The 115,343-nt window shown below is 39.6% G+C and carries 111 protein-coding genes and 2 tRNA genes (2 of these 113 running past the window's edge); 74 read left to right on the forward strand and 39 right to left on the reverse strand.

Annotated features, from left to right (window positions below; translation table 11 throughout):
* Positions 1-31: the final stretch of a ribosome small subunit-dependent GTPase A gene (gene rsgA / locus FERPE_RS09535; protein ID WP_014452417.1), read on the forward strand. The gene continues 857 nt to the left of window position 1, outside the view; only the last 31 of its 888 coding nucleotides appear in the window; its start codon lies off the left edge, out of view; it ends in the stop codon at positions 29-31.
* A gap of 79 nt (positions 32-110) precedes the next feature.
* On the opposite strand, the gene FERPE_RS09540 is transcribed toward rsgA, so the two are convergent.
* The 14 genes from FERPE_RS09540 to FERPE_RS09605 all read right to left on the reverse strand — a co-directional run bounded on the left by FERPE_RS09540 (position 111) and on the right by FERPE_RS09605 (position 13,531).
* Positions 111-1,328 carry a glycosyltransferase family 4 protein gene (locus tag FERPE_RS09540; RefSeq protein ID WP_014452418.1) on the reverse strand — a complete coding sequence of 406 codons (1,218 nt, stop codon included), beginning with the start codon at positions 1,326-1,328 and terminating at the stop codon, positions 111-113.
* A complete protein-coding gene (locus tag FERPE_RS09545) occupies positions 1,328-3,712 on the reverse strand; it encodes an efflux RND transporter permease subunit (RefSeq protein ID WP_014452419.1) in 2,385 nt (794 codons plus the stop codon). The genes FERPE_RS09540 and FERPE_RS09545 overlap by 1 nt, the downstream gene beginning before the upstream one ends.
* Position 3,713: 1 nt before the next feature.
* Positions 3,714-4,124, reverse strand: a complete 411-nt coding sequence (locus FERPE_RS09550) for a hypothetical protein (protein WP_014452420.1) — start codon at positions 4,122-4,124, stop codon at positions 3,714-3,716.
* Positions 4,125-4,167: 43 nt separating this feature from the next.
* The gene (locus FERPE_RS09555) at positions 4,168-4,719 is read right to left on the reverse strand and encodes a hypothetical protein (protein ID WP_014452421.1); all 552 of its coding nucleotides are present in this window, start codon (positions 4,717-4,719) and stop codon (positions 4,168-4,170) included.
* 81 nt (positions 4,720-4,800) lie between these two features.
* Entirely contained in the window at positions 4,801-6,024 is a 1,224-nt protein-coding gene (locus tag FERPE_RS09560; RefSeq protein ID WP_014452422.1) for a S41 family peptidase, read from the reverse strand.
* A 31-nt stretch (positions 6,025-6,055) separates the two neighbouring features.
* Positions 6,056-6,916 carry a tRNA (adenine-N1)-methyltransferase gene (locus tag FERPE_RS09565; protein ID WP_041263536.1) on the reverse strand — a complete coding sequence of 287 codons (861 nt, stop codon included), beginning with the start codon at positions 6,914-6,916 and terminating at the stop codon, positions 6,056-6,058.
* Positions 6,917-6,950: 34 nt separating this feature from the next.
* The gene (locus FERPE_RS09570) at positions 6,951-8,249 is read right to left on the reverse strand and encodes a hypothetical protein (RefSeq protein ID WP_014452424.1); all 1,299 of its coding nucleotides are present in this window, start codon (positions 8,247-8,249) and stop codon (positions 6,951-6,953) included.
* Positions 8,250-8,319: 70 nt separating this feature from the next.
* The gene (amrA, locus tag FERPE_RS09575; RefSeq protein ID WP_014452425.1) at positions 8,320-8,838 is read right to left on the reverse strand and encodes an AmmeMemoRadiSam system protein A; all 519 of its coding nucleotides are present in this window, start codon (positions 8,836-8,838) and stop codon (positions 8,320-8,322) included.
* A gap of 44 nt (positions 8,839-8,882) precedes the next feature.
* Complete coding sequence (locus tag FERPE_RS09580) at positions 8,883-9,560, reverse strand: DUF6115 domain-containing protein (RefSeq protein WP_014452426.1); 678 nt, start codon at positions 9,558-9,560, stop codon at positions 8,883-8,885.
* A gap of 2 nt (positions 9,561-9,562) precedes the next feature.
* Positions 9,563-10,165, reverse strand: coding sequence for a DUF4897 domain-containing protein (locus FERPE_RS09585; RefSeq protein WP_155804151.1), 603 nt, complete (start codon positions 10,163-10,165; stop codon positions 9,563-9,565).
* 25 nt (positions 10,166-10,190) lie between these two features.
* Entirely contained in the window at positions 10,191-11,702 is a 1,512-nt protein-coding gene (locus tag FERPE_RS09590; protein ID WP_014452428.1) for a TrkH family potassium uptake protein, read from the reverse strand.
* A gap of 86 nt (positions 11,703-11,788) precedes the next feature.
* Positions 11,789-12,448, reverse strand: a complete 660-nt coding sequence (locus tag FERPE_RS09595; RefSeq protein WP_014452429.1) for a potassium channel family protein — start codon at positions 12,446-12,448, stop codon at positions 11,789-11,791.
* On the reverse strand, positions 12,445-12,918 hold the full coding sequence (locus tag FERPE_RS09600) for a potassium channel family protein (RefSeq protein ID WP_014452430.1): 474 nt from the start codon (positions 12,916-12,918) through the stop codon (positions 12,445-12,447). Before FERPE_RS09600 ends, FERPE_RS09595 begins: the two co-directional genes overlap by 4 nt.
* Entirely contained in the window at positions 12,899-13,531 is a 633-nt protein-coding gene (locus FERPE_RS09605) for a response regulator (RefSeq protein ID WP_014452431.1), read from the reverse strand. The genes FERPE_RS09600 and FERPE_RS09605 overlap by 20 nt, the downstream gene beginning before the upstream one ends.
* Before the next feature lie 128 nt (positions 13,532-13,659).
* Here FERPE_RS09605 and FERPE_RS09610 point away from each other — a divergent pair, with 128 nt between their 5' ends.
* Complete coding sequence (locus FERPE_RS09610) at positions 13,660-16,209, forward strand: alpha-amylase family glycosyl hydrolase (RefSeq protein ID WP_014452432.1); 2,550 nt, start codon at positions 13,660-13,662, stop codon at positions 16,207-16,209.
* A 45-nt stretch (positions 16,210-16,254) separates the two neighbouring features.
* On the opposite strand, the gene FERPE_RS09615 is transcribed toward FERPE_RS09610, so the two are convergent.
* Positions 16,255-17,370, reverse strand: a complete 1,116-nt coding sequence (locus FERPE_RS09615) for a PhoPQ-activated protein PqaA family protein (RefSeq protein WP_082204758.1) — start codon at positions 17,368-17,370, stop codon at positions 16,255-16,257.
* Positions 17,371-17,569: 199 nt separating this feature from the next.
* On the reverse strand, positions 17,570-19,414 hold the full coding sequence (locus FERPE_RS10280) for a sensor histidine kinase (RefSeq protein ID WP_014452433.1): 1,845 nt from the start codon (positions 19,412-19,414) through the stop codon (positions 17,570-17,572).
* Positions 19,415-19,565: 151 nt separating this feature from the next.
* Here FERPE_RS10280 and FERPE_RS09625 point away from each other — a divergent pair, with 151 nt between their 5' ends.
* The 30 genes from FERPE_RS09625 (at position 19,566) to purB (ending at position 50,673) form a co-directional block, all read left to right on the forward strand.
* Entirely contained in the window at positions 19,566-20,723 is a 1,158-nt protein-coding gene (locus FERPE_RS09625) for an iron-containing alcohol dehydrogenase (protein WP_014452434.1), read from the forward strand.
* A gap of 18 nt (positions 20,724-20,741) precedes the next feature.
* The gene (locus FERPE_RS09630; RefSeq protein ID WP_041262907.1) at positions 20,742-22,631 is read left to right on the forward strand and encodes a transketolase; all 1,890 of its coding nucleotides are present in this window, start codon (positions 20,742-20,744) and stop codon (positions 22,629-22,631) included.
* 132 nt (positions 22,632-22,763) lie between these two features.
* A complete protein-coding gene (locus FERPE_RS09635; RefSeq protein ID WP_014452436.1) occupies positions 22,764-23,639 on the forward strand; it encodes a YicC family protein in 876 nt (291 codons plus the stop codon).
* 53 nt (positions 23,640-23,692) lie between these two features.
* Complete coding sequence (locus FERPE_RS09640; protein WP_014452437.1) at positions 23,693-23,974, forward strand: DUF370 domain-containing protein; 282 nt, start codon at positions 23,693-23,695, stop codon at positions 23,972-23,974.
* 7 nt (positions 23,975-23,981) lie between these two features.
* Complete coding sequence (gmk, locus tag FERPE_RS09645) at positions 23,982-24,635, forward strand: guanylate kinase (protein WP_014452438.1); 654 nt, start codon at positions 23,982-23,984, stop codon at positions 24,633-24,635.
* Positions 24,636-24,866, forward strand: a complete 231-nt coding sequence (locus FERPE_RS09650; RefSeq protein ID WP_014452439.1) for a DNA-directed RNA polymerase subunit omega — start codon at positions 24,636-24,638, stop codon at positions 24,864-24,866.
* Between the two features lie 113 nt (positions 24,867-24,979).
* Positions 24,980-26,287, forward strand: coding sequence for an amidophosphoribosyltransferase (gene purF / locus FERPE_RS09655; protein WP_014452440.1), 1,308 nt, complete (start codon positions 24,980-24,982; stop codon positions 26,285-26,287).
* A complete protein-coding gene (gene purN / locus FERPE_RS09660) occupies positions 26,284-26,889 on the forward strand; it encodes a phosphoribosylglycinamide formyltransferase (protein ID WP_014452441.1) in 606 nt (201 codons plus the stop codon). The genes purF and purN overlap by 4 nt, the downstream gene beginning before the upstream one ends.
* A gap of 4 nt (positions 26,890-26,893) precedes the next feature.
* Complete coding sequence (locus FERPE_RS09665) at positions 26,894-27,817, forward strand: phosphoribosylaminoimidazolecarboxamide formyltransferase (RefSeq protein WP_014452442.1); 924 nt, start codon at positions 26,894-26,896, stop codon at positions 27,815-27,817.
* Between the two features lie 39 nt (positions 27,818-27,856).
* On the forward strand, positions 27,857-29,098 hold the full coding sequence (purD, locus tag FERPE_RS09670) for a phosphoribosylamine--glycine ligase (RefSeq protein ID WP_014452443.1): 1,242 nt from the start codon (positions 27,857-27,859) through the stop codon (positions 29,096-29,098).
* Positions 29,099-29,147: 49 nt separating this feature from the next.
* Positions 29,148-30,074 (forward strand): phosphoribosylformylglycinamidine cyclo-ligase, encoded by a 927-nt coding sequence (locus FERPE_RS09675; RefSeq protein WP_041263542.1) that lies wholly within the window; start codon positions 29,148-29,150, stop codon positions 30,072-30,074.
* 37 nt (positions 30,075-30,111) lie between these two features.
* Positions 30,112-30,681 carry a LemA family protein gene (locus tag FERPE_RS09680; RefSeq protein ID WP_014452445.1) on the forward strand — a complete coding sequence of 190 codons (570 nt, stop codon included), beginning with the start codon at positions 30,112-30,114 and terminating at the stop codon, positions 30,679-30,681.
* Positions 30,682-30,859: 178 nt separating this feature from the next.
* The gene (locus tag FERPE_RS09685) at positions 30,860-32,215 is read left to right on the forward strand and encodes a GlmL-related ornithine degradation protein (RefSeq protein WP_014452446.1); all 1,356 of its coding nucleotides are present in this window, start codon (positions 30,860-30,862) and stop codon (positions 32,213-32,215) included.
* 17 nt (positions 32,216-32,232) lie between these two features.
* On the forward strand, positions 32,233-32,835 hold the full coding sequence (locus FERPE_RS09690; protein WP_014452447.1) for an NUDIX hydrolase: 603 nt from the start codon (positions 32,233-32,235) through the stop codon (positions 32,833-32,835).
* Positions 32,790-33,599: a 4-(cytidine 5'-diphospho)-2-C-methyl-D-erythritol kinase gene (gene ispE / locus FERPE_RS09695; protein ID WP_014452448.1), complete on the forward strand. Its 810-nt coding sequence runs from the start codon at positions 32,790-32,792 to the stop codon at positions 33,597-33,599. Before FERPE_RS09690 ends, ispE begins: the two co-directional genes overlap by 46 nt.
* On the forward strand, positions 33,580-35,961 hold the full coding sequence (locus FERPE_RS09700; RefSeq protein ID WP_014452449.1) for an ATP-binding protein: 2,382 nt from the start codon (positions 33,580-33,582) through the stop codon (positions 35,959-35,961). Before ispE ends, FERPE_RS09700 begins: the two co-directional genes overlap by 20 nt.
* A gap of 116 nt (positions 35,962-36,077) precedes the next feature.
* Positions 36,078-37,037: a 6-phosphofructokinase gene (gene pfkA, locus FERPE_RS09705; protein WP_014452450.1), complete on the forward strand. Its 960-nt coding sequence runs from the start codon at positions 36,078-36,080 to the stop codon at positions 37,035-37,037.
* 24 nt (positions 37,038-37,061) lie between these two features.
* Positions 37,062-38,375 (forward strand): amidohydrolase, encoded by a 1,314-nt coding sequence (locus FERPE_RS09710; protein WP_014452451.1) that lies wholly within the window; start codon positions 37,062-37,064, stop codon positions 38,373-38,375.
* Positions 38,372-40,267 (forward strand): tRNA uridine-5-carboxymethylaminomethyl(34) synthesis enzyme MnmG, encoded by a 1,896-nt coding sequence (gene mnmG / locus FERPE_RS09715; RefSeq protein ID WP_014452452.1) that lies wholly within the window; start codon positions 38,372-38,374, stop codon positions 40,265-40,267. Before FERPE_RS09710 ends, mnmG begins: the two co-directional genes overlap by 4 nt.
* 120 nt (positions 40,268-40,387) lie before the next feature.
* Entirely contained in the window at positions 40,388-41,188 is an 801-nt protein-coding gene (locus tag FERPE_RS09720; RefSeq protein WP_014452453.1) for a LysM peptidoglycan-binding domain-containing M23 family metallopeptidase, read from the forward strand.
* 1 nt (position 41,189) lies between these two features.
* Complete coding sequence (locus FERPE_RS09725; RefSeq protein WP_014452454.1) at positions 41,190-41,996, forward strand: 50S ribosomal protein L11 methyltransferase; 807 nt, start codon at positions 41,190-41,192, stop codon at positions 41,994-41,996.
* Positions 41,969-42,478 (forward strand): DUF501 domain-containing protein, encoded by a 510-nt coding sequence (locus FERPE_RS09730; protein WP_014452455.1) that lies wholly within the window; start codon positions 41,969-41,971, stop codon positions 42,476-42,478. Before FERPE_RS09725 ends, FERPE_RS09730 begins: the two co-directional genes overlap by 28 nt.
* A 65-nt stretch (positions 42,479-42,543) precedes the next feature.
* Positions 42,544-43,839, forward strand: coding sequence for an NYN domain-containing protein (locus FERPE_RS09735; protein ID WP_014452456.1), 1,296 nt, complete (start codon positions 42,544-42,546; stop codon positions 43,837-43,839).
* Positions 43,836-44,297, forward strand: a complete 462-nt coding sequence (locus FERPE_RS09740; protein WP_014452457.1) for a 23S rRNA (pseudouridine(1915)-N(3))-methyltransferase RlmH — start codon at positions 43,836-43,838, stop codon at positions 44,295-44,297. Before FERPE_RS09735 ends, FERPE_RS09740 begins: the two co-directional genes overlap by 4 nt.
* A gap of 83 nt (positions 44,298-44,380) precedes the next feature.
* Entirely contained in the window at positions 44,381-44,668 is a 288-nt protein-coding gene (gene flgM / locus FERPE_RS09745; RefSeq protein WP_014452458.1) for a flagellar biosynthesis anti-sigma factor FlgM, read from the forward strand.
* A gap of 4 nt (positions 44,669-44,672) precedes the next feature.
* Complete coding sequence (locus tag FERPE_RS09750; protein WP_014452459.1) at positions 44,673-45,143, forward strand: flagellar export chaperone FlgN; 471 nt, start codon at positions 44,673-44,675, stop codon at positions 45,141-45,143.
* Positions 45,144-45,189: 46 nt separating this feature from the next.
* Positions 45,190-47,733, forward strand: a complete 2,544-nt coding sequence (gene flgK, locus FERPE_RS09755) for a flagellar hook-associated protein FlgK (RefSeq protein ID WP_014452460.1) — start codon at positions 45,190-45,192, stop codon at positions 47,731-47,733.
* Positions 47,734-47,771: 38 nt separating this feature from the next.
* Positions 47,772-48,665, forward strand: coding sequence for a flagellar hook-associated protein FlgL (gene flgL, locus FERPE_RS09760; RefSeq protein ID WP_014452461.1), 894 nt, complete (start codon positions 47,772-47,774; stop codon positions 48,663-48,665).
* Between the two features lie 36 nt (positions 48,666-48,701).
* Positions 48,702-49,373, forward strand: coding sequence for a tRNA1(Val) (adenine(37)-N6)-methyltransferase (locus tag FERPE_RS09765; protein WP_014452462.1), 672 nt, complete (start codon positions 48,702-48,704; stop codon positions 49,371-49,373).
* A gap of 4 nt (positions 49,374-49,377) precedes the next feature.
* A complete protein-coding gene (purB, locus tag FERPE_RS09770; RefSeq protein ID WP_014452463.1) occupies positions 49,378-50,673 on the forward strand; it encodes an adenylosuccinate lyase in 1,296 nt (431 codons plus the stop codon).
* A gap of 37 nt (positions 50,674-50,710) precedes the next feature.
* Here purB and FERPE_RS09775 read toward each other — a convergent pair whose 3' ends face one another.
* Positions 50,711-51,025, reverse strand: a complete 315-nt coding sequence (locus FERPE_RS09775; RefSeq protein ID WP_014452464.1) for a hypothetical protein — start codon at positions 51,023-51,025, stop codon at positions 50,711-50,713.
* A gap of 418 nt (positions 51,026-51,443) precedes the next feature.
* Here FERPE_RS09775 and ord point away from each other — a divergent pair, with 418 nt between their 5' ends.
* The 16 genes from ord (at position 51,444) to FERPE_RS09855 (ending at position 73,344) form a co-directional block, all read left to right on the forward strand.
* Entirely contained in the window at positions 51,444-52,454 is a 1,011-nt protein-coding gene (ord, locus tag FERPE_RS09780) for a 2,4-diaminopentanoate dehydrogenase (protein WP_014452465.1), read from the forward strand.
* A gap of 17 nt (positions 52,455-52,471) precedes the next feature.
* The gene (ortA, locus tag FERPE_RS09785; protein WP_014452466.1) at positions 52,472-52,795 is read left to right on the forward strand and encodes a 2-amino-4-oxopentanoate thiolase subunit OrtA; all 324 of its coding nucleotides are present in this window, start codon (positions 52,472-52,474) and stop codon (positions 52,793-52,795) included.
* On the forward strand, positions 52,792-54,213 hold the full coding sequence (ortB, locus tag FERPE_RS09790) for a 2-amino-4-oxopentanoate thiolase subunit OrtB (RefSeq protein ID WP_014452467.1): 1,422 nt from the start codon (positions 52,792-52,794) through the stop codon (positions 54,211-54,213). The genes ortA and ortB overlap by 4 nt, the downstream gene beginning before the upstream one ends.
* 34 nt (positions 54,214-54,247) lie before the next feature.
* Entirely contained in the window at positions 54,248-54,622 is a 375-nt protein-coding gene (locus FERPE_RS09795) for an ornithine aminomutase subunit alpha (protein WP_014452468.1), read from the forward strand.
* Positions 54,615-56,813, forward strand: coding sequence for a D-ornithine 4,5-aminomutase subunit OraE (oraE, locus tag FERPE_RS09800; RefSeq protein ID WP_014452469.1), 2,199 nt, complete (start codon positions 54,615-54,617; stop codon positions 56,811-56,813). The genes FERPE_RS09795 and oraE overlap by 8 nt, the downstream gene beginning before the upstream one ends.
* Before the next feature lie 41 nt (positions 56,814-56,854).
* Positions 56,855-58,429: an L-glutamate gamma-semialdehyde dehydrogenase gene (gene pruA / locus FERPE_RS09805; RefSeq protein ID WP_014452470.1), complete on the forward strand. Its 1,575-nt coding sequence runs from the start codon at positions 56,855-56,857 to the stop codon at positions 58,427-58,429.
* Positions 58,430-58,791: 362 nt separating this feature from the next.
* Positions 58,792-59,862, forward strand: a complete 1,071-nt coding sequence (locus tag FERPE_RS09810) for a hypothetical protein (protein ID WP_014452471.1) — start codon at positions 58,792-58,794, stop codon at positions 59,860-59,862.
* Between the two features lie 42 nt (positions 59,863-59,904).
* Positions 59,905-61,359, forward strand: coding sequence for a thermonuclease family protein (locus FERPE_RS09815; protein ID WP_014452472.1), 1,455 nt, complete (start codon positions 59,905-59,907; stop codon positions 61,357-61,359).
* A gap of 30 nt (positions 61,360-61,389) precedes the next feature.
* Positions 61,390-63,747, forward strand: coding sequence for a GLUG motif-containing protein (locus tag FERPE_RS09820; protein WP_014452473.1), 2,358 nt, complete (start codon positions 61,390-61,392; stop codon positions 63,745-63,747).
* 100 nt (positions 63,748-63,847) lie between these two features.
* Complete coding sequence (locus tag FERPE_RS09825) at positions 63,848-66,127, forward strand: M26 family metallopeptidase (protein WP_014452474.1); 2,280 nt, start codon at positions 63,848-63,850, stop codon at positions 66,125-66,127.
* Between the two features lie 22 nt (positions 66,128-66,149).
* Entirely contained in the window at positions 66,150-67,805 is a 1,656-nt protein-coding gene (locus FERPE_RS10285; RefSeq protein ID WP_014452475.1) for a hypothetical protein, read from the forward strand.
* A gap of 38 nt (positions 67,806-67,843) precedes the next feature.
* A complete protein-coding gene (locus FERPE_RS09835) occupies positions 67,844-68,644 on the forward strand; it encodes a thermonuclease family protein (RefSeq protein WP_014452476.1) in 801 nt (266 codons plus the stop codon).
* Between the two features lie 24 nt (positions 68,645-68,668).
* Positions 68,669-69,259 (forward strand): hypothetical protein, encoded by a 591-nt coding sequence (locus tag FERPE_RS09840; protein ID WP_014452477.1) that lies wholly within the window; start codon positions 68,669-68,671, stop codon positions 69,257-69,259.
* A gap of 185 nt (positions 69,260-69,444) precedes the next feature.
* On the forward strand, positions 69,445-70,755 hold the full coding sequence (locus tag FERPE_RS09845; RefSeq protein WP_014452478.1) for an alkaline phosphatase: 1,311 nt from the start codon (positions 69,445-69,447) through the stop codon (positions 70,753-70,755).
* Between the two features lie 186 nt (positions 70,756-70,941).
* Positions 70,942-72,291: a transglutaminase-like domain-containing protein gene (locus FERPE_RS09850; RefSeq protein WP_014452479.1), complete on the forward strand. Its 1,350-nt coding sequence runs from the start codon at positions 70,942-70,944 to the stop codon at positions 72,289-72,291.
* A gap of 24 nt (positions 72,292-72,315) precedes the next feature.
* On the forward strand, positions 72,316-73,344 hold the full coding sequence (locus FERPE_RS09855; protein WP_014452480.1) for an L-Ala-D/L-Glu epimerase: 1,029 nt from the start codon (positions 72,316-72,318) through the stop codon (positions 73,342-73,344).
* A gap of 124 nt (positions 73,345-73,468) precedes the next feature.
* On the opposite strand, the gene FERPE_RS09860 is transcribed toward FERPE_RS09855, so the two are convergent.
* Positions 73,469-73,545, reverse strand: a tRNA-Pro gene (locus tag FERPE_RS09860).
* Between the two features lie 158 nt (positions 73,546-73,703).
* Here FERPE_RS09860 and FERPE_RS09865 point away from each other — a divergent pair.
* Positions 73,704-75,542 carry an ABC transporter substrate-binding protein gene (locus tag FERPE_RS09865; RefSeq protein WP_041263550.1) on the forward strand — a complete coding sequence of 613 codons (1,839 nt, stop codon included), beginning with the start codon at positions 73,704-73,706 and terminating at the stop codon, positions 75,540-75,542.
* A 69-nt stretch (positions 75,543-75,611) separates the two neighbouring features.
* On the opposite strand, the gene FERPE_RS09870 is transcribed toward FERPE_RS09865, so the two are convergent.
* The 21 genes from FERPE_RS09870 to FERPE_RS09970 form a co-directional block, all read right to left on the reverse strand.
* Positions 75,612-76,259, reverse strand: coding sequence for an endonuclease III domain-containing protein (locus tag FERPE_RS09870; RefSeq protein WP_041263551.1), 648 nt, complete (start codon positions 76,257-76,259; stop codon positions 75,612-75,614).
* Positions 76,260-76,719: 460 nt separating this feature from the next.
* Positions 76,720-77,205 carry a ferritin-like domain-containing protein gene (locus FERPE_RS09875; RefSeq protein WP_014452483.1) on the reverse strand — a complete coding sequence of 162 codons (486 nt, stop codon included), beginning with the start codon at positions 77,203-77,205 and terminating at the stop codon, positions 76,720-76,722.
* A 34-nt stretch (positions 77,206-77,239) separates the two neighbouring features.
* Positions 77,240-79,114, reverse strand: a complete 1,875-nt coding sequence (locus FERPE_RS09880) for an FAD-dependent oxidoreductase (protein ID WP_014452484.1) — start codon at positions 79,112-79,114, stop codon at positions 77,240-77,242.
* A gap of 15 nt (positions 79,115-79,129) precedes the next feature.
* Entirely contained in the window at positions 79,130-80,233 is a 1,104-nt protein-coding gene (locus FERPE_RS09885) for an NADH-quinone oxidoreductase subunit D (RefSeq protein ID WP_014452485.1), read from the reverse strand.
* Positions 80,226-80,789, reverse strand: a complete 564-nt coding sequence (locus FERPE_RS09890) for an NADH-quinone oxidoreductase subunit C (protein WP_014452486.1) — start codon at positions 80,787-80,789, stop codon at positions 80,226-80,228. The genes FERPE_RS09885 and FERPE_RS09890 overlap by 8 nt, the downstream gene beginning before the upstream one ends.
* Complete coding sequence (locus FERPE_RS09895; RefSeq protein ID WP_041263552.1) at positions 80,770-81,306, reverse strand: NuoB/complex I 20 kDa subunit family protein; 537 nt, start codon at positions 81,304-81,306, stop codon at positions 80,770-80,772. The genes FERPE_RS09890 and FERPE_RS09895 overlap by 20 nt, the downstream gene beginning before the upstream one ends.
* Positions 81,307-81,345: 39 nt before the next feature.
* The gene (locus FERPE_RS09900) at positions 81,346-82,245 is read right to left on the reverse strand and encodes a respiratory chain complex I subunit 1 family protein (protein WP_014452488.1); all 900 of its coding nucleotides are present in this window, start codon (positions 82,243-82,245) and stop codon (positions 81,346-81,348) included.
* 3 nt (positions 82,246-82,248) lie between these two features.
* The gene (locus FERPE_RS09905) at positions 82,249-84,063 is read right to left on the reverse strand and encodes a proton-conducting transporter transmembrane domain-containing protein (RefSeq protein ID WP_014452489.1); all 1,815 of its coding nucleotides are present in this window, start codon (positions 84,061-84,063) and stop codon (positions 82,249-82,251) included.
* Between the two features lie 2 nt (positions 84,064-84,065).
* Positions 84,066-85,451, reverse strand: a complete 1,386-nt coding sequence (locus tag FERPE_RS09910) for a complex I subunit 5 family protein (protein ID WP_014452490.1) — start codon at positions 85,449-85,451, stop codon at positions 84,066-84,068.
* On the reverse strand, positions 85,448-85,792 hold the full coding sequence (locus tag FERPE_RS09915; RefSeq protein WP_014452491.1) for a sodium:proton antiporter: 345 nt from the start codon (positions 85,790-85,792) through the stop codon (positions 85,448-85,450). The genes FERPE_RS09910 and FERPE_RS09915 overlap by 4 nt, the downstream gene beginning before the upstream one ends.
* Entirely contained in the window at positions 85,789-86,517 is a 729-nt protein-coding gene (mbhE, locus tag FERPE_RS09920; RefSeq protein ID WP_014452492.1) for a hydrogen gas-evolving membrane-bound hydrogenase subunit E, read from the reverse strand. Before mbhE ends, FERPE_RS09915 begins: the two co-directional genes overlap by 4 nt.
* Entirely contained in the window at positions 86,514-86,795 is a 282-nt protein-coding gene (locus tag FERPE_RS09925; RefSeq protein WP_014452493.1) for a hydrogenase subunit MbhD domain-containing protein, read from the reverse strand. Before FERPE_RS09925 ends, mbhE begins: the two co-directional genes overlap by 4 nt.
* Positions 86,788-87,159 (reverse strand): monovalent cation/H(+) antiporter subunit G, encoded by a 372-nt coding sequence (gene mnhG, locus FERPE_RS09930; RefSeq protein WP_014452494.1) that lies wholly within the window; start codon positions 87,157-87,159, stop codon positions 86,788-86,790. Before mnhG ends, FERPE_RS09925 begins: the two co-directional genes overlap by 8 nt.
* Positions 87,156-87,473, reverse strand: a complete 318-nt coding sequence (locus FERPE_RS09935; RefSeq protein WP_014452495.1) for a cation:proton antiporter — start codon at positions 87,471-87,473, stop codon at positions 87,156-87,158. The genes mnhG and FERPE_RS09935 overlap by 4 nt, the downstream gene beginning before the upstream one ends.
* Complete coding sequence (locus tag FERPE_RS09940) at positions 87,470-87,949, reverse strand: Na+/H+ antiporter subunit E (protein WP_014452496.1); 480 nt, start codon at positions 87,947-87,949, stop codon at positions 87,470-87,472. The genes FERPE_RS09935 and FERPE_RS09940 overlap by 4 nt, the downstream gene beginning before the upstream one ends.
* Before the next feature lie 374 nt (positions 87,950-88,323).
* The gene (pdxT, locus tag FERPE_RS09945) at positions 88,324-88,902 is read right to left on the reverse strand and encodes a pyridoxal 5'-phosphate synthase glutaminase subunit PdxT (protein WP_014452497.1); all 579 of its coding nucleotides are present in this window, start codon (positions 88,900-88,902) and stop codon (positions 88,324-88,326) included.
* Positions 88,903-88,905: 3 nt separating this feature from the next.
* Entirely contained in the window at positions 88,906-89,781 is an 876-nt protein-coding gene (gene pdxS, locus FERPE_RS09950; RefSeq protein ID WP_014452498.1) for a pyridoxal 5'-phosphate synthase lyase subunit PdxS, read from the reverse strand.
* Between the two features lie 83 nt (positions 89,782-89,864).
* A complete protein-coding gene (locus tag FERPE_RS09955; RefSeq protein ID WP_014452499.1) occupies positions 89,865-91,529 on the reverse strand; it encodes an acyl-CoA mutase large subunit family protein in 1,665 nt (554 codons plus the stop codon).
* Between the two features lie 67 nt (positions 91,530-91,596).
* Positions 91,597-91,896 carry a flagellar protein FliT gene (locus tag FERPE_RS09960; protein ID WP_014452500.1) on the reverse strand — a complete coding sequence of 100 codons (300 nt, stop codon included), beginning with the start codon at positions 91,894-91,896 and terminating at the stop codon, positions 91,597-91,599.
* A gap of 27 nt (positions 91,897-91,923) precedes the next feature.
* Positions 91,924-92,760, reverse strand: coding sequence for a 2-amino-4-hydroxy-6-hydroxymethyldihydropteridine diphosphokinase (gene folK, locus FERPE_RS09965; RefSeq protein ID WP_014452501.1), 837 nt, complete (start codon positions 92,758-92,760; stop codon positions 91,924-91,926).
* Positions 92,757-94,133 carry a pyruvate carboxylase subunit B gene (locus FERPE_RS09970; protein ID WP_041263555.1) on the reverse strand — a complete coding sequence of 459 codons (1,377 nt, stop codon included), beginning with the start codon at positions 94,131-94,133 and terminating at the stop codon, positions 92,757-92,759. The genes folK and FERPE_RS09970 overlap by 4 nt, the downstream gene beginning before the upstream one ends.
* A gap of 207 nt (positions 94,134-94,340) precedes the next feature.
* On the opposite strand from FERPE_RS09970, the gene FERPE_RS09975 reads away from it, so the two are divergent.
* The 25 genes from FERPE_RS09975 to FERPE_RS10095 form a co-directional block, all read left to right on the forward strand.
* Positions 94,341-94,886, forward strand: coding sequence for a hypothetical protein (locus tag FERPE_RS09975; RefSeq protein ID WP_014452503.1), 546 nt, complete (start codon positions 94,341-94,343; stop codon positions 94,884-94,886).
* 5 nt (positions 94,887-94,891) lie between these two features.
* Positions 94,892-96,163 carry a nucleotidyltransferase gene (locus FERPE_RS09980; protein ID WP_014452504.1) on the forward strand — a complete coding sequence of 424 codons (1,272 nt, stop codon included), beginning with the start codon at positions 94,892-94,894 and terminating at the stop codon, positions 96,161-96,163.
* A 71-nt stretch (positions 96,164-96,234) separates the two neighbouring features.
* Positions 96,235-99,024: a transcription-repair coupling factor gene (mfd, locus tag FERPE_RS09985; RefSeq protein WP_014452505.1), complete on the forward strand. Its 2,790-nt coding sequence runs from the start codon at positions 96,235-96,237 to the stop codon at positions 99,022-99,024.
* Between the two features lie 3 nt (positions 99,025-99,027).
* Positions 99,028-99,732 (forward strand): hypothetical protein, encoded by a 705-nt coding sequence (locus tag FERPE_RS09990; protein WP_014452506.1) that lies wholly within the window; start codon positions 99,028-99,030, stop codon positions 99,730-99,732.
* The gene (locus tag FERPE_RS09995) at positions 99,716-100,009 is read left to right on the forward strand and encodes an EscU/YscU/HrcU family type III secretion system export apparatus switch protein (protein WP_014452507.1); all 294 of its coding nucleotides are present in this window, start codon (positions 99,716-99,718) and stop codon (positions 100,007-100,009) included. Before FERPE_RS09990 ends, FERPE_RS09995 begins: the two co-directional genes overlap by 17 nt.
* A 25-nt stretch (positions 100,010-100,034) precedes the next feature.
* Positions 100,035-101,018 carry a T9SS type B sorting domain-containing protein gene (locus FERPE_RS10000; protein WP_014452508.1) on the forward strand — a complete coding sequence of 328 codons (984 nt, stop codon included), beginning with the start codon at positions 100,035-100,037 and terminating at the stop codon, positions 101,016-101,018.
* Between the two features lie 32 nt (positions 101,019-101,050).
* Complete coding sequence (prfB, locus tag FERPE_RS10005) at positions 101,051-102,160, forward strand: peptide chain release factor 2 (RefSeq protein ID WP_014452509.1); 1,110 nt, start codon at positions 101,051-101,053, stop codon at positions 102,158-102,160.
* Between the two features lie 40 nt (positions 102,161-102,200).
* Entirely contained in the window at positions 102,201-103,013 is an 813-nt protein-coding gene (minD, locus tag FERPE_RS10010; RefSeq protein WP_014452510.1) for a septum site-determining protein MinD, read from the forward strand.
* Positions 103,014-103,018: 5 nt separating this feature from the next.
* Positions 103,019-103,294: a trigger factor gene (locus FERPE_RS10015; RefSeq protein WP_014452511.1), complete on the forward strand. Its 276-nt coding sequence runs from the start codon at positions 103,019-103,021 to the stop codon at positions 103,292-103,294.
* Positions 103,295-103,327: 33 nt separating this feature from the next.
* Positions 103,328-104,080 carry a hypothetical protein gene (locus tag FERPE_RS10020; protein WP_014452512.1) on the forward strand — a complete coding sequence of 251 codons (753 nt, stop codon included), beginning with the start codon at positions 103,328-103,330 and terminating at the stop codon, positions 104,078-104,080.
* 51 nt (positions 104,081-104,131) lie between these two features.
* The gene (locus FERPE_RS10025) at positions 104,132-104,404 is read left to right on the forward strand and encodes a hypothetical protein (protein WP_014452513.1); all 273 of its coding nucleotides are present in this window, start codon (positions 104,132-104,134) and stop codon (positions 104,402-104,404) included.
* A complete protein-coding gene (locus FERPE_RS10030) occupies positions 104,382-105,236 on the forward strand; it encodes a class I SAM-dependent methyltransferase (RefSeq protein ID WP_014452514.1) in 855 nt (284 codons plus the stop codon). Before FERPE_RS10025 ends, FERPE_RS10030 begins: the two co-directional genes overlap by 23 nt.
* A gap of 37 nt (positions 105,237-105,273) precedes the next feature.
* Positions 105,274-106,194 (forward strand): signal recognition particle-docking protein FtsY, encoded by a 921-nt coding sequence (gene ftsY, locus FERPE_RS10035; protein ID WP_014452515.1) that lies wholly within the window; start codon positions 105,274-105,276, stop codon positions 106,192-106,194.
* Positions 106,160-106,843, forward strand: coding sequence for a DUF2225 domain-containing protein (locus FERPE_RS10040; protein ID WP_425357273.1), 684 nt, complete (start codon positions 106,160-106,162; stop codon positions 106,841-106,843). The genes ftsY and FERPE_RS10040 overlap by 35 nt, the downstream gene beginning before the upstream one ends.
* Positions 106,813-108,297 carry a 3D domain-containing protein gene (locus FERPE_RS10800; protein ID WP_014452517.1) on the forward strand — a complete coding sequence of 495 codons (1,485 nt, stop codon included), beginning with the start codon at positions 106,813-106,815 and terminating at the stop codon, positions 108,295-108,297. Before FERPE_RS10040 ends, FERPE_RS10800 begins: the two co-directional genes overlap by 31 nt.
* A gap of 40 nt (positions 108,298-108,337) precedes the next feature.
* Complete coding sequence (locus FERPE_RS10050; RefSeq protein ID WP_041262917.1) at positions 108,338-108,763, forward strand: RrF2 family transcriptional regulator; 426 nt, start codon at positions 108,338-108,340, stop codon at positions 108,761-108,763.
* Positions 108,760-109,848 carry a tRNA 2-thiouridine(34) synthase MnmA gene (mnmA, locus tag FERPE_RS10055; RefSeq protein ID WP_014452519.1) on the forward strand — a complete coding sequence of 363 codons (1,089 nt, stop codon included), beginning with the start codon at positions 108,760-108,762 and terminating at the stop codon, positions 109,846-109,848. The genes FERPE_RS10050 and mnmA overlap by 4 nt, the downstream gene beginning before the upstream one ends.
* 55 nt (positions 109,849-109,903) lie before the next feature.
* Positions 109,904-110,425 carry a hypoxanthine phosphoribosyltransferase gene (gene hpt / locus FERPE_RS10060; RefSeq protein WP_014452520.1) on the forward strand — a complete coding sequence of 174 codons (522 nt, stop codon included), beginning with the start codon at positions 109,904-109,906 and terminating at the stop codon, positions 110,423-110,425.
* Position 110,426: 1 nt separating this feature from the next.
* Complete coding sequence (locus FERPE_RS10065; RefSeq protein ID WP_014452521.1) at positions 110,427-111,617, forward strand: LCP family protein; 1,191 nt, start codon at positions 110,427-110,429, stop codon at positions 111,615-111,617.
* A 33-nt stretch (positions 111,618-111,650) separates the two neighbouring features.
* Entirely contained in the window at positions 111,651-112,301 is a 651-nt protein-coding gene (locus FERPE_RS10070; protein WP_372589246.1) for a hypothetical protein, read from the forward strand.
* 37 nt (positions 112,302-112,338) lie between these two features.
* Positions 112,339-112,845, forward strand: a complete 507-nt coding sequence (locus tag FERPE_RS10075) for a hypothetical protein (RefSeq protein ID WP_014452523.1) — start codon at positions 112,339-112,341, stop codon at positions 112,843-112,845.
* Between the two features lie 89 nt (positions 112,846-112,934).
* A tRNA-Leu gene (locus tag FERPE_RS10080) sits at positions 112,935-113,019 on the forward strand.
* 73 nt (positions 113,020-113,092) lie between these two features.
* The gene (locus FERPE_RS10085) at positions 113,093-113,824 is read left to right on the forward strand and encodes a WecB/TagA/CpsF family glycosyltransferase (RefSeq protein ID WP_014452524.1); all 732 of its coding nucleotides are present in this window, start codon (positions 113,093-113,095) and stop codon (positions 113,822-113,824) included.
* Complete coding sequence (gene rsmG, locus FERPE_RS10090; protein ID WP_014452525.1) at positions 113,790-114,431, forward strand: 16S rRNA (guanine(527)-N(7))-methyltransferase RsmG; 642 nt, start codon at positions 113,790-113,792, stop codon at positions 114,429-114,431. The genes FERPE_RS10085 and rsmG overlap by 35 nt, the downstream gene beginning before the upstream one ends.
* 130 nt (positions 114,432-114,561) lie before the next feature.
* On the forward strand, positions 114,562-115,343 hold the 5' portion of the coding sequence (locus FERPE_RS10095; protein ID WP_014452526.1) for a Gfo/Idh/MocA family protein. 325 nt of this gene lie beyond the right edge of the window; only the first 782 of its 1,107 coding nucleotides appear in the window; the start codon lies at positions 114,562-114,564; its stop codon lies beyond the right edge, outside the window.

Genomic DNA, 115,343 nt, shown 5'->3' on the forward strand with positions numbered 1-115,343 from the left:
GTTGCTCGAGATTGAAGAAACAAGCGTATGAGTTTAAAAACCCCAAGATTTGTTGGGTTTAAAAATAAAAGCGCTCCACATGATTTTTGGAGCGCTTTTCGTTTTTTTATCTAATCGAAGAGTTCAATGAGCTTTTTGAATATAGCATTCAGTTTCAATTGTAATGATGTGTTGATTATTGATGGCATTGTAAAGTCGATGAAGCCTTGTTGTATTGCTGTTTGGTAGATTTTTTCCAACTTGTCAGCCATTGTATTCATCGACCAGTATTTTTCTACATATTCAATACCTTTCTTAGAGAGTTCTTCTCTTCTTTCCAAAGCAATTTTTATTGCTTGATAAAACTCCTCTTCATCGATACCAGTGGTTAAGGCTCCCTCGCCATTCACAAGCACATTTGCTATGCCTTTGTAAGCTATTGCAACAACGGGTGTGCCACTTGCTAAAGCTTCGAGAACGACCAATCCTTGAGTTTCTGTGAGAGATGCGAAGACAAACAAATCCGCAGCTTTGTAGTAATCTTTAATCTCTTTGTGGGGAATGTATCCTGTGAAGATTGTTCTACCCATAAGTCCTTCATCTTCAAAGAAACTCTCAAGAGCTTTTCTTTCCGGTCCGTCACCTACAATTAAAAACCATACGTTGCTGTTTTCATGCATATAACGAGCAACCACTTTTGAGAGGAACTCTAAATTTTTCTCCTTTGCTAGTCTTCCTGCGTACATAAGTAAGGTGACATCTTGTGGTATGCCATATTCTTTCCGAATATCCTTTTCTGGCGGTTGAGAAAATTCTATCGTATCGATACCCGTTGGAACAACTTCAATGGGTCGCCGGACACCGTAAGATATAAGTTCCTGTTTTATTTCCTCTGTGGGCGCTATGACGATATTGACTTTGTTGCAAAACCATTTTGAAAATTCTTCGACGGTTCTTCTATCTGGAGTAAACGGTGGCGGAACGTAATGTCTGTATTCCGTTAAAAGCGTGTGATAGGTATGAACGTGTGGCAATTTCAAATCTTTTTGGACCTTTAGTGCCCTCATACCAAGTGCCATAGGGTCGTGGCTGTGGATTATCTCTATTTTGTTTTCGAGTGCAAATTCTATAATTTTTATATGATTTGCAAAAACTACCTTGTGTTGTTTTTCAAAAAGAAAAGGTATGCCTGGAACTAAAAGAATTTTCTCTTCACCTTCCGGTTTTACAGGAGCGACTATAAAGACCTCATGTCCTCGCATCTCCAAATATTTTTTTGATAGATAAATAGAAGTAGCAACACCATTTATTTGAGGCAAGTACGTATCCGATATCATCAATATCCTCATCAATTATCCTCCTCATTGATGGCATGGTTCGATGCTTCAACTTTTTTTGTTTCACGATACGATTTCTCTGCTGTGTTAAGGTACCAGCAGAACGAAATAAGCAGAGCACCTATAAGACCTGCTGATGTGACAAAGCCAAACTCTCTAAGCAACTGCCCTTGAGCAAATATAAAACTACCAAATGAAGCAACCGTTGTGAGGACACTCATAATGACAGCTTTTTCTGTTTTTATGATACTCTCTTTTCCGTATCGAATGCTATGGTCTAATTCAACTAAACTGTCAACACCTATTCCTAAGAATATTGGTAGAACGATAAATGTAATGAAGGTTGTTTTGATACCTATAATATAAGAAATACCAAAGGCTGCAAGAGTGTTCAAAGTTGTCAAGAATATTATATTCCAAGCTTTTCTAACATTTTTAAAGTCGATGTAAAGGATTATAAATTCTATCAAAAAGACTATACCAAAAACCCAAGTTGTAGAGATTAGCAATTCCTCAATAATTCCATAAAAGAGGGTGGTGTATCCGTAAGTTTTTATGTTTCCTATTTTTTTAATCGACTCGAAGAAAATTTTTATGTTGTTGCCCGTCCAAATTTCTATTGCGGGTGTCACAAACGCAAGCAGGTATTTTTTCCCGTGGATATCCTCGTAGAACAAACTTGGGATATCTTTCTCCATGAGTTTAAAAAGGTCTTCTGTTGACGAGATATTTTTTATCACGTCAACTGTTGAAACAAAGCTTTCGTAAAGACCATACTTTCTAAAGAGAATTTCTAAAAACGGTGTATTAGTTATCTCAAGAACTTGAACGTAGATGTTGGATTTTTCCTCTGCTATCTTTTCAGGATTGTGGATAAACGTAAGTATTGAAAAGTCGGAAGTTATCAAACCATGTTCCTTGAGTTTCTCAAGGGAACTCTGCAATTCTTCAGACGTTGCTGCTGCTATGACTATATCGCTGGAAGCAATGCTACCAAACTTTTTAGATATTAGTTCGCTGGTAATATTTGTTTCTGATTTCTTTGGGACCAAGCTGGAAGTTGTATATGAGAAATTTATGATTGAGTAAATTCCAACAGCTGCCAAAAGCAACGTAGTTATTATTGTCAATGTCATTAGTACACGGCTCTTTCTTACTATATCAACCACTCTCACATAAGTTTCCCTTTGACGGCTTTTGAATTTTGGCAAGAGCATATTGTGAGCTATTGGTGCAAGTGTGTTAAAAACAAAGAAGTAAACAACAACACCGAGAGCTACGGAAAAACCCATCTGTTTAATTGCATTAGAAGGACTCAAGAGCATTCCAAGGAATGCAAGTGATGTCGTTGCCATAGATATGAACGATGGTCTAAAATTTTCAATAAATGCATCTACTATGCTTTGATGTGAAACACCTTCAATATTGAATCGTTCCTGGATTCTTGTAACAATATACATGGCGTAATCAATGCCCATTCCCAACAGCATAGCGTTAACGAAGGTGGTTACTATATTCAATTCTCTTAAGAATAAGGTTATAAGTCCAAGTGTGATACCCATTGCCATTAAAAGTCCTGTAAAGAGGATAAGGAGCTCCCATATATTGCCAAAACCGAGGATTATTATAAGTATAATTGCGACAAGAGATATGAAAGTAGTAAGCGTAAAGTCTTTCGATGCCTGGAGGTTTGCTTCGTATGTGGACATCACACCGCCAGTAAAATATATTTTAACGTTATTTTGGTTTTCGAATTTCCTTGATAATTTTTTCAGCTCTCGAATAGCCTCAGTAACGAATTTTACATCAGACATGGGTTTTTTCATGGAAAAATTCATGACTAAAAGTTCTTTGTCGGGTGAGAGCAAATAATATTTCTTTATACCACTTTTTTCTACTATACTCTGGATATAGCTGTGCAAATCATAAAGTGCAGAACCTACATTTCTCCAGAATCTGAAGTCAACGAGTGTTTTCGGTTCTACCCTCATAAGTGACTGGTAGTACCTAATGGTATCGTTGATAGTTCCCTCGCCAAAAGAAAGCATTCCATATTTAACCAACGTTTCTGGGTTGTCAAATGGCTCTGCGTGGTTTACATACGGGGTATTCTCAAAAAGTTCTTTAATCATTTTGGCAATGGTATCTGGGTTACTTGTTTTTACACCATCAATGGCAACTATTAACGTATTAGAAGTTACCTTCTCTGAAGTATATTTCACAAGGTCCTGGAATCTTGGATCGTCCTTCGGTGCTAATCCAGTTATATCTGCGTTGATTCTCAATCCTAAAATAGCGTAAAGGCCCAGTAGCGTGGAAATTATAATTAATGTCAGAGCAACCTTTTTTTGATTGCTAAGAATAGTTTCCACATACCATTTAGCAAACCTTTCCAACTCAGCTCGCCCTCCATACTAAAAGTAGTAACAATGCTAATCCGTTGAATATAATTACAGGGAAACGCTTCTGAAAATGCGGTTTTATGAAATTACCAAGCGTATAACATACCACATAACCGTATTGGAAAGAAAATCCATACCATCCGAGTCTAAACGCAAAAATCGGAGTTAATGAGTATACGATAAGCCTTTGAACTTCCTGGAAAACTTCTTCTACATCTAAGAACAAACTTGAGAAAAAGACAAGGGTTGGAAGGTAAAGCATGAAAAAGTTAAAGACCTCAGGGTCTAAAAGAAATACTCCCAAGTTCAAGTATTTGGCAGACCATGGATAAAGAACGATTAAGAATAAAAGTGCTATAAGTGATTTTATCATTTCGTTAGTTGCTGTTGATTTTACTTTTGCCATTAACTGGATCTCCCCTTGTTTTCCTGCATCTATAAATTTTGTTTTAGTGAGCTGGAATTTGTGTTGCACCCACGAACTCTACATTGTATTTTTCCGCGATTAATCTTGCTATCTCTTCGTCGGATTTGCCCAGTCGAAAAGATGCATTTGTTCCGTTGAGCGCTTTCCACAGAGCGTCACCAAAGGTTTTGTCTGGAAGATAGGGCTCTCTACTTAAGTATATTCTTGGATACCATAAAAGGTCAATATGCTTGATTTTATACTTTATCCATTCTAATCCATATCCCCACCAGTAGTGCCAAACCTTCTTTGTTACATATTTAGCAGCGCGTCTGTCTTGAATCGAAAATATCATTTGCTCAAGAGTTTTTGAGTCGTCATATACTTTTATTTTTCTTTTGTATTCGAGAAAAAACAGTTGCTGATTTATCTCGTTCGTTTTTCTTAAAATGAGATACTTATAAGGATTTCTCAAAAAAAGAGACGGAGAAGGTAAAACCTCCTCCATCGTTACGGGTTTTCTTTCCGGAATCAAAATACCTAAAGTGACAACTGAGAAAAGAAAAAAGACAAATGCATAAAATTCTAATCTCATCTCTCAAACTTCGCTTTCTTTTTGTTATACAACCCTTGACTTGTCGAAACGATAAGGCGCTTTAACAAACTCGAAAGTTCACTACTTGAGTTGTTTTACAAGGTAATCGAGGGCAACTTTTACAACGGGATCATTCTGGTCAACTTCTATCTCGGTTAACGTGTATGCTTTAGCATCAATCTTTCCTGGAGTACTTGTTGTTCCTTGTGTTTCCTCTACTTTGATATTTGGTTCAATTCCGACTTTGTGTATATCTTTTCCAGATGGTGTTAAGTAATGTGCGATTGTCAAAAAGACAGTTCCACCGTTGCTAAGTGGGAATCCTCTTTGCACGGACCCTTTTCCAAATGTCTTCTGACCTATGAGTGCAGCTCTTCCGTTTTCTTTGAGCGCAGCGGCAACGATTTCCGAAGCGGATGCAGAACCATTGTTTATGAGAACTACCATAGGAACCTTTGGATAATTATTGCCTTGACTAATATAGCGCTCGGTGATTTTTCCGTCTCTATCTTTTACAGAGACGATAACCTTACCTGCGTCTAAGAATTGATTTGCCACGTGAATTGCAACATCAAGCAACCCGCCAGGATTATTGCGCAAATCAAGAATCAATGCGTCTATCTTCTTGTCATAGAGTTTTCTGAGAGCTTTTTGTAATTCGTTTGGGACAGGTTCGTTGAATTTAGTTAAAAGAACATAACCTATCTTTTTGTTTCCATATTCTGTTATCCCTGACTTGACTGGAACTATCTGGATGATTTCTCGAACTATAGTAACCTCAATAATCTCACTTCCGCGTTTTATTGTCAGTTTTACGGAAGTTCCAGGTTTTCCTCTCATTTTGTTAACCGCTTCCATGTACTCCATTTCGCTCACTGGTTGGTCGTCGATACCGATAATAAGGTCTCCTGCTTGCAGTCCTGCACGCCATGCGGGTGTTCCATACATTGGACTTACAACTTTAACGGCTCTGTTCTCACTGTCGTAGGTTACTTCGATACCAAGCCCGCCGTATTGACCTTCCATTTCTATTTGTTGTTCAGTCATCTGTGATGGTGGGTAATAGTAACTGAAATCATCTCCAAGACCTTTGATCATACCATCTATAGCGGAGTCTATGAGTTTGTTGAAATTAACGTTTTTGATGTCGTAGTAGTTGTAATTGATTCTATAGAGTGTTTCGTAAAGTGGCGAAATGTAATTCAGCAGCTCCTTATCAGAGGCACCAGATAGAATCATACTTGATACAACAACTACAATAGCTAAAAAGACGTATGAAAGAACTCCCTTAAAAATCTTTCTCATACTTCACACCTTCCTTCCAAATTGCAGAATTTTAAATGTTTACATTCTCGTTTTTATTTTCACTTTGGATTATTGCCTCTGTTTCTTTCATTTGCTCTTCTCTTGACTCTTCTTTGATTTTGACAAAAGAATTCACCTTTCTTGCGAAAATCATATAAGTTGTGTGTGCAACCATTCTGTCAACAGGTCTCAGTCTATTTGGGTAAGGTTTAAACTGTCTCATCAAAGTTTCCCAAACTTCGACATCTATGAAAGGCAATTCGTACATTTTCTCAAGCACCATAGAGACCTGATTAACCGTTGGGCAGATTACACCTATCCGTCCCCCTCCAGCTAACGCTTCCCAACAAACTTGTATGTAATTCTCAGGGTCTGGCACATCCAAAAGCAGTGCATCTACGTTTGTTTCGTCAAAGCCGAAAGCAATATCACGCAATTTTAACTCGACCCTATCTATAAGTCCCCATTCCGTGAGGTTTTGAGTTGCGAGTTTGTAGAAATCTTCCCTTCTTTCGTAAGCATAGACTTTTCCTTCGCTTCCCACAAGCCTTGCCATTGCTGCACACATAGCACCACTACCAACACCGGTATCGATAACTCTGCTACCCGGTTTAATGTCCAGTTTCATTACAATGTAGCTCGAATCCTTGGGATAAATAATTTGTGTTTTTCTTTTCATCGAGAATATGTCATCGATGTAAGTGGGTTGTAAGAGGTAATAGGATTTGTTTGTTTTTCCTATAGTAATTACGTCCCCGTAGTTTTTTCCAATAATTGTATCGAATTCAACAACACCGAGGTGGGTTCCTTTCTTTTTTCCCGCCTCAACTCTAACAAGGAACTTAGTTCCATCTTCGCCATATAGCAAGACTCTGTCTCCATCCTTTATCAACTTGTTCACACCTGCCTTCTCTTTTCAGTCACTGTTATTTATTTTTAATTTTAGCATGGGAGGTCAAAAGTTCAATAACTACTAATCCAGCGATTAATAGACCAAGAATGTAACTTGATGATTGTATGCCAATGACATCTATAAGACTCCCTGCTAAGATAACAGATATGTATACTCCAAGAAGATTTACTGGGCGGGATTCAAATCTATTCGTTTCATTATTCGAATTGTATTCTGATAGAAATCTCACTATTCCCGGAAGGGTAAAACCAAGACGCTTTTGTATTTGGTGACAAATGAGGAAACCAACTAAGAAAACAGAGGTAAATAACCAACCTGTTGTTGGAAGTATGAAAGTTGTTGCATAAATAAAGAGTGCAAATGCAGTACTCACAGGACCTAATAGGTCGAGCTTTTTAGAATAATTTTTGAAAAAGGTGACTAAAACAGTGTTTAAAACGTAGCCTAGAACAAAGAAATATAAAGTTTTGGCAGAATCAAACTCGGTAGGTATACCTTTGCGAATGTTTAGCAAATACCATGCATGCAAAGGTAACAGGAATTCAATTTGGTAAAGAAGCACTTTCGCAAGTCCGTATTTTAAGATTTGCTGACTACTTGTGTTAAGCACCTTCCAAGAAATCTTCTTTGCCTGGAATTTATCGTATATTTCCGCTTTTTCACTAACACTAAGCTCTACTTTGTATTTCTTATCCTCAACTATTAAAAATGCCACAGCAAATACGGAAAAAAAGAACAAAAGACTGGCATGTGAGACTATTTCCCTATTCGAATCTGTTGTCAAAAGTCTGACGGAGTAACCGTATGACCAAACCGCACCTATAATACTCCAAAGCGTGGGTTGAAGATTTAGTAGCATTCGGTTGAAATAATTCTTTTTGTCCTCTAACATGCCAAGCAAAGAAAGTGCGTAGATAAATAATGAAAAGTTGAAGGTTATCACAACAAAAACGAGACTAAATAAATTTTTGTCAACTGTTAGCAAGTTATAAATTGTGGAAAGCAAAAAGGCAGACATTGTTCCAAACACAAGTATGTATGGTGTTCTTCGACCTATAGCTGTTCTGGTCATTTCAAAAAGAAACAGTATTTTCTCTTTGAAGAAAGCTATTAATATCAGCTCCGAATAAAAGCTTCCAAGCAAAATCGACTTGGGAATAGAAGACTTCAGCAAGAAGTTGAGCATTATGTAAATGTATGTTGGTATGAAAAAACCAATCCCAAAAAAGCCAAACGATAGGACGACTATGTCTTTAATATCTTCTGTTCTCAATTTTCTTAGGTTATACCTTTCACTACCTTTTGTTGCCATCAATTACTCACCTCCGTGCCGTTTAGTTCACGGCACTGCAGTGTAACTCCATTTTGGGCTTCTGAAAACATCATTTGTATCTTTCGACTGTGAATTTGTATATTTCAAAATCATCGTCAAATATCCCTGCTTTGAGTTTAGCTATGCGTATTTGTTCTTCAACCGTATCTACACCTTCTATATCTGGCAAAAGTAATCCTCTTCTCCATCCTTTTTGAACGATTATTCCATACTTTTTTGGGTCAAGTTCAGCGATACTTCTCACCGGTTCATATGGGCTAAGAACGTCAACGTTAACGATGATGTTATCAAGCTCGTAAGGTTGGACTGGTGGAAACCTGGGGTCACGAGTTGAAGCTGCTATTGCGTTGTCACGAATCTCGTATGCAAGATTTTCACGAACGGGCATAAATGTTCCAATGCATCCTCTTAACGAGCCATCTGTATTGTGTAAGGTTACAAAACATCCAGCCCTTCTTTCAAAAAGCTCTTTGGGTAAACCTTCGTGTGGTTCTATAATCCTTCTGTGCTTGACGTAATTTTCTATCACTTCTATAGCCCATTTTACGTAAGGGTGCTCGCCTATCATATTGGTCCCCCCCTTGCCACAGTAATCTTGCCTTTTGATGTTAATCATGGCTTTTGCCTTTTCATAAGGTCGATTATCAACTGAACTTCTCCAACCCCCATCTTCATTTTCTTGGCAATTTCAATCGGTTCCAAACCACTCAGATACATGTCGAATATTAATACTTCTTTCTTGTTTTTTGCAACGTCTTCGTTATATTCGTTCTTTTCATAGCTTGCTGCATATTCGTCAACTGTTTCTTTCATTGTTTCAAGGACACGTGTTGAGGTGGTTGATTTGTTTTTGAGAACATATCCTTGTATTAATGCCTTTTCGTCAGCGGAAAGCTTTGTATCGATGTCGGAGACATTTTCAGTGGTCTCATTTTTGCTATTACCTTTAAAGCTTTCGTTTTTGAGTTCTGGGTTAGATGCTGTTTCACTTGAGATTTCTGTTTTTTGCAATAGGTTTTGCAACTGGACTGCTAAGGCAGCCAATGACACATACTGCTCGTTTAAGTCTTTAATCAAAGCTTTAGCTTCTTCCATTTTCCTATCAAGTTGTTCAAGTTTTGAGTCAACGAAGATTCTCACCTTTCCGATAAGTTCTACGAGTTTTTCTTCTTCCTCGTCTATTGCAGTTTTTTCTGTTCTTTTCTTGAAGCTTTCCAATATATAGGTAGCCCATGCAAACACTAGGGAACTTATCGATGCTAAAACTACAAACCAGTGGAAGGCTGACATTTTTATTCACCCTCCTTTTGGTGGTCCTGGAGGGATAATCTTTTATATACGATTCTCGGGAAGGTCTTTATATCTTCTCCACTCCAAATAATCAAGGTTCCAAGATTTTTTGTTGGCGTAGGTTCCACGCTTTCAATTCGAACATCTTCCGGCAAATGTACTTTAAACGTGGAGTTTGCAACAGAGTTCATGCGAATCTGTCCCATGTCAAAGATGTAGGTATCGTTTTTTGGTTGCACAATGCCTTTTAGAACGACTGTTTCGGTAATCTCTAAGATACTCGCATTGTTCTTTATGTTTGACTTAAAATCCAGTACTTCGATTTTCTTACCTATGTCTTTTGAGATTTCGCTGAAGTATTTTTTGAACGTTTCAAGAGATGTTTGTTCATATGTTGTTAGATACTCTTCTTTCTTTTTCTCACTCTTGAACTTTAAACCACTTAAGGTTGTTATCGTAGCAACATCAGTGTAGCCAACCAAAACATCAGAGTTGTAGTATTCAACGGTGAAGTTAGGACCTCTGAACATCAGAGTTATAACATCGGTAATAAGGAAGAAAAGAACTATGAACACAAGTAAATAAATCATTGTTTTATTTCCCATGTCACACATCCTTTCACCAATCGTTTCATTTAATCGAAACACCTGAGTTTATCCTTTTTGATAGACGTGTTTCATCAATTTTTTTGTTTAAATCGTTTATCACTTTCGTTATAGCATATATCACTATCAAAAATTCGAACCTTCCTGTGAACATTCCTATTATCAATGTCCACATGGCTGTTAATGGCATATTTGGAGATGTGACACCACAGCTAAGTCCAACACCATCCATAGCAGAAGCGAATTCAAACATCGAATTCAAAGCACCGTATCCGTGTAACATGAGTATAAATGAACCAATGACAAATGTTATCAGATAAAGTGATACGACAAGCAAAGCTTCCCGAATATTGTCATCGCCAAAGATAATTTGTTGTTCGCCTTTGAATATTATCTTTTTCCTCACCGTGCCTCTTGGCATAAGGAACCCTTTTACGCTATCGTGCAGAGTGTTCAGTATGACCCAAATACGGAACTGTTTGATACCACTCGATGTTGAGTCCATCATACCGCCAGATAGCATAAGTACTATTAGAATAAACATAAACGGCGAGAAAGCTATCCATTTCTCTTCATTTAACGGCAAAGTTTGGAAACCGGTTCCACTTACAGCCGAGACCGTTTGGAAAAGTATATACCTTAAAGCCTTTCCAAAGTTTTCGTAATACTTTCCTATAGCGTAAACAGATAAGACAATTGCTGAACCAAATGAAGAACTTATCAATAACCAAGGTTCGCCATTCTTTAAAACAGCCTTAATATTTCCTTTCCAGAACGCATAATGTATTCCAAATCCTGTTGCCCCGATAATCATGAGAACTATTGTGACGATTTCTATCGCTAGGTTATTGAACTCTCCTATACTACCGTTGCGAGTGGAAAACCCGCCAGTTGCTAATGCGGTCATCGTATGATTAAGTGCTTCAAACCAATTCATCCCGGATAGTCTCAAAGCGATTGTCCCAGCAATTGTGTAAGCAAAGTAAATTTCAAGTATCAGCTGAGCGGACCTTCTTATGTTCGGTACAAGATTGTCGGACCTACCTTCTGATTTATAAAGTCCTAAAGCCCTTGGACCCAAGACCATGCCCAGCATCAAGACAGCGAAACCTGCACTGCCTACGTATTGTGTAAATGACCTCCAAAATAAAAGAAGTTTAGACAATTTGGTTACGTCTGTGAACATCGTTAATCCTGTGCCAGTTAGTCCACTCACTGATTCAAAAACAGCTTGAGAAAACGAAAGATTTCCTAACAAAATATGTGGAATGGCGGAAAGTAGCGATATCATAACCCACGTGAAGATCGTAAGTACAGCTCCTTCTCTATATCCTATGGTTTCTATTTCTTCAACTCTCACTGCGAAACCAGTGAAGTATATGATAAAAGAAAGCACAGCAGTAATTAAAAAAGGATAAGCGTTTTTGATTTCTTCTGGATAAAAGATGCAAAATACCGTAGGAACTAAAGCCATAAACGCATATTGAAACATAACAAGCGTAAACGCTTTATATATTCTTAGATAGCTTTTCAGCATTTATAACAACCTCCAGAAAATTCGGTTGCTTCTACATATGTATTCCATTACCGATTACTGCAAAATTGAAGAGCGAAACAAGCTGTTTACGAGCTAAAAAATGATAGAACCTCCATACGCTTTTCTTCTCGGCACACAAGGACAATCTCGTCACCAGGTTCGAGTGTAGTTTCACCACGAGGTATCAAGAAATTATCGCCTCTTTTTATCCCTACTATGACCACATCTTCTGGCACGCTAAGTTCCTTAATCTTTTTATGGACGATATTTGAATCCCATGTTAGAGTGATTTCCAATATAGCTACACCTTTAGAAAATGTTTTCTCTTCAAGGTCACGTGTTATCTGGCTTCCGAAAAGCAATGGTTCCAAATTTCTCATAATCAAATCTGTTACACCAAGCGTTCTGATACCAAAGCGTTCAAATAAGTCGAGATTTTCAGAGTTGTTTAATAAAGTAACTACGTTCTTTACTCCGTAATATTCTTGAACCAAACGAGCGATAAAGAAATTTTTTCTGTCTCTTTCCATAAGTAGGACAACAATATCGTTTGGCTCAATCCCAAGCTGGTCGAGGACTTTTTTTGATGTGCCGTCCCCGTTGACAATTGTAGCATTAAGTGTCTTTGAGTATTCTTCACATAAATCTTGGTCTTTGTTAACAAAATAAACGTCGTAACCTTGTGCTATTAATCTTTTAGCAAGAAAGTAAGGGACTCGTTCACCACCAATAATTATTATCTTCACTGTTTTTCACCAACCTTTGGTTCAACGTGTTCAAGGATATTGTGTTCAAAGGTATCTACCGTTAAATCGATTGGTGAGATTACATCAATACCACTCTTTATGAAAAGTGGCACATTTTCTCTGTCATTTACAAGGGAGATAACCCTTGGAATTCCAAATATCTTTGCTCCAACCAACGATACAAAGTAATTAGTTGAATCGTCCTCTGTTGTTGTCACTAGTAAGTCCGCCTTTATAGCTTTTGCCCTTTCCATTGTTTCACGTTCGGTAGCATCACCTATAACTATAAAACCACCGTAATCTTCGGGCAGTAGGTCTAACGTGTTGGGATTTTTATCGACCACAGTGACGTTAAACCCTATTCTTGAGAGCCTGGTTGCAACTTCAAGACCGACTTTGCCACAACCGACTACGACAACATAAAACCTAAGCCCAACAGGTATATTTATGTTAATCGGACTCAAGTTCATCACCCTTTCGGTATCCCTTCATGTTTATATCTAATGCTTTTGCTGCGTTCCTATGACGCTCAGCCAGTTCAGAATTTCCACGCTTTTCGAGAATTTCTGCCATTAGATAGTGTGGTATCGGTGAAGATGGCATGAGAGAAAACATTGTTCTGACAATTTGTTCTGCTTTGTCCAAATCACCTGGAAAATTAGAATGTATTAATCCTTCAGCTTCTCTTAAGTATCTTTCAAATGACTCTTTCTTGTAGTCAAGCAAATCTTTGATTTTTCTCCGCAATTCATCCTGAGTGAAAGGCTTAGCTAAATAATCTACAGGCGCATATTTGCAAACTTCTGCAATGTTTTCGGGTGTTGCAAAAGCCGAAATAATCAAAACAGGTGTAAATATTCCTCTTAATCTTAATCTTTTTATGAATTCAATCCCATCAAGGTTCTCGTCATTCTCAAACTTGATGTCGGTTGTAATCAGATCGAACTTGTATCTATCACAAAGTTTCAGAGCGGTTTCAACGTTTTCTGCTTCGACTGGATTGCACTCGTAGGCAGTGGAAATCATTCGAACCAACAAGTTCCTAACGTGCTTTTCATCATCAACTACCAGGACATCTATCATCTTACTCGCCCCCTTCTTTGGAAATTATACCACTTCTTTGGAAATTGTACCACACCTTCGTTTTTTATGCACTCCCCGTGGTAGAATAAGGAAAGCTTTGGGATAGCAATTCATTGGAGGTGGAAGGTATGAAAGGGAAAGCTTTTGCAAATTTCTTGAAATCTGTAGTAGGTTTGCTACTTTTTGGATTTATGTTCAGTTACGTTTTAGATGCTGTAGGCTTCTCTGATGTGTTAACTCAGTACAAGGGTGGATGGGCTGATAAGGTTTTGTACATGATAATGATTGACCGTTTTAACGATGGAGAACCTTCCAACAATAACCAGGGAAAAGGTGAATACAACCCTCGTGACGGAGCGAAATACAGCGGAGGAGATTTGAAGGGTATCATCGATAAAATCGACTATATAAAAGGTCTTGGTGTCGATGGAATTTGGATAACACCACCTGTGGCTAATCAGTGGTGGGATCCATGGGTAAATTACGGTGGATACCATGGCTACTGGGCAAGAGATTTTAAAAAGGTTGACGAGCACTTTGGAACACTTGAAGATTACAAAGCGCTTGCAGATGCACTACACAAGAATGGAATGAAGTTAATCCAGGACATTGTTGTTAACCATGTTGGAAACTACTTTAGATTCAGAAACGGGAAATTCGAACTGAACACTGGAAGTATACCAACGTCAGCACCAACTCAATACCCGTTCAGTTTGAACAATTACAACGACCCTGAACAGAGGCAGAGAGCTATATACCACTGGACACCTGATATCAACAACTACTCAGACCCTGAGCAAAAACTCAACTACCAAATGAGTGGTTTAGATGACCTTAACACTGAAAACCCAGAAGTTGTTGAAGCATTAAAGGATTCTTATGCATACTGGATAAAAGAAGTTGGGGTTGATGGCTTTCGTGTGGATACAGCAATGTACGTTCCCAAATCCTTTTTCGACGAGTTTTTCAAAGGCAACGGAGAGATGTTCTCCTTGAAAGAAGACTTTATAGCCTTTGGGGAAACATGGCTTTCTTCAAAACCATACGAGAATGTATCTGACTTTGAGATAGCTTCCTACTTTGACCACGGTTTTAATTCTATGCTTGATTTCACCTTGATGGAAGAAATTAGACGCGTAATAAAAGGTGGTCAACCAACCGATTTTCTTGCTTACAGACTCAAGGTGCGAAACGAGACACTAAAAAAAGGTCTACTTGTGACATTTATTGATAACCACGATATGGAAAGGTTTGGAAAAGGTGCAACACCGAATATCACCATGCAAGCTCTTGGATTGTTGTTGACACTACCTGGAATGCCAGTTATATATTATGGTACAGAGCAGTACTTTGAAGAAACGCGTGCGAGTATGTTCAAAGGTGGATGGGGGTCGTTCGGTCAAGATCACTTCAACACCGAGAGTGATATGTACAAGTTTATCAAGAACGGTATCGAATTCAGAAAATCACACCCGGCAACAAGATACGGAGAAGTTAACGTGCTTTTGTCGGAAAAAAGAGGTGCAGGTTTGTTAGTTTATACATTGAAATCTAAAGAGGAGGAACTGTTCGTTGTTTTAAATACGGCGAACGATGCAAGGATAGCAAATTTCAAAACGGATTATGAGCCTGGAACAACCTTGGAACCTATTTACAATTTCAGCGGAGGCGTAGGTACTCCTCTTGTTGTAAAAGATGGAGGCTACGTGTCTTTGCGAATTCCAGCACGAACACTGACAGTTTTCGGTATATTAACCGAGAAATCGGAACTCTACAAAACTAACACAACTATCAGTTTGAACCTTTCAGACGGTGAAAAGATAACCGCACTGAAAGAAATAACCGGGACGACGAATGCAAAAGCGGTTTATGTTTACATAGACAGAAAAGTTGAGAACGAAATTAAGATAGAACCAACAGATGGGAAATTCGCATTTACAATAGATCCATTCAAACTCGACCCAGGTGAGCATGTACTACTTGTCAGGGCAGTTGGAAAAAACGTTAAAGATACAGTTTACACTGATGAAATAAGATTCATAGTTGAACTAGAAAAGAAATTGTTAGCTGAAACGAAAGACCCTCTCGATGATGACATAGGGTTTACAGGAACTTACGTTTACCCAACCGATGCAACATTTAAGCGGCAGATGGATATTGTTGAAGCGAAAGTTGAAAGCATTGGTAGTACGTTGGTAATTTCTATCAAACCAAGGGACTTAACAAAAACCTGGGGACCACCAAACGGCTTTGACCACGTTACATATCAAATATTCATCGATGACCCAACAAAGAAAGGCACGGGGGTTTTGCCTTTACAGAACTATGAGTTCGATAATTGGGACTGGGATTGGGAAGTTTTTGCAACTGGTTGGTCGAGTGCGATTTACACTTCACAAGAAGCATCAAAAGATAGATTTGGGACGCAGATAGGTTCTCCCGAAGTTTTTGTTGAAGATGGTTGGGTAAAGATAATCATAAAAGGTGACTGGCTTGGCAATCCTTCATCTTTCGAAGGATGGACAATATACGTGACTAGTTGGGACTACGATGGTATTGAAAACAAATTCAGACCACTCCAGCAAGAACCAAAAGCCTACATCATGGGTGGAGGGAATCCAACGGATCCACTAATAATGGATGACCTCTGGTTGGAAATTAAATCAAATCAAGATTGATTTGTAAGTAAACAAAGCCCGCCATCGGCGGGCTTTTTAGATTTTTTAGTTAGTGTTTTTCTTGAAAACCTTTGGAATCGTTGTCAAACTGAAAGAATATCCCTCTTTTACAATCCTGACCTCAATAAAAATTGCTACGTTCTTTTTTATGTTGCTTTCTTTAAGTATGAATTCAACCATTTTGTCCCCGTTTTCACTAAATTGTATTTGCAAATCTGTACTTTCCCATCGTGCCTTTCTGAAATCCAGCGTATCTGAAAGAGCAATCCATCCCTTTGCGTATTCTAACTCTTCAGATGTTCTAAGGATTATGCCGTTTTCGGTCTCTTTCCACGATATCTCTGGAAGTTTGTTTATTACAGACAGTGCAAAAAATGCTCTGAGAGTGTTGAAAAATTCAACCTGATTACTTACATTGTGTGCCTCATTTGGCATAACGTATGCATACCTTGGGATAGGTAAGTCGTAGAAATATAGCTGAGAAGAATCAACAACCCAATACGGGTCGTTCGTGCCTATAACGACAAGTTTTGGTATGGTGAGTTTATCTTTGTAATAGAAGGGGTCAATTGCCCTGACAATTTCTGGAACTTCGGTTTGGGAAGATTCAGCTATCATTCTCGTGAGGCCATACCTTGTGTAGTCTTTTATCTGTTCACTGAATGTTCCATAATGTTCGAGCTGTTTTCGCATTTGTGCGGGCATGTTTAGATTATCGTACACGATTGGAACTATCGCAAGAACTCTTTTTTCGATAGCACCTGTCAAATATGTTGTCCAACCTCTTTTGGATGCGCCAGTTACTAAAAACTTTTGAAGTTCGATTTGTAATTCTTTTTTGAGAAAGTCCTGAGCACAGTTCATCGTTGCAACGACAGCCTTTACCATGGGAAAGAGCAAGGGCCAATCTTCCTCGCCTGTTTCGAGGTATTTTGCTAAAGTGTAAGCAATCAGGGCATCTTCTTTGAGACCAAATAATGGTTGGTTTGGTACATCCCATAGTATCACAAACGGAGCGCCGATACTTTCAATAACGAGAGCGTATTGGCTCAGGCTTGCCATGGGATCTTTTGGTGCCGAACCAGATACCATAAGGATTCCATGGTTTTTGTAAGCTAGATTTCGTGGGATGTATATACCCACTTTGTGGTTCCATTCGATGCCTCTTCAGGTTTGACTCTTCACGTTCAAAACATAGAGCTTCCCTCTGAGAAGTGAAGTTGAGGAAGAAATTAGAGTATAAGCAGATGTATCTGAACTTTCCAGGTACTTTTCCAGAGAAACGGCAAAAGAATCATTGGGAGAAAGCAAGAAGAGAAAAGTGAGAATAACTAGTATCATGAGCCTATTTGCTGGACTTTTATTTTCCTGAGTTTTTGTCACTTTGCTCATCGTGTTCATCCCCCTTCTTTTCAGGTATCGTGATGATTATCTTGGTGCCTGTTGCCGGCGAGCTCTCTAAATCTATTTCACCTCCAAGCTTTTCAACAACCAATGTGTAAACTATGCTCAACCCAAGTCCTGAGCCAACACCTGGTTTCGTTGTAAAGAAAGGTTCGAATGCATGCTTTTTTGTTTTTTCGTCCATACCTTTTCCATTGTCTGTAAATGTTATCTTTATCACTTCTTTCCCTTCGTCAGTGACTATTTTTTCTGCTTTTATAAGTATCGTACCTTCTTCATTTTCATCGAATGCATGCATCAATACGTTGTCTATGAGATTAATCAAAATTTGTGCAAGTGCACCCGGAATGCTGTAGACGACCAAGTCGTTTGGTATTTCCGTATATATTTTTACATTTGACTTTCTAAGTTTCGGATACATAGCCCTTAGGACATCTTCTACTAACACTTTCAGATTCACAGAAGAATAGTTTTCGACCATCTCGCTTATAGCAACGCGTTTGAGACTCTGGACGAGGTCGATTATTCTTCTGATATTTCTGGTCATTATTTCCGTTAACTGGTATAAGACATCAACCTTGTCTAAGAATTCACTTTCGGTTAGTTCCTCTGAGAAGAATTTATTCTTCAAATCATTTAATGTGTGTTCAACTTCTGTTAGTGACGAGTAAATCACCCCGGCTGGTGTGTTAACATCGTGTGCTATATTTACCATCATCTTACCCAATGCCGCCATCTTTTCTGAGTTTATTATTTTACTTTGTGCTTCCTTCAATTCATTAAAAGCGGCTTCAAGTTCGTTGTTCATTTCATTGAGTTCGTCTACCATTTTCTTCAATCTTTCATTTTTTTCAACGTTTATGGCAAAAAGAATAATCACGACTGAAAACAAGATTGCCAAAGATGTACTGAGCGTTATTATCGCGTGGGAAAAACCTCTCAACCTGACGACATTGTTAGCTTCTTCAACTATCTCGGAATATGGAATGACTGCAACTACCGTAAGATTATATTTCGCAACTTTGCGAAATGTTGCGAATTTTTTAACTTGAAAAGTATAAATTCCTTCTCCTTTTTCATATTTCATTATCATTTCAGCAAAAGATTTTGTCCAGCGATTATTCGCTAAATCGAAGTTCCCAACATATTCTTCCATAGGATGTGCTACCGTTAATGTGCCGTAGAGTAACCCAGCGTAACCGGATTTTCCAAATTTTGTCTGCACTATCAATTTTTGGAGATCGTCTGCAGGATAAAGTCCTATCAAAATCGCTTTCGTTTTTCCATCTGGACCTTTGATTCCTACCAGAACGGCGATGTTTTTCTTTCCTTTGTATTCGTATAGCATGTATATATCATGCTCCTTTTCACCTGAAAAAATCATTTCAGTTACCTTAGTTGGTATAGACATCTTCACTAATCCGCCTTCGGAGACGACACGATTATCTTTCAACATAATAAATATTTCCAGATAACCTTCCAAACGCAAAGCGTTGTTAGCGTTTGCAACTTCCCTTTGCAGCAGCCGAATTGGTAATTCATCCATAGCGCCCTTGATGTAAATCGAAAAGTCATTATCTGCAGTGTATTTTACAAGGGGTCTCACTATTTGTTCTAAATATTTCTCAATATCTGATGTTATTTTTTCGACAACAGTCGTTTGGATTCGAGATATCAGATGGATTGCCACAGAATTAGCTAGCAGATGAGCTATAAGTATTACAATTCCCAAGGAAAGAATACTTGAAATCACAATAGCTATTATTAGACATGTTTTTTTAGATTTTAAAATCTTTAACAATCTATCGCCTCCATGCATTTTTAGTTTTTGCAACTTTTCCATAGGGTTTGACTATTTCTACCAATATTATATACCATGTGATATAATATCAAAAGAAAACAAAGTAATCAAACTGTCTGTTAACAAATTTGTGATTAGGAGGTGAACAGATATGGAAAACTTTGTTTTTCACAACCCAACGAAATTAGTCTTTGGAAAAGGAACCGTTGAAAAGATAGGTGAATATCTGAAAAAAGATGGGATAAGAAAAGTTTTGATGCTTTACGGTGGAGGTTCGATTAAGAAAAATGGTGTATACGAAAAGGTTGTTAGGTCGCTCCATGATAATGGTATAGAAAAAGTAGAGGTTTCTGGTGTTAGACCTAATCCTGTTCTTTCAAAGGTTCACGAAGCTATACAAGTTGCACGTGAGAATAACGTTGAGGCGATTCTTGCAGTAGGTGGAGGAAGCGTTGTCGACAGTGCAAAAGCAATAGCAGCTGGTTTCTATTACGATGGCGATATTTGGGACGCGTTTATAGGTAAGTACAATGTAAAGAAGGCACTTCCTTTGTATGTTATCCTTACGATGTCAGCTACAGGTACTGAAATGAACGGAAATGCGGTTGTGACAAACGAAAAAACTCAAGAGAAGTTTTACTTTAGCTCAAAACACGTCTATCCGGTCCTTTCGATTGTTGATCCGACTACACAATACAGCTTGCCAGCGAATCAAGTTGTGTATGGTGCGATAGATGCGATAAGTCATGTTATGGAGTATTACTTTGATGTTGCTGGTAGTGATTTAATTGATAGAATAGATGAAGGTATAATTAAAACACTGATGGAAACCACAGAGGTAATACTCAAAGAACCTGAAAACTACGAAGCTAGGGCAAACTTCTGCTTAGCTACAACGTTAGCACTCAATGGTTTGACAGGTTTGGGCACAACAGGTGGAGATTGGTCTTCTCACGAGCTTGAGCATGCTATAAGTGCGTTCAATCCTGATATCGCCCATGGCGCAGGTCTTGCAATTGTATTTCCTGCTTGGATGAGTTACGTTAAAGAACAGATATCTGAAAAACTTATCAAGTTTGGTAAGAATGTATTTGGTATGAGTGGCGAATTCTCACCAGATGATGTTATCAATCAACTTAAGAGTTGGTATAAGAAAATTGGTGCTCCTGTAACATTGAAAGAGGTTGGTATCAACAAGGAAGATATAGAAAAAATTACTCAACTTGCCAACAAACACGCGCCATTTGGAACAGTTAAGGAACTGAAGATGGAAGATATCAGAAAGATATACGAAATAGCCTATGAATAATCAAAGACATACTAAAAAATGCAAAGATGGGAGGTATTAGGAGTGCGAAAAACACTTGAGGAACTAAAAAGACTGAGCGTTCAGTGTCGTGGCGATATTCTGAAGATGACCTACGTAGCGAACTCCGGGCATCCCGGTGGGTCGATGTCTTCTATCGATATGCTATTAGCTCTTTATTCATTCGCCAATGTTTATCCACAAGACCCTTGGAATGAAGATAGGGATAGAATAGTCATAAGCCACGGCCACATTTCACCAGCTGTTTATTCAACTTTAGCAGCTTTTGGATTTGTCGACAGAGACGAAGTGATAGCGGGTTTCAGACATCCAGCATCTATATTTGAAGGACATATCACTCGTGGAATTCCTGGTGTGGAGTGGACCACGGGAAACCTTGGACAAGGCTTGTCGGCTGGTGTTGGTTTTGCTCTTGCTGCAAAGTATAAAAATAAGAATTACCATGTTTACGTAGTTATGAGCGATGGAGAAAGTGCTAAAGGGCAAGTTCAAGAGGCAAGAAGGACTGCAAGAAAGTATAAACTCGATAATTTAACGGTATTAGTTGATTACAATGACATTCAAATTAGCGGACATGCACATGAGATTATGTACGTCGATATAAAGGCAGAGTTTGAAGCAGCTGGTTGGAAGACAGTAGAGATAGATGGTCATGATTTTGAACAAATACTTGCAGCACTGAAAATTGCAAGGGATGATGGTCATCCAACGGCGATAATTGCTCATACCGTAATCGGTAAAGGTGTAGATTTCATGGAGGATAAACCTGATTACCACGGGAAGCCTTTAAACAAAGAAGAATTGGAGAAAGCGTTAGCTCAACTTGGTATTGAGAACGATGTTGAGAAATATTTAGAGATGCGCAAAAAATTACCAGTTGAGACTCACAAAAAAATAAAACTTTACTACGATGTGCGTTTGGATGCTGGCAAAGCCAGGGTATACGATAAAGCAACGGACAACAGGAGTGCACTTGGTAGGGCTATCGCAGACCTTGCTGTGATTAATGACAATGTGGTTGCCGTAGATTGTGACTTGAAGGGTTCTGTGAAATTGGATTTTTTGGACAAGGAAAGACCTGACAGAATAGTCGAAATAGGGGTGCAAGAGCATAACGCAGCTGCTTTGGCTGGTGCGATGTCTGCAGATGGCATTGTTACATTCTTTGCTGATTTTGGTGTTTTTGGGATTGATGAGACGTTCAACCAACACAGATTGAACGCAATCAACAACACAAACCTTAAGGTCGTTGTGACACACTGTGGAATCGATGTAGGAGAAGATGGTAAAACACACCACGCACTTAACTACATCGGTGCACCACTTGCATGGTATGGCTTCAAAGTGATAGTCCCAGCTGACCCGAATCAAACAGATAGGGTAGTTAGATACATAGCCAAAGAATATGGAAACTTCGTTGTCGCAGTTGGAAGAAGTAAAGTCGAACCAATAAGAAAAGAAGACGGAAGTCTGTTCTTTGATGAAAATTACGAGTTCAAATATGGAAAAATGGATATCCTGAGGGATGGAACAGATGGTGTGATATACGCTATAGGTTCCGCTGTCCCACATGCACTTAAAGCCCATGAAATTTTGAAAAGCAAAGGTCTCAATTTTGCGGTTATCAACGTGAGTTGTCCATATGATTTGGATGAAGAAGTGCTCAGAAAATACTCGAATTTTGTTGTCACGGTTGAAGACCACAACGTGCTGAACGGGTTAGGTAGTCTCATAGCCCAAAAACTTTTCGAAATGCGCATACTACCGGGTAGGTTCATCAAACTCGGCTTAGATGATTTCCCTGTTTCTGGTGATGCAAAACTGCTCTTTAAAATCTACGGACTAAGCGGAGAAAGGATTGCCGAAACCATCGTTTCAAAATTTCAATGAGCTGTGTTGTAAGATTGTAAAAGAAAGTGCGGGAGGGATACTCCCGCATTTATTTTTAATTTTTGGTGAAATACTTGGAATTTTTGGAAATTTAATGTATAATATTATCAGCAAAGCGTAGGAGTGGTTTAAATGCCTAGGAGTATGACAGGATATGCAAAGGTTCAAAGAATAATTGAAGATTACAAAATTACGTGCGAAGTGAAGACGTTGAATTCAAAGGGACTTACAATCGACGTCTCAATGAATTACTTTCTTAACTCGAAAGAGCTTGATGCCATAACAAAGATAAAAGAATACATTTCCAGAGGGAAAGTTAGTGCAAGGATTTGGGTGAAATTCATCAAACCAATCCAAGTTTCTGTTGACTACTCTCTGCTCAAAACATATTACGACGCGCTTTCCGACATCAGAGAGAATTTGAACATTCCAATGCCTGTTAGCTTAGAACATTTACTTACATTCAGAGATGCATTTCAATTTGAGATAAGTAACGAAGAGATTGAAAATGCTTGGCAACATGCGAAAGCAGTTTTGGAGGAAGCACTGATTGAGGTAGTCAAGGAGAGGAAAATCGAAGGTGAAAAACTAACAAAAGATTTGGTAGAGATGGTAGAAAAGATGCAGTCAATTGTGGAGAGAATAAACGAAAAAGCGGTGGAGATTCCAAAAGTAGTTGCGCAAAGGATTAAAACAAACACACGTGAGTTGCTACCTGATGATATAGAGCTTAATAGAGAACTTTTTGAAAGTGCGGTTGCACTTATCGCCGATAGAGCAGACATACGCGAAGAGCTTGTCAGGTTGGATAGCCATCTCAAAAGAACGCGCGAGTTGCTCTCGAAAGATGAACCCATAGGTGACATGCTGAATTTCATATCACAAGAAATCCTAAGGGAGTTCAATACGATATTATCAAAGAGCAGATTCACCGATATTACCAACCTCGCACTTGAAGGAAAATATTTGGTTTCCCAATTCAAGGAGCAGATAATGAATATCGAGTAACGATGCAACCGTGATTTTGAAAACATGTTCTATCAATCTGGGAGGTGTAGATTATGTTTGGATTAATCAACATCGGTTTTGGTAATGTCATTGCTGGTGACAGGGTTATCGCTATAGTCAACCCTGAGAGCGCTCCACTTAAAAGATTGAAAGAAGATGCAAAGAACGAAGGAAAACTCATAGACGCAACATATGGAAGGAAGACAAGGTCCATTCTCATCACGGACTCAAACCACATCATACTCAGTGCTATCCAACCTGAAACAATTGCGCAAAGATTTATCGAATCCATGGTTGAAATCGAAAAACAACTCGAAAAGATAAGAAAGGGCTAAGATTGGGATGGATGGTAAGGACTTTGATGTGCAAAACGAAGTCCATGCGGAAGGAATACTGTTTGTTATAAGTGGTCCGAGCGGTGTTGGTAAAACAAGTATTATTAGATCCGTTCTTGAGAGAGTTGAGCGAGTTGTCTTCTCCGTCTCGTGCACAACTCGAAAACAAAGACCTGGAGAGATACACGGAGTGGACTATTTCTTTGTGTCGCACGAAGAATTTGAAAGAATGATAAAAGAAAACAAATTTATCGAATGGGCAAAGGTTCATGACAACTACTATGGAACACCTGCGGAGATGGTCTACGATAACATAAGAAAGGGTTTGGATGTGATACTTGACATAGATGTTCAAGGTGCTTTAACTGTTAAGAAGAATTTTTCGGGTGCCAAGTTTATTTTTATTGCACCACCAAGTTACGAAGTTCTTAGAGAGAGGCTTAAAAAAAGGGGAACGGAAACAGAAGAGAAAATACAAAAAAGGTTAGAAACTGCCAAGAGGGAGCTTAAGTTCATACCAGAATTTGAATACTTAATAATCAATGAAGACTTAGAAGAATCGATAAGAAACTTGATGTCCATAATCTACGCAGAAAGATTAAAGTTTGAAAGGATTAAAAATACTTCCAAAGTGAAGCGGTTGATGGAGGAGGTGCAATAAGTGAGCCGACTTGTTATACAATACGACAAGCTTTTGGAAAAGATACCATACAAGTACGCAATACCGATAGTTGTTGCAAAAAGGGCAGAAGCGATAAACGATTTTGCCAAACCGTTTGTCACAACACCTGACAACTACTCTGTTAGCATCGCTTTCAAAGAACTCCAAGAAGGATACATTAGAATCAAAAACGAAGACGTCTTGAAAATACTTCTGCCTGATGTAAAATAAGGGATAAGTGTGCGCAGAGGAACCGGTTGGTTCCTCTGCGTGTTTTTAATAGTGTTGGCAATGATAAAGAATAGAAATAAAGTAAAACTTAGATTCACGTGGGGGGAAAAAAGATGTGTGGTATAGCTGGTGTATGGAACGTTGACGAGGCGTATAACGTTATTCATGATGTTTTACTTACGCTCCAGCACAGAGGTCAGCAATCCGCTGGTGTAGTTGTGAATGGCTTCAAATCAGTAAAAGGTGAAGGGTTGGTTGAAAATGTTTTAACTTCGGAACGTTACATTCCTGGCACTAAGGGAATTGGGCATGTGCGTTATTCCACCTATGGCTCACTCGACGAAATCCAGCCGATAACAGCCCACACTCTCAAAGGAAGAATTTCTGTTGCACATAATGGAAATATAGTTGATGCAGATGAAAAAAGAAGGTTCATAATGGAAAGTGGAGGTATATTTGCAACCACACTTGATACAGAGATTATCATCCATTATTTTTCAATCGCTCCCTACGCAAATCCACGCGAATCACTTCAGTGGGCCCTTTCCAGGATAAAGGCGGCATATTCGATAGTGGTTTTGCACGATACATTCCTTGCAGCTGCAAGAGATTCCTTCGGCATCCGTCCGCTCTTTTACGGCAAGTTTCAGGAAGGCTATATTGTAGCGTCTGAAGATGTGGCATTGAGGGTTTTAGGTTGTGAAGAAATAACGGAAATTGAACCTGGAACTGTTGTGTTTTTTACCGATAACAAACCTCCTGAAATTGTCAGATTTGCTAAACGCGATGATAGATTTTGTTCATTCGAGTTTGTCTACTTTGCTCGCCCTGATAGTAATTTCTATGGTGTGAATGTGCATGAGGTTAGAAAAGCGTTAGGAAGAAAACTATACGAAGAACACAAACTTCAAGCGGATATTGTTGTTCCTGTTTTGGACAGCGGGTTTTCCGGTGCGCTTGGTTACAGTCAAGCATCTGGGATACCAATAGAATATGGATTGATAAGGAACCATTACATTGGACGGAGTTTTATCATGCCGAAGAATAGGCAGGACATCGTTCGAAGAAAATTGGCGGCTTTAAATGCTGTGCTCGAAGGTAAGGAAGTTTTGTTAATCGACGACTCAATTGTTCGTGGAACGACGATGAAGCTGATAGTTGAAATGGTGAAGGAAGCTGGTGTCAAAAAAGTTTATGTCGGCATACATTCACCACCTGTAGTTGGACCTTGTAACTATGGAATAGATACATCAAGAAGAAGTGAACTGATAGCCTCTCAAAATGACCTTGAAAAACTCCAGGAGTATGTTGGAGCCGATAAGTTGGTTTACTTGTCTGTTGAAGGGTATCGAGAAGTCTTTGAAAGCTGTGGGGTGCGTGGAATATGCATGGGGTGTTTCGATCTGAACTATCCAGTATGAACAACATTGAACAGTCTAACAAACCAAGCATAGTTGTTCTTGCTTCTGGCAATGGAAGCAATTTCCAAGTGCTGGCAGAAAAATCGCTTTCGGGAGAACTCATTGCTAATGTGAGGGCACTTATCGTCGACAGAGCATGTGGAGCAATTGAGAGGGCAAAGAAATTAGGTATAGAAGTAATAATTCTTTCAAAACCTTGGTATGAGGATTTTGAAAAAGTTATCAATGACTTAAAGCCAGACTTGGTAGTTTTGGCTGGGTTTATGAGAATTATCCCCGAACATATAGTGGCTAAGTATTTTCCTAGGATTGTGAATATCCATCCATCTTTGCTTCCAGCCTTTCCGGGAAAGGATGCGATAAAACAAGCGTATGACTATGGGGTCAAGGTAACGGGAATTACTATACATTTCGTCGATGCCGGTGTTGATACCGGTCCGATAATCTTTCAAAAAGCTATAGAGATTGAGGAGAGTTGGGATTTAGAAACGCTGGAGTCAAAGATTCATGAGCTCGAGCATGAGAACTATTGGAGGGTAATCAACAATCTACTTCAAAAACCACACAAGATAGAAGGAAGAAAAGTTAAGTGGGGGGTGTAAGTTTATGGAATTTTTGCAGGTGGAAAACGTTAAGAAACTTGAGCTTGAAAGGTGCGATATCGAATTGAGGTATGGTGAAAACGCACATGAGAGGGCTTTTATCTTCGGAAAGCCTCAGTTTGAATTGTTGCATGAAGGAAAACAACTTTCATACAACAACATATTGGATGCAGAGGCAGCATGGGTCCTTGCCAAAAACTTGCAAACAATCGGCGGTGGCGTAGCGGTTATAAAACACCAAACACCTTGTGGGGCGTCGTATCTGAGAACTGGTAGCGATGAAGAAAAAATACATACCATCACAAGGGCAATTCAAGCGGATAGTGAATCGAGCTACGGGGGTATACTTGCAACAAGCTTTCCATTTACTCTGGATATGGCTAAAGCTATAAACACCTACCTTGAAGTTATCGTTGCACCGGAATTTGAACCACAAGCGGTGGAATACTTATCGAAAAAGAAAGTCAGGCTTATAAAGCCTAAGGAATACACACCGTATGCTGGAAAAGTTGCGTTTGGTAGTTTGGTTTTATCTGAAAGAAAATTCGAAGGTGAACCGGAATTACTTTTTGGTGAGCCGTGTGATGTTAAAGATATAAAATTTGCACTTATTGTTGTGGAAGCGGTGAAATCTAACGCGATAGTGATTGTGAAAGATGGTGTTACTGTTGGTATCGGCGGAGGGCAGCCATCGAGAAAAAGGTCAGCGTGGATAGCCACAACTCTGGCAAAGGATAATGCAAAAGGTGCGATAGCAGCATCTGATGCATTTTTCCCATTCACAGATGGTTTGGAAATACTTATCGATGCAGGTGTTAAATGTGTCGTTGCCCCGCTCGGTTCTATACGGGACGAGGAAGTGCTGAATTTTGCACGGGAGAAGGACATAACGTTCTACAAATCCCCAATAAGACTCTTCAGACACTGAAAGCATGGTTGAAGAACGTATTTTTGGGAGTGAAGATACATGAGTGGAGTTAGAAAGGTTAAAAGAGTGTTGGTCCTTGGAAGCGGTGGAAGGGAACATGCTATTGGATGGGCGTTCAAAAACGCTGGTTGTGAAGTTTCCTTTTACCCAGGTAACGCTGGAACAAAATTGGAGGGTAAAAATTTAAATATTAGCGAAGCAGAGCTTCTCAGTGGCAACATCTTAGGTGAGTTTGATTTGGTAATTCCGGGTTCAGAGGATTTCTTGGTTAAAGGTATCGCAGATGGAAGAATAAATGTCTTTGGGCCAGATTCGGCTGGTGCTAGACTCGAAGGTTCAAAGTGTTTTGCAAAACTCTTTATGGAAAAATACAATATACCTACTGCAAGATTCCAAATTGCGCGAAATAAAGTCCAGTTGGTTGATGCACTCAAATCATTCACACCTCCTTATGTTATTAAAGCAGATGGGCTTGCGCAAGGTAAAGGTGTAATAATAGAAGATAACTTTTCAAATGCAGTTGAAAATGGTAGCAAACTTATGGATGGAACTCTAATTCCAGGGGTTAGTGGTCCCGTGGTTGTGGATGAATTCTTAAAGGGTTGGGAATTATCTGCCATTGCCATCGTAAGTGGTCGCAAATTTGCACTGCTACCGTTCACCCGTGATTACAAACGTGTCTTTACAGGCAACAAGGGACCAAACACCGGTGGGATGGGAGCCTATGGGCCTGTTGAAATAAATCAGAAACTGGTCGAGAAAATTCGAACCATATTTGATAAAACATTGTTTGGATTGGAAAAAGAAGGAATTTACTACAAAGGTTTTCTTTACATAGGTCTTATGATTGTAGATGAAGAGCCATACGTTTTGGAATACAACGTCCGACTTGGAGACCCAGAAACGGAAGTAATAGTTGCTATGGAACCTGAAAAATTTGTGGGAAATGTTCTGAAGGCTTTTAATAATGAAGACTTTGAGGAATACAAATCGTCAAAATTCGCGGTTGATGTGGTCGTCGCTTCGGAAGGGTACCCGGAAAGTCCCAGAAAAGGACAAAAGATTGTGATTGAGAATATAGAAAATAGTGAGAAAGAGGGAAACATACTCTTTTACGCCGGCGTCAAAGAGCAAAATGGTGAATTGGTTGTTTCCGGAGGAAGGGTTCTACATTCTGTTGGAATTGATAACGAATTGGGAAAGGCGAGGGAAAAAGCATACAAAAACATACAAAATATACACTTCGAAGGTATGTTTTACAGAGATGATATTGCTCTGTAGTTTGTTATTCTGGGTAAACATGCGGGGTGAGAATATGAATGATGGTGGTATGAAATACACATACTCAGGCTCGGGTGTAGATGTTCTTAGAAATGATGAATTTACCGATTATATCAAAAGTGTTGTCAAAATTCCAGAATGGGTGGTTAAAGAACCTACAGGATACGCCACAATTTTGAATTTCACAAATCCTCCGATAGTATTGACAGCAGACGGTGTGGGCTCAAAGTTATTGTTACATATTGAACACGGCAGATGGGAGGACGCAGCCCAAGATTTGATAGCGATGAACTACAACGATATAGTGTGTGTGGGTGGACTTCCAAAGGCATTTGTTGACTATTTAGGTGTGAACCATATAGACAAAGACCACTACGAATTTGTTAAAGCACTCGCTAAAAAGCTTTCAGAGTATGACATGGCACTTGTTGCTGGTGAAACGGCAGAAATTCCGTCCATTTACAGCGATAGAGATTGGGATGTTGCAGGTTTTTGTGTAGGTACACTCCAAAGAAGGATACCTGTTGAGACGATAAATTATGAAGACTTAATAATAGGATTACCTGCCAGTGGGTTTCATTCCAACGGATGGTCACTGATAAGAAAAATCTTAAAAGAAGAAAAGATAAGTATCAAAGAGTTGGACTTCGACCTTTTGAAGGGTACTAAGATATACAGCGAAGTTACAAAAGTCTTTGAACTTGTTAAAGGTATTGCCCATGTTACGGGGGGCGGTATTTTAAGAGCATTAAGGAGGGTATTGAAAGACAAAGGATGGGAAATCACCATAAGACTACCAGACTACATGCGATGGGTGTTGAAATACGTCGAAATCGAAGAAGGTATGCGAACATTCAACATGGGTTATGGGATGATTTTGATTGTCTCGAGGGAAATTTTAGACAAGGTTTTAGAAATCACGGGTGGTGAGGTTATAGGCGTGGTTAGTAAAAATACAAAAATTGTGGTACAATAGTTGCGAATTCAGAATCAAAAAATTGGAGGTGGAGAAATTGAAGTTAAAACCATGGGTTATAACACTCATTGTGATACTTGTCATAGCTTTGATATCTATTTTTTGGGCGATAGGCACTTACAACAAAATAGTTGCTTTGGAACAAAAAGTTCAAGAGAGCTACAGCCAAATTCAAAACCAACTCCAGCGAAGGGCGGATTTGATACCAAACCTCGTTGAGACTGTAAAAGGTTACGCTGCACACGAAAAAGAAATCTTTGAAGCGATTGCCGATGCACGGTCTAAGTTAATAGGTGCACAGACTCCTGAAGAACAAGCAACCGCCGATGCACAGTTAAACAGCGCGTTATCAAGATTGCTTGCCATTGTTGAGAATTATCCAACGCTCAAAGCTGATGCGAATTTCAGACAGCTGATGGACGAACTGGCAGGAACAGAGAACAGAATAGCTGTAGCAAGAAAGGATTACAACGAAGCCGTTAGGGAATACAATGCGTTTATAAAAAGATTTCCCAATATGTTGATTGCAAATGCGTTTGGTTTCAGAGAGAAACAGTACTTTGAAGCAAAACCAGGAGCCGAAGAAACACCAAGTGTGAAGTTTTGAATATTCAGACTCTGAATTGCCTGGACTATTGCGAATAAAAGCTTGGGAGCCCGGTATACTCTGCCGGGCTTTCTGTATTGTTTTTTTGGTCTTTAAGCTTCTTATTAAGTGATAGCTTGGATGTTGTATAATAATCTTGTAGTATTCTTTGTAGGTGGATTAAAGGGGGCTCAGGAGTATGAAGATAGATTTACTTTTTGCAGAAATTGGCTCAACAACTACTGTTTTAACGGCTTTTCATTTTGGTTTTAAACCGAAAGTAATAGCCCAGGCGGAACACTGGACCACAGTTAACGAAGGTGATGTGACAATAGGTATAGAACGCGCTCTTAGAAAGATTAAGGAACAACTTGGTGAAGACATCAGTTGGGAGAGGTTTGCAGCAACAAGCAGTGCTGCAGGCGGTTTGAAGATGACTGTTCACGGGCTTGTTTACGATATGACTGTTCGCGCGGCAAAGGAGGCAGCCCTCGGTGCGGGAGCGGTTATCAAATATGTGACGGCTGGGAAAATGGATGAGTTCCATTTGAAAAAGGTAGAGTCCATACAACCTAAATTGATTCTTTTGGCTGGTGGAGTTGACTACGGAGAAAGTGAAACGGTTATCCACAATGCGAAGATGTTAGCTAAATTGCCACTTGATGTGCCTATTGTTTACGCAGGAAATGTTGCGGCAGCTGAACAAGTGGAATTCATACTTACAAATGCAGGTAAAAAGGTCTACGTTACTGAGAACGTTTACCCAAGGATTGATTATCTCAACGTAGAACCAACAAGAAATGTTATAAAGGAAGTGTTTGCCGAACATATTGTAAAAGCACCCGGAATGGATAAGATAAAAGATATGGTGAACTACGAAATTATCCCTACACCTGCTGCAGTTATGATAACAACAGAGCTTGCCTACGAACATTTTGGTGATTGTTTGACAATAGATATCGGTGGTGCAACAACAGATGTAGATTCTGTTACCGACGGCTCTCCCGAAATACAGGAAATGCTCATTTCTCCTGAACCTTTTGCAAAGAGGACCGTTGAGGGCGATTTGGGACTATACGTAAACGCACACAACGTTATCGAGATGATTGGCGAGGAGAATTTAAGAAAGCAATTCGAAAATTACGATGAGCTTGTCAAAAGAATAAGTCCGTATCCGGCAACTGAGCGTGACGAGTATTTCATAAGCAAGCTGGCAATGTTCTGTGCACAACAAGGGTTGAGAAGACATGCGGGAAGTAAAAAACACCTTTACACTCCAACAGGTAGAAAGACGATAGCTGAAGGAAAAGATTTGACCGCTGTTCGTGTAATCTTTGGCACAGGTGGTTTTCTATCAAGGTCTAAGCATGCAAAGGAAGTCTTGGAAAGTTTAAAACATCTTTCAAAACTGCACCCAATGGAGTTGTTACCCTCGGAAGAGATAAGTTTGTACAGAGATAAACACTACATATTTGCTGCAATAGGACTTATTGCGAGTAAAATAGATAAAGATATAGCAAAGCAACTTCTTGAGATGGATGTTGAACTATATTAAGAGGAGGAGAGAAAATCATGAGCGCTGTCGAGAACAACGCAATGAAAGAAAAAGTACTAGTTATAAAGACCGAAGAAGTGGAGAGGTTGTGCAAAGGTAGAACAGGAGTTGTTGAGGTTCCTCAGGAAGAATTTTTTAGTGTGCTAAAAAATGGATTTTTTGTTGAGCGGGAAATAGCAGAATACGACGAAACGATAAGGCAAGTGATTCCATACATCGTTCTAAAAGAAGGAGACGAATATATATTCTTTAGGCGAACTGCAAATCAAACTGAGAAAAGGCTCCACAATTTAATTACACTTGGAGTTGGTGGACATTTGAATATAGAAGATTCACAGGACCCAATTGAATGTTTCGAAAAGGGTTTAAGAAGAGAATTATCAGAAGAAGTTGATGTTGAAGTGAAATCACTGAACTATGTAGGTTTAATAAACGAGACTGAGAATCCTGTGAGTCGTGTTCACGTTGGTGTGCTCTATATTGCAGACGTTAAATACAATGGGATAGTTGAGAAGGAGAATTTCGTAGAAATCAGGTCGAAAAGATTGGAAGATTATATTGAGGAGATGGAAGGATGGGCGAAGGTGGTAGCATTATACTTAGAACATTCGCAAAGTTAAACCTTTGCCTGGATGTTTTGAGAAAAAGGGAAGATGGTTATCATGAAATAGATTCGTTGTTTCAAACGATTTCGCTTTTTGATAGGATGACTGTCAAAATAACACGTGGAGATGGGGGTTTAAAATTAGAATCAAACGTTGAAATTGAAAATAACATAATCGAAAGAATTTGGAGATTGGTTAATATCACCGACTACGATGCACATGTCTTGCTTGAAAAGAATATACCCATTGGTGCAGGACTTGGTGGTGGTAGCAGCAACGCTGCAGGATTTTTAGTAGCTTTAAAAACTTTCAGACTTATAAGCGAAATAGATGCGTTTGAATTGGCAAAATCTGTAGGTAGTGATGTGCCTTTCTTTTTGTACGGTGGTACTGCAATTGTTTCAGGCAGGGGGGAAATAATCGAAAAGGTCGAACCACTTGAAGGTTTCAACGTGGATGTGTATTTTCCTGGTTTTTCGATATCAACAAAAGAGGCATATGGGAAGCTGAGAGCGGAATGGTTTGGAAAAGCACCAATGAAAGCAACTGAACTATACGAAGCTTATCGCTCCAAAGATTTGGAAAAGATAAAATCAGGGACCTACAACATCTTCGAGAAAGTTATCCCTGAAGGATTGTTAGATAGGATAGAAGTGTTAAGAAGTGAGAACCCCGCAGCACTCACTGGTTCAGGTAGTGCCTACTTTGTTCTAACACCACAAGGCAAGTACCACTTCACTAAGAAAGGAGTGGTGATTGATGCCTTTGAGGAAGATTAGATGGGAAGAATTGATCGTAGATAAACGTATCGTTCCGCAGTTAGAATCTACTGAAGAAGTTAAGAAAACTCAATCCTTCATTGGACGTGAAAGAGCTGTAAAGGCTTTGCGTTTTGGACTGGATATGGACAAAGATGGATACAATGTCTTTGTCGTCGGACTACCTGGCACCGGTAGGAAGACGTTTGTCAAACATTTTGTTACTGAATATGCCCAGAGAAAACCCGTGCCGTCGGATGTTGCTTATGTAATGGATTTTGATGACCCACAAAAAGCAAACACACTCTTTTTGCCTGCAGGAAAAGGTGTTGAGTTCAAAAAAGATATGGAAAAACTTGTGGAAAACTTAACGGAAAAGATTTCAAAGGTCTTTGAAGGAGAGGACTACAAAGCACGAAGAAGAGAGATAGATGAAGAATTCGAAAGTGAACAGGAACGTATAACGAAAGATTTGGTTGAAAAAGCACAGGCATTGGGCTTTTCGATTAAGTTCACACAAACCGGTGTGAATTACTATCCCGTTATGAATGGTAAGGTCTTAAAAGAGGAAGATTTTTCGGCTCTGAGCGAAGATGAGAAAAGAAAAATAGAGGAAAATGAAAAGAAAGTTCAATTATTAATTGAAGCCGCCGTGGAAAATGTACGTAAACTTGAGAGTTTATACAAAGAACGTGTGAGAGATTTAAATCGGTATGCATTGTTGTTCGCTACGGAAGAGTTTTTCTCCGTAGTTGAAGAAAAGTACCCGTTTAGTGATGTGAGGGAGTTTATACAGAAAATTAAAGAGGACATAATAGAAAAAGTTAGTTCAACAAAAAAGCTTGTAGACCTTGAATATTATTTTAGAAGGGCTTACAACGTAAATCTCGTTGTCGATAACTCGGATTTGAATTGTGCTCCAGTAGTTTTCGAAGACACACCGACGTATCATAACTTGTTCGGAAAAATCGAATATATTGAGCGTGAAGGGATGCTTTACACGGACTTCAATATGATTCGCCCTGGTTCTTTGCACAAGGCAAACGGAGGTTTTTTGATTGTTGATGCAAGGGAACTACTCGTGCATCCGTTTGTATGGGACAGGCTTAAGAAAATCCTTTTTTCAAAACAACTCGAGGTTGAGAACATCGATACAGCATATGGTTATTCGACGATAGCAACTTTAAGAACGGAACCTATACCACTGAAAGTTAAAGTGATACTCATAGGAACACCTGAGATATATGAGCTATTACATGAATACGACCCAGATTTTGAAAAGCTATTCAAGGTCAAGGTGGAAATGGACTGGGAACTTGATGCTACCGTTGAAAACATCTCGGATTTGGTTGCTTTCATTACAGATTACACTCGAGAAGGAGAGCTTTTACCTGTTAGAAGAGGTGCGATAGAAAAAGTAATCTGGTATTCGGCGAGACTATCTGGCGATAGAACAAAACTTTCAATGAGACTTGGTGCATTGATTGACCTTTTGGAAGAGGCAAACTTTTTTGCCACGAAGAGGAATTCCAGGTATATTGAATACGAAGATGTTGCACGTGCTTTAAAAGAACGAGAGGAGCGTTTGAAGCTTGTTGTGGAAAAATACGATGAGATGTTTCGAAAAGAGGAACTCATGATAGACGTATCTGGTAAAGTTGTAGGACAGGTGAACGGATTAACTGTTATGAACTTCGGTGATTTTGAATTCGGTTTGCCAGTGAGAATAACAGCGAAGACGTATCTTGGTAGTTCCGGCATTTTGGATATCCAGAGAGAGGCGGATTTGAGCGGTCAGATACATAGCAAGGCTGTGATGATTTTAACAGGGTATCTAGGTAGTAAATATGCTAAGAAAGTGCCATTCTCGATAGGTGTTTCAATTTCCTTTGAACAGGTTTACGGATATGTTGAAGGTGACAGTGCATCACTTGCCGAAGTGTTGGCGATTATCTCTGCGATTTCCAAAATACCACTAAAGCAAAACATAGCGGTTACAGGATCGATAAACCAACACGGGCACGTTCAACCAGTCGGTGGGGTTACCGAGAAAGTGGAAGGTTTTTACCGTATTTGTAAAATAAAGGGGCTCACAGGTAATCAGGGAGTTATCATACCAAAAGCGAACGTAAGGAACTTAGTTTTGTCTGATGAGGTCCTCGATGCGATAAGAAGCGGGTTGTTTCACATTTGGACCGTTGATGATGTGGACGAAGCAATTGAGTTGATGACCGATATGAAAGCAGGAATTATGAACAAAAACTACGAATATCCACGCGGCACGGTGAATTATTACGTTGTCCAAGCACTTAAACGTTCTCACGACATAGCTGAGGGAAAAGGTAAAGAGAAAAAGGCGAAGAAAAAACGAGAAAGAATGTAATATATTTTGAAAAGACTGATAATATGGGACTAAGTAGACTATTCTAAAACTTGTGGTATAATTTTCCTTGTCTTGAAGTAAAATGTAAAATCCTTTTTTAGGAGGAGGCGGTCGAATTGAAAAGAATCGCAGTGATGACAAGTGGAGGAGACTCTCCAGGAATGAATGCCGCTATCAGAGCTGTTGTAAGATATGGTATCAAGTCCGGTTTGGAGGTTTATGGGATTAGACGTGGATACGCTGGTCTTCTTGATGAGGATATCGAACCGATGACGTTTGCATCCGTTGGTGGCATTATGGAAAAGGGTGGAACGATTTTGAGATCGAGTAGGTGCCCCGAGTTTGTTAGGAAAGAGACTAGGGCAGAAGCGGCAAAAATTCTAAAAAAACATGGTATTGAAGGTTTGGTTGTCATTGGCGGTGAGGGTAGTTTACATGGTGCGATGTTCTTAGAGGAAGAACAGAAGATACCTGTTGTTGGAATACCTGGAACAATAGATAACGATATCGCTATGACTGATATGAGTATAGGTGTAGATACCTGTCTCAACACGGTTGTTGATGCGATACAAAAACTAAAAGACACTGCCAGTTCACATGAAAGGGCTTTTATAGTCGAAGTTATGGGTAGGTCTTCGGGGTATATTGCAACGGTAAGTGGATTAGTAACCGGAGCAGAAGCGATAATTATCCCGGAGGTTCCAGTGAATTACGAAGAATTGGCGAATAAATTACTGGAAGAAAGGGAAAGAGGAAAGATTAATTGTATCGTTGTTGTTGCCGAAGGTGCGGCGAGTGCATACACTGTTGCAAGGCATTTAGAATACAGGATAGGATACGAAACAAGAATCACTATACTTGGTCATATCCAGCGTGGAGGTTCCCCAACGGCATTCGATAGGCTCCTTGCTTCGAGGATGGGAGTGGCAGCTGTTGAGGCTTTGATGCGTGGAGAAAGTAGTGTCATGACTGCACTCCAGGGTGGAAAGATAACAACGGTCAAACTTGATGAGGTGTTGAAAGAAAAGAAAAGACTCGATATGGAATTAGTAAAGCTTGCCGGGATACTTTCATAAAAATGACAGACAGAAGGTGTAACTTTGATAGTCAAGAATGGTTATGTCTGGAACGGGACGATTTTTGAGAAGAAAAACCTTTACATCGAAAATGGTAGGTTTGTGCCTCATTCAGATACCGGACCTGTGGTGGATGCCACAGGTCTATTTGTAATGCCTGGATGGGTAGATTCACACGCGCACGTCATAGGAACTGGAATGAAAATTTTGACACACGACCTGACGAGAGAAAATCTTTTCGACATCCTTACAAAAACAAGAGAGTCTTCAGAAAGTTTTGTCATTGCACGTGGTTGGGAAAATCTTCCAGAAAAACAACTACTCGATAAGGCGACTGAACTGAAGATTCCGGTTTTGTTAGTGCGAAAATGTGGACATGTTGCCTGGATAAATAATTATTTGAAAGAGAAAATAGGAAAGAACAGAGATGAGGATAATTTACTCTTTGAAAAAGAGATAGAAAAGGTTTGGAATTTCTTTGGAGATGAGTTTTTCTCAAAGGCATTTGAAAAAGGACAGGAAGAATTTCTGAAACACGGTGTTACCCAAGTGCACTCAGATGACTTTCATGGTGTTAGTTTTGAGACGCTAAAAAAGCTCTTAAAAAACAGCAAAATTAGAATCTTTGAAAAGCTCTACACCTATGAGCCGTGGAATTACGAGTTCGGAGAATTCGGCATTTCGAAAATTGGTGGTATAAAGCTGTTTGCCGATGGTTCGCTTGGTGGAAGGACTGCATGGATGTTTTATCCATACAAAGACACAGGCAGTTTTGGTATGAATACGTTGCCGGACAATTTTGATGAGATAGTGGAATTTGCAGAGAAAAGAAATATACAATTAAATATACACGTGATTGGTGACAGGGCACTTACGGAAGTTTTAAACAGACTTGAGAAAAATAAAGCGAAGTCAAGACACAGGTTGATTCATTTGCAATTTATTTTGAAAAAAGATTTTCCAAAGTTGAGAAGTTTTTATCTCTCAGTCCAACCACACTTTTACTTTGAAGATATCCCGCTATTGGATAACGTTTCTTTTGAACTTGCCTATCCATTTATCCAAATGCACAAATCAGGATATATAATGGCATTTTCTACAGACTCTCCTGTTTCACCGGCTGATCCAAAGTATGTGCTTGAATATGCGTTTAAGATGGGGTTTACAAGGGAAGAAGGGATTTATTACTATACCGAAGCAGGTTCTAAGATTGCTGGATACAAATGTGGAAGAATAGATATAGGGTACTGCGGGGACTTTGCTTTATATGACGGTAACGCTTTTGAAGAAGACCCTGTTGCCGTGTTTGTAAATGGTGAGGAGGTAATAAGAAGATGAAAATAGACTATGGCAAATATTTTGAAAGACCAGAAGATGATTACTCTTTCGATGTCATTGTAATTGGTGGTGGGCATGCCGGAATTGAGGCAGCTCTTGCTTGTGCAAGGCTTGGACTAAAAACAATGCTAATAACAGGAAACCCTGACAATGTAGGCTGGGCTTCATGTAATCCAGCCATTGGTGGTTCAGCCAAAGGCATTGTAGTCCGAGAGATAGACGCACTTGGCGGAGAGATGGCAAAAACTACTGATGAAACCATGATAAATGTGAGGATGCTCAACACAAGTAAAGGTCCAGCGGTTCAAGCGTTGAGGGCACAAATAGATAAATACGCTTATTCTCGAACGATGAAAAGAAAATTGGAAAATCAAGAAAACCTGCTTTTACGTTATGGGATTGTAAAAGAACTTCTCGTTGAGAAGGGAAAGGTTGCAGGTGTTGTCGATTCGTTTGGAATAGACTATCGTGCGAAAGCAGTCATAGTAACCACAGGGACGTTCCTTAGAGGGAGGATATTCATCGGTAGAGAAACTATGGAAGCGGGTAGAATGGGTGATTTTTCTGCACATGGGTTAACAGAATCGCTTATAAACTTTGGTTTTAAGGTTGGGAGGTTTAAGACAGGAACGCCTGCGCGTGTACTGAAAAGAAGTATCGACTTTTCAAAAATGGTAAGACAAGATACAGATGATGTCCCTTGGGCATTTTCCCATTTCAACGAACCTAAGGTTCTTTCCAAAGACTATCCATGTTGGTTAACTCATACCCTTCCTGAGACGCACAAAATCATACGTGATTACCTGATATTCTCACCACTCTATGGTGAAGTAAAACTCATCCAAGCAAAAGGGCCAAGGTATTGTCCATCAATAGAAGACAAAGTGGTGAAATTCGAACGTGAAAGCCATCAAGTTTTTGTTGAACCAGAAGGGAAAGACACAGAAGAGTACTATTTAAATGGTTTGTCCACAAGCTTACCTTACGCTGCTCAAATTAAGATGCTTAGAACAATCCCGGGACTTGAAAATGTCGTCATTGTTAGACCTGCTTACGCAGTTGAATATGACTACATCGACCCAACACAGCTTTATCCCACATTAGAATCAAAAATTGTTGAAAATCTTTATTTCGCTGGTCAAATTAACGGAACCAGTGGATACGAAGAGGCGGCTGGTCAGGGGATTATAGCTGGAATAAACGCAGCATTGAAATTACGCGGAGAAGAACAACTGATTTTAAAAAGGTCTGAGAGTTACATTGGTGTCATGATTGATGACCTTGTAACAAAGGGAACAGACGAACCTTACAGATTACTCTCTTCGAGAGCAGAGTACAGATTGCTTCTTAGACACGATAACGCACACCTCAGGTTGGCAAAATACGGTTACAGAGTTGGTTTAATTCCAAAGTGGTTTTACGAAAGAGTTTTGGAGATAGAGCGCGAAGTGCAAAGACAGTTAGAAAGACTTGAGAACGTCAAAGTCCCACTTTCAGGACAGGTGAATGAGCTTTTGGTGAGACTTGGTTCAGCTCCTTTGAGTGAAGGAACGAGATTAGCAAAGCTACTCAGAAGGCCTGAGATTAAATACGAAGATATAAAAATCTTAGACCCAGAGCCAATTACAGACAGAGAAGTCCTTACACAAGTTGAAATACAGCTTAAATACGAAGGATATATAAAAGCTATGCTGGACCAGGTGAAAGTATTTGAAGAATACGAAAATTTACATATTGGAAACTTAAAGTTTACAGAAGTGCCTAATTTATCGACCGAAGCGCGCGAAAAGTTAGAAAAAATAAAGCCCTTCTCAATCGGACAAGCAATGCGAATCCCCGGAGTAACACCGGCAGATATTATGGCATTATTAACCTATATTAGGAAAAAATAAGAATTTTTACAACTTGATGGATGAAAAATGGGCAGTGGCACCCTTATTTTGACAGAATGAGATTTTATGGTAAAATATAAAGTGATTTTTTTGTAACAATTAGAATAAGGGGTGGTAGGAGTGCGAAAAATACTAGTATTCCTGATGTTAGCGATGGTTGGATTGGCATTAGCTTTTTACATAAACTATCAAGTGCAATCAGGTGATACTTTATACGGTATCTCGAAAGGTTTCGGGATACCTATTCCAGTTATTCTTGATTGGAATCCGGATATATCACCCTCGAGTTTAAAAGTGGGGCAGAAGCTGAAAATACCTTTTGTCCCAGGAATTATGTATAAACCAGTCAGAACTTTGACACTCTCAACTTTGGCTAAGATATTTTTTGTTGACCCGGAGGAGATTTTGGAAGTAAATCCTGCAATTGGAAATAGTGTACGAGCTGGTAAAGAAGTATTTGTCCCACTTGGTAAAGTAAATACTTCATTCACGCAACTTGTAGACTACATATGGCCCGTTTACGGTAGTATCAGCTCGGAATTTGGTTGGAGAATCCATCCGATATATAACAAAACTATGTTTCACAGCGGACTAGACATAAAAGCAGATAATGGTAGTCCTGTATTTGCAGCTAGGTCGGGTGTTGTTAAATTTGCTGGATGGAAATCGGGATACGGAAATGTAATAATCATCGACCATGGTAACGGTATCGAGACTTACTATGCTCATCTTTCGAAAATCAATGTCTTCGTCGGTTTGAGAGTTGAAAAAGGTGATTTTATCGGAAGAGTTGGAAGCACAGGTACATCAACAGGTCCGCATCTGCATTTTGAAGTTAGAGTCAGTTCAGAACCAAGAGATCCCGTAGCTTACTTGCCAAGAAACAATACTTACGTTATGAGGAGGGTACTTTCTGAGTAATTTGAAGAACAATAAAGTTTTCAAAGAGATGGTCTTTACGTTTGATGAGTCAAAGCAAGATATTGTGGATGACATATTATACGGTGAATACGATTATTATGAGATAGAAAGCAGCGAGGGGAAATTCCTCGCTATTGTTTTGTCATATGAGGAGAAATTGGAAGAGCTCAAGAATGCTCTCACAGATGCCGGGTTGGTTTTTATTGGGTATAGGGAAACAAAGCCCGAAGATTGGTTCAAAAACATAATAACGGAACCTTTTGAGATGATAGAAGGTGTCTGGGTAGACCCAGAAGAACATCATTTAGAAGAAAAGAATGGAATCATTGTTTTGAAAATACCACAAGGCTTGGCTTTTGGTACAGGGCTCCATCAGACAACAAAGATGTCAGCAATGTACCTTAAAAAGTACTTAAAACCCGGCATGGATGTTCTCGATCTTGGTTGTGGCAGCGGAATACTGGGAATACTTGCAAAAAAATTGGGAGCAAGAAGAGTGTTGGCAGTTGATAACGACCCCCTTGCAGTTGAGGTTGCGCAGGAAAATGCTTTAAGAAACAACGTGGATATCGAAGTAAGATGGTCTGACCTTTTTTCACACGTTGATGGAAAGTATGATATAATCGTCTCGAACATCATTGCGGAAATACTTGTCGAGATGTTAAAGAGTGCTAAGAACTATCTGAAAGAAGATGGGTTGTTAATATTATCTGGAATAATTGTTCAAAAAGCGAACCTTTTTGAAGGGTATAATATCGTCGAAAAAATGGTGATGGACGAGTGGAACGCGTTAGTGATAAAGATGTAAAAGTTATCCACTCGCAACTTGGTAGAAGTGTTGATAATGTTCTGGGAGTTGAAAAACGCTGCTTTTGTGGTTTTCCACAGGTTGTCCTCAGCTATCCTATCAGAGATGGCAAACCTTTTCCCACAATTCATTACCTCACATGCCCTCATTTGAGAAAAGAAGTTTCTAAGTTGGAAGAAAAAGGTTATATCGCCAAGTACGAAGAACTAGTTAAAAGTGATCCAGAACTGTTCGAAAAACTTCGAATTGCACATGAGAAAGTTATATCAAAAAGACTGGCTTTATTGAAACCCGAGGATTCTACTTGGTCTTCCGTTTTGTCTTCCGTTGGAACAGGTGGAATAAGGAATTGGAAGACGATAAAATGTCTTCATCTCCATCTTGCAGATTATCTCGCAGGAATTGACAATCCAATAGGTGAGATGGTGTATAATCTTATTGACCAAAAAGAATGTGATAATTGCTACTGTAAAAGTTTTTAAGCCTTATTTTGGTTTTTAAAATTACTAAGCGCGTTAAGAGCATTCTGGGGGAAGAGGTGAACAGAATGGAAGGGGCGGTTTTTTCCACTTTTTCTAATATCTTCCTACTTTTTGATTTTCAAAATCAACCGGTAGATGTCCAACTTGTGTACAAAGAAGCGCAGAAGTATGGGAGAATCGTTGGCGGAAAGGCTTACGGTTCTTGGTCGAAAAATAAAATGGCAGCATTTGCGTTGTACAACTACGGTATAGAACTTGTCGAAGTGCCAGAAGCAGAATTTTTGCCAAATAAGAAAGGAAACGATATAAGATTAGCAGTGGATTGCATAGAACAAGCGCTCAGAAATAACATTGTAGATACATTTTTCCTTGTAACCGGTGATGCAGATTTCACTGCGTTGGTGTATAAACTCAAATCGTATGGAAAGCGCGTAATTGCACTCGCAAGGACGAAGTCAACAAGTTATGAGCTCGTTTCTGCCGTTGATAAGTTCATACCCTACGAGGACATTGTGAAAAACGAGAATCTCACTGACCCTGTGGACAGATTGGCTGAAGAGATGGAGATATTCTTAAAACGTTCCGGAAAGGAATTCACTCGTGACAACCTTTCTCGCTTTTTAATTTCTTTTAACATCAACCCTTCCAAATACGGTTTCCAGACCATGCACGAACTTGTTGACGAAGTTTACGAGAGGAAAGTCCAGAAACCTGAGAGGCTGAAGAATATAAAACAAATGGTTCTGAGAGCGGTCTTGTATGAGTCATTAAGTGAAAAGACACTTCCACGGTTTGCGGAAGATAACAAAATTCCCATAGATGACCTTAAAGCGGCAATTGATATCCTGGTTAACGATAAAGTTTTACTACTTTCAGAAAGCGGTTACGAGATAAATAGAAATAAAGCCTTCTTTGCAACATTACTTGAAAAATACCCAATAGTTGCTGAACATCTTTTGGAATTTGTTGAGAAGACTTACAAAGCATTTGTCAATGGAAGAGTCAAAGCCTTGAACCAACTTTTACAAAGCGAGTTTAAAATCTCGTCAAGCGAATTCAAAACATACGTCGAAGCTGTGAAAAGAAGCGGATGTTTGAAAGGTTTGGATGAAAGTGACTACATATCATATTCAACGCCCGCAAAAATAGTATGCGACCTGGAAATGTTCAAGGTTTCTACATTTGCCTATTTTGTAAAGCGCATACTGTCCCAAACATTCGTTTTCAAAGAAGAAATGGCTTACATAAAGGAGTTAGTATTTTCGAATAATGAGATGTTGTTTGAGAAAACACTGGACTTTTTACAACAAACTGGAGAGGTTATAGAAATAGGAGGTGTGTATTTCTACTCACCAGTATGAGAATAGAAATCATCGTCCCAGGAAAAATTTCCAAACATCTTGTGCCAGCTCAAGAATTCTACGAAGAAAAAATCTCGCGTTTTGCAAAAGTTGAGGTGAATTTTGTCCCACTCGGAGGAGATATCAACACACTCGACCCAAAGGTAATAATCTCAAAAGAATCAGAGCACATATTGAAAAGGCTGAAGGAACGTAAATACACACTTATTGACCTTTGGGGAAAACAGATGACCAGTGAAGAATTTGCTCAGTATATGGATAAAGCTTTTATGAAAGATTCTGAACTGGTCTTCGTCATAGGTGGTCCTCTCGGTATCGATGAAACTCTGCGAAAAAACGCAACCGAGAGAATTTCTTTTTCTAAGATGACATTTACTCATGAGATGTGCCTGATTCTTTTGCTTGAGCAAATTTTTAGAGGGTTTAAAATTCTAAAAAACGAAAAGTACCATTACTGAGCTTGGCACTCAAGTAAAGACGAATTATTGCCGATAATTAACTTAGGAATGGTTATAAAATCTTTGAAAGGATGGTGAAGTGCATGATTGACAAAATCAACAAAGTAGGGATTCATAGTGCTCAGAACGTGCAGGAAGTTAAAGGAAAAACGGAGAAGAACGTAGAAAAATCTAAAGTGAAGGGCGAAGCAAAGAACGTAGCTGATTCTATTATTCTCGAGGAAGGAAAGAAAGTTGCTGAATACATTGAGATGGCTAAAAACTATCCTGAAATTAGAGTTGAACTTGTTAACCAAATTAAACAAGCAATTGAGAACGGGACTTTCAAAGTCGATGTAGAGAAGATAGCAAAGAAGATATTGGAGGGATGAGATAGTGTTAATTGACAACTTGAAAAATGAAATTCGGGTATTTGACAGTATGATTCAAGCCTTCAGGGGGCTTGAAAGTGCTGTTCTCAATAGACAAACGGATATGCTTTCGAGGTACGCAGTTACGATAGAAGAGCTTTCTTTGGAAATTTCAAGGTTGGAAGATGAAAGGGATGTTATTTTAAAGAAAATGGGTTACCAAAGCGTCAAGGATTATATAGATAAATCAACCGCATCCGATGCTCCGCAAATAGCTTACCTTGCTGCTGAGATTGTTGAGAAGCTCAATGAATTGACGATTGTTATGAATAGCATAAGGCAAATCTTTGAATTTGAAAACAACTATTTCGAGTTTCTCAACAATCTTGTCAGAGGTGTTAACCCATCCCCAAATTATTCTTTTAACCAAAACAAACAAGGTGTATCTGCGTATACTACAAACTACAACACTTCCAGATACGACAGTTTAAAGTAAATTACCAGTAGTTTTGTTCCCAAGTCAACAAAGGGAGTGATAGAATTTGCCAGACATCAGCTTATTTGGAACACTAAACACCGGACTCCTTGGAATTTACGCAAGTAAGTTGGCAATGAACGTTGTTGCACATAATATAGCAAATGCAAATACACCCGGTTTTTCAAGGCAAAGACCGGAACTACTTACCATGCCCCCCATTCCTATAAGTTCGCTCACCCAACCTTCAATTCCTTTGCAGATAGGAACGGGTGTATATGTTCGTGATATCAAAAGGGTGAGAGATGCGTTCCTTGATATACAATTCAGACAAACAAACAACAAATACAATTACTGGGACACAATCACTGCGAATCTTCATTTCGTTGAACAACTTGTTGCTGAACCTTCTGAAGCAGGAATTAGGTATTTGTTTGATTCGCTCTGGTCAGGAATTGAGGAGGTTATAACAGACCCAACAAACACTGCTGCGAAACGCGGACTTGTAAGCAGGGCGGAGGAGTTGGTCCAGCATATCCAGGATTTGTATATGCGTTTAGAACAGTTACGTGTGGATTTAGATAACGAAATTGCTCAACGCACACAGCAAATAAACGCGATGGTCAAAAGGCTTGCTGATATAAATGCGAAAGTAAGAACTGCGGTGAGTTTAAGATACACTCCGAACGATTTGCTTGACGAGCGAGACAGAATCTTGGATGAGTTGTCAGACCTTGCCGATATATACTACTATGAAGATAACGCTGGTCAAATAACGCTGAGGATGGGTAACCAGATTGTTTTAACAGGACAAGATGTTGTTGAATTGAGAGCTTTGGAAAGACCGTTTGGCAAAGGGTTTAAGGAAATATTTGCAGGAAATTCGAAAGTGGTATTCAACGATGGAAAGTTGAAAAGTTTATTTGACCTTCGCGATGAAATTCTTGTCAAATACATGAATAGGCTCGATGAGTTTGTGCTTTCTCTCACTGATGAGTTCAATCTAATTCACCAAGATGGTTTTAACGGCGATGGAAGTGTTACCGGTTTAAAGTTTTTCAACGACATCTCTGCTGAGAGGATTGAGGACTCTAAATTGTATCGTTTGGCTGGGGCAAAACGTGTTGAAAACGGTCCTATCAAGTTCATCTCTGGTATGAGTGATAGGAAGGACTTCAGTGATATAACAACGAAACCTTTTATCGAAAAAGGTGCGATAGTGTTCTTCGATGGGACAGAGAAAATCTTCGCTGCACGAGTTAACCCATACGATAAAGTTGAGGACTTCCAAAATACACTTTTATCGATTTCCGATAGGTGGTTTGACTTAAAAGTTGGTGCGCACGGTGATGGTGGATACAGACTCTACTTTGAATCTAATCAGAATTTGAGAAATACACTCGCACTTGACTTCAACGGTAACATGTTCAACACTATGGGTTTTGCAACGAAAAACGTTGATGTTTTTGTTATCGATAGGAAGGATTTCAAAGTCAGTTCTGGGAGCTATAAGATAGCTGTCAATGGAAAAGAGGAAATCTTAAACATCACAGCAGCTACAACGCTTGAGGACCTGGCAAATCAGCTTAACGCACATTTTGGGAGTGATATAAAGGCATTTGTGCACGATGATAAGCTGCTTATAATCCCAACCAAGGCGAACGAATTCGATCTAAAGAACATAAAATTGTCGGATTCCGGAGGATTGTTCACACAAGCTAATATCCATAAGGAAACGTATAAAGCCCTTGACACATCTCGTGAAACGCTTGAGAACATCGTAGGTAGGAGCCAAGCCTTCTCTATCAGGATTGGTGCAACAGAGATAAGAATTGACCCAACAAAGACTACACTACGAGACTTGGCAAAAATGATAAACGAGGCAAATACAGGTATCATAGCAGATGTTACGCCGCATGGAAAATTTGTTTTGCGCGGTTCCAGGTCTTTGGATTTTGAATTAAAAAAGGTTATTCAAGGTCCTGAAGCACTTTGGACGGCACTTGGATTTATAGACCCGGACGGAAATCCTTTGAACGATTGGGATGAGGGGTTTGTATTTGTTAATCCATTTGAACCTCCGAAAGACCAGAGAATGAGATACATTAAGGCGGATGCGTTATTCATAGACAAGCAAGTTCCAAAAGAACCATACAGGTTTGTCGAAAAATTCGCAGTCAACTCAACGATTAAAAGTAATCCCGAGACGTTAGCTGTGGATATCGGATACACTGAGGAAAACTCAAACTGGGATGCAAAGGTCTTTAAGCCTTCCGGTCGTGCAAACACAGGTATTGTTGAACTCCTTTCAGCTTTGAGAAACAAAAAAGTTCTCAACGATGGACTGGAATCATTTAACGAATATCTTGGTAGTGTTGTAGCAGAACTCGGTGTCGAAAGTGAAACTGCAATGAAGATAAAGAGCAATACCGATTTGATGAAAAAAGAAATTGATGGTGAAAGAGAAAGGGTAAAAGGTGTTTCTTTAGATGAGGAAATGGCGAATATGATAAAATACCAGCAGGCGTTCAATGCAGCAGCAAGGGTGATGACCGCTGTGGATGATATGATTTCAAGGGTTATAGATAAACTAGGTTTAGTTGGAAGATAGTATATTTCTTCGTCTTGATAGCGGGAGAGGTGATGTGTATGAGAATTACGAACAACATGATAAACGAACGAACTCTTTTCAATATTCAGCAAAGTTTGTACAGAATCGCACGAATGCATGATAAACTCTCTTCTGGAAAGGAAGTCCAGTATCCTAGCGATGATGCTGTTATTGCTACAAGAGCTTCTAATATATCAAGCAGATTGAGAGAACTCGAACAGTTCAAAAGGAACGTTGACCATGTCAACAACTTTGTCCAATCTTACGACACCACACTTCAAGAGCTATCGAATGTCTACCACAGAATCCGTGAATTGATGGTCCGAGGTGCGAATGGCACAAATGCTGTTGACGAAAGAAATTCGATAGCAGCTGAGCTCAAGGCGTTGAAAGAGCATCTCATCGAGATTGCCAATACAAGGGTAGGGGATGAGTATATCTTCGGTGGTGCAAGGTCAGAGCTGAGACCAGTTGATGAAAATGGTAACATACAAACACCCATAGAAGCAAATGTAAAAAGGAGAATCAATGCGTTAGGTTACACTATTACTTATGGAGTAACGGTTTACGACGTCTTTACCCTTGAAAACGGTAAGACTGTTTTTTCCACTATCGATGATGCAATAAACGCGTTATACGAAGGAAATGAAAGAAAGCTTTCTGAGATATCTTTGAAAGAAATCGGTATTTTGGAGCGTTCAGTTATGGAGCATTTTGCATCCGTTGGTGCAACGTCAAGAATGGCAGAGATGGTAGCTTCCAGAATAGAAGATTTGAAACTTTTCAACACTGAATACCTTTCAAAAGAGCAGGATGCAGATTTAACAAAGGTTTTGACGCAACTGAGTATGCAACAAGCTGTGCTTGAGGCTTCTTTAAAATCAGCAGCTATGGCCATACAAAAATCACTTGTTGATTTCGTTGGTGGATAACTTTTGGATAATTTTAAATAAGGGGAAAATTTTGAGATGAATCTTGGAAGATTTTCTTCAGAGATTTTGCGAGGGATAAAAACTGCCGATACACCGTATCACAAGCCGACGCACGCGTCGGCTTTTTTAGTTTGGTATTCTAAGCCAACAAGTGATGTGAAAACCGTTGTAGAACTTGGAAGTGGAACGGGAATAGTTGCATTCGCACTTGCCAAACTGTATAATCTTACTGTTGAAGGAATAGAGATTCAAAGTGAGCTTGTTGAACTTGCAAACCTTGGTGCAAAGCTAAACGAGGTTGATGATAAAGTAAAGTTCAGAAATCTGGATGTTAGAGACGTGAAATATTTTTATAAACCAGAGACGTTTGATATGGTTGTATCGAATTTTCCGTTCCATTTATCAGGGAAGGGTAAGGAAAGCCCAAGCAAAATACGACGCTTGAGTCGCACAACTGATTTAGAAACAATAAAGAGTTTTACACAGAGCGCCTCGTATTTGCTAAAGAACCGTGGAACGTTTGTTTTTGTCTTTTCACCAAACATTTTAACAACAGTCTTGAGTTATCTAAGTGAGGTAAATCTCACTGTGCAAAGAATGTGCTTTTTACATGGGACACCTGAGAAAGAGGCAAAATTGGTGGTTGTTAGAGGGAAGAAAAACGGTGGGCAAAATCTGATAATTGACCCACCACAGTGGGGGGTGTAGTTAGATGGTAGAACGATACGCACTTGAACCATTGAAGAGTTTATGGACTTTAAAAGCCCAGTATGAAAGATGGCTCGAAGTTGAGCTTGCTGTGGTTGAAGCATACGAACAAGTAGGCATTGCACCGAAAGGAACAGCTGAAGAAATTAGAAAAAAAGCGTTTATTGATGTGGATGACATATTAGCTACAGAGCAAGTGGTTGACCATGATGTTATTGCGTTTATAAAGTCCGTAACAAAGAATATGGGAGATGAAGCAAGGTACTTCCATTATGGACTAACTTCATCTGACGTTGTTGACACGGCTAATTCACTCGTTCTTATCCGAGCAACAGATATCATTTTGGAATCGATGGAAAAGCTAAGATTGGTTCTATATGAGAAAGCTCTCCAATACAAAACACTTCCTACGATTGGTAGAACACACGGTGTTCATGCGGAACCCACATCTTTTGGATTGAAGTTTCTCTCATGGTATGCGGAGCTTCTCAGAGATATTGAAAGACTAAAAAGAGTTCGTGAAGAGATAGCTGTTGGAAAATTAAGTGGTGCTGTTGGCAATTACGCAAATATTTCTCCGGAAGTAGAGAAAATTGCTCTTGAAAAGCTTGGACTGAAACCTACGCCTGTAGCCACACAAGTTATCTCGCGCGATTATATAGCACATTTGCTTGCAACATTTGCTATAATTGCAGGTTTAATTGAGCGCATAGCAATTGAAATAAGGCATTTACAGCGCACGGAAGTGCTTGAAGCTATGGAACCATTCAAAGAAGGACAGCGAGGTTCTTCAGCTATGCCTCATAAGAAGAATCCAATCCTTTGTGAACGATTAACGGGTATGGCGAGGTTAATGCGAAGCTATGCACAAGTTGCCTTTGAAAACATGGCACTCTGGCACGAAAGGGACATTTCACACTCATCTGCGGAAAGATACATACTCCCAGATTCAACAATGACAATTTACTATATGCTTGAAAAAGCAAGGTATCTAATTGAAAATTTGAGAGTCTTTGAGGAGAAAGTTAAAAAGAACATAGATATAACCCAAGGATTGGTTTATTCTCAAAGGATACTCCTTGCACTTGTAGAAGCTGGAATGAGTAGGGAAGAGGCTTACACACTTGTTCAAAAATATGCTCTGGAATGTTGGGAAACAGGTGAGTCATTCAAAGAGAGATTACGTTCTGATGAAAAGATAAGTCAATTAATCACTGAGGAAAAGTTTGAGGAATTGTTCAAACCAGACTACTATCTTAAAAACATTGATAAAATCTACGAAAGGTTTGAGAAAAAGTAAAAAAGCGGGCTTTAAGCCCGCTTTTTCCTTTAAAAAATTACATTGTTGATTCTTCTGTTGTGTAATCTGTTGATTCTTCTGTTTCTGTTGATTCTTCTGTTGTGTAATCTGTTGATTCTTCTGTTGTGTACTCTTCTTCATACCCTTCTTCATCGTATTCTTCTGTTGTGTAATCTGTGCTTTCTTCTGTTGTGTAATCTGTTGTTTCTGTTGCTTCTTCAACTGTTGTTTCTGTTGCTTCTGTTGCTTCGGCAGATGCCTTGCTCTTGTTTGCTGCTACTGCCCAGATGATAGCGACCACAATAATAGCGATGACGATAAGTGTTACTGTCAAACCTTTTTTGGATGCCATAGCTCCAACCTCCTTTTAATAAGTTATGAAAAAACTAAACACCTTATTTTTTGTTTTCACGCTTATTATATCATTCTCAATGTAACTTTCAATAAGCAATTAGTGAAAAAACTATGTTAAATTCACATTAAGTGTATCACTCTACCGCACTAATAGTAAGATTGTTTTATGTTACATTTTTTCAAAAAAGAATTCTAGAACTACATTTTTTAAGTCTTGTTGTTCGCATTGCATACTAAAGTATAAACGAGCATAACAGAGAGAAAGCGAGCATAGAGGGGCTATAATTGCATCTCTTTGGTTATAGCAACTATCATACACTTAGAAACGTTTGAATTGCGATAGTGAAATTGTGTAAAATTAATAAGAGAGCTCTTGATTTAACGAAAAGACCAATTTGTAACGGGAGGGGATTGTGATGAGAATAGTAACTTGGGGCTTTGGTGCTATGGGACGTGGTATTGCAAAGAATATTATCGAAAGTAAGTTCATGAAACTGGTGGGGGTTATCGATAAAAATCCAGAATTCATAGGTAAAGATGTTGGTGAATTGCTTGGTCTTGGAAACTACGGTGTTCGTGTAAGAGATTCTATTGATGTTATTGAGGAGACAAACCCAGACCTTGTAGTTATCGCAACGAGTTCGTTTGTTAAAGACGTTCTTCCACAGATTGAGTACGCAGTTAAGAACCATGCAAATGTTATTACAATAGCTGAAGAAATGGCATTTCCGTTTGATTCCCATCCGGAAGAATCACTTTACATGGACAGCTTGGCAAAAAGATACGGAGTGACGATACTTGGAACCGGTGTCAATCCTGGATTTGTTCTTGATACGTTAATCATTGCTCTGACGGGAGTCTGCACAAGAGTTGACAGAATAGTTGCAAAAAGAATAAACGACCTATCACCGTTTGGAAAAACAGTTATGGAAACGCAAGGAGTTGGCACAACACCAGAGCAATTTGAAGAAGGCTTGAAAAAAGGCACCATCGTTGGTCATATTGGATTCCCACAAAGCATTGCGATGATAGCAAGAGCCTTAGGTTGGAATATCACAAAGATAGAGGAAGAAAGGAAACCTATAATTTCTAATGTCTACAGGGAAACCCCAGTCGTTAAAGTTGAACCTGGCATGGTAGCAGGTTGTAACCATTCAGCAAAAGCATACGTTGGAGACAAATGTGTCATTGAGCTTTACCATCCACAGCAGATACACCCGCACCTTGAAGGTGTTGAAACAGGAGATTACATAGAAATATACGGAGACATAAACATAAACCTTTCTATAAAACCAGAAATTCCTGGAGGAAAAGCAACAATAGCGATTGCAACTAATATGATTCCAATAGTAATTGGTGCACAACCTGGTTTGAAATGTATGGCTGACTTGCCAGTCCCCAGGTCTATTCTTTCATTCACAAGATAAATATGGAGGTGAGCTCAGTGCTCGCTAACCTTGCCAAAAAAGGTGACTGGGTGCAAATTCAGGTTACTATACTACATCCTGAAGAACGTGCTCCACAAGTGCCTGAGGATACAAAAAAAGTTCCACTCGAAATGAGAGTTAAGGGATTTTTACAAGACGAAGTGGCAGAAATAGGAGCGACTGTTACCATAAAAACGATGACAGGAAGGTTGGTTACAGGAAAACTTGTGGCAGTCAACCCAAAATACGAGCACGACTTTGGTGAACCTGTTCCTGAACTCATAACGATAGGGTTGGAATTAAGGGAAATTCTGGAGTCATCGGATGGTGATGACAAATGAACAAAGATAGGTCTTATGCTGCAGTAATGGCAAGACGTGCTGAGATAATGCGAAAGGCTGTAGGTATAGATTACGAAAAATTTATCATAGAAGGTATCGCATTTGACTATGAAAAGATGATGGAAGAAGTCGGGTATTCTTTGGAAGAAGTTAGAAAAATCCAGGCTGAAACATGCGTTGGTAATACACCTTTGGTAGAGCTTAAAAACATAAATAAACTCATCAAAAAGATAGCTCCAAAAGGCAAAGGTGCAAGGATATTTTTGAAAGACGAAGCAACAAATCCATCGGGAAGTTTCAAAGATAGAAGGGCGGCAGTAAGTGTATATCATGCTCAAAAGCTCGGCTATAAAGGAGTTATAGCTGCCACAAGTGGTAACTACGGCGCTGCTGTTGCTTCTCAAGCTGCAAAAAGGGGTTTAAAGTGCATAATAGTCCAGGAATGTTACGACAGCCAATGGCGAGGTCAACCTGAGATTCTTGAAAAAGGACGTGCATGTGAAGCATACGGGGCAGAAGTTGTGCAACTGACGGTAGGACCAGAGCTATTCTACTACACGTTGGTATTACTTGAAGAAACGGGTTACTTCAATGCGTCGCTCTATTCTCCGTACGCGATAGCAGGCATTGAAACACTTGGGTATGAAATTGCTGAGCAAATGAAAGAATTGACCGGTAGATTTCCTGATGCCGTTGTTGTAACACATGCAGGTGGAGGGCTAATAACAGGGACTGCACGAGGGTTAAGAAAAGCCGGAGCAACGCAAACGAAGGTCATTGGTGCAAGTGTTGATTTGAGAGGTCTACATATGGCAAGTGACACGGACTTTAACAGGAAATACTTTACAACAGGTCACACGGGATTCGGCATACCGTTTGCAGTATTTCCAGATAGGTCCGATGTTCCAAAGAACGCAGCAAGACCTCTAAGATACATGGACAGATATGTGCTTGTGACCCAAGGAGAGGTTTTCTACGTTACGGAAATGCTCGCTCAACTTGAAGGATTGCAAAGAGGGCCTGCGGGCAACACATCACTCACAGCAGCGATAGCACTTGCCCTTGAGATGGATGAAGACCAAACTATAGTGGTTAACGAAACAGAATACACAGGTGCTGGTAAATTGCCGTCAGCTCAGCTCACATTTGCAAAGAAGATGGGTATGATTGTAAAACGTGGAGACCCAATAAAAGAAGATGTGCCCGGGAAGGTCATAGCAATTCCGGAACATCCTTCGCAAATTGGTGTTATCGAATATCCTGTTGAAGAGATGAAAAAGAGCTATTTGAAAGAACTTATCAAACGAGAAAATAGAAGTGAATTCACTGAAACTGAAATGAAATTCCTAGAAGAAGATTTAAGAGCAACAAGAGAAGAAATAATCAAGTGGATAGAAGAAGTCAAAAAGAGTTTATAGAAAAGAGCAAAGAGCTGAATGGGGAGGGAAACGGATGAAACCAAGACCGGATGATTTCGCAGAAAGGTCTAAACATCTTCAAAATATGACCGATGAAGAACTCAACGCTTACTTTTGGCATCTTGTCGAGAAAGTTGTTGACCCGCTTGTCGAACTTGCTAGAACACACACAAGTCCGTCTATTGAAAGGTCAGTTCTGTTGAGAATGGGATTCAATAGTCTGGAAGCTAAAAAGCTTGTAGACATGATTTTCGAAAGGGGACTCCTTGGAAAGGGTGCCGGTCACATCGTCTGGAGAATAGCGAAAGAACACAACATCGACTACATTGAAGCGGGAAGAAGAATGATAAATGGAGAATATTGGGACGATGTTGACAGGATATTCAAAGGGGTGAAGAAGAATGGATAAACTCGACCCAAAAGTTCCAATCGATGTTGAAGAAATATTAAAAGACCTCGATAAATACCGCCCAAGAAGAAGAGGCTGGACTTGGAGAAAGAAACTTCCTGAAGGAACAAAGGTTGATAGATACGAATATTACCAAATAAGTGAACCTTTGAAAAACAGCATTCCGTTGCCAGCTGCGCACTATTTCAACAACATTGACCCACAACCGGACGTTGTCATCACAAGTGAAATCGCTTCTGGAAGGTTCGAAGATGACATCAGAAGAATGCGCATGGCAGCCTGGCATGGTGCGGACCATATAATGGTTATTAGAACTCTTGGCCAATCACACTTTGACGGTCTTATCGAAGGAACACCGGAAGGTGTTGGTGGAATACCCATCACAAGAAAGCAGGTCAGAGCGACAAGAAAAGCGTTAGATTTGATAGAGGATGAAGTAGGAAGACCTATAAACTTCCATAGCTATGTCTCTGGTGTTGCAGGTCCCGAGATTGCAGTATTGTTTGCTGAAGAAGGAGTCAACGGTGCACACCAAGACCCACAGTACAATATTCTTTATAGAGGTGTTAACCCTGTTAGGTCTTTTGTTGACGCAGCGGTTGCTAAGAAGATAATGGCATGGGCAAACATGCTACAAATCGATGGTGCGCACAACGCAAATGCATCAGCAAAATTGGCATGGACCGTTATGCCTGAACTTCTTGTCCAACATGGTATCAACTGTATGTTCTCGGTAAAGGTTGGCATGCCAAAAGAAAACATCGCGCTATCAACTGTTCCTCCAGTGATTGCACCACTACCGGAGATGAGAATAGATTTACCATACGCTGTAGCGCTTAGAGAACTCTTTAAAGGTTTCAAATTCAGAGCTCAGATGAACACAAGATACATCGAATCAGACTTGTTTGATGCAACGAGGGTGCACGTTCTGAATGTCGTACTTTCAAGGTTGACAAGTGCAGACTTACAATCAACAATTACCCCGGACGAAGGAAGAAATGTGCCATGGCATATAAACTCCATCAGAGGAATCGAAACAGCAAAGCATACTCTCCTTGCAATGGATGGTATAAAGAAATACGTAAAGATTGACCAAGAAGCAATCAGAGAAAAAGTCAGAGAGCTGAAAATGAGAGCTATTCTCATGCTTGAAGAGATTCTTGAGATGGGCGGTTATTTCGAAGCACTCGAAGCTGGTATGTTTGTTGACAACGGATACTATCCGGAAAGGCTTGGTGATGGAATTGCACGAAAGAAAGACGGGGAAATTGCAGCTGGAACCGTTGTTCCAAGAGACCCAGATTACATGGCTCCAGTTTGTGAACACTTTGGATACAACAACCTGCCTGAAGGCATAGAAAAACCGTGTGACCTCATTGGTGGTTGCACATTCCACAAGCCAGAAAAGATACAGTTTATTGATGAACTCGACGAGACAGATAACGTGAACCTCAGATTACAGCGTATAAAAGACATGAAAGCAAGGAACGTTATCAAACCGGAAGTCGAATGGTATTCAGATGGCTGGATTCAGCTTGACATGACATTCGCATTGCCAGAAGAATATGCAGAGGCAGCAGCGCTTGCGGTTTGTGAGAAGCTCGGACTTGAGGACCCAACGATTATTGCAAAAACCGTGCTACATCCTGCTGAAGGCACGTATGTCGAAGTTAAAGCAAAAGTTCCTTTTGAAATAAAAATAGACGAACTCAAACTGCCGAAAAAACCAGAAACCCTGCCAGAAGAAGAGATATTCGAATATGTTGCCAAACGTCCAATTAAAGTGGTCGCTGCAACGGTTGGGGAAGACGAACATTCAGTTGGATTGAGAGAAATCCTTGATATTAAGCATGGCGGTATTGAAAAATACGGAATCAAATACGTATACCTTGGCACGAGTGTTCCACCTGAAAAACTTATCGATGCTGCAATCGAAACCGGCGCTGATGCAATCCTTGCATCCATGATAATCACGCATAACGATGTTCACATCAAGAACATGCGAAGGCTCAACGAACTTGCGATAGAAAAAGGAATCAGGGATAAAGTGCTAATCATTGTTGGTGGAACGCAGATAAACAACGATATGGCTGTAGAAAACGGTGTTGATGCTGGATTCGGAAGAGGCACAAAAGGTATCCATGTCGCTTCGTTTATTGTGAAGAAGCTCAAAGAAAGGGAAGGAAATTAAAAAATTAATGGAAACTCAAATCTATTCCAGGGGGGATTAGGATGTACGAAGCAACAGATTGGACGATTATACCACCTTTCAAAAACGAACCGTATGTTGATTTTTCCATTCCTGAGAATGAGCAAAGGATGAAAGAAGCACTCGAAAAAGTCTACAAAGATTTTGGTAAAGAGTATGACATCGTTATCGGGGGTAAGCCGTATAAAACAGAGAAAAAGATTAGGTCAATTAACCCAAGCAAACCAGACGAAGTTGTTGGTATTGTAAGCAGTGCAAATGAAGAACTGGCAGAAAAAGCACTTGAGGCAGCATGGGAAGCGTTTAAAACATGGAGCAGGACACCTGCACATGTAAGGGCAGAGTATTTGCTCAAAGCTGCAAAAAGAATTAGAGAACGAAAGTTAGAATTCGATGCGGTAATGGTATACGAAGTTGGAAAGAACTGGGTAGAAGCAGATGCAGATACGTCTGAAGCAATCGACTTTTTGGAATTTTATGCACGCGAGATGTTGCGCTATGCATCGGAACAACCACTCGTCAGAATTCCGGGTGAATACAACGAACTAAGATACATACCACTTGGTGTTGGCATCATCATTCCACCATGGAACTTCCCACTTGCGATACTCGTTGGAATGACAAGCGCAGCAATAGTTACGGGCAATACGGTTGTTTTGAAACCAGCAAGCGATAGTCCGGTGGTTGCAGCGAAATTCTTTGAGGTGCTCCAGGAAATTGGATTACCAGATGGTGTGGTTAATTTCTTACCCGGAAGTGGTGCGTTGGCTGGGGAATACTTGGTCAAGCATCCAAAAACGAGGTTCATAAGTTTTACCGGTTCAAAAGACGTTGGACTTCGCATACACGAACTTGCTGCAAAACCACAACCTGGTCAGATTTGGATTAAACGAACGGTCCTTGAAATGGGTGGAAAAGACGCTGTCATCGTTGACGAAACCGCGGACTTAGATGCTGCTGCAGAAGGAATCGTTGTCAGTGCGTTTGGATTCCAAGGTCAAAAATGTAGTGCAGGTAGCAGGGCAATAATTGTTAAAGATGTATACGACAAAGTAATTGAAAAAGTCCTAGAAAGAACATCGAAGATAACGATAGGAGATGTTAGATACAAAGAAAATTGGCTTGGTCCGGTGATAAACAAGAGTTCGATGGAAAAGATAATGGCCTACATCGAGATTGGCAAGAAAGAAGGACGGCTAATTTATGGCGGAAATGCAAGAGAAGACCTTGGAGGCTATTTTATAGAACCAACTATCTTCAAAGATGTTGCCTGGGATGCAAGGATTGCTCAAGAAGAAATCTTCGGTCCTGTGCTCGCTATAATCAAAGCAGAAGATTTCGACGATTCATTAAGAATTGCTAATTCGACAGAATACGGACTTACAGGTTCACTCTATTCAAGAGATAGAAAACGCATCGAAAGGGCAAAAGAAGAATTCCACGTTGGTAACTTGTATTTCAACCGAAAATGCACGGGTGCACTTGTCGGAGTCCATCCATTTGGTGGATTCAACATGTCCGGAACTGACAGCAAAGCAGGAGGAAGAGATTACCTTGGTTTGTTCTTGCAAGCAAAGGCGATAAGTGAGAAGATATAAAAAGCGGAAAAATGATAACATTTATAAACTCGGCTGGTAGTAGCAAACCAGCCGAGTTTTTGCTTGACTTGGAATTTTTCCAAAGTTGTCTATATAAGCTAACGAGTTAATAAAAGAAGATTGAACGATTAAGTATGCTCAGCGAAGTTAAATTTTTGAGTATCTTAAAATAAAAGAAAACTTGCGAAAAAAAGTGATTTTCGCAGTTTTATTCTTTTTAGCGCAAAAAATAGAAGAATGTAAGAACTTAAAATTATCTTAACATTTGTGGTATAATAATAAGCTATAATGAACTACCCATCCTGTAAGGTTACTCTTCGTGAAAGCATGTTTAAGATATCTATTCTTTGGGGGGACAGTGTATGCTTATGCGTAGACTGATTTTTATATCGGTTTCGGTGCTACTGTTCATGGCTTTGTTTTCATTAACATCTTGTCAACCTGGTGCTCAACCTCAACAACCGCAACCACAACCTGAAGAAACGGTGTATAAAAATATTGAAAAAGTGAAAAACGATCTCCTGGTTTCTTCAGAGGATACCGAAACTACGGTTAACCTGAAAGGCTATGTTGTTTATAGGTTTGAAGATTCAAGCTTGATTCTTGCAAATGACAAGACCGCGATAATGTTCAAAAATTCAGGTTTGAGTTCCAAGTATGTCGGGAAAGAGATACAATTAAAGTCTGTGAAAGCGGTTTACAAAAACAAAGCATTCTACCTTGAGAGAACAAGCTCTACGGAAATATTTGTAGACCTCTCTGGTAAAACCCCACCTCAAGCTAAGAATCTGAACGCCTCAGGTGAGCTTCCTGCACCATCTCTGAAGGAAGCATTTGCGTTAATGAACGGTTTGTATTCAACGGTTCGGGGAACTATTAGGTTTGACAGCGATAGCAACAAGTATTTTGTAACATACTCTATAGGGACAAAGAACCAGGTATTTGAAATCTCAGATGAATATTCTATCAGTTTAATAAACCAGTTTAATGTTGATAAACCCATCACAGTTGATGCTGAAGCCACCTTGACGGGATATCTCTTCTACGAAACCAACTCTTGGAAATTCAGAGTCTCCAACGCAGAAATTGAAATACCGGCTCCTGATGTTAATGTTGGTATTAACATTCCTGAATACGTTCCACCTGTTGAACAAGCAACTGTTACGTATTACCAAGCTGAAAAGAAATTGTTAGTGGAATACACTTACACGCTTCCAGACGTTGTGTTCATGATATACAAGGAATACAACAATCCATCGAATGAGAATGAAAAGGTGTATGAATTGATTGGAGAGACAACAAGTACGACCTTTGAAAAAACAGAGTTTGACTTAGAAGAAATCAGTGGAATTGGTGTTAGAGTGCTTAGCGCTGATAAAACAAAAGAAAGTGAACTATTCATTATCTCAAGGGATAAGTTTATCGTTAAATGATACTTTAATGTTTAAAGAGCTTGGAAAGGAGAGAAAATTACTGTGACAAACAAACTAAAAATTGTAGTTTCTTCCTTGGCAGTAATTTCAGCTTTTGTGTTAGTTTTGACTTCATGTTCTGTAACCTTTACCAATACACATCTCTTTCAAAAGAGTTATGCGGTGAGTGTTACTATAAACCTTCCAACGGATGTTTTAAATACAAGTAAATCAAGCAATGCATTACCTTATTCCTTTTCTAACAAGCAAATTTCGATGGTGCAGATTACTATTTTGGAATCAGGTTCTGTTGTTGAAACAAAAAATGCAACCCAATTAGGGAACTTCACTTTTAACTTAGCACCTGGAACATACACTTTCGACGTAAAAACTTACTTTAAAGATTCAAATCAAGACAAATTGTATTTCTATGGTTCTTCAACTTCCACAGTTGATGCACAAAATACTAATATAATAATCGACACAAAACTTGCTTCAGGAACAATACACCTGAATGTATTACCAACGGATATAACATTTTTTACTGAACATGCGACAGTGACTCTCCAAAAACTCAACGGAACTGCTGTTCAATTTACGCAAGTCGTAGGTAAGCCCTCTGGAAATTTGGCTGTAGAAGTTTACCCTGGTATCTGGCAAGTTACCACGGAAGGAATTCTTACTTCGCAAACAAATTCGAATGATAAAAGATATTCCAAGGTTCAACAAAGCAGGCTTGTCTTTGTTGATGTTTCCGAAGATGAACAAATCGTTGAAAAGCTTCTTGTTCCTTCGGAAAGTGACATCGGAAGTTTGTTATACGTAAATACTGCAGATGTCCATGACGGGGATACGTTCAAGGTAGGGACACAGTCATATAGATTGATAGGCATCGATGCTCCGGAAGTCCAAACAGGTTCAAAACCAAGAGGAGAATACGCTGATGAATCAACAGAATTTCTTAAAAGCTTCGTTTCATCCGGAAATGGATACGTTCGTATTATTAATAAAGGAATAGACAGTTATGGAAGATATTTAGTCTACCTTCTTAACAACACTGGAGAAAAATTTTATCCGGAAGAATCTCTGAAAAACGGACTTTCAAGGCCTTTACTTTACCAAGAAAATGTTGATGAAAGGTTCACACCACGCATTGTAGATGCTTACAAATTAGCGTATCAAAATAGAAAAGGTATATTCTCTAAATATGAAAGTGCACAGATTGTTGAACAATCAACTCAAGACAAAGACAGCTATGTGGGAAAAATCGTATGGCTAAAAGGGCAAATTACGAACATTTCAAAAGATTCCACGGGTAAATACACATTGACACTCGACGATGGATGGGCAACAGTTGAGTTGCGCAAAGAGGAATACGATTACTTCGTTGCTCCATTCGATATGTATTCTTTGAATAACAAACTTGTCAAGTTTTACGGAGAGCTTTGGCCCGGTAATACGAGTGGAACATATAAAATCCTTTTGAGAGCATCGTTTGAAGTAGTTTTTATTAACTGAAATTTCACTTTTTTGAAGGGGGAGTACTGTATGAGAAAGTTTTACTGGGTAGCTTTAGGTTTAACGATTTTACTGGTGCTTTTCTCTTGTACACAAAAACCTGTGACGGGTCCTGTTTCAGTTAAAGTTAACGTGAACTTACTGAGTTCAACAACTGTAAAAGCCTTCGAACCACGTTTAACAGGATACTTCTCCGACATTGAAAAGATTTACCTCACGGTCAAAGACTCAAGCAACCAAACCATTCTTTCAACGGAAACCACAAACAAGACAAACCCATCGTTCAGTTTTACACTTCCAAATGCAGGAACTTATAGCTTCTATGTTGAGGCAAAGCGTTCGGACAACACAAGAGTTTTCACAGGACAGAAAGAAAATGTAACGATTACAACCGGAAACAACGAGGTGGTAATCGATGGAATTCTTGTCAACGGAACATTGAAAGCAAACGTAGAAATCGATAGCACGGTATGGGAAAGATACAATGTAGATAGTGCGGTGCTTGAGTTTAAGAAAGACATAGCGACAGAATGGACACAAAAGAGCTTAACAATATCCAGTACAAAAACAATGGTAGAAGAATTACTCTATCCATCAATGTACACGGTTAGATTCAAAATTAGCTTAATTGCTAAGGACCAATATACAATTCCAGAAAATTGGAGTAACATGTCAAATCCTGCACAAGTGACGATTCCAATCGACCCAGATAGAGTAAGAAACGTCACATTTAAAGTTGTCTTCGATTCTGAAAGAAATGAACCCCAGGTGATTGCCGTTCTAACGCAGATAACACTCCCGTATGCACCAGAAGTGAGCAATCTCACGGCAGTTTGGAACAAAATCAGTAATGAACTTATACTCTCATGGAACTACGAAGAGCAGAATGCAACATTCTATATTTACAAAGAGCTCAAAGATAACGATAACAACACATATTACGAATATGTTGGCAATACGCAAAACAAGACATTTACTATTGTTAACTTCACACAAAGCGAATATGACAGAATAAACGGTATTGCAATCAACGCGGTTGTAGATGACAAGGAAAGTGGATTGAAAGTGCTTGAAAAAACACAAATCACAGAATTGCAAGTTCCAAACGCTCCAGGTAACGTAGCAGGAAGTTATGAAGACTACTCACAAAAGCTCACACTCACTTGGGATGCTGTTTCAGGACAAGATGTAAAATACAAAGTCTACAAGAAGCTAGCAACAGATAATGACTTCATTCTTGTTCAAGATAACATCACTACAACAACCATTACAATTGACCTTCCATTGACTGAGTGGAACAACCTTGAAAAAGTAGCAGTTAGTGCATACAACAACGATGGCGAAAGTCAAAAGACAGAACTTGAAAAATCAAACATTACACTCTCTGACTTTGCTGGTGGAAGTGGAACGGCAGATGAGCCATACCTCATAGGAAATGCAAGGCAGTTGCAGAATATAGGCAAGTCTGAATATTTGAATACAGGTAAATATTTCAAACTGATAGCCGATATTGACCTTACAGGTGTAACTTGGACACCGATTGGAACATATAGCTCAAATCTTTCAACAAGTGCATTTGTTGGAGTGTTTGATGGAAATGGGCACAAAATCATGAATATATCTTTCAACGATACTACAAAGAGCAATGTAGGTTTGTTTGGGTATCTCTACAATGCGACGGTGACGAATTTGATAATTGAGAATGCAAATATTACAGCAAAGCAATATGTCGGAGCTCTTTCTGGTTGTGCAAAAAACTCTACTGTTGAAAAAGTTGGTGTAAGAAATTCAATTTTGAGAGCTGAAAACAGTTACTATGCTTACGTTGGAGGTTTAATAGGTGATGTTAATGCGGATAATTCCTCAACGAATACAATGATTATTCGTCAATGTTTTGCAAGCAATGTGACAGTATCAGCTCCGAATTACGACAATGCACGTGCAGGAGGATTGCTAGGAAGGTTCTACGCTAATGCAGTTGAAACAGGAACTATTGAAAATTGTTATGCCACAGGAACAGTGAATTTCATGTCAACGACGAGTTCCAACATAGGTGGTTTAATTGGGCTTGTGTCCAAGAACACAACTTATGGAGGCTCAGTCAAGATAGCGAACTGCTATGCCGCTGTTGCTCCAAATATGAGTGGTAATGCTAACTGGAAAGGTTTCATAGGCGGTAGTAGTGTTCCTGCTACATCTGATAGTGGTAATAACTTTTTTGATACAGACGTTGCAGGAGAAACAGCTGGTTCTGCTTCAGCCAGTTTGCAAACAGGTAAACCAACATCCGAAATGAAGCAGCAAGCAACATTCTCTGGCTGGGACTTTACGAACATCTGGAAAATCGATGAAGGAAACGACTATCCAAGATTGAAATGGGAATTTTAATACAACCCAAATGCGATGATTATCCAAAAACTCGGGGCTCTGCCCCGGGTTTTTGGCCGAATGACCAAAAATTATTTTTCATATCTCGGAGGTGGTATAGGTGAAAAAATGGTCCATTGCACTTCTGGCTCTTTTAAGCGTGGTTTTGGTTTTTGTCATAACAAGCTGTGTTCCACAACATCCATCACTTTTGTCGGTTAAGAACATCTACGATGCAAAGCTAAAGATTTTGAACTCGGCAGGTCCGGTATTGCTCGATAAAGTTGAAGGAACAGTTATTTATGTGTCAGGTAGTGACGCAATCATTCACGATGGGCAGACTGGTATTTATGTCTACAAGGCAGGGTTCTACTCTTCGGATGTTGGAAAGAAAGTCACGCTGACTAATGTTATAGGAACAACATACAGAGATTCCGTCCAAATAGACTTCAGCAAGGGTGGTTATAAAAACTTTGCAGCAGAAACACTTACAGTTGAACCTACCGCTTTGACAATCGACATTGCAAATAATGTAAGCATTACAACTCGTGCTCTCTGGGATTTCCAATACGTTAAGGTATACGGTATACTCAATGGTGGAAAGATGACATTTACATATGAGTATGATAAGGTAAACAAAAGAAAAGCAACTATCAATGTTGCTTCCTTAAGCTCAAGTCTCTTCCTTCCTTACACCTATGACACGGAAGCTACTTTGACAGGTTATTTGCAATTTTCAAATGGCGCTTGGAGTTTGAAAGTTCTAAGTGCAGAAATTGGAGATAGCTATCCAGGGGTTGGTGTTTTTGTTGACGAAGTAGTTGATGGTAAAACGTTTAAAGTGGGTGAGCAAACTTACGAACTTATAGGAATAGACGATAGTGTAAATCCTTCAGCGGCAAAGACGAAGCTCGAAGAATTTATAAATTCCCAACCAGAAGGGATTGTCCAAGTTCTTGTGAAGGGTGAAAAGAATGGAAAGAAATACGCTTTCTTGTTCAGCAAGGATGGTAAGACTTTGTATCAAGAACAGGCTCTGAAAGATGGTGTTGTTGTTCCAAACCTTGCTGAAGAATGGGAAGATGCGGCAATATATGAATTGCTAAAGAATGCCTACAAATCTGCGTACTCTTCTAAAAAAGGCGTTTATTCGACATTCTCTGGAGCTTCGGTTATTACGGTTGAAAGTTCAAACACATACATTGAAGGCAACTATGCTATCTTTTCGGGAACAGTATCAGATGTAACTGAAGACGCAACAGGAAACGTTAACATTAACGTTAGCAACTGGCTCAAAATAACAATATCGGCAGGTAACTTCAAATATCTGTTTAGTTCTACGTTTGAACAGTTCAAAAATTCGCTAGAAGGTAAGGTTACTAACTTCTACGGTAAAGCCAAAAGAAGCGAAGGAATACTTGAGATGCCGTTGTATGCTGAATGGGAAATGTTCTCGTTCGAATCAGGTTCCGGAACACAAGATGATCCATATATAATCACAAAACCTGAGCACTTAATTAGCGTAAGGGCGCTTGCAAGTGCTAACAAGTATTTCAGACTCGAGGCAGATATAGACCTTGCAGGAGTTGATTGGACACCGATTGGAACATATAGCTCGGATCTTTCAACAAGTGCATTTGTTGGAGTGTTTGATGGAAATGGGCACAAAATCATGAATATATCTTTCAACGATACTACAAAGAGCAATGTAGGTTTGTTTGGGTATCTCTACAATGCGACGGTGACGAATTTGATAATTGAGAATGCAAATATTACAGCGAGTAGCCGCGCAGGAGCGTTAGCAGGAGCTTCTAAACTTTCTAAAATCTACAGGGTTAAGGTTGTTAAGAGTTCTGTTAGAGTAACATACAGCGGTTCTGGCTATGGTGGAGGGCTGATTGGAGAAGCGATAGATGGGACGGAAATTGAGGAATGTGCAGTTAGAAATACTACAGTTTCTGGGGTGAAATATGCAATTGGAGGATTGCTTGGTAGGTTAAAAGTGAATTCAGGTCAGCCTGCGGTAGTTGTGAAGAATTGCTATGTTGAGGGAGGACAAGTGAGTAGTGATTACTCAAGTACAACAGCCTCGGCAGGATTTATATGTAATTTCAGCGCAACTTCTGCAGCAGATGCGGTGATAGAGAACAACTACGTGGTTGCTTCAATAACAAACGGTAAGGCTTTCATAGCATACAAAGAAACAGGGAGTACTGATCCAGTTGTGACAAGTTCATATTACGATACACAAGTAGTAGGTTCAGGAGTTAGTGATTCATATGCAACAGGTAAAACAACATCCGAAATGAAACAGCAAGCAACATTCTCTGGTTGGGACTTTACGAACATCTGGACAATCGATGAAGGAAACGACTATCCAAGATTGAAATGGGAAAATTAGTTTTTACGGGGAGGGAGTTAAGTTGAGCGGCAAATTAATCAGATATGCTGTCTTAGTTTTTTCGATTTTTTTGGTTTTAATTTCATTTGCCTTCAAAGTTGATTTCAAGTTAACAGGGTATTTAACCTACGACATGAACTTGGGAAATCTTGATAATTTCCCGATAGCCTATTGGACAATCACACCACCAGCACCTTTTGATTCCGTGGCAATCAAATTTACCGATTATCTAACATATTCACATGCCACCTTTAAGCTCTTTGACTATGATTTCATCGTCCCGAGGTATTACTTCGTTGATACAAGGCTTTCTGTTAATATTCCATACATTCAGACTATCTACCTTGCAGCGGGTAGGATGAGGCTTTCAAGAGGTTTGACTTCTCAATACGAGGGTGTTTCGCTCGGAGGGCTGAAGTTCGACACATACAACACCTCAAATACATCACCAGGGCTTGGCGGATTTGTCGGTTATGTCTATGGCAAATTTGATGGTTATTCATACGAAGTAGGTGGAGCATACAGCACAGAAATGAAAACTTTCGCTCTTTACGGGACCCTTACAACCAATTTCGGTCGTTTTGGTGCATACTACGAAACTCGCTACTACCAAGTATCTTTGAATTACTCCAATTCCCAGAAGATATCATTTGGAACTGTTGATTACTGGGCTGGTATCGGTGCAGCAACGAACACAATTAATGAACCAAGCTTTTTGGTCGGTGCCAAACTTACATCCGGTCCTTGGTTTGCAGCTGGTCAGTTTGCTTGGATTGGAGCAAATAAATACGATTTGAGTTTTGCAACAGGAGAACCCTCAAACCCGAATGCACCACGCTCTTGGAACGTTATGGGTGAAGTTGGATACAACTTCCCAGGATTTTACGTTGGTGTTTTTGCCAAATACAACAGCAACTGGGCAAGCAGTGGTTGGTTGCCACTCTATGGTGTGAAGCTGAATGTTGGAGATTTTTCGCTTTCATTTGCCAACGGTGACTTGTATGCTTCTTCTGCACTTCCAACAACACAATTTGCTCTCCTTAAGCTTACGTATACATACCAAACAAGCATAGACCTACTTGGTGCAGCTCAATCGCTTGTCGCAAGTCTTACTCCAAAACCAGCAGTTCAAGAAAGCAAGCAACCGACAACAATCAAAATTGCCGACCTTTACAGTATGCCGGAAGGTTCAAAGGTTACTGTCACTGGTACTGTCCTTGCACCAGTTGGATTGCTGAGCAATTCAGTAACATATATCCAAGATGAAACAGGAGCGATAATGCTGTATGGAAGGTCTATTCCTACAACTTTGAACGTGGGAGATATAGTTGTTGTGAGTGGTTCAACGAAAGTCTACAACAACATTCTTGAGATAGTTGTAGATAACATAAGTGTGGTTGGTAAAGGAAATATAAAACCTGTTGAATTAAAGTCTCTTGACAAGTCTTACCTTTCAAATCTTGTATATGTAACCGGCACAGTTGAGAGCGTTGGAAAGGATAATTTCATTGTAAATGCCGGTGCTTTTAAGGTAAAGGTTTACATTAAGAGTGCAACAGGAATTAGTTTGGCTGGTATTTCAGAAGGAAAGACCGTTAGGGTAACGGGTATATTCACACTATTTAAAGACGAATTTGAAATCCAGCCTTTGAAACAAGAAGATATCGAAGTAAAATAAAATTGACGTTAAAAGCTACATAGGAGTGAAGAAGGGGAATGGTTTTTAGAAAATCCAAAACAAACGCTGTATTTTTTCTTGTAATCGCTGTTAGCCTGGTTCTTGCCCTTATACTGAGTTCTTGTTCACCTCAAGAAACAGCGATAAGTAATGTTGAAGTGCTCGATGGGGATACACTGAGAGTTTCAGGACTATCATTTAGAATCATTGGAATCGACGCACCAGAAATTCATGAAGGAGATAAGCCGATAGGTGAGTATGGGCAGAATGCAAAAGATTATCTTTACTGGTTCGCAAGTCAATTTGAGCTTTCGTACGAGCAAAAGGGGAAAGATAGCTATGGAAGGATTTTGATTTACCTTTTTGGAAAAGATAGGCAAACCGGTGTGAAGTATCTTTATGAAGCATCACTTACTGAGAATGGATATGCTCGACCCTTGATTTACGACAGCACATCAGTTCCAAACTACACTAAGGCAATCGTTGACGCTTACAAAAGGGCATACGAAAACAGAAAAGGTATATTCTCGAAATACGATAACGCACCAGTTATCGACAAAACCAAGGCAAGCCAGATGAGTTCCTATAAAGGTAAGATTGTTTGGCTTGAGATGGATGTTAGTAATGTAAAATTTTCTAACGATACTTACTACATCTATTCGGACTTTGCGCTTGTTAAGATAAGAAGTGGTGAGTACAACAATTTATTCAATGGGTACAACCTCTATGGTCTAAAGGGTAGAAAAGTGAGATTTTACGGTGAACTTTGGTATGACAACTACGAAGGGAAATATATGATTATGCTACGCGCACCGTTTGAAATTAAAATCGTCAACTAAAAACAAAAGGGAGGAATTGACGGTATGAAAAAGCTTTTGATAACGCTTTTGTTGGTAGTGAGTGTTGTATTTTTTGCGCAGAACTTAGTCAAAATTGCGGATATTTACAAACTAAAAGAAGGCGAAACGGTTGAAGCAACTGGTATCATCCTTGCCCCAGTTGGAGTGCTTGGAAATTTGACAACGTATATGCAAGATGAGACCGCTGGAATCATGTTATACGGCAAAGTTTTACCTGTTGACTTAAAGATAGGTGATGTTGTTAAAGTTGTTGGCAAAACAAAGGTCTACTATGGAATTCTTGAGATTATACCAGACAAAGTAGAGGTCATTGGCTCAGCTACACCAACGGCTGTTGAACTCAAAGACGCGGACTTCAAAAAATATCTGTCCAACCTGGTTGTAGTTACAGGAACTGTGAGTTCTGTTGAGAAGTACCAGTTCAAAGTAAAGACCGATAAGTTCGAGATTTTGGTGTATATAAGAAAAGAAGTGCCATTTAAAGTTAATACGCTAAAAGTTGGAGACAAGGTTTCGGTAACGGGTGTTATGTATCTGTACAAGGATATGTATGAAATACTTCCAAGGATGCCGGAGGATATAAAGAAATTCTAAAAAAAAATGAGTGTAATTTGCATGAATGCATGAGAAAGCCAGCTGGGAGAAAACCAGCTGGCTTTTTAAGGTTTTTAAAGGTTTTTAACAGTTTTAAAACGTCTGCTAATAGAAATATGTTAAAGTCCTTCTGGATAACTCCCGGGGAGGAAGCGGGGGAAATCAAAATGATGGAGGTGTTGAGTATGAAACTTAGGGGTTTCGTGTTGTTATTTTTAGTATTTGTAACCATTATCTCATTTGCGCTGAATATTATTTACCTTGTCGGAGATGGTATGAGTTTTAACCAGCTTCTTCTTGCAAGTATACTTGAAGGAAGAGTTTTGACAACTATGACATTGCCTTACACAGCTATACAAACGACTTACTCTGCTGATTCATGGGTGACAGATTCTGCTCCAGCGGGGACGGCCCTCTTTGCCGGATACAAAACATTGAACAGTGCGATAGGCGTATTACCAAATGGTACACCGATGCCTTCAATATTTGAAATTGCAAAGAGCGCTGGTTACAACATTGGTTTGGCAGTTACGTGTAGGGTAACTCATGCCACACCAGCCTCAATGTACGGGCACGTAACAAATAGAAACGATGAAGTAATCCTTGCTAAACAGCTCGCTGAATCTGGAACTGTTGACGTCATTTTTGGTGGCGGATGGGATATGTTTGTCCCAACTGCGCAAGGTGGTAGAAGAACAGATGGGCTTAATCTCATAGAAGTGATGAAAAGCAAAGGGTATGAATATATAACAACAGTTGAACAACTTAATACTGTTCAGTCTTCAAAGGTTCTTGGTTTATTTGCCAAGGGACATCTTGACCCAGTTTCTAACAGGTCATCAGCTCAACCAACCCTCGATGTTATGACCAAAAAAGCCCTCGAACTTCTTTCAAAGGATGGTAAACCTTTCATGCTCATGGTTGAAGGCTCACAGATAGATTGGGAAGCACATTCGAACGATTTCTACGGAGTTTGGAAAGAGGTTGTGGAATTTGATAACGCTGTCAAAGTTGCTCTCGAATTTGCAGCTAAAGATGGTAACACACTTGTGATTGTTACCGGTGACCACGAAACAGGTGGATTGTCACTTTCAAAAGGTGGTTACACAATTAACGTGGAACTTGCAAGAAAGGCAAAAGGAACTACACAGATGTTCTTAAGCCAATACAACATCGCAGATAAAGAAAAATTTATTGCGGGTCTTAAAGAATGGTATGGTATATCTATCACAGATGCCGAATACGAAAACTTGAGACAGATTCCTTCAAACAATCTGAGAAGAGAACTTGCAAGGTTTGTAAGTGAAAAAGTTGGATTTGGCTGGACAACGTTTGACCACACAGCTGCACCCGTCCCAGTCTACGCTTTTGGACCCGGTGCACATTATTTCACAGGTTTTATGGACAACACGGACATTCCTAAGATTATTATGAAGATAACAAAACTTTCGGCAATTTCATTTCCTGAAGTTAAAACAACCGGTAGTGGGTATTAATTCATTTCTAGTGAAAATTATCGTTCATCACATTCCTTTAGTTTTCTGAAAGCTTTTCTGCCCCTGCACGTCTTTATGTGCAGGGGTTTTCTTAATTTTGAGATTTTGTTTTCCGTTGAAAATGTTATACAATAAGTTGTGAAGTAAAGTTAGAAGATGAAACTTAAAAGTCAAGGGGGAATTGATATGTCAAGAATGGATTTTCTTAGTTACCCACTTCCGGATGTTTTAAAAAAATACATCTACCAAGGTTTCTTCAAAAAAGCCCGGGAGCAAATCGATAAGATACTCGAACACAGATTGCCACCACAGATGAGGGAAAGGCTTAAATTTGAGTTGTTTAGAATGGAACTGCTCAAAAAAACTTACAAATACCCTCAAGCCGAAGCACTTAAAATTTTCAAAAAGGTGTTCAAAGGTGCCACGAAATCGGAGTTTGAGCAACTTTGGAGAGAAGGGAGACTAGATTGGATATATATCGAGACACAAAGATTTTTTGAAAGCAGGTTTGATAAGAACCTGGCGTTCAATGAAAAGCAATACAAAGAAAGGCAAAGGGTGGATAAACAAACGCTTAAAAGGCGTGAGCTAATAAATAAAGCAGTTGAGCGGTTACTGAAAAGTGGGAAGCCAAAGAGTTATCGTGTGCGAGCGAGAATCACTGTTGAGAAAGAGAATCCGAGGGAAGAAAAAGTTCGTGTATGGTTGCCTTTTCCAAAAGAAGAATTTCAGCAGAGCGACGTCAAATTAATAAGTGCAAGTCACGAGTGCGAAATTGCGGACAATTCAGTTGGTCAAAGAACAGTATATATGGAAGGAAAGGATAACGAAAAATTCTATGTCGAGTTCGAATACACAGTTCACGAATGGATTGGACAACAATCACTCTATACACAAAAGCCTTCAAAAGAAGACATCAGTGAATTACCACCCCATATCGTCTTTTCTCCTTTCCTAAAAGAACTCCTCCATACGATATTCCACAACGAAGATTGGACCAAGCTTGATGATTTAGCACGTGCGAGAAGGATATATGACTTTGTCACACTAAATGTGAACTATTCATACGTTTTGCCTTATGCGTTGTATGATAACATCCCGGAATACGTAGCGACAACATTCAAAGGAGATTGCGGGTTCCAAGCACTGCTCTTTATCACGTTATGTCGCATGGCAGGAATACCTGCTAAATGGCAATCGGGTTGGAGTATAACTCCGCTCGGGGCTTCCCCACACGATTGGGCACTTGTCTATCTTGAAAGATACGGATGGGTGCCAGTTGACCTTTCGTTTGGTGGAGGGAGAAGAGAACAAGAACCGATGCGTATATTCTACTTTACGAATCTTGATGGATTTAGAATGTTTGCAAATACCGAATTTCAAGGGGACTTCCTGCCAGAAAAGAAAGCATGGAGGTTGGATCCTTACGACAACCAGACTGGGGAAATGGAGATAATCAGCAAAGAAGAAGACGGGTATGTAATTGATTTAAAAAGCGAAATCGAGGTTCTTAAATTCGAAGAGTTAACAAAGTGAAAAAGAAAATAGGGGGTGTTTAAGGTGGGAAAAATCAAATCGGTAAAGTTCAAATTGAACCGCTTTGAATACGTGAAGCCATTTCATATCACAAACAACGTTTCATACAACACGGAGAACATAGAAGTTATTGTTGAGCTTGATAATGGAGTTGTCGGATATGGAGAGGCTTCACCGTCGTTTAGGGTGAATGGTGAGAAGGTACCTGCTTTATTAGGACTGGAACAAATTGTAAATGAAATGATTGTTGGAATGGATGTGCGAAATTACCGCCAGATTTTCGATGTGACCGACAAACTTTTTGGTGCACCAAGCATTAAGGCTGCAGTTCAATATGCCGTTCTTGATGCATTTAGTGAAGAGATTGGTGTCCCAGTTTACCAAATACTTGGTGGTGCGAAGACGAAAATAGAGACGGATTATACGATAAGCATAGGGACTATCGAAGAGAGAGTTGAAGATGCAAGAAAGATTGTAGAACGTGGGCACAGCGTGATAAAGATAAAGGTAGGGGAAAACCTTGAAGAAGATATCCAAGCGATGATGGCAATTTATGAAGTTTCAAAGGGATGCAAATACATTGTTGATGCCAACACAGGTTACACGCCAAAACAAGCAGTGAAATTTGTAACTGAGATATACCGAGCGGGAATAGACATACATGTTTTCGAACAACCAGTCGCAATGAACGATGTCGAAGGACTCAAATACGTAAGATGGAACTCACCTTTCCCTGTTGCAGCCGACGAAAGTGCTAGGACAAAATACGAAGTAATGAGATTGATTAAAGAAGAAGCGGTGGATTACATAAACATCAAGCTTATGAAATCTGGTATTAGCGATGCACTTGCGATTGTTGAGATGGTGAGAGCTGCAAATCAGAGATTAATGCTTGGTTGCATGGCGGAATCAAGTCTTGGAGTGAATCAGAGTGTCCATTTTGCACTTGGGACCGGGGCGTTTGACTTCCATGATTTAGATAGTCCTTTGATGCTTAAAGAAACGGAATTCAGAGGTAAGTATAAAGTTGATGTACCATATTATTATGTGTAAGTTTATCTTTCTGGTTTCGCGTATTTCCTAATGATGTTATTCCTGAAATAGCAAAGATTGTATCTGAACATTGAACTTTGTGAAGCAAATAATAAAAAATCAGGGCATTTAGCCCTGATTTTTTTGGTCGGGGTGACTGGACTTGAACCAGCGACCTCTTGCGCCCCATGCAAGCGCGCTAGCCACCTGCGCTACACCCCGAACTTTTGAATCGGCAAAATAAATTTTACCATATAGGTTTTCAAAAATCAAGAAGATTAGGAAATTATAAATTCCGAAAGAGAGTTCAGAAATTTTGGAAATTTAGATGGAAAGTGATATAATAAGTGAAACCGAAAGGGGGGATCGTTGTGAGGTATATGAAGTACTTGCTCGTAAGTTTGTTCTTATTTGCGGTCGGTATTTTTGCATTTGATCCAACGACATACGTTTCGGTTGGTGTTGGAGAACCGGATACACTTGATATCCACCAGGCGTACGATACGGTAAGTGGTGAGGTTATTTACAACGTATACGAAAGTCTTATTGCCTATAAAGGTAGTAGTTTGACAGAATTCGAACCAAGGTTAGCGACGCAAGTTCCAAGTATTAAGAACGGACTTATAAAAGACGGTGGAAAGACATATGTGTTTCCTATAAGGAAGGGAGTTAAATTCCACAACGGTGCAACGTTAACACCTGAAGACGTTGAATACTCCTTTGAAAGAGGTTTGCTTTACGACCCTGCTGGTGGTCCAATGTGGATGCTTTGGAACGCCATCTTTGGTGTTAACTCACTCAACGAGATGATACAAAAGTATGTTGGAAAACCTGTTTCTGAGGTATTTAAAGATGGTGAACCACTGCCTGAATACAAGGAAAAGTTAGTTCAAATGTACAAAGAAGTTATAGACCCAGCTATTGAAGTTGAAGGAGACAACGTGATATTTAAACTTGCCAGACCATACGGTCCGTTCCTGACGATAATTGCGCACACAGTTGGGTGGTCGGCTGTACTTGACAAGGAAACATCTATTAAGATGGGACTTTGGGATGGAAAACCGGATACGTGGTGGAAGTACAGGAATATAGCTAAGGAACAATCCCCACTTTATGCAACAGCAATAGGGACGGGACCATACAGACTTGTAGAATGGGACAGAACAAACAGAAAAGTTGTTCTTGAAGGATTCAAAGACTACTGGCGCGGTGAGCCAAGACTTAAGAAGGTTATTCTCCTCACTGTTAGTGAGTGGGGCACAAGAAAACTTATGCTTGAAAAAGGCGATGCTGACGATATTGCCGTTGTTCTTGAATACCTTGACCAGATAAAAGGGAACAAGGACATACAAATTATAGACAATATCCCATCTTTGTCAGTTACCGTTGTGGGATTTTCCTGGTCAGTTTCGCCAAACAGCAAATACATAGGTAGCGGAAAATGGGACGGGAACGGAATGCCTCCAGACTTTTTCAGCGACATTAACGCGAGAAAAGCGATATCATATATCATCAACTACGATGCAGTGATAAGGGATGTTTTAAAAGGATACGGAACGAGGATTCCTGCTGCATTACCCAATGGACTTTTAGGATTTGATCCAACATTGCCACTTTACAAGTTCAATTTAACTGAGGCAAGAAAAGCACTTGATAAAGCATGGAACGGGAAAGCCTTAAAGATAGGACTTAAGTTTACGTTAGCATACAACACCGGGAACTTGATGAGGCAAAGGATAGCGGAAATGATTAAGACGTATCTTGAAATGATAGCTCCTGGCAAAATCAAAGTTGATATAGCGGCACTTAACTGGCCAAGCTATCTCGATGCAATGAGAAAAGCTGAGCTTCCAATGCCAATCTTTAACTGGCTTGCTGACTTCCCAGATCCGGATAATTTCATATTCACATTCTATCATTCTGCAGGAACTTACGCACCAAGACAGGGAGATAATTTCAAAAAATTCGTCAGCACACCGAGAAAAGAACTTGGGGGTAAGAGCTTGGATGAGCTCATAGAAATGGCAAGGAATTCGTCAGATCCAGAAGAGCGAGCGAAGCTGTATATGAAAATACAAAAATTTGCAATAGATAATTATATCAGTATTCCTATTTATCAACCAGTTAGTGTAAGGGCTCAGAGAGCCTGGGTCAAAGGTTGGTATCCGAATCCGATGAGACCCGGTAACGATTACTTCGAACTTTACAAGCAACAGTAAGTTGAATCAGAGACATTGTAATACATTTCTTTGGCACAACATGGCTCTGGTTTACCGGAGCCATGTTGTTTATTTTTTAGTATTTTTGTATTTGCAAGATTCTACAGGACATGTTGCACACAAAGGGTTTGTTCTACAAAGTGCCTTGGCATGTTCAACTATGAGGCCATGGAATTCTTGATAAAGTGCAACATCTCTGGGATATGTTTTTTCGAAAAGTAGCCTGTATTCATCGTATTCTTTTAGTTTGATACCTAATAGTCTGTCAAGTAGTCTTTTAGTATAAGCATCTACAACAAAGACGGGTAATTCTAATGCATACAGTATTATAGAATCGGCAGTTTCCTTTCCAATACCTTTTACCGACAAAAGCTCATCTCTTATTTCTTCAATGCTCTTTGTTTTGATTTTCTCCAAATCAAAGTTGTAGCTTTTCAACCACGTTAAAAGGTTTTTCAGTCTTTGGGCTTTTACATTGAAAAAGCCTGCAGGTTTTATCAAAAAAGATATCTCTTCGGTGCTCATTTTTGCCAGGCAATGTAGAATATCCTTTTTACAATATTCTTTAATATTCTCAAGTGCCTTTTCAACATTTTTCCAATTGGTGTTCTGCGTAAGTACCGCTGAAACTATAATTTCCTCGGGTGTTCCGGGCCACCATTTTCCTTGGGGACCGTGTATCTCTCTAAGTATCTCGTACAAATTCTCCAGTTTCATACCGCAAACTCTCCTTGTTATGTCTGGATGATTACACATGTTGTCTTCCAAACAACAATTGTAACACATTTCTTCGGTTGCAAAAAACAAAAAGCGGAGGGTGAACCTCCGCTTTTCGCTTGAAATGTTGCCTTTATAATTTTCTTCTGTTACCCTCCGAGGTATGCCTTTCTCACTCTCAGCTAGTTCGTCGAGCAAAACTAACTTGATCGTAGTACCCAGTGCGTGTGCAATTTCAAGCTTTTTTTGTAAACCATACGGCAATGAAGTTGCTTTATTTGAGAATATGAGCATACACATACCAAGATTCCGTTGAAAACAGTCCTTAAAAGTGTATTTAAAGACAACTGTTATTTGAATATTTGCATAATATCACTAAGCTCTCATGTTTTCAACCTGATGTATAAAAAACCGGGGACAAAAGGTCCCCGAGTAATTGTTCAATGCTATTGTTTTGTCTTTAGAAAGGATAGAATCCAAGTTCGAGGTTGTTTCTCTCAATTATTGCTTTGATTTGGTCCTCGATTATCTTTTTGTGTCCTTCTTCCCAGTCTCTTAGAGCCAACAAAAGTTTCTTTACTCTCTCATCTTTTTCATTATTTGCGGCTTTTTCGTAGAATTCCATAAAATCCTTTTCTATTAAGTAAGCCATTCTCAAAATTGAAAGGTCAGCCATATCGTCTTCTGCTGATGCCTCAGATATTTTTTGACCTTCGTATCGTGATTTGTAGTACTTTGTATCTTGTTCGGGAAGTGAATCTACTTGTGCACCTTCATTGAGAGATTTTATCAATCTTCTTATAAATTCTGTGTGTTCTTTTTCCATTTGAGCTAAATAATCAAATATTTCAGCGACTGCTTTGTTCCTTACTTCGTTCTTTTTTGATGTGTAGAATTTAAACCCATCGATTTCAAATTGTTCAGCCAATCTTAGAACGTCGTACATCTAACTCACCTCCTATTATAGTTTACAACTAAGATTACTTTTGTTCCCTCAGATACTGATCTATACCCCTTGCTGCCCAGTATCCGTCTGCTACACCGTGGATTATATCTGGCCCATTAACTATGTCTCCACCAGCAAACAACCATGGAATTTGTGTTTGTCTAAGGTTATTTGTAAGTATCCTTGGACCAACGAACTGGAGTTTGGATTTCCATTCTTCCGGTAGATACGAGTAATCTGGTGCTTGACCAATGGCTTCAATTATCATATCACCATCGTAGTATTGGACAGTCGACTCGTCAAATTTTGGGTTAAACCTTTTGTTCTCATCGAATACTTCGACACATTTGACACATTCGATACCTTTGATGTTATCCTTGTCGTCAAAAATAATTCTTCTTGGACCCCAGCCTGGACAGATTTTGACACCTTCTTCAATGGCTTCTTCGATTTCTTCCATGTCAGCAGGCATCTCGTCGTGTGTTCTTTCAAGACAAGTGACCGTTACGTTAACCTCTCCGTATTTCATTTTTTGTAACCTTGCCATGCTCCTTGCAATATCCATAGCAACATTTCCACCACCGATGACTACGACACGTCTTGGTATTTTCGGCTCAGGACCTTCACCACGTAGGTAATCTCTTATAGCTCTCAGTAGTGGTAGAGCTTGGACAACATCTGGATGGTCTGAGCCTGGTATTTTTGTTGACCTACCAAGTGTCAAACCTGTTGCCAAGAATATCGCATCGTATTTGTTTTTCAGTTCATCAAAGGTGATATCTTTCCCGACAGCGACACCTGTGAAAATCCTAACACCAAGTGATTCGATGAATGCAATGTCTCTATCAAGTGCTTCGTCTGGTAATCTGTATCTTGGGATACCGTATCTCATTACACCGCCAGGACGGTTAAGTGCTTCGTAAATATCAACCTCGTAGCCCATCGTCGCTAAGAAGTAAGCGGCTGACAATCCAGCAGGTCCACTACCAACGATAGCAACCTTTTTGGGTTGTTTTTTGACATCAAAGGTCACAATTTCATGCCATTTCTCAGCCGGAACGCTATCTGTTATGTATCTCTTCAGCCACCTAATAGCAATTGGTTCACCTCTGTGACTAATTGCACAGACTTCTTCACAGCGATGTGTACATACTCTACCACAGACACTAGAGAGTGGGTTTGCACCAAAGTTGCTTTGGTCTTCCACACCTTTAAGGAGCCATTTTAGTGCGTCTTGTAAATCATCCTTCCAGATAGCCTTTATGTATTGTGGAATTTGCATGTGCTCAGGACATCTGTCAACACATATACCACATTCTACACACCTTGCCGCTTCTGCTATAGCTTGTTCTTTGCTGTATGCCTTGACGAACTCAACGAACGAATTCACACGTTCTTCTGCTGATAACATCTCCGGCATTACTCTATCAAGGTCGAGAAGTTCACTATTCTCATCCCTTGTCCAACCAATTTTGATTTCCTCTGGATTTTTCTTGAGCAACCCCTTTTCAGTTGGTGCAAAGTAGAAATCTTCGGGGTTAGGAGAAATAAAGATGTATTCTCTGGTCATCTTCAGTGAACCTGTTGTACAAATATCAACACACATCCCACAAAAACTGCAGCGTCCGTAATCTATAGTAGGTCTTTGCGGTTTCATACCGTATTCTTGTTTCATATCCGGCACTTCAACCATTGTTATTGCGTCTGTCGGACATATTTTTGCACAGGTCCCACAACCAATACATTTTTCCCAATCGTTCACATGGAAGCCCCTGTATCTTGGTGCCGCTTCTCTTTGCTCTTTCGGAACACGGATGGTGACTGGTTTTTCAAAAAGGTTCTTCCAAGCAATCAAAGGTGCGAAGAAACTTTTCTTTGGGGTTTCAGTTCTATTTTCTTTTATTTCCATTATCGGCACCTCCCATTACCTATCGATTTCTGGGGCACAAACGCCCATTGTATCAAGCCAGATAGGTACGTCGTCTATCCTTGTTCCAGGTAGTAGATGTTCAACACCATACAAACCTTGCGGATAGGAAGCGCCTCTGACCGCCACTCTGTAAGGTGTCTCTCCACCGTTGGAAACGACAAGATAGCCATATTCTCCACGTGTAGATTCAACACGCGCATACGCCATTCCCTTCGGAACCCTAATTCTTAAACCATTTCCATCACCGATTTTTGTATTCACGGGACCAGATGGCATCTTTTCAAGCGCTTGCCTGATGATTCTGATGCTTTGCCTTATTTCCTTTGGTTTTAGGCTTATTCTTGCGAGTGCGTCACCTTCTGTAGCAGTTGGGATTTCGAATTCTACCTTATCGTAGAATAAGTATGGGTCAACCTTTCTTATGTCGTATGGAACCCCGGTTGCTCTCAAGCCTATGCCTGTTACGCCAAGTCTCAGACAGGTTTCTGTATCAATCTTTGCAATACCTTTGAGCCTAGTGTGGAGTATTCTATTTTTAAGAATGAATGTTTCGTATTCTGGCAATCTTTGTTCCAAGTAGTCCATGAGTTTCAAAATCTTTTCTTCAAGTTTGGGTGGTAAATCTTTTCTTACCCCACCAGGTATGATGTACATATGGTAAATCCTTGCTCCTGTTAATTCTTCAAAAATGTCAAGTACTTTGTCCCTATCAGCAACACTCCAGAACATACTTGTATACATCCCTAAAGGTCCTCCGATACCTCCAAAGGACCATAGATGGTTTGCAATTCGCGCAAGTTCAAGGACTATCATCCTTATCCATTGCGCCCTTTCAGGGACTTCTACTTTAGCTATCTTTTCAATTGCCATTGCATAACAAGCTTCGTTTATATCGGGTTCAGGCACACATATTCTCGGTATCAGCGCAAGGTTCTGATACCAAAGTCTTCTTTCCATCAACTTTTCAAAACCACGATGTAAAAACCCTGGTAGTGGTCTTGCCTTGACAACGATATCACCTTCAACGTACATATGAACACTGAAATTACCGTGCATTCCAGGGTGATTTGGACCAAAGAACAGTTTTACTTCACCCATTTATATCACCTCTCGTATCTTCCAAATCGGCTCTTATTATCTTTGCTTCATGTATGGCATCTTTCTCGTATTCTCTGTCAGGGAAGTGTTCCTTAGAATACTTCAATGGGTCGAAATCTTTTCTCAATGGTGGTAAATCGCTCCAGAGCTCGAGAATGAGCGGTAGCTTGCATCTTTCGTTTCCTTCAAACTCTACACCAAAGAATTCATGGACATCGCGTTCATAATACTCAGCTGTTGGCCACATGTCTTTCACAGTATAGAACACAGGGTTGTCTCTATCGATAAATGTCGAGACAAGGAACGTCACTCCGTTGGACCAGTTAAAGAGTATGTAGACAAGTTCAAACTTTTTCTCTTCAATCCAATCAACGCAAGTGAGAATTGACAAGTGAGAATAACCTGATTCTTTCAGAAAAGCAAGTAGAGGAATAGTCTTGTCATTTTCTGCTATGAGTTTGTATTGCCTTTCTGCAACGTCTTCGACTCTGACGTTGAAAAGTTCTTTGGCCTTCTCAAGTACTTCAGCAACAGATTTATTCGTGGAATTCGTCATGGACAATCACCTCACCGAGGCTTCTAATTTGATTTTGCTTGTACCATTCGTAATTTTCTTTGTAACGTTTCCAACCGTTAGCTTCCCCTTTTCTAATCATTTCCATCAGAGTATTGAAAGCATTCAGTATTGCCTCTGGTCTTGGCATACAGCCAGCAATGTAAAGGTCAACAGGTATATAGTAGTCGAGTCTGTTGATTGTAGAGTAGGAGTCATAGTAAATTCCACCGTTTATGGTACATGAGCCAAAACCGATAACATATTTTGGGTCAGCCATTTTTTCGTATGTGTATATAACCCTTCTTAGGGTTTTTGCACTAAGGTATCCTGTGATGAGTAGTATATCTGCTTGCCTTGGTGTTGCCATAGGTCCCATTCCAAGGCGTTCCATATCGAATCGTGAGGTCATCGACGGTGGCAATTCAACGGCACCACACCCAGTACAGTAATGCAACATCCACATCGATCTACTTCTTAGCTGGTCAGCAATCTTTTCCCACACACTTCTTTCATCTATCTGAGCCATCTATTTCACCTCCGCATTAATTCATTTGCCTTAAAATACCCAACCATTTACAACGAAGAACGCTTGCACGAAAGCAAGAATTATTGGAACCGTCCAGTAGAAAGCGACTGCTTGTTCTATTCTGAACCTCGGAAGTACTGCGGAAATCATGACCGCAAGAGTCCAAACGATAAAGTATTTGAGTAAGAATTCGAAGTAATTACCGCCTCCGAGGAAGAAATTAACAAAGAGAGAAATTTCGATGAATTCCATGAAGGTGTTCATAAGCATTAGTAATCCCATATATTTTGCAGAAAGCTCAACCATAGGACCTGATGCAATCTCCGCTGGTGCGATAGGTGCCTCGAACGGTTCTTTACCGAGCATACCTTGGAGCGAAATGAGAGCAACAAGCGCACCTATTGGGAATTTAACTATATTCCATTGACCAGATTGTGCTTGTGCCATTATTATGTCAGAAATATTTCCAGTTTTGTAGTAATACATGAGGGCTGTTATAACAATCAGGAAGGGAACTTCGTATCCCAGCATGAGTGTAAGAGCCCTTGCAACACCAATTGATGCCCATGGGTTACCTGTTCCAACCATACCCATTGCCATACCAAGTGCACCAACTGTGAAGAGGTATGCGATAACGAAGAAATTATCAAGACCTGGGAATGCAACAAGATTACCAAGAGGCACGAACGAGAGCGTTGCAATTACTCCTCCGAGCGCCATGAGAACACCGAAGTCGAAAATCCAACCGTGCGTCCAACCATGTTTTGTTAATGTTTTGAAAACATCAATGAAATTCTGATACCAAGGTGGACCGTATCTTTTTTGGATACGTGCGGTAATCTTTCTACCGATACCCTCAAATGTCAATCCAAAAAAGAACGCTGTAAACAGTACTTCTGCTACTCTTACAATGGTTGCTAATCCTGCCATCGCTTACCACCTCACCCACAAGATTAACGCAAGAACAATTGCTGTCCAGAAGATGTAAGCCGAAGCTGTCCTGCGAGCTAAATAGTCAACAAATTTTCCGAACGCTTTCAGAGCGTTCACAATCGATAAGTACCAGTCTTCGAACGATGGATGACCTTCATATTCTCTTTCAAGGAAAGCATAGAACTTAGTGGCATAATGGTACAAATCATAGTTGTGGAGGAATTCACCAGATGTGTACTGGTCTTCCAAAGGTATCTTCTTTCCTTTTGGCATGAGTATGTAAATAATCGCTGCAATTATGAAACCAACTGCGAACATGAGAAAGACTGTCCATGTGTCCCAATAGCCCATGCTTGTTTTTAACACAGTGCCTTCGAATTCAAATGGTTTCATGCCAAATTCTTTTTGAACATTGGTAATCCATTCAAGTACTTGCTGTGGAAACACACCCCAAAGAACTGTTAATGCAACAAGGATTATCATTGGAATTTGCATAATTATAGGAACTTCCTTAACGTCTTTGTGTTTACTCTTTAGTTGACCAAGGAATACACCAGCAAGGGGTCTGAAAACGTATAGGAATGAACCGATACTTCCTACGAATACAAACATTTCTGTAACGAACATTCCCTTTGACACAAGTGACTGGAAAACCATCCACTTTGAGATAAATCCACTTGTCGGTGGAATTCCGGCCAACGAGATAATACCAACAAGGTATGTGACAAATGTTACAGGCATTCTATGGATTAATCCACCCATTTCGTCAATCTTGGTCGTTCCCGTTCGGTAGGCGACCGCCGCGAATGAAAGGAATATCATCGTTGCGGCAAGCGCGTGATTGATTATATGGAACAAACCACCTGCGTAACCAACCTGGTGAAGTGTTGCCAAACCTATAAGTATATAGCCACTGTTAGCAACGGTAGAGTAAGCTATCAACATTTTCATATCATTTTGCTTTATTGCCATCAACGTTCCCACAAGGATGGAGATATTACCAAGCCATATCAGAATGTAAGAAAGAATGTTCACTCCATTGTAAAATTCTGCGAACATATTCGCGATTGGAAAGACGCTCAGAATCATTGCGAGCAAGTAAGACCCCATCTTTACAAGTTGACCAGACAAGACTGCGCTGAACGTGTCTGGTGCGTTGCCATGGACGTTTCTGAGCCAAACATGAAGTGGAAATATACCGCTTTTCGCTATACCAGCCGCAAGCAACAGTATAACAACAGCCCATCTGAATCCAACCGAAGCGTTTTGAATGTGCTGACCGATTTCGAATATATCAAATGTTCCATACTGTTCATGAAGCATGAAGACACCGTATAGGAACAAATAAGTACCTATTGAGCTTATGACTACGTACCAAATTGTTGCTTTTTTTGACTCTTCTTTACCCATAGGAACTATAAAGAGTGATGCAAGAACAGCAATTTCCCAGAATATGTAAAGCACTATTAAATGAGCAGAGAAGAACACGCCAAGTGTACCAAGCAACGTTAGTATAGAAAGCGCATTGAACGCTGCTGGTCGTTTTGCCTTTGAAATCCATGCGATGTTGAAAAAGCCGTAGCATGCAAAGACTATCAGGGTGACAATTGAAAGGTATTTAGATAAAGCTGTGAATTTGAGGACATCTTCGAAACCGAACAGTGACTCTGTCACACCTGTCGGCATGCCCCAAAGAACGTAAAGTCCGTAAATAGATAACGCAAAGAGTACGATAGGTCCAAGGTGTTTATTTATCTTTGAGAGAAAGTATCCAATAAGTGTTCCTACTGCAAGGTATATTATCAGATTTTGCATTATCACATACCCCCTTTCAGTATCGTGTCAAAGTATGTTTTGAAATCAAAGATGTGGGATGCTATTTTATCTGTGTGCATGGTAATTAGATCCGGCATGAAACCTATAATAACAAGTGTAAGAGCGAATAGTAAAACGACAACCTGCGCACCAAATGGAAGGTATGTTTTTTCTCGCTCTTCATCTTGACTATCGTTGTCGATATACCAAAGGTCTACATTCCATTTAATCAAATATCCTGCTTCAATAACTGTTGCAGCGAGTAGTACAGCCGGGAGTATGTAATCCCCTGCCTCAAAGAGTGCGGCGAGTAAGTTAATCTTAGCCCAAAAACCGGCAGTTAGCGGGAATCCGATAAGTGATATTGAGGCGAGAGAGAATGCGATACCTGCAACTGAATCATTTTTGAAACCTTTGTGGTTGAGGTAACCATAAATTGTGAAAAGGATGAACATAGAGATTGCTTCGTTTAAAAGGTACAGATAAGCAGCGGATGCGATTTTTTCAACTCCAAGTGCACCGGAAGAAAGCGCTGCCATAACCGTGCTTGCTCCTGCGATTGATGCATATGCAAGGGCTCTACCTAATGTTTTTTGTCTCATTGCAGCAAGCTGAGCGAATAGTACTGATATCAGTGAGAGTATATAGACCGGCAAGGGCTTGACAGGTTCCAAAACATTGAAGAATATCCTGGAGAATAGATAGAAAATAGCAACCGTTACCGCACTGCCAAGTGCAACAGGTGTAACTGTTGAACCGTTGGAATAAACATCAGGAGCCCAAAGTCCCAGTGGTAGTATTTTTAACTCAACAAGGAGGGCTATGAGAATCATTATACCTGCAACTTGAACGTATTCTGGTGAAGCGATGAACCCTATATAAGCCATATTGAGTGTCCCAGCGTATACATACAGTGAAACAACGCCTATAAGGTAAAGTACACCGGAAACAGAACCAAAGATAAGGTATTTAAAGGCAGCATAATAATTTTTGTTCTGTGACGCCAAGACATAAGCGACTACTGCTATAATTTCAAGGAAGACGAACGAGTTGAAGAAATCACCTGTTAAGAGCAAACCATTCAGCGCAGCTGTTAAAACAAGCAAAAGCACGCCGAGTTTGTCTTCAAACATTGCTGAGATGGAGAGTGCAAACAGTACTAAGTTAACAAAGATAAGGAACGGATAGTTAACACTATCAAGTACAAGAACAATTCCGTAAGCCGCTGGCCATTTTCCAATTTCCAAGACCTGTACTGGGTGAATGAAGCCAATCAGTAGCACCAGGTTGAAAAGTGTAACGAGCGGGAGAATGTATCTACTCAGTTTTGGAAGTGCAACAGTGGCAAATCCAAATGCAAGAGGAACAGCAACGAGCAATGCTATCATTCTATCACTTCCTTTGCTGCACGAATTTCTTCAGCGTCAACTGAACCATACTCTTCGTGTATGTGTACCAATAGCATAGCGGCAACTGCCAATGTTCCAACACTTATAACAATTGCCGTAAGAACAAGCGCTTGTGGAAGTGGGTCAACAAAATTAGCTAAGGGAGTTACAGAAGAATAAACAGGTGCTTCCGCACCGTGCAAATACCCAAGTGCCACAATGAAGATATTTACCGCAGTGTCTATTATTGTCAACGAGACAAGTTGTTTAAACAAATTTTTCTGGGAGACTATTCCGTACAAACCAATACCGATGAGAACAAAGGCGATGTAGTATATCATACTTTATCCCCCTCCCTCATGTCGGATACAAGACTAGACAATTCAGCTCCAACCTTGAAACCAATAAGCGTGTAGACGATAGGTACCACACCTGCGCTAAAGAGATTTCCGATAGTCCCTGTTGGGAGGAAGTTTGCGAGGAAAACACCAACAACTGCCATACCAATAAGTCCAACGAGCACATAGCCAGAACCAGCGACTTGTTCTGTGTGTTTTGCAGCATCTGTGACTTTAAATTCGTTTTTAGCAAGCATTAATAACAAGAAACCTAAGGCGATAACAGTACCTCCAGGGAATCCACCACCGGGAGTGAGGTGACCGTGGACGAATACATAGGTACCAAAGACCAGTATTAGTGGGAAAATCATACCCGTCGCGACGGATAATACCTTGTGTTCTTCGAATTCAATTCTTCGCTTTTTGATATTTGCGAGAATTCCTACTCCAAGTGCAGCTGCAAAGAGGACGGTAACTTCTCCAAGTGTGTCGAATGAACGGTAATTCACAACGATTGATGTAACAACATTTGCGCTACCGTCCTCTAACCCTTTGGACTTTTTATACTCAACAGGTTGGTAACTCGTTGTCGTTGATTTGCTGATGTAGTCGAATGATACCCTTCTGTACATGTCGATGTTTCCAAATTCCGGTAGCGTTGGAAAGTAAGTCCCTATAAAGAAGTGAAGAAACACAACACTAATAAGGATTGCCCAAATCCTTCTCATTTCTTTTCACCTGCCTTCATTCTGAAGAGGGCGAAAATCATGACAGCACTTGCAAGACCTGAACCAACGGCAGCTTCAGTAATAGCAACATCCGGAGCTTTGAGAACAATGAAAAGCAACACCGAAAGTAAACTCACAGCAGAAAGAGCAAGAACCGAATCAAAGATTCTCTTTGCTTCAACTGCAAATATTGAGAAAACAACCATGAGCCCTCCTACTAGGTAAAATATCCAGTCGATAAGTTCAAGATTCATAAAGAATTCTACGAGTTTACTCATGATTTTCACCACCGTTTCTTTGACTTTCTTGATTTGTAAGTACAGGGACAATTTCGTCAACAGTTGTTTCTTTACAGACAGGTACTTTGTTTTTGTATGCAGCTCTAATCATGACAGAAGATGCTACCGGATTTGTGAGTGCAACGAAAACAATCAGCAAAAGGGATTTACCAAGGAAAGATGGGTTCAGTATTCCAATTCCGAGTATCGTAGAAAATGTACCAAGTGTTGTTGCTTTTGTTGATGATTGTAATCTAGTATAAAAATCAGGCATTCTCAAAAGACCAAGCCCTGCGTAAAAATAGAAAAGTGCACCGAGTCCTGTTAATGTGTAGCCTACCATCTGCTGTATTAACTGTATCATTTTGCATCACCGTCCACTGATTTTGCTTCAGCACCCTCGTTGAATGTTTTGGCTTGATTCTCCAAATACCTTGCGAAGACTATGGTTTCTATGAATCCAAGCAATCCATAGAGTATTGCGATATCCATGTACATGTTGTTTTTAAACGTATATGCCAAAAGTGAAATAAGCCCGATTATCATTACATTCATCGTGTCAATTGCCATAAGTCTATCGAAACTTGTTGGTCCAATAAGAAACCGCAAGAGTGAGAAGAAAACTCCAAATCCCGTAAGGCCGAAGACGATAAGGTCGATTAAGAGGCTTCCACTCATTCGTACACCCCCTTCAGTATACGTTCAAACTTTCCATAGAGCTCTTTCTTGGACTCTTCATCGGTCCCTTTAACATCAATCCAATGAATGTAGAGTTCGTCATCTTTGATGTCAACAGTAATCGTTCCAGGAGTGAGCGTTATGGAATTCGCAAGCGTCAGCTTTGCAACGTCGCCCTTTAAACCTGTCTTAATCCGAACAAAGCCAGGTTTTACCTTCACTTTTGGTTCAACAACTCTCGAAGCCACATCGAGGTTTGCTTTCAGCATCTCCCAGATAAAGACCGGAACATACACGAAAAGAAATTTGAACAACCCAGGGATAAACTTCCTGTTGAACTTGATACTGTAATACTTTTTGAATACCAAGGAGACAGCAAACGAGACGATGAGACCCACAATAACTTCCTGAGGGTCAATCGTCCAAGTTAGAATTAACCAAGTGAAAAATGTCACAATAAAAACCGAAAAACTCACAAACATCCCTCCCACTCAGGATTAAGATATTTTTCACAAGAGGTCTAAAAACTAAAAAAATGAAACTTTAAAATAATTTTTTATTCTTTCTTTGTGAAATGAAAATAGACAACTATACTCTAATTTTCAGGCATATTTTAACTGTGCTTTTGAAAAGTGTCAAATGCAAAATTGGATAAAAATTGTCTAGAAAGGTAGATATTTATTCCATTTCTTGGTTTTTGTTGTCAATGTTTTGGGTTTCAAATTGCGACTGATTTTCAAGCGTATTATACCAAATTTCGTTTTTGAAACAAAATCAGCAAGATTGAAACCTTCAAAGTAAAAAAAAAAAACGCCGCCATTTGGCGGCGTAGTTACATGGTGTGAAATTGTTATTTCTTACTGTATTGCTTTACCATTTCAACGAAATATTCATGTATCCTTGTGTCATCTGTCAATTCCGGATGGAAAGATGTAACGAGCACGTTGTTCTGTCTTAGCATGATAGGATGGTTATCAAGGAATGCAAGAGTTTCTACCCCTTCACCCCAGGCTTCAACACGTGGTGCACGGATGAAGATGGCTTTAAATGGTCTGTCAAATCCCTTGATTTCAACGTATTCTTCAAAACTGTCAACTTGTCTTCCGTATGCGTTTCTGCGCACCTTTATGTCTATAACCCCCAACGACTCTTGCGGGTAGTTTTCAATTTCTTTTGCAAGAACGATAAGTCCTGCGCAGGTTCCGTAAACTGGAAATCCGTTAAATATCTTCTCTTTTAGCGCGTCAAATAATCCGATACGTTTCATTATTCGAATCATTGTTGTTGATTCGCCACCGGGAATAATTAAACCATCAACCTTCTCCAGGTCTTCCGGTGTTCTCACTACGTAGGTCTCTATTCCGAGTTTTTCTATCATCCATTTGTGTTCTCTGAAATCACCTTGTATGCCAGAAACACCGATTACCATTTTTCACCAACCTCTCTCTTGTAGTCTTACTTCGAGTGTTTCTATTTCCAGACCTTCCATCGGTTCTCCAATATCTTCGGAAATCTTCAAGAGCATTTCTGGGTCGTTCCAGTATGTAACCGCCATAACGATAGCTTTTGCCATCTTCATTGGGTCTTTTGATTTGAATATACCGCTTCCTACGAAAACACCATCTGCTCCAAGCATCATCATGAGTGCAGCGTCTGCTGGTGTTGCAATACCACCTGCTGCGAAGTTGACAACAGGAAGTCTACCAAGTTCTTTTACTTGTTGGACAAGTTCAACAGGAGCACCGATTTCTTTTGCGTAAGTGACTATTTCTTCATATGGCATGTTTTGAACTTTCCTTATTTCGGCCATGACAGTTCTCATGTGTTTAACAGCTTCAACAACGTTTCCTGTTCCTGCCTCACCTTTTGTTCTTATCATTGCAGCGCCTTCTGCGATTCTTCTGAGTGCTTCTCCAAGGTTTCTTGCACCACATACGAATGGAACTTTGAATTCGTGTTTGTTGATGTGGTATTTATCATCAGCTGGTGTAAGTACTTCCGATTCATCAATAAAATCTACACCAAGGGCTTCAAGAATTCTTGCTTCTGCAATGTGTCCGATTCTGACTTTTGCCATAACTGGTATGGAAACAGCTTCCATGATTTCCTTAATTTTTGCAATACTTGCCATCCTAGCAACTCCACCAGCTTTTCTTATATCCGCTGGCACTCTCTCAAGTGCCATAACGGCAACAGCACCTGCTTCTTCTGCAATTTTGGCTTGTTCTGCTGTTGTGACGTCCATTATGACTCCACCTTTGAACATTTCAGCAAAACCCTTCTTGATTTCCCATGTGCCTTTTTCCATATATATCAGTCCTCCCTTCAAATATATTAAACTACCTTTGTCAATATTCTCAAGACCACCAGCTTTTGAATGCATCTAGGCAACTAGATTATCACTGTTTCTGTGTACTCTCCAAATACTTCTCTCAACGCGTTACTAATTTCTCCAACTGTTGCGTAAGCTTTGACTGCTTCAAGCACGTATGGGAAGAGGTTCTCATCAGTTGTTGCAACTTCTTTGATTTTGTTGAGTAACTTTTTCACTTTTTCGTTGTCTCTACGTTCTTTGAGTTTCTTTAATCTTTCTTTTTGTTTCTTTTCAAGCTCTGGGTCTACTTTAAGAATTTGTGTTTGTTTAAGGTCTTCTTCTATCTGGAACTTGTTGACTCCAACGATTATTTCCTCACCCTTTTCAACAGCAAGCTGGTGTTTGTATGCACTTTCATGGATTTCTTTTTGCACGTATCCAGATTCTATCGCCTTTATCATACCACCCATTTGGTCTATCTTTTCTATGTATTCCATTGCACGTTTTTCGATTTCGTTTGTCATTGCTTCCACTACATAGGAACCACCAAACGGGTCTATTGTGTCGGCGACACCGGATTCATAAGCGATTATTTGTTGAGTCCTCAGTGCGATTCTTGCGGATTCTTCCGTAGGTAGACCAAGCGCTTCGTCGTAGCTGTTGGTGTGCAGTGATTGCGTTCCACCGAGCACAGCCGCAAGCGCTTGAATCGTTACACGAATGATGTTATTGAGTGGTTGTTGGGCAGTTAGTGTGGAACCACCGGTTTGTGTATGGAATCGGAGTTTCATAGCGTCCGGATCTGTGACACCGAATCTGTTCTTCATTATCTTTGCCCATAATCGTCTTGCTGCGCGGAATTTTGCAATTTCTTCCAAGAAGTTATTGTGGGCTGCGAAGAAGAACGAGAGCCTCTTGCCAAACACGTTTGGATCAAGTCCTTTTTTCATCGCGGCCTCAACGTACGCGATACCATCAGCGAGGGTGAACGCAACTTCTTGAACTGCCGTGGAACCTGCTTCTCTAATATGGTAACCACTTATGCTTATAGGATTCCATTTTGGCATATACTTTGAGCAGTATTCAAAAATGTCTGTGATTAATCTCATAGAAGGTTCGGGTGGATATATGTACGTTCCACGTGCAATGTATTCTTTTAGGATATCATTTTGAATTGTTCCACTGAGTTTGTCTTGTGATACCCCTTGCTTTTCAGCTACTGCGATGTACATTGCAAGCAGAATCATGGCCGTGCTGTTGATGGTCATCGATGTACTGACTTGGTCAAGTGGTATGCCGTCAAAGAGTATTTCCATATCTTCAAGCGAATCTATCGCGACTCCAACCCTTCCGACTTCTCCTTCTGCCATTGGGTCGTCTGAGTCATATCCTATTTGTGTTGGAAGGTCGAAAGCAACTGAAAGTCCGGTTTGCCCTTGTTGTAAAAGGTATTTATATCTTTTGTTTGATTCTTCTGCGGTTCCAAAACCTGCGTATTGGCGCATTGTCCAGAACCTTGCACGATACATTGTAGGTTGGACGCCACGTGTATATGGATAATCTCCGGGGAATCCGAGATCTTCCACGTAATCCAGGTCCTGAATATCTTCGGGTGTGTAAACCCGTTTGATTTCGTAGCCTGATGTGGACATGAACGGAGATTTTCTTTCAGGGACTTTTGCTATCGACTTTGCAACAACCTCTTCATATTTTGCTTTCGCTTTTTGGTATTTTTCGTCCATTTGTTTTCTCCCCCTTCACTCAAAATAGCTGTATATTTCATATCTTCGCTATTATGCTTATATCCACTTAACCATGTCTATCTATTTCTTGGCCCTTGTCTTCTGTCTGAAAATAAGACTGGACCATCTTTTTTCCTGTTTCCATTTTTATCGCAGTTTCTTTAAATTCCTTCATTTTTTCTTCAAGTACTTTCATACGGTGCTGGTCGCGTTGATAGATCTCCCTTAGCTCATTTTCTGTAAGTTTTGGAAGTAGCTTTTCACGCTCATCCAGCAACGTATTCAGTTTTTCGTAATCCTCACTTTCTATAGCTTCGTCGATTTCCTTTTCGATAGTTAATATATCACGTTCTGTTTGATTTTCCATAGTGAATCACTCCAAATTGTCTTAAAATTACCATTTGTTTAATTGGTGGGTGTTATTATCTGAGTTTTTGCTTATTAACTCATCAAATATCTCGCTCATTGTTTTCAAAGAAATGGGATGGACAAAATCGGGTGCTATTTCAAGCATCGGCTTTACAAAAAATATCCTGTTTTCAAAATCATAGTGTGGGACCGTTAACTTTTCATTTTCGAGAACTAAGTTCCCGTAGAAGAGAATGTCTAAATCGATAATCCTTGGTCCCCACTTTTCGATGCGTATTCTCCCCATTTCCTTTTCTATTCTAAGCAGTTCTTCCAAAAGTGCATTTGGTGATAAGTCGGTATCTATCTCTACTACACAGTTCAGAAATGCTGGCTGGTCTGTCTTTCCATATGGTTCCGTTTCTATTACATTCGAAATTGACACTATCTTTGAAATTTCGCTAAGTTTTTCAATAGCCTTTTGTATGTTTTCTTCTCGCTTCCCGAGGTTTGTCCCTATACCGATAAATACCTTTCCTTCTATCTTTTCAAGCAATACAGTGGCATATGCAAAGGAATCGTGTGAGAGTGATGCGTAAACGAAATTGTAGACACCATTTTTCGAAGGTCTGTATTTATGATGCATTAAAAACACACTGCCGTCGCTTCTGTTAAGAAATGAAATGTCTTGAAAAGAATTAGCAGATATACCAGTATAGAGAGCCTTGAAGTAACTTTCTTTTAACGCAAATCTACCAGCTATGTATTCTTTCGTTATCTTTCCTTTTTTGTTTTTCCTTTCTTCTTCGGTTAGAATTCGTTTTTCGAGTCTTTCATCAACACGTGAGATATCAACAATGTCGTTTCCCAAACCAACGATCAAACTGGATAGCCTCCTTCGTATTCATTTACAAGCGACCAATCGACGTATATTTTTTCATCGTATCGTTTTTTTAGATACTGCCTACCAACTTCTCCCAGAATCGCATAGATAAGTAAATCCTCGTCAGTTTCAGCTAAAAGACCTATTTCTCTTTTTCTCTTTTCTAACTCTGGTTCAATGTAATCAGCAGGTCTTCCTTCTATAGGTTTTTCATCTCCCAATATTTTCTTTACAAGTTCGGGGTCAATGGGTGCAGGTGGCCTTCCGTACAAACCACGCACGTAGTCCTTGACCTCTCTTGTTACTTTCGAGTAACGTTCGCCTGTTAAAACGTTTAGGACAGCTTGAACGCCAACTATTTGACTAGTTGGAGTGACCAGAGGGGGATAGCCTAGGTCCTTTCTTACACGTGGGATTTCTTCAAGCACAGCGTCAAGTTTATTGAGCATCTTTTGTTCAGCGAGTTGTTTGACAAGGTTTGAATACATCCCACCTGGCACTTGTGAAGTTATTATCCTGTGGTCTATGCTATACATCTTTACGTCGTATTCTTCGTATTTCTTTCTTACTTCCGTTAGATATTTTACAATCCTATCAACTTTTTTCCAATCTATTTCAGGAAGTGGTTTGTATTCTGACCAAGCGTAGTAGATAGGTTCAAAAGCGGGCTGGCTTGTCGTCATTCCGAATGGTGAAAAGGCTGTGTCAAGGATGTCTGCGCCTGCTTCAATTGCTGCAAGATAAGCAAGTTCTCCGAGTCCTGCTGTTGCATGTGAATGGATCTCGATTGGCAAACCAAACCTTTGTTTTAGGTTTCTAACCAGTTCGCCAGCAACTTTTGGTGTTAGTAATCCTGCCATGTCTTTGATGCATATAGAATGAACTCCACGTTCGACAAGCTGTTGAGCGTAGTCCATGTAGTATTCAATGGTATGGACGGGGCTAACAGTGTAAGATATGGCTCCTTGAACATGTGCGCCACATTTTAGCGCAACTTCTATACTTTTTTCCAAGTTCCTGATATCGTTAAGTGCATCGAATATCCTAATTATTTGGACACCATTTTCGATTGCTTTTTTGACAAAGAGTTCTACAACATCATCGGCGTAGTGCCTGTACCCGACAAGATTTTGACCACGCAGGAGCATCTGTGCTTTTGCGTTTCTCAGTTTTGACTTTATGAGTCTTAAACGTTCCCAGGGGTCTTCATTTAGATACCTGACACAAACGTCAAACGTGGCACCGCCCCATACTTCTAGTGCTTGAAAGCCCAGACTGTCCACTTCGTCTATTATTCCTAATATATCTTTTGTTCGCATTCGAGTGGCTATCAAAGATTGATGACCATCGCGAAAAGTCGTATCCGTAAACATGTTCAAGATAGCCAATGAAATCACCTCTTTTTTGAAGAACTCTATCGAAAATAATTATAGCACCTTATTTAAAAATATAAAGTCACGTGTTGCTAAGCAAACAAAAGAAAAGTAGAGCACCGACTATGTTTGTTTAAATAGACCTAATTGTAAAAATCTGGTATAATTTAAAACGAAATGAGTGTAAGTTAAAAGGAGGTCATAAAGATGAGCCAAGAGAATTTCAGCGCGAATGTCCAAAAAGAACGTCAGTCAAAATATTCTGGAGGTGCACGTGTTTTCGGAAAAGAACAATGGAAATTACCGAAATGGGAGTTTTACTTAACAATCCTTGTGGGGTTTATAACATTCGTCTTTGGATTTATATCCACAGCTGTTTATTTTGCTGTTATGTACGTTTCGCCAATTGTATCAAACCTCACAGGGTTCACGTTTTTAGGTTCGAGGTTTTTACTTTTCACGTTAGCAATGATAACGTTAAGTGGGTTTTTGTTGGCAGTGTATCCTTATTCAAAAGCTGTCGATGGAAATTCCTCTTTGTTTATAATCCTCTCATTTATAGCTTCCGGCATTGCGTTAGGCGTACAGGTGTACAAACTGGCGTTTGATGGACCGACGTGGATAGGGTTGGATTTGCTTGGCGAACATGGGAATACCGTTGAAATGATGTATTTGGGTGCTGTTTATTTTGCTTATAATTTAATACTCTTTGTTTTGATATACACGATAATGAGAAGAGAGTTCGAGGAGTAAGGAATATGAAAGTACTTGGAATTGTTGTAGAGTATAACCCGTTTCACTATGGTCACTTACACCATTTGAGAGAATCGATAAAGCTTGTCAATCCTGATTACGTGGTAGCTGTAATGAGTGGCAATTTCTGTCAACGTGGCGAGCCCGCAATTGTAAATAAATACGCACGTGCCAAGATAGCCTTACTAAACGGTATAGACCTTGTTTTAGAACTTCCAACGGTTTACGCCATTCAAGATGCTGGAGGATTTGCGTTAGGTTCCATTGGTGTGCTACACAAGACAGGGGTTGTGACAGATATTGTTTTTGGAAGTGAAAGTGGTGATATCAACTTTTTAAAAAAAGTTGCCCATATGCTTGTCAATCAAACGCCTGAGTTTCAAGCGGAGTTCAAAAAGCAGCTGAAGATGGGATATTCTTATCCGAACGCACGAAAATACGCTCTGATGGGCGTTCTGAGCGAGGAAGTGGCGAAACTTTCCAAATCCAACGATATCCTCGGAATTGAATACGTGAAAGCCTTGATGAAATTCAACAGTTCAATAGAACCACATGTCATAAACAGAATAGGTGCAGATGATAATGATCCAGAGTTCAGAGGAAAGTTGTCTTCAGCAACGGCTATTAGAAAAGTCATTAAGGCAGGGCAGTTTGAGGCAACAAAGGATGCTATTCCTCCTACGACGTATGAAATACTAAAAGAAGAATTTAACAAAGGCAGAGGACCTATCTTTTGGGAATATTTGGAGTTTGTGATCGCTATGTTTAGAAAGATGAGAAGGGAAGATTTTGAGAAGATATACAGCTTCAACGAGGGGCTTGACTTAAGATTTTGGGAATCAGCAAGACAAACTGGTGATTTGCAACAGTTTGTAGAATTAGTAAAAGCCAAAAGGTTCACGTATTCAAGAATTAGACGTGCTATCTTGCATGTGTTATTCGGTTTAGAAAAAGAACAGATGGAAAAATCAAACGTATTGGGGCCACAATATTTGAGAATTTTGGGATTTAACAACAAAGGAAGAGAATTGCTCAAGGAGATAAAGAAAAAATCAGAAATACCTTTAATTGCCACGGCATCACTTTACAAACAAGTCTTAGAAGATGTGGAAAAGCAAAGAAATGAGGGAAAACGAGAATGGCAAGTAGACCGTGAATTGTACTTGTGGCAGTTTGAAAAGGACATCCTTGCCAGCGATATATACACATTCCTTTACCCTGATAAGTCAGTTCGTTCAGCGGGTATGGATTTCGAACAACAACCGATAATGGTGTGAATAGTATGGATAGTTTGAATAAACAGAAAGATTTGACCCGATGAAACGTGTAAGTATTTAAATGGAGGTGTTTGTTTAATAAAGCGATGAATGAAATTATCATTGTTCCAACAGAAAAAGACTGCGAGATAGAGGGTTATTATTACATACCAGATTATGATGTGCTTCCTTACGAAAATCTAAGCCCATCTTGGTATGTGAGAGCTCGCCGAATATTTGCACTCCATCTTGCGGCGCAAGGAAAATTAAAAGGAGTCTGCACGCTGCGTTCTATTCTCCATAACGTGATGCTTCCAGAAACGCTGAAAGAGAATACGTATCTTCTCAAATTGGGAGATAGGCTTTCTGAACCGGAAAAACTTTTTACAAAACTTGGGTATGAAAGAGTCTTCAACGTCCGTGAAGGTGGGACGTTTTCTATAAGGGGAGAGATTATTGACTATTTAGGACCGGACGGTGTGCCGGTTAGAATTGAGTTATTTGGGAACGTCATCGAGGATATACGAAAGTTTAATTTAAAGACTCAACGTAGTGAGGAAAGTTTACAAAGTGTACTTTTGCTTCCTGCACGCGAATTTATACTTAAAGAAGAATATTTAAAATCAAGTGACGAAGTATTATTAGAGCCTATAGAGAACCAGTTCACTGGTAAGTTCGTGAATGGAACGATACTTGATTACGGAGTAGAACTTTATATAAAAGACAAAAGGGGCGTTCTCGAGCATTTCATCCGCTTTGAACGAGAACTGCGAAAGTCTATGGAGGACATGGGACAAGACGATAGACTGAGGGATTACAAACACTTCGGAATATTAGACTACGAGACGATTCTATCGAAAGTTAAGGAGTTACCTTCAGAAAAAGCGCACTTTGTTGTAAAGAAAGTTCAGGAGGAAGAACACGTACCTTCCGAGCCTATAATTTCAGAAGAAGAATTGCAAATAGGGGATATAGTTGTCCACAAAAAGTACGGAATTGCCCGGTTCAGCGAAATCAAAAAAGTAGAGGTGAACGGTGCTCAGCGAGAATTTTTAGTGTTGAATTTTGCCGATGCTGTTTTATACGTGCCTATCGAAAGGATAGACTTGGTAGAGAAATATATCGGGGATGAAGTAAATGTAAAGCTTGACTCACTCAAAAAGGGAACGTGGTCGCGCAAAGTGGAGAAAGCAAAGAAAAACATAGAGCAACTTGTTCGGGACCTTGTGTTGATATACCATGCGCGGAGCAATATCAAAGGGCTTTCGTTACCTGGAGATGCGGAGTTGGAGGAAGAATTTGCAAAGACGTTCCCATTTGTTGAAACACCAGACCAGATAAATGCGATAAATGAAGTGCTCGAAGACCTTGCAAGTGAAAAGCCGATGGATAGGTTACTTGTTGGAGATGCTGGTTATGGTAAGACAGAAGTAGCTATCCGCGCGATATTTAGAACGATTGTCTCAGGTAAACAAGCAGTTCTTCTTGCACCGACAACGATTTTGGCAAAGCAACATTACGATAATCTCGTATCAAGGTTCAAGCCATTTGGTATCAATGTAGCGCTCTTGAACAGGTTTTCGACAAAAAAGGAACGTGAGGAGATTTTGGAAGGTGTTAAATCAGGAAAAATTGATTTGCTTGTGGGAACACACAGTGTGCTTCGTGATGTGAAATTTGCAGATCTTGGTTTGGTTGTTATCGATGAGGAGCAAAAGTTTGGTGTTGAGCAAAAAGAGAAATTCAAAAAATTACGTGTAAACGTCAATGTGCTCTCTATGAGCGCAACACCTATCCCAAGGACGTTGCATATGGCTTTATCTAATTTGAAAGATTTGTCTGAAATAAAGACACCACCACTTGGGAGAAAAGAAATACAGGTCCATATTGGTCCATTTGACGAAAGGATAATAAGACTTGCAATACTGAGAGAGATAGGACGAGGAGGCCAGGTTATTTACGTTCATAACCGTGTTAATTCGATATACGGAGTTTACGAAAGGTTAAAGGAGTTAGTTCCTGAAGTGGATATCGTTATCGCACATGGTCAGCAATCAAAGAGCGAAATGAAAAAAGCCATAGATGCGTTTTATCACAAGCATGCGGATGTGCTACTTTGCACGACGATAGTTGAGAACGGAGTAGATGTTCCTGATGCAAACACACTTATTGTAGACGACGCACACAGATATGGACTTGCTCAGTTGTATCAACTACGTGGTAGGGTAGGGAGAAGTGACAAGATAGCCTTTGCTTACTTTTTCCATACAAGGAACGTCAGTGATAAGGTTTTAGAAAGACTTTATGCAATAAAATCGTACCAAGGTCCCGGAAGTGGTATGAAGATAGCGATGAAGGATATGGAGATAAGAGGCGTAGGTGCTATCTTCGGTGTTGAACAGCATGGGTTTGTCAATGACCTTGGACTTAAATACTACCTTGACTTGTTGAACGAAGCGGTCATGGAGTACACGGGACAAGTCCAAAGTAAAATCGATACAGAACTCGAAGGCATCCCTGGAAGTATCGTAATACCGGAATCTTACATATACGATCCATTCGAACGCATGCGGTTTTACAGAAGAATTGCTTCGGCAACGAGTGAACAGGAGATACAAGATATCCATGAGGAACTTGTTGATAGGTTTGGTAAGATGCCTGAGAGTGTTGAGAACCTTTTAAAATATGCACTCTTGCGGATAATCTTATGGAAAAAGAACGTTGTAAAGGCTACGATATCGGACGTCGGACTTGTGGTTAAATTCAAAAACGGCTCCTTCGAAGAGATATCCACAAATTACATATACAACGAGAAAGAGAATGTTTACTTGTTCTTTGTTAATATAGATGAATTGATAGAACAATCAAAGGTGGTTGTATAGGGTGTGAAGATTTTTGGGCTTGTTGTGGAGTCTTATGGGAAATATGTAAAGGTCAAAACATCCGATGGTGAGTACATAATCAAAAGTGGGAAGAAAGCACCTAAAGAAGGTGCAAAAATTGAATTGAAAGATTTTGGCGTTGGCGACTATGTAGCGAAGGTTTTAGCAAAAAAACCTTACAACTTTCGGGAATTGCCTAGTGTTAGATTTGTCCAGGTTGCTGAAGAGTTGGTCGAAGGGCTTGATTTTTCGTCCAAAGAGCGACTCATTGTTGCCATCGCACTATTTTTAGAAGAGATTTCTAAACGGAGAGAAATAGATAGATCAATCCTCCAAAGGCTAAAAAGAGCTCTAAGGAAACTGCAAACCGCGGATGCGGCACAACAAAGCATGGAAAAGAAGGAAAGTGATAGTGACCGTCAAGAATTAGAGAATTTTTTGAATTATCTGAACATTTTGTCTGGTAAATACGGTCTGATTATTAACGAGGGGATAGTATTTCTTGACAGAGAGACTGGGACCTTCGAAGTTTTTCTGAAAGATAACCGTATCTACGGAGTAACCCAGCAAAATTCATTGAGCTCAAGTGTGACACTTTACTTTGAGAAGATTCCTGAAAACGTGACGGAGTTAGAAAAACGTCTGAGGAACAATTTCAATGTTGTGTCTATAAAACTTGAGGCGATGCGGGATGGAACGTATGTATGATAAGGGAAGATACGATGAAGATTGCACACGGAAGTTGGCTGTTGCTTTGAGATACAAACCGGAAGAGGACTATGTCCCATTTGTTGTGGCGAAGGGTAAATGCCATTTGGCGGAAATGATAATAAAGAAAGCGACGGAGAATAACGTGCCGATAGTGAAATCAGAAGAATTGGTCAAAGAGCTTTTCAAACTTGACTTATTGGAGCCCATACCAACGAAACTCTACGTTGCTGTAGCAGAGGTACTTGCATTTATTCAGCTCGGTTTGAACAAGTGAAGTAATTATAAGGAGGTGCGCAAGCATGAGGATTACAGGTAAAACTCCTGTTAATGTTGTGATGCTTGGAGTTGTGATGTTTGTAATACTGACAACATTAATCTCAGTTTCTGCGTTTTCCGAATTTTCATTTCAAATAATCATCGGTATAGGAAATGTGCCTAATATTTCGCTCAACGATTTACCTGATTATTCGGTTTTACTCTACACAGATGAACCATTTGCTGCTGTATATATCGATGGAAAATATGCAGGAAATACGGATGGTTTTGGAAGGATTGTCGTAAAATTTGATGCGGAGGGTTATCATTCAGTTTGGATTGTTAGCTCGAACAAGTATGTTTCGTTTGACAAGATAGTGTTCTATGTCGAGAAACAACCTAAGATAGTCTACGTGCCTTCAACACGCTTGGGTGATGTTACGATTTTTTCAAATGTCTACCCTGTTTCTGTATATTCTCCCAAGGGTTTGCTATATGGTGTTGTGAGAAAAGATGGGGAAAAAGTTTTGGCACCCGTTGGATTTCAAGAATTGGTCTTTTCTTCGCCTGGATTTGAAGATATAAAGCAAAGTGTTAATGTGCAATATGGAAAAGAGAGTCCTGTTTGGTTGAAATTTAGCCCTGTCCCGTTTAATTTGGAACTTATCGTGTCTGAGAAATTCTCACCGAATGGTGATTGGACCGATGATGAATGTATAATCAAAATATACTCATCAAGACCAGCAAGCGGTAGTATTCAAATTATGGATAGTTCTGGTATAATTGTGTATGAAAAGCCTTTAAGAATTAATGCTGGGACAACACAACTAAAATGGGACGGAAAAGGTTATCCAGACGGTGTTTATACCGTTAAGGTTTTGTTATCAGATGGCTTGACAACAATCCAAAAAGAGGCAAGAACGATCATAGATAATTCTGTCTATACATATGCAAAGGAAATCACAATAACGGTACTACTTCTTATGACGGGACTTGTTACTTACCTCATATTGACTGGAAAACAATAAGAAATAAAATTTGCAAGGAGAGGTGTGTAGGTGTGATAACGTACGAACAAAAACAACGAATCGAAGAACTTAAGAAAAAGTTTGACGATATTATTGAGGTTTTCCACCCCGAGGATAAAAAGACGAAACTCAAAGAACTTGAAGAAGAGAGCTTAAAACCTGATTTCTGGAATGACCAAAAAAGGGCACAACAAGTTAATAGAGAGATACAAAGGACAAGGAAGATAATCGAAGATATGGAGCGTATCAAAGTACTTTTCGAAGACATAGAAGTCGGTATAGAACTTTCAGAAGAAGACCCTTCGATGCAGGAACACTTAGAAGAGATGATAGAAGAAGTTGCCAAAAAGATAAGGGAATTCGAACTTGAGATGATTCTCAACGGGAAGTTCGATGCTTCGAATGCGTATCTTTCTATTCACCCGGGTGCTGGTGGAACTGAGTCTCAAGACTGGGCTTCTATGCTGTTGAGAATGTATATGCGCTGGGCTGAAAGGAAAGGCTACGATGTCGAGATAGTTGATTATCAAGAAGGTGAGGAAGCAGGAATAAAGAGCGCAACGATATACATTAAAGGTGATTTCGCATACGGATATTTGAAGTACGAGCGTGGGGTACATAGGCTTGTGAGAATTTCACCGTTTGATGCTAACAAAAGAAGACACACATCGTTTGCTTCAGTTAATGTGCTTCCAGAAATAGAAGATGATATTGACATCGAGATTAAGCCAGAAGATTTGAGGATAGACACGTACAGGGCGAGTGGTGCTGGCGGACAGTATGTAAACAAAACGGAATCTGCTGTAAGAATTACACACTTACCAACAGGCATTGTTGTAACGTGTCAAACGGAGAGATCACAGCTCCAAAACAGGGAAACTGCGATGAAAATGTTGAAAGCAAGGTTGTACCAACTTGAGCTTGAAAAGAGAAGAAAGCAGATAGAACAAATTCAGGGCGAATTGAAAGACATTAGCTGGGGTAACCAAATTAGATCCTACGTCTTCCATCCATACACTATGGTAAAAGATCATAGAACAGATGTAGAAACAGGAAACATTGAAGCAGTGATGGATGGAGATATAGATATGTTTATAGAAGCCGAGTTGGTTTACTACGCAAAATTGGGTTTGAACGAATAGTGTATTTTTTTCTCTCAATAAGACCAAAGGGGTGGGGCATGTGAACAGACCTAAGGTGTTTGTTGTTACATCAGGGAAAGGTGGTGTGGGTAAAACAACCTTCACCGCAAATCTTGGCTGTACACTAGCCAAGATGGGAGAGAGAGTGTGCTTGATCGATGCTGACATAGGTTTAAAGAACTTGGATGTAGTCTTGGGATTGGAAAATAGAATCATTTACACATCTTTTGATGTTGTAAATGGAACTGTCTCAGCCAAAGAAGCGCTTGTTAAACACAAACAATTGAAAAACCTATACTTGCTTGCGGCTTCTCAAGTTGCTACAAAAGAGATGATGTCACCAGAAGACATGAAGCGAATAGTTCAAGAGTTGTACGACGATTTTGATTTCATACTCATCGATTCACCGGCCGGTATAGAGCGAGGTTTCAGGAATTCTGTTGCACCAGCCGAGGCAGCATTTATTGTTACCACGCCAGAGCTACCAGCAATTTCGGATGCAGACAGAGTTATAGGATTGCTTGAAAACTATGGATTTTCTGAAGACAAGATGTACATCGTTCTAAACAAATTTAAACCTCACATGGCTAAACGTGGTGAGATGCTCGATAAAACCGATGTTGAAAAGGCTTTAGCAATGAGGATAATAGGTGTAATACCTGACTCTGAAGAAGTCATCATAGCAACAAACAAAGGTATACCAGTTGTTCTTGAAGATGGTGTTGTTGTAGGCAGAAGCTTTGAAAATATCGTTAAGAGAATCAAGGGGGAAGAGGTGCCTATAGAGGAAGACCTTAAAGGTGCCTCTAAGGGGTTCTTAGCTTCATTATTCTCTGTTTTTAAGAAGAGGTGATTGTGATGTGGATTATCGATATATTCAGAAAGAAAAAGCACAAAAATACAAAATCACCGAAAGAAGAAGCGGCAGAAAGACTTGAAACGATGCTCACAAGAAGAAGAGAGATTGTTAAGATGATACCCGTGGAAGAGTTCGAAGCGAACTCCGAAGAGATTAAATATGCCGTTATTGAAACGATTTCAAGGAAGTTCAACATACCACCGGAGAAAGTAAAAGTGGATTATCACGAGCAGAATGGATATATTGTCATCGTAACGAATGTTAATTTCAAATAGGTCAAAAGTTCGCAATAAGTGAGGCGAAACGACTTGAAAAGGGCGGTATTGGTTTTTGTAATAGTTACCATGATACTTATCTTATCTAGCTGTGCTTATCTGCTCAGCAGTTTTCTGTCAGGGACAGGTAAGCAGACCTATACGTTTTATTTTTATGTTAGAGGGCTTCCAGAAAAAGTTTTGAGGATGCTACAGGATATAGACTCTGCTAGCAGTTTGGTTATATCATCGATTGAACATGAAGCAACGATAACGCTTGAAAATCCTTTCAAAATCTCAGAATTGCCTCTGTATATTTTTGGTGGTACGCTCGGTAAGTATGATATACCTACAACGTCAAAAGAAAATTTGGATTTTTCATCCAAATTAACGATATCTTTTTCTACAGATACAATGTTAGATACAACGTTACCTGCTACTACCGTTGCAATAATCTTTCCAAACAAAAGTTACGACATAAGAGGAGCCAATGAATTTTACGTAATTTACGATTTCACCGGTGAGAGTTCTGAAGTTAAGTTTTTGAAAAAGGTTAACGGTTACATCTTTGAAATTCGCACAAAGTCTCGTGAATTTGTAGAAGTTTATGATGTTAACTCAGGGAGAAATTACAAGATGTTCACAGAAGATATTTCTGAAACATTCAAGGCTTTTTTCGTTGCTGAAAGGGGTAAGACTTACACATTCAGGGCTCTGGAACAAGGTATAGAGCAGACGAGAAATGCACCTTTGGTTTCTGATAAGGACACTGAAGTCATAGATTTAACTGGAACGAGCTCCATGTAAATATCTGAGTGTGTAAATTTTTTCAATACGTTTCTTCCGAGGTGTTTGCATTTGAAAGTAAAAAGCAAGAAAGAAAAGAGAGAAGATAACATACTGCTTGTGCTTTTCATTATTATATTCATCATTTTCCTAGCGTATTTTTTAACTAGTCTTTTGCGGTATATGGTGATATCTAAAGAACTCCAAGAACTAAAGCGTGCTTACGAAATTGAAAAGCAACAAATCGTGGATAAGGAGACAACCTTACAAAAATTGAAACAGCTGGTAGAAGCAACTGATACCACTAACAACAAGGAGGTTGGTGAAACAGAGAATGGTCAATGAAAATTCAACAAATATATCGAATTGGGAACGAAACCAAACTAAAGGCGAAGAATATAGTGTAGTAATCACTACGTCTCATAACCCATCAAAAGAGGCTGTAGAGTTGGCAAAGAAACTTTCGCAAGATTTTTGTATCCCTTATTACAACCGGAGGCATTTGTCTGAAAGAGTAAAGGAAGGGAAAGTAAAAATTTACTATGTTGTTGACAACAATCTCCAGCTTTCAGTAGTTACACCAACTGGTAGGTTGTTTTTCCACCCAGGAATGGCGAAGATACGGATGGAAAATTACAAAAGGGATGGAAGAGACCTACTTTTGGAAGCATTAAAGCCATCATCGGAAGATATCATCTACGATGCAACGTTTGGATTAGGAATGGATGCAGTGTTTATGGCACATTTTGTTAAACAAGTTGTTGGAACAGAAGTGTCAGTTCATATTTATAGGGTAGTTTCGTATGGGCTTACTAAGTATCAATCAAAAGAAGAATGGATAAACGTGGCGATAAAAAAGATAGTGTTATTCAACGAAGATATGAAAAGCTTTATGAAAAGGCAACCTGATAAGTCCTTCGATATAGTTTACTGTGACCCGATGTTTGAAAACCCTGTGTATGAAAGTTCAGCTCTCAATCCGCTTAGACCATTAGCAAGTTACGACACGATAGATACATCAACTGTTGAAGAGATGATGAGAATTGCAAGAAAAAGGATAGTTATCAAAACACTTGTGAAAGATAGTTTATTGGAAAGACTTTCAGTCAAGTTTGATAGGGTAATCACCAGCAAGCGAAGTGGATTGGTATATGCATGTATTGATTTGGACAGATAAAACAAAAGCTTTAAAAAAGTGAGGAGGTTACGTATTCATGGGATTTTTTGACAAACTAAAAGAAGGACTTAAAAAAAGTAGAGAGGCATTTTTTAATAAGATAGGCCAGATACTAAAGACAAGAAGATTTGACAGAGAGACACGTGATGAAATTGAAGAGCTTTTGATTCTTGCAGACGTAGGAGTGGAAGCTACCGAATATATCCTTGAAAGGCTCGAAGAGATGAAACCAGAAGATGCTTTTGGGGCTTTAAAGGAAATTCTGATAGAGATCCTTTCAAAGGACAACAAACTCAATATTCCTGATGAAAAGCCCTTTGTGATAAGTATGGTTGGAGTAAATGGCTCAGGAAAGACAACAACGTGTGGTAAATTGGCGTATATGTTCAGAAGAGAAGGTAAACAAGTTGTACTCGGTGCGTGTGATACATTCAGGGCAGCTGCTATAGACCAACTGAAGATTTGGGCAGAAAGAAGTGGAGCAACGTTTATCGCACATATGGAAGGTGCCGATGCCGGTGCTGTAGCTTACGATGCTGTTAACCATGCAATTTCTAAGGGAAAAGATGTGGTTATTCTTGATACGGCGGGTAGATTACACAACAAAAAGCACCTTATGGACGAACTCCAAAAAGTTCACAGAGTGGTTCAAAAGCTTGTTCCAGCGGCACCACATGAAGTGCTTTTGGTTATGGATGCTGTAACTGGGCAAAATGGATTACAACAAGCGAAAATATTTAAAGAAGTAGTCAGTGTCACGGGTATCGTGCTCACAAAACTTGATGGAACAGCAAAAGGTGGAATTGCGATAGCAATAGCAAAGGAACTTGGAATACCGATTAAATTCATAGGTGTAGGTGAAGGAATTGAGGATTTGAAGCCATTTGATGCCAAAGATTTCGTGGAAGCACTGTTGGCAGGAGATGAGATTAGTGAATCAACCCCTGCAAATGTATGATAAGAAGTATAAGTGTCCTATTTGTTCTAATATCACAGTCTCAAAAAAAGTATTCACAGACAAAATAATAATAAAAAGTTACGACGAAGATATGAAGCCAAACTATGAGGGTGTTAATCCTCTTTTGTATTCCGTAGTTGTTTGTTCTCAATGTTTTTATACAGCATTGGAACAGGATTTTGAACATCAAGTATCTCCTATTTACATGGAGGAAGTAAGAAAGGTCCAAAATGAAATCAATATACCAGAAGGTATATCATTTTCACAAGAGCGTGACCACAAAACTGCCATATTTGCTTATGCCCTTGCAACCTTGTTTTATAACGCTAAAAAGCAGCCTTGCCGAGTAGCAGAGATGTATCTAAGAATGGCATGGCTCTATCGGGAAATGTCTGACAAAGAAAATGAATTAAAAGCACTTGCAAGAGCTTTGGTGTATTTTGAAGAGTGCTACACAAAAGCAAATCTTGATACCGAAAAAGAACCTATGGTACTATTCTACCTGGGTGAGATATCGTATAAGCTTGGAAAAATTGAAGATGCAACAAAGTGGTTCTCAAGGCTTGTTACAGACTATAGAAACGTAAACTCTTTTTATGTCAAGGCAGGGAGAGACAGATGGCAGAGTATAAGGGAAGAAACGAGATAATAGTAGGCATACGAAGATACGTTGCTATATTCTTGTTTTTACCTGCCCTACTACTTTTAACCTATTCGTGTATGCCCGTGGGGAATTATTTGGAATTATCTTTACAGGTTAAGATCATCGAGGAAAGGGTTGAGAAACTCGAAAAATCGAGAACATCGCAGAATGTCGTCGATTCCCAAGCGCAACAAATTCAACAGATTCAAGCACAGTTGTCTCAAGTTAGGAATTCTGTTGCTAAACTTGAAGACTCGGTTGCAGAACTGCAAAAGAAAGTCACTACTGTTGAAGATATTCAACAAGCTTTGGGACAACTTTCAAAAAGAGTAGAAAAAGTCGAATTATCGAACGCCAATAACGCGAGTGCCGTAAATGATTTATCGAAAAAAATAGCCGCTATGGACAAGAGTATTAGCACATTTCAGGGAAAAGTTGCCAGTTTTGAGAACCAGTTGAAACAAATTGAAAACCTGCAAAAAAGCGTAGATTCACTTAGTGCTCAGATCAGAAACATTCAACAGAATATGCCCCAGAAAATAAGTCAGAGTGATATTGAATTTTTAAAGCAGTTACAACAACAAATAAACGAGTTAAAAACAGCTATTTGGAACAGTGATCCGACAACATTTCTGAAATTAAACACAGGCTACATCTACTATATTGTAAAATCCGGTGACACACTTTCATCAATTGCCACTGCTTACAAAGTAGACCTGAATACGCTTGCAAGTGTAAACAACATAAAAGATCCATCAAAACTTTCTGTTGGTCAGTTGATTAAGGTTCCTGTTGATGATCCAAAAAACTATGTGCGTGTTCCTGTAAAAATACAACCTACGGATATACTCTCATACCATGGTCAGGAAAGAAATGGTGGCAAGACCGTAGGTATAGATATCTACGCGAAAGGTAAGGACATATACCCTATTCTACCAGGCAAAGTCTTGAGCGCTGACAATAACACAGTAACAATAGACCACGGAAATATGATATTGGCAGTATATGGAGGAGTTAACACTTCACTTAAACCAGGCGCTTTTGTCACAGTTGACAAACCCATTGGGCAGTGTATCGATGTCTTTCATTTTGAGCTTTATATAGAAGGTGAACCAAGGGATCCTCTAAGATTGTTCACGGAATACAAAGGTATATTTACTGTAACTTTTTATTCCGAGTGGGATGACGGCAAAGTTCCAACACATCCTACATTTAGGATAGCACGGAATGGAAGAGTGCCCCGGCAGTTCTTAACGATAGCGGTTGACCCTTCAGTAATTCCACTTGGCTCGCTTGTTTATATCCCGACTTTGGCTAATGTGGTTTTTATCGCTGAAGATACGGGTAGTGCGATAAAAGGTAACAGAATAGATGTTTATGTGAGTGATGTGAGACTTGCACTTAACAATGGAGTTACTCCACATCCTGTTTATATAATCAAACCAGATGTGAATAACTGAGAGAAGCGGATATATATTAAACAAGGGGAAGGGTGAGATATTGGCAATAACGATGAAAAGTGAGTACGCAATAAAGATAATGATTCTAATTGGCTTGGAAAATAGACGTGTCTGTGCGCGTGAGTTAGTGAAAAAATGCCGGGCAAAATTACCACTTGAATTTGCTGAGAAGATTTTGGCGGACCTTGCAAGGAATGGGATACTAAAGGCTTACAGAGGTAGGGGCGGAGGTTACGAACTGGCAAAAGATACTGAAGAAATAACAGTTTACGATATAGTCACGGCGGTTGATAATCCAACAGATGCTATCAAGTGCTTTGTTGATGTAGTTCCAGAGCAAGAGAGTCCAGAGACTTGCACAGTTAATAAAATATGGGAAGTTGTTTTAGAAAAAATGGAAGATACGCTTAAAAGCATAAAACTTAGAGATTTGATACAGGACTACAAAGCGAGGTGCAAAATTTGAACGTTGAAATAGAGAAAAAAGGTGTCAAAGTTGGAGTACTACTGAGTGGTGGTGTTGATAGCGCAGTTGCTTTGTATCTGCTTTTAAAAGAAGGATACGATGTTACAGCCTACCACATGAAGACCGTTAGGGATGAACTCTACATAACCAAGCAGATAAAACACAAAGTTTGTTGTAGCCCTTCGGACACATTCGATGCACAGATAATAGCGAAAAAATTCGGCGTTCCATTTAAGATAATTCACGTTGAAGATGTTTTCAAAGAGAGGATAATTGATTATTTCATAAACGAAAATCTGAGAGGAAGAACACCTAATCCTTGTTTTTTCTGCAATGACTACATAAAATTTGGTGCCGTTATGGATGTTGCATTAAGTGATGGAATGGAATACGTAGCCTCCGGACACTACGCAAGGATAATCGATGGAAAGCTTTACAAAGCTGTTGATGAGAGTAAAGACCAGTCGTACTTTCTGGCTTCAATAAAGAAAGAAAAGTTGAAAAGGATAATTCTTCCGAACGGATATTACACGAAAGATGAAATAAGAAAAATCGCTCAACAGCAAGGTATCCATGTGGCACATAAGATAGACTCCCAAGATTTGTGCTTTTTACCGGATAACGATTTGAAAAGCTTCTTTAAAGATTGGGGGGTAGACGTCAAAGCGGGGAACATAATTACAACTGATGGAAGAATTATCGGAAAACACGATGGATTACCATTTTACACGATAGGACAGAGAAAACTTGGTATAGCTGCTGGAAGCAAGTTGTACGTGAGGGCAAAAAATGTTGATGGTAATTTTATACTAGTTGCCCCTGTTGACAAGTTATACGACAAACATATGGTTGTTTCGAATTTGAATGTCTATGACGATTATTTACCAAATGAGTTCCGAGCCAGTGTAAAGATACGCAAAAAGTTTAAAGAGGTTGGGTGTACAGTACAATACAGAGAGGAAGATGGTGGAAAACTCTTCGTAACGTTCGATGAACCTACATTTGCAGTAACCCCAGGACAAATTGCAGTTTTCTACGACGGACCAAGGGTTATCTGTGCAGGGGTAATTGAATCAGGAAAGTGAAAGCGTGTTTCTAACTTGTTAGAAATCCAAAAGGCCAATTTAGGAGGGGATTTCCTTGATAGAGGTTATGATATCCGGTGAACAAATCAAACAGCGTGTAAAAGAACTTGGAAGAGAAATCACGGAGTATTACAAAGACAAAACGGATACATTGCATGCGGTTTGTGTTCTTAAGGGTTCTATACACTTTTTCAGCGAGTTAGTACAGAACATAGATATGAACGTGGAATATTCATTTATCCAAGTTTCAAGCTATTCTGGGGTTTCATCAACCGGACGTATCAGGGTAAAAAGCTGGATAGATGAGCCAATAGAAGGTAGATATGTTATAGTAGTTGAGGACATCCTTGATACTGGATTAACTCTTTCATACATACTGGAGTATTTGAAAAGGTATCGCCCAGCTGATTTAAAAGTGGTGACCCTATTGAAAAAACTTGGTAGAACCCCTCAGGTTACTCCTGATTTTGTAGGCTTTGAAATTGAGGATAAATTCGTGATTGGTTACGGACTTGATTACAACGAAAAGTACAGAAACCTTCCATATATAGGTTGGGTCAAGGGAGATATAAAGTGATATGAGGAGCGTCCTTTATGTTTTTGTAATATTCATAGGTGTAGCTGCAGCGCTCTTTGTTTCCACGATCTGGATAGAGATGTTTCTGAGGATGTTTTTCATTCCCACAGAAGATCCCGTTAACATCTTGGTTCTAGGGTTGGATAAGGACATTGGTGGAACAAGACGAACCGATGTCATACTTGTTGCCAGTATAGACCTTGAGAAAAAGAAAATGATGATTTCCAGCATTCCAAGAGATTTGATGATTGATGGCAAAAAAATTAACTCATACTATCAGTCAGAAGGGCTAGAAAAGTTTAAAAAGAGAATCGAGCAGTTAACGGGAATAACAATAAAGAGGTATTTTATCGTTGACTACGACATTTTCAAATTTCTTGGTGACGAACTTGGACCAATCGAAGTTTTCGTCGATAGACCAATGCACTACAAAGATGTAGCGCAGAATTTGGAAATTGACTTTACACCTGGTTATTACAAAATGAAGGGAAAGGAATTACTTGCCTATCTGCGTTTCAGAAAAACAGCGGAAGGAGACATAGGAAGACTTGACAAACAGCGGGTAATAATAGAAAAGCTTGCTCAAAAAGCTTTGCAGAAAAACGTGTTCGCTTTAACGGAACTGTATAGAGAAATCAAAAAACGCACGGAATTCAACATAGAGATAGGAGAAGTGGTTTACATCTTTTCAAAAGTGAAAAAAGGCTTGCAAATTGAAAGCATACCATTTCCATTCTACATAGCAGAAGACGGTAATTTATACCTTGATGAATCTAAGATAGAAGAATACCGAGCAAGTTTCGCAACCAGAGAGAAGAAGTTAGAGGAAAGATACAGATACTACGTTATAAACAACACTAATAACAAATCAGCCAGTTTCAGGGAGAAAGTTGAGAACCTCTTTGCTTCAAAAGGTTACAAACCAAACAACATTTTCTACGAAGGAGTAGACGTAGATATAAAGAAAAATGCGGTTTTGATATTGAGGAAAAACGAAGGACTGAAGAACTTTGTTGATAAACTTTTGAAGGATGTGTTCTCTGAAACGGAGTTCGAAGTTGTATACGTTGAAGACAGGCTTGATTACATTTCTAAATACCTTGCGATTATAGGTGAATTAACAAAGAACGGGAAAAAAATTGTCTTTCCAATAGATTTCATAATAATTTTAGCTGGAGATTTGAAGATTTAGCAAGATTAACAACTTTTCGAATGCTGTGACGAGGTGAGTATTTTGTTTAAGTGCAAAAAAGTTTTCTTGGTTGTTGGAACTATAGTTTTCTTATTCACTTTCTTTACCAGCTTTGTATATGCGCAGAGTAATTCGCAATTACCTCAAACAAAGACGTCAGATGATGGTATAAGTGTCTACAGTTTTATCGAGAAGTTGGCCGGAAATCGTAACTTCAACATAAGCACAGTTCTAAGCTTTGATGTTATGGATAACCAGCAACGTAAAAGAATTGCTTTCTCTTTCGATATGGTTGTTAAAAACCTGGAAAAATTCACATTTTATCTTAAATCTCCCGAAGTTGTCAAAGATATTGTTATTCGATACGATATAATTTCCAGAAAAGTGGAATACATATATAAAAACTACAAAGCAACAGAGAACGTAGTTCCAAATGTTTCGCAAGTAGGGGATATACTAACATCGATAACAGATTTCCTTTCAACGCCACTGTTCAACGCGACATACGAAAGAGATTATATCGAATTCAGACCAAAGAATGCGGCAATCCTTGCGAGATTCGGTGTTCAACCGATAACAGTTAGACTTTACATGGAAAGGGAACTTCCAAAAAAGATAGAGATACTTAACGATAAAACAGATGAAAAAGTGGTTTTGGAATTCACAAAATTTGTAATAGGATAGTTTTAAATATCGTTTAAGGGTGAAAGGGGGCTAAAAGATGTTTAAAAGGTTGTTTATCTCTTGTTTTCTTGTGATAATTACTCTTGCGTATGCTTATTTCAACATAGGGGTTGGATACAATTACGGGGAATTTTCGAACTGGGTTTTAAGGGTTGGTTACGAGGACTACGGTTTTAACCTGAATGCTGATTGGACCTTAAACAAACTGTGGAATATTTACGCTGGTGTATCCTTTGAAACAGCCCTTGGATTTTTGGTCGGACCGGCAATTTATGCAACATACGATTACAATGCATCTTCGAATGCGTTTTCTGTTGTATACGGTCCTGTTTTGGGGTTTTCAAACAAGCAACTCTTTGTTCAAGTAGGTTATTTCAGTGATTTTGCGACTTTCGTAGATGTTTCAGATGCACTATTTGCAAGCTTGAGATTTTACGTTCCAGACCCACCGGGGATGAAGATGGTTGACAAACTTTACATTGAGGCACAATACTATAGGGGAAGTTTCAAAATCTGTGTTGGTTTATTGGAACCATATTTCTGAACGTCTGAAATCTCTACCTAAGCGTTAGAGACTTGAAAACTTTCGCTTGTATGGTATAATAAACCTTGCTGATAGATAAAAATAGATTTGCCGAGGTGGCGGAATTGGCAGACGCGCATGACTCAGGATCATGTGGGGTTTCCCGTGCGGGTTCAAATCCCGCCCTCGGCACCAAGTGGGCAAATCAGCAAGGGTCGGAGTAACCGACCCAAATTTTTTAATTTTCTAAAAACTCGGTGGTGGTATTTTGACACAGGTTCAGTTTTATGACTACAACGTTCTTTGCGGGAAAGCTGAAGATGTTGGACGATATCTTGTTGAACTCATAGAGAAAGGCGAAAAGCTATTTGTGGTAACGCTGAACAGTCAGATATTTTTGAAAGCAGAGCAGATTTCTGATTACAAAGAAGTTTTACAAAACGCTTCTTTTCATCTTCCAGACGGTGCAGGTGTCGTGTGGGCGATAAAAAGACACTGTGCAGTTCATACCGATAGGATACCAGGTATAGACACTATGATCTATCTTTGTAATGAGGCTGTAAACAGGAAATGGAGCGTTTATCTATTGGGGGCAAAACCAGATGTCATACCAAAGACCGCCGAGAACTTGAGAAAAAAAGGAGTAAACGTAGTGGGTTATCATCATGGTTATTTCGAAGACCAAACACCTGCTGAAGAGATTGAGAGATTAAAACCGGATCTTCTATTTGTTGGAATGGGTACTCCAAGACAAGAATTTTGGATATACCAACATAGACATCTACCATTCAAACTTGCCATGGGAGTTGGCGGAAGTTTCGATGTTATTGCTGGTGTAAAAAAACGAGCACCTGTTTTCTTTCAAAAACTGCGTCTTGAATGGTTTTATCGTTGGTTAAATGAACCCATAGCGCGAGCGCGTGTTCCTCTAGATGTTGCTAAATTCTTCTTCAGGGTGGTTCTCGATGGAAAAAATAGAACTTGTCAAAAAGTACGTTGAAGAACTTGTAAATGCCCCCATAAATCTTGTTGGCTACAGAGACTTTAACGAAGCTTTTCATTATCTATATATGGATTCCGTTCTTGCTGTGAAACCAGAAGACCTTGGAAATACTTTCTTAGATGTAGGAACAGGTGGTGGAGTTCCCGGAGTCTTTCTTTCAATAGAATTCGGCGTTCATGGTTTCTTGATTGACAGCGTATGCAAAAAGATAGATTACGTGAAGAACTTATGCGAAAAACTGGGTTTAATTAATGTGGAATTAATGTGCGTCAGAGCCGAAGAACTTAAAGATAAAGGAAATTTCAGGGAAAGTTTTGACAGTGCGGTATCCAGAGCTGTTTCGAAGATAGCAACTGTTTTAGAACTCACAGCACCATATGTAAAAGTTGGCGGGAAGCTTCTTCTCTACAAAGGGCCCGGATACAATGAAGAATTAGGTCAGGCAGTGAACGCTATGAAAGAGCTGGGAGTAAAACTGTCAGAAGTTAGAAAGTACAGTATTTTGGGGAAAGATAGGTTTTTGATTATCTTTGAGAAAACATCGCCAACTCCAGAAAAGTATCCGCGAAAAGTTGGAATACCAGAGAAAAGGCCTATCAGATAGTTGAATTGCAAATCCCCGAGGAGTAAAGAATCAAAAGTTCGTTCTTATTGCCTCGGGGATTTTTTATGGTATAATGTATGTGCATAAGTTCATTCAATGAATGAATCTTCAAAAGGGGTGCGAGAGTGAAATGAGTGAGAGAAAGCTGAAAATGGCACTTGTTGGGTGTGGAAGAATAGGTTCATCTAAACATGTGGAAGCGATAGTGAAGAATTCCGATGTTATCCAAGCGGTTGCAGTTTGTGACATTGTTATAGAAAAAGCAGAACGAGTTGCGCAAAGTATAGAAGAACGGGCGGGCTATAAACCTAAAGTTTATCAAAAGTACGAGGATATAATAAAGAACGAAGATATCGACTTTGTCGCAATTGCTACGGAAAGCGGTTACCATTATGAAATATCTATGGACTTTTTGAGAGCTGGCGTCCATGTTTTAGTTGAAAAACCTATGGCACTTTCAACAAAACACATGGATGAGATGATAAAGACCGCTAAAGAAAAAAGTGTAAAATTAGGAGTTTGTTTCCAAAATAGATTTAACCCTCCTATTGTTGAGCTGAGGAAAAAAGTCGAAAGTGGTGCATTTGGACGGATAAACTACGGAGTTGCGAATATCAGATGGAACAGGGATAAAAATTACTACGAACAAGCATCGTGGCGTGGAACATGGCAACTTGATGGAGGTTCGCTCATGAATCAATGTACACACAACATTGATTTGCTCCAGTGGATGCTTGGAGGCGAGGTAGAAGAAGTCTACGGGGTGATTCGTAACTTTCATCATCCTTACATTGAGGCGGAAGATTTCGGTGGTGCGATTGTGAAGTTTAAAGATGGGAAGGTTGGTATTATTGAAGGGACATCAACAATTTATCCAAGAAATTTAGAAGAAACCCTTTCGATTTTCGGTGA

It is taken from the genome of Fervidobacterium pennivorans DSM 9078 (assembly GCF_000235405.2).
Taxonomy (GTDB): domain Bacteria; phylum Thermotogota; class Thermotogae; order Thermotogales; family Fervidobacteriaceae; genus Fervidobacterium; species Fervidobacterium pennivorans.

Excerpts from the sequence above, each read along its gene's own strand:
- FERPE_RS09570 (WP_014452424.1), bottom strand. The coding sequence starts at position 8,249 with ATGGCAACAAAAGGTAGTGAAAGGTATAACCTAAGAAAATTGAGAACA.
- FERPE_RS09590 (WP_014452428.1), bottom strand. The coding sequence starts at position 11,702 with ATGCTGAAAAGCTATCTAAGAATATATAAAGCGTTTACGCTTGTTATG.
- flgM (WP_014452458.1), top strand. The coding sequence starts at position 44,381 with ATGATTGACAAAATCAACAAAGTAGGGATTCATAGTGCTCAGAACGTG.
- FERPE_RS09960 (WP_014452500.1), bottom strand. The coding sequence starts at position 91,896 with ATGGAAAATCAAACAGAACGTGATATATTAACTATCGAAAAGGAAATC.
- FERPE_RS09675 (WP_041263542.1), top strand. The coding sequence starts at position 29,148 with ATGAAATACACATACTCAGGCTCGGGTGTAGATGTTCTTAGAAATGAT.
- rsmG (WP_014452525.1), top strand. The coding sequence starts at position 113,790 with ATGGAAAAAATAGAACTTGTCAAAAAGTACGTTGAAGAACTTGTAAAT.
- FERPE_RS10075 (WP_014452523.1), top strand. The coding sequence starts at position 112,339 with ATGTTTAAAAGGTTGTTTATCTCTTGTTTTCTTGTGATAATTACTCTT.
- FERPE_RS09665 (WP_014452442.1), top strand. The coding sequence starts at position 26,894 with ATGGAATTTTTGCAGGTGGAAAACGTTAAGAAACTTGAGCTTGAAAGG.
- FERPE_RS09625 (WP_014452434.1), top strand. The coding sequence starts at position 19,566 with ATGGAAAACTTTGTTTTTCACAACCCAACGAAATTAGTCTTTGGAAAA.
- FERPE_RS09795 (WP_014452468.1), top strand. The coding sequence starts at position 54,248 with ATGAAACCAAGACCGGATGATTTCGCAGAAAGGTCTAAACATCTTCAA.
- FERPE_RS09890 (WP_014452486.1), bottom strand. The coding sequence starts at position 80,789 with ATGACGAATTCCACGAATAAATCTGTTGCTGAAGTACTTGAGAAGGCC.
- FERPE_RS09560 (WP_014452422.1), bottom strand. The coding sequence starts at position 6,024 with ATGAGAAAGATTTTTAAGGGAGTTCTTTCATACGTCTTTTTAGCTATT.
- FERPE_RS09765 (WP_014452462.1), top strand. The coding sequence starts at position 48,702 with ATGAATCTTGGAAGATTTTCTTCAGAGATTTTGCGAGGGATAAAAACT.
- FERPE_RS09600 (WP_014452430.1), bottom strand. The coding sequence starts at position 12,918 with ATGAACTTGAGTCCGATTAACATAAATATACCTGTTGGGCTTAGGTTT.
- FERPE_RS09870 (WP_041263551.1), bottom strand. The coding sequence starts at position 76,259 with ATGAAACTGGAGAATTTGTACGAGATACTTAGAGAGATACACGGTCCC.
- ord (WP_014452465.1), top strand. The coding sequence starts at position 51,444 with ATGAGAATAGTAACTTGGGGCTTTGGTGCTATGGGACGTGGTATTGCA.
- FERPE_RS09580 (WP_014452426.1), bottom strand. The coding sequence starts at position 9,560 with ATGTCAGCCTTCCACTGGTTTGTAGTTTTAGCATCGATAAGTTCCCTA.
- FERPE_RS09910 (WP_014452490.1), bottom strand. The coding sequence starts at position 85,451 with ATGATAGCATTGCTCGTTGCTGTTCCTCTTGCATTTGGATTTGCCACT.
- mnhG (WP_014452494.1), bottom strand. The coding sequence starts at position 87,159 with ATGATACAGTTAATACAGCAGATGGTAGGCTACACATTAACAGGACTC.
- FERPE_RS09880 (WP_014452484.1), bottom strand. The coding sequence starts at position 79,114 with ATGGAAATAAAAGAAAATAGAACTGAAACCCCAAAGAAAAGTTTCTTC.
- FERPE_RS09735 (WP_014452456.1), top strand. The coding sequence starts at position 42,544 with ATGGAAGGGGCGGTTTTTTCCACTTTTTCTAATATCTTCCTACTTTTT.
- FERPE_RS09740 (WP_014452457.1), top strand. The coding sequence starts at position 43,836 with ATGAGAATAGAAATCATCGTCCCAGGAAAAATTTCCAAACATCTTGTG.
- purB (WP_014452463.1), top strand. The coding sequence starts at position 49,378 with ATGGTAGAACGATACGCACTTGAACCATTGAAGAGTTTATGGACTTTA.
- purN (WP_014452441.1), top strand. The coding sequence starts at position 26,284 with ATGAACAACATTGAACAGTCTAACAAACCAAGCATAGTTGTTCTTGCT.
- amrA (WP_014452425.1), bottom strand. The coding sequence starts at position 8,838 with ATGATAGGCGAGCACCCTTACGTAAAATGGGCTATAGAAGTGATAGAA.
- ftsY (WP_014452515.1), top strand. The coding sequence starts at position 105,274 with ATGGGATTTTTTGACAAACTAAAAGAAGGACTTAAAAAAAGTAGAGAG.
- FERPE_RS10015 (WP_014452511.1), top strand. The coding sequence starts at position 103,019 with ATGTGGATTATCGATATATTCAGAAAGAAAAAGCACAAAAATACAAAA.
- FERPE_RS09555 (WP_014452421.1), bottom strand. The coding sequence starts at position 4,719 with ATGAGATTAGAATTTTATGCATTTGTCTTTTTTCTTTTCTCAGTTGTC.
- FERPE_RS09550 (WP_014452420.1), bottom strand. The coding sequence starts at position 4,124 with ATGGCAAAAGTAAAATCAACAGCAACTAACGAAATGATAAAATCACTT.
- FERPE_RS09915 (WP_014452491.1), bottom strand. The coding sequence starts at position 85,792 with ATGATATACTACATCGCCTTTGTTCTCATCGGTATTGGTTTGTACGGA.
- FERPE_RS09810 (WP_014452471.1), top strand. The coding sequence starts at position 58,792 with ATGCTTATGCGTAGACTGATTTTTATATCGGTTTCGGTGCTACTGTTC.
- FERPE_RS09850 (WP_014452479.1), top strand. The coding sequence starts at position 70,942 with ATGTCAAGAATGGATTTTCTTAGTTACCCACTTCCGGATGTTTTAAAA.
- purF (WP_014452440.1), top strand. The coding sequence starts at position 24,980 with ATGTGTGGTATAGCTGGTGTATGGAACGTTGACGAGGCGTATAACGTT.
- pdxT (WP_014452497.1), bottom strand. The coding sequence starts at position 88,902 with ATGGTAATCGGTGTTTCTGGCATACAAGGTGATTTCAGAGAACACAAA.
- FERPE_RS10065 (WP_014452521.1), top strand. The coding sequence starts at position 110,427 with ATGAGGAGCGTCCTTTATGTTTTTGTAATATTCATAGGTGTAGCTGCA.
- pdxS (WP_014452498.1), bottom strand. The coding sequence starts at position 89,781 with ATGGAAAAAGGCACATGGGAAATCAAGAAGGGTTTTGCTGAAATGTTC.
- FERPE_RS09845 (WP_014452478.1), top strand. The coding sequence starts at position 69,445 with ATGAAACTTAGGGGTTTCGTGTTGTTATTTTTAGTATTTGTAACCATT.
- FERPE_RS09975 (WP_014452503.1), top strand. The coding sequence starts at position 94,341 with ATGAGCCAAGAGAATTTCAGCGCGAATGTCCAAAAAGAACGTCAGTCA.
- FERPE_RS09700 (WP_014452449.1), top strand. The coding sequence starts at position 33,580 with ATGCCTTTGAGGAAGATTAGATGGGAAGAATTGATCGTAGATAAACGT.
- FERPE_RS09690 (WP_014452447.1), top strand. The coding sequence starts at position 32,233 with ATGAGCGCTGTCGAGAACAACGCAATGAAAGAAAAAGTACTAGTTATA.
- FERPE_RS09605 (WP_014452431.1), bottom strand. The coding sequence starts at position 13,531 with ATGATAGATGTCCTGGTAGTTGATGATGAAAAGCACGTTAGGAACTTG.
- FERPE_RS09925 (WP_014452493.1), bottom strand. The coding sequence starts at position 86,795 with ATGAGTAAACTCGTAGAATTCTTTATGAATCTTGAACTTATCGACTGG.
- FERPE_RS10800 (WP_014452517.1), top strand. The coding sequence starts at position 106,813 with ATGGCAGAGTATAAGGGAAGAAACGAGATAATAGTAGGCATACGAAGA.
- FERPE_RS09935 (WP_014452495.1), bottom strand. The coding sequence starts at position 87,473 with ATGAGTGGAAGCCTCTTAATCGACCTTATCGTCTTCGGCCTTACGGGA.
- FERPE_RS09995 (WP_014452507.1), top strand. The coding sequence starts at position 99,716 with ATGGAACGTATGTATGATAAGGGAAGATACGATGAAGATTGCACACGG.
- FERPE_RS09635 (WP_014452436.1), top strand. The coding sequence starts at position 22,764 with ATGCCTAGGAGTATGACAGGATATGCAAAGGTTCAAAGAATAATTGAA.
- mnmG (WP_014452452.1), top strand. The coding sequence starts at position 38,372 with ATGAAAATAGACTATGGCAAATATTTTGAAAGACCAGAAGATGATTAC.
- FERPE_RS09685 (WP_014452446.1), top strand. The coding sequence starts at position 30,860 with ATGAAGATAGATTTACTTTTTGCAGAAATTGGCTCAACAACTACTGTT.
- FERPE_RS09840 (WP_014452477.1), top strand. The coding sequence starts at position 68,669 with ATGAAAAAGCTTTTGATAACGCTTTTGTTGGTAGTGAGTGTTGTATTT.
- FERPE_RS09775 (WP_014452464.1), bottom strand. The coding sequence starts at position 51,025 with ATGGCATCCAAAAAAGGTTTGACAGTAACACTTATCGTCATCGCTATT.
- gmk (WP_014452438.1), top strand. The coding sequence starts at position 23,982 with ATGGATGGTAAGGACTTTGATGTGCAAAACGAAGTCCATGCGGAAGGA.
- FERPE_RS09640 (WP_014452437.1), top strand. The coding sequence starts at position 23,693 with ATGTTTGGATTAATCAACATCGGTTTTGGTAATGTCATTGCTGGTGAC.
- FERPE_RS10040 (WP_425357273.1), top strand. The coding sequence starts at position 106,160 with ATGAGATTAGTGAATCAACCCCTGCAAATGTATGATAAGAAGTATAAG.
- FERPE_RS09540 (WP_014452418.1), bottom strand. The coding sequence starts at position 1,328 with ATGAGGATATTGATGATATCGGATACGTACTTGCCTCAAATAAATGGT.
- FERPE_RS09610 (WP_014452432.1), top strand. The coding sequence starts at position 13,660 with ATGAAAGGGAAAGCTTTTGCAAATTTCTTGAAATCTGTAGTAGGTTTG.
- FERPE_RS09885 (WP_014452485.1), bottom strand. The coding sequence starts at position 80,233 with ATGGGTGAAGTAAAACTGTTCTTTGGTCCAAATCACCCTGGAATGCAC.
- FERPE_RS09875 (WP_014452483.1), bottom strand. The coding sequence starts at position 77,205 with ATGTACGACGTTCTAAGATTGGCTGAACAATTTGAAATCGATGGGTTT.
- FERPE_RS09630 (WP_041262907.1), top strand. The coding sequence starts at position 20,742 with ATGCAAAGATGGGAGGTATTAGGAGTGCGAAAAACACTTGAGGAACTA.
- FERPE_RS09835 (WP_014452476.1), top strand. The coding sequence starts at position 67,844 with ATGGTTTTTAGAAAATCCAAAACAAACGCTGTATTTTTTCTTGTAATC.
- FERPE_RS09865 (WP_041263550.1), top strand. The coding sequence starts at position 73,704 with ATGAAGTACTTGCTCGTAAGTTTGTTCTTATTTGCGGTCGGTATTTTT.
- pruA (WP_014452470.1), top strand. The coding sequence starts at position 56,855 with ATGTACGAAGCAACAGATTGGACGATTATACCACCTTTCAAAAACGAA.
- FERPE_RS09905 (WP_014452489.1), bottom strand. The coding sequence starts at position 84,063 with ATGCAAAATCTGATAATATACCTTGCAGTAGGAACACTTATTGGATAC.
- ispE (WP_014452448.1), top strand. The coding sequence starts at position 32,790 with ATGGGCGAAGGTGGTAGCATTATACTTAGAACATTCGCAAAGTTAAAC.
- FERPE_RS09980 (WP_014452504.1), top strand. The coding sequence starts at position 94,892 with ATGAAAGTACTTGGAATTGTTGTAGAGTATAACCCGTTTCACTATGGT.
- FERPE_RS09900 (WP_014452488.1), bottom strand. The coding sequence starts at position 82,245 with ATGGCAGGATTAGCAACCATTGTAAGAGTAGCAGAAGTACTGTTTACA.
- FERPE_RS09955 (WP_014452499.1), bottom strand. The coding sequence starts at position 91,529 with ATGGACGAAAAATACCAAAAAGCGAAAGCAAAATATGAAGAGGTTGTT.
- FERPE_RS09585 (WP_155804151.1), bottom strand. The coding sequence starts at position 10,165 with ATGGGAAATAAAACAATGATTTATTTACTTGTGTTCATAGTTCTTTTC.
- ortB (WP_014452467.1), top strand. The coding sequence starts at position 52,792 with ATGAACAAAGATAGGTCTTATGCTGCAGTAATGGCAAGACGTGCTGAG.
- FERPE_RS09820 (WP_014452473.1), top strand. The coding sequence starts at position 61,390 with ATGAGAAAGTTTTACTGGGTAGCTTTAGGTTTAACGATTTTACTGGTG.
- FERPE_RS10000 (WP_014452508.1), top strand. The coding sequence starts at position 100,035 with ATGAGGATTACAGGTAAAACTCCTGTTAATGTTGTGATGCTTGGAGTT.
- purD (WP_014452443.1), top strand. The coding sequence starts at position 27,857 with ATGAGTGGAGTTAGAAAGGTTAAAAGAGTGTTGGTCCTTGGAAGCGGT.
- mbhE (WP_014452492.1), bottom strand. The coding sequence starts at position 86,517 with ATGAGAAGGATTTGGGCAATCCTTATTAGTGTTGTGTTTCTTCACTTC.
- FERPE_RS09970 (WP_041263555.1), bottom strand. The coding sequence starts at position 94,133 with ATGTTTACGGATACGACTTTTCGCGATGGTCATCAATCTTTGATAGCC.
- oraE (WP_014452469.1), top strand. The coding sequence starts at position 54,615 with ATGGATAAACTCGACCCAAAAGTTCCAATCGATGTTGAAGAAATATTA.
- flgL (WP_014452461.1), top strand. The coding sequence starts at position 47,772 with ATGAGAATTACGAACAACATGATAAACGAACGAACTCTTTTCAATATT.